Origin of the sequence: Isoptericola sp. NPDC060185 (assembly GCF_042728595.1) — a bacterium.
GTDB lineage: Bacteria > Actinomycetota > Actinomycetes > Actinomycetales > Cellulomonadaceae > Isoptericola.
Genome location: NZ_JBHWYY010000009.1, coordinates 1 through 107,790, shown reverse-complemented (window position 1 = coordinate 107,790; position 107,790 = coordinate 1). Strand labels below are relative to the sequence as shown.

Annotated in this window: 90 protein-coding genes and 2 tRNA genes; 42 read left to right on the top strand and 50 right to left on the bottom strand. The window is 72.1% G+C overall.

The features are described from left to right. Window positions 1-261 precede the first annotated feature (261 nt). The 7 genes from ACFWDO_RS05840 to ACFWDO_RS05810 all read right to left on the bottom strand — a co-directional run bounded on the left by ACFWDO_RS05840 (window position 262) and on the right by ACFWDO_RS05810 (window position 7,691). Window positions 262-624, bottom strand: coding sequence for a DUF5808 domain-containing protein (locus ACFWDO_RS05840; RefSeq protein ID WP_380324628.1), 363 nt, complete (start codon window positions 622-624; stop codon window positions 262-264). A 22-nt stretch (window positions 625-646) separates the two neighbouring features. Continuing rightward, window positions 647-1,858 (bottom strand): MFS transporter, encoded by a 1,212-nt coding sequence (locus ACFWDO_RS05835; RefSeq protein ID WP_380324631.1) that lies wholly within the window; start codon window positions 1,856-1,858, stop codon window positions 647-649. A gap of 34 nt (window positions 1,859-1,892) precedes the next feature. Then, window positions 1,893-3,239, bottom strand: a complete 1,347-nt coding sequence (locus ACFWDO_RS05830; RefSeq protein WP_380324634.1) for an ABC transporter substrate-binding protein — start codon at window positions 3,237-3,239, stop codon at window positions 1,893-1,895. A gap of 11 nt (window positions 3,240-3,250) precedes the next feature. Then, a complete protein-coding gene (locus ACFWDO_RS05825; RefSeq protein ID WP_380324637.1) occupies window positions 3,251-4,210 on the bottom strand; it encodes a carbohydrate ABC transporter permease in 960 nt (319 codons plus the stop codon). A 13-nt stretch (window positions 4,211-4,223) separates the two neighbouring features. After that, window positions 4,224-5,144 carry a carbohydrate ABC transporter permease gene (locus tag ACFWDO_RS05820; protein ID WP_380324640.1) on the bottom strand — a complete coding sequence of 307 codons (921 nt, stop codon included), beginning with the start codon at window positions 5,142-5,144 and terminating at the stop codon, window positions 4,224-4,226. 97 nt (window positions 5,145-5,241) lie between these two features. Next, window positions 5,242-6,489: a Gfo/Idh/MocA family protein gene (locus ACFWDO_RS05815; RefSeq protein WP_380324643.1), complete on the bottom strand. Its 1,248-nt coding sequence runs from the start codon at window positions 6,487-6,489 to the stop codon at window positions 5,242-5,244. A 23-nt stretch (window positions 6,490-6,512) separates the two neighbouring features. Continuing rightward, window positions 6,513-7,691: an ROK family protein gene (locus ACFWDO_RS05810; RefSeq protein WP_380324646.1), complete on the bottom strand. Its 1,179-nt coding sequence runs from the start codon at window positions 7,689-7,691 to the stop codon at window positions 6,513-6,515. Window positions 7,692-7,834: 143 nt separating this feature from the next. On the opposite strand from ACFWDO_RS05810, the gene ACFWDO_RS05805 reads away from it, so the two are divergent. Further along, the gene (locus ACFWDO_RS05805; protein ID WP_380324649.1) at window positions 7,835-8,128 is read left to right on the top strand and encodes a DUF4287 domain-containing protein; all 294 of its coding nucleotides are present in this window, start codon (window positions 7,835-7,837) and stop codon (window positions 8,126-8,128) included. A gap of 44 nt (window positions 8,129-8,172) precedes the next feature. Here ACFWDO_RS05805 and ACFWDO_RS05800 read toward each other — a convergent pair whose 3' ends face one another. Continuing rightward, window positions 8,173-8,490, bottom strand: a complete 318-nt coding sequence (locus tag ACFWDO_RS05800) for a DUF4235 domain-containing protein (RefSeq protein ID WP_380324652.1) — start codon at window positions 8,488-8,490, stop codon at window positions 8,173-8,175. Window positions 8,491-8,639: 149 nt separating this feature from the next. Here ACFWDO_RS05800 and ACFWDO_RS05795 point away from each other — a divergent pair, with 149 nt between their 5' ends. From ACFWDO_RS05795 to ACFWDO_RS05785, 3 genes are all read left to right on the top strand, one after another. Next, window positions 8,640-9,125 (top strand): hypothetical protein, encoded by a 486-nt coding sequence (locus ACFWDO_RS05795; protein WP_380324655.1) that lies wholly within the window; start codon window positions 8,640-8,642, stop codon window positions 9,123-9,125. A gap of 90 nt (window positions 9,126-9,215) precedes the next feature. Further along, on the top strand, window positions 9,216-9,851 hold the full coding sequence (locus tag ACFWDO_RS05790; protein WP_380324657.1) for a DUF305 domain-containing protein: 636 nt from the start codon (window positions 9,216-9,218) through the stop codon (window positions 9,849-9,851). Window positions 9,852-10,071: 220 nt separating this feature from the next. After that, complete coding sequence (locus ACFWDO_RS05785; RefSeq protein ID WP_380324660.1) at window positions 10,072-11,259, top strand: D-alanyl-D-alanine carboxypeptidase family protein; 1,188 nt, start codon at window positions 10,072-10,074, stop codon at window positions 11,257-11,259. 91 nt (window positions 11,260-11,350) lie between these two features. Here ACFWDO_RS05785 and ACFWDO_RS05780 read toward each other — a convergent pair whose 3' ends face one another. After that, window positions 11,351-12,127 carry a hypothetical protein gene (locus tag ACFWDO_RS05780; protein ID WP_380319114.1) on the bottom strand — a complete coding sequence of 259 codons (777 nt, stop codon included), beginning with the start codon at window positions 12,125-12,127 and terminating at the stop codon, window positions 11,351-11,353. A 204-nt stretch (window positions 12,128-12,331) separates the two neighbouring features. Here ACFWDO_RS05780 and ACFWDO_RS05775 point away from each other — a divergent pair, with 204 nt between their 5' ends. Beyond that, on the top strand, window positions 12,332-12,787 hold the full coding sequence (locus ACFWDO_RS05775; RefSeq protein WP_380319112.1) for a nitroreductase/quinone reductase family protein: 456 nt from the start codon (window positions 12,332-12,334) through the stop codon (window positions 12,785-12,787). Window positions 12,788-12,798: 11 nt separating this feature from the next. On the opposite strand, the gene ACFWDO_RS05770 is transcribed toward ACFWDO_RS05775, so the two are convergent. Then, complete coding sequence (locus ACFWDO_RS05770) at window positions 12,799-13,965, bottom strand: trans-sulfuration enzyme family protein (RefSeq protein ID WP_380319109.1); 1,167 nt, start codon at window positions 13,963-13,965, stop codon at window positions 12,799-12,801. Beyond that, window positions 13,962-15,854 (bottom strand): glycoside hydrolase family 2 protein, encoded by a 1,893-nt coding sequence (locus ACFWDO_RS05765; protein ID WP_380319106.1) that lies wholly within the window; start codon window positions 15,852-15,854, stop codon window positions 13,962-13,964. The genes ACFWDO_RS05770 and ACFWDO_RS05765 overlap by 4 nt, the downstream gene beginning before the upstream one ends. Window positions 15,855-15,908: 54 nt before the next feature. Between ACFWDO_RS05765 and ACFWDO_RS05760 the strand changes: the two genes are divergently transcribed. Beyond that, window positions 15,909-16,940 carry a LacI family DNA-binding transcriptional regulator gene (locus ACFWDO_RS05760; RefSeq protein WP_380319103.1) on the top strand — a complete coding sequence of 344 codons (1,032 nt, stop codon included), beginning with the start codon at window positions 15,909-15,911 and terminating at the stop codon, window positions 16,938-16,940. A gap of 47 nt (window positions 16,941-16,987) precedes the next feature. On the opposite strand, the gene ACFWDO_RS05755 is transcribed toward ACFWDO_RS05760, so the two are convergent. Genes ACFWDO_RS05755 through ACFWDO_RS05740 form a run of 4 tightly spaced genes read right to left on the bottom strand, consistent with a single transcriptional unit; the run spans window position 16,988 to window position 22,646 of the window. Further along, complete coding sequence (locus ACFWDO_RS05755; RefSeq protein ID WP_380319100.1) at window positions 16,988-19,465, bottom strand: TIM-barrel domain-containing protein; 2,478 nt, start codon at window positions 19,463-19,465, stop codon at window positions 16,988-16,990. Between the two features lie 54 nt (window positions 19,466-19,519). Further along, entirely contained in the window at window positions 19,520-20,413 is an 894-nt protein-coding gene (locus tag ACFWDO_RS05750) for a carbohydrate ABC transporter permease (RefSeq protein ID WP_380319097.1), read from the bottom strand. After that, on the bottom strand, window positions 20,410-21,351 hold the full coding sequence (locus tag ACFWDO_RS05745) for a carbohydrate ABC transporter permease (RefSeq protein ID WP_380319094.1): 942 nt from the start codon (window positions 21,349-21,351) through the stop codon (window positions 20,410-20,412). Before ACFWDO_RS05745 ends, ACFWDO_RS05750 begins: the two co-directional genes overlap by 4 nt. Next, the gene (locus ACFWDO_RS05740) at window positions 21,348-22,646 is read right to left on the bottom strand and encodes an ABC transporter substrate-binding protein (RefSeq protein ID WP_380319091.1); all 1,299 of its coding nucleotides are present in this window, start codon (window positions 22,644-22,646) and stop codon (window positions 21,348-21,350) included. Before ACFWDO_RS05740 ends, ACFWDO_RS05745 begins: the two co-directional genes overlap by 4 nt. A 192-nt stretch (window positions 22,647-22,838) precedes the next feature. Here ACFWDO_RS05740 and ACFWDO_RS05735 point away from each other — a divergent pair, with 192 nt between their 5' ends. Further along, a complete protein-coding gene (locus ACFWDO_RS05735; protein ID WP_380319088.1) occupies window positions 22,839-23,393 on the top strand; it encodes a hypothetical protein in 555 nt (184 codons plus the stop codon). On the opposite strand, the gene ACFWDO_RS05730 is transcribed toward ACFWDO_RS05735, so the two are convergent. Further along, window positions 23,368-23,769, bottom strand: coding sequence for a hypothetical protein (locus ACFWDO_RS05730; RefSeq protein ID WP_380319085.1), 402 nt, complete (start codon window positions 23,767-23,769; stop codon window positions 23,368-23,370). The genes ACFWDO_RS05735 and ACFWDO_RS05730 overlap by 26 nt on opposite strands. Window positions 23,770-23,941: 172 nt before the next feature. Between ACFWDO_RS05730 and ACFWDO_RS05725 the strand changes: the two genes are divergently transcribed. The 5 genes from ACFWDO_RS05725 (at window position 23,942) to ACFWDO_RS05705 (ending at window position 28,910) form a co-directional block, all read left to right on the top strand. Next, window positions 23,942-25,306, top strand: a complete 1,365-nt coding sequence (locus ACFWDO_RS05725) for a threonine/serine exporter ThrE family protein (protein WP_380319082.1) — start codon at window positions 23,942-23,944, stop codon at window positions 25,304-25,306. A 72-nt stretch (window positions 25,307-25,378) separates the two neighbouring features. After that, window positions 25,379-26,044: a Type 1 glutamine amidotransferase-like domain-containing protein gene (locus ACFWDO_RS05720; RefSeq protein ID WP_380319079.1), complete on the top strand. Its 666-nt coding sequence runs from the start codon at window positions 25,379-25,381 to the stop codon at window positions 26,042-26,044. A gap of 65 nt (window positions 26,045-26,109) precedes the next feature. Further along, window positions 26,110-27,282 carry a sensor histidine kinase gene (locus ACFWDO_RS05715; RefSeq protein WP_380319076.1) on the top strand — a complete coding sequence of 391 codons (1,173 nt, stop codon included), beginning with the start codon at window positions 26,110-26,112 and terminating at the stop codon, window positions 27,280-27,282. Further along, window positions 27,275-28,015: a response regulator gene (locus ACFWDO_RS05710; RefSeq protein ID WP_380319073.1), complete on the top strand. Its 741-nt coding sequence runs from the start codon at window positions 27,275-27,277 to the stop codon at window positions 28,013-28,015. The genes ACFWDO_RS05715 and ACFWDO_RS05710 overlap by 8 nt, the downstream gene beginning before the upstream one ends. 82 nt (window positions 28,016-28,097) lie before the next feature. Continuing rightward, the gene (locus ACFWDO_RS05705) at window positions 28,098-28,910 is read left to right on the top strand and encodes a CPBP family intramembrane glutamic endopeptidase (protein ID WP_380319070.1); all 813 of its coding nucleotides are present in this window, start codon (window positions 28,098-28,100) and stop codon (window positions 28,908-28,910) included. Here ACFWDO_RS05705 and ACFWDO_RS05700 read toward each other — a convergent pair. Next, the gene (locus ACFWDO_RS05700; protein ID WP_380319067.1) at window positions 28,879-30,198 is read right to left on the bottom strand and encodes a threonine/serine exporter family protein; all 1,320 of its coding nucleotides are present in this window, start codon (window positions 30,196-30,198) and stop codon (window positions 28,879-28,881) included. The two genes, ACFWDO_RS05705 and ACFWDO_RS05700, sit on opposite strands and share 32 nt — an antisense overlap. A gap of 79 nt (window positions 30,199-30,277) precedes the next feature. Continuing rightward, complete coding sequence (locus tag ACFWDO_RS05695) at window positions 30,278-32,107, bottom strand: discoidin domain-containing protein (RefSeq protein WP_380319064.1); 1,830 nt, start codon at window positions 32,105-32,107, stop codon at window positions 30,278-30,280. A gap of 312 nt (window positions 32,108-32,419) precedes the next feature. Here ACFWDO_RS05695 and ACFWDO_RS05690 point away from each other — a divergent pair, with 312 nt between their 5' ends. After that, window positions 32,420-34,411, top strand: coding sequence for an FG-GAP-like repeat-containing protein (locus tag ACFWDO_RS05690; protein WP_380319061.1), 1,992 nt, complete (start codon window positions 32,420-32,422; stop codon window positions 34,409-34,411). Between the two features lie 40 nt (window positions 34,412-34,451). Here the strand turns inward: ACFWDO_RS05690 and ACFWDO_RS05685 are convergent, their stop codons facing one another. The 7 genes from ACFWDO_RS05685 to ACFWDO_RS05655 form a co-directional block, all read right to left on the bottom strand. After that, a complete protein-coding gene (locus tag ACFWDO_RS05685) occupies window positions 34,452-34,985 on the bottom strand; it encodes a GNAT family N-acetyltransferase (protein ID WP_380319058.1) in 534 nt (177 codons plus the stop codon). Window positions 34,986-35,033: 48 nt separating this feature from the next. After that, entirely contained in the window at window positions 35,034-35,372 is a 339-nt protein-coding gene (locus tag ACFWDO_RS05680; protein WP_380319055.1) for a hypothetical protein, read from the bottom strand. Between the two features lie 46 nt (window positions 35,373-35,418). Further along, window positions 35,419-35,628: a hypothetical protein gene (locus ACFWDO_RS05675; RefSeq protein WP_380319052.1), complete on the bottom strand. Its 210-nt coding sequence runs from the start codon at window positions 35,626-35,628 to the stop codon at window positions 35,419-35,421. 174 nt (window positions 35,629-35,802) lie between these two features. After that, window positions 35,803-36,843 (bottom strand): putative toxin-antitoxin system toxin component, PIN family, encoded by a 1,041-nt coding sequence (locus tag ACFWDO_RS05670; RefSeq protein WP_380319049.1) that lies wholly within the window; start codon window positions 36,841-36,843, stop codon window positions 35,803-35,805. A 3-nt stretch (window positions 36,844-36,846) separates the two neighbouring features. After that, window positions 36,847-37,299, bottom strand: a complete 453-nt coding sequence (locus ACFWDO_RS05665; RefSeq protein WP_380319046.1) for a helix-turn-helix domain-containing protein — start codon at window positions 37,297-37,299, stop codon at window positions 36,847-36,849. Window positions 37,300-37,862: 563 nt separating this feature from the next. Next, on the bottom strand, window positions 37,863-41,594 hold the full coding sequence (locus tag ACFWDO_RS05660) for a hypothetical protein (protein WP_380346838.1): 3,732 nt from the start codon (window positions 41,592-41,594) through the stop codon (window positions 37,863-37,865). Window positions 41,595-41,938: 344 nt separating this feature from the next. Beyond that, window positions 41,939-44,296 carry a replicative DNA helicase gene (locus tag ACFWDO_RS05655; protein ID WP_380324563.1) on the bottom strand — a complete coding sequence of 786 codons (2,358 nt, stop codon included), beginning with the start codon at window positions 44,294-44,296 and terminating at the stop codon, window positions 41,939-41,941. A 433-nt stretch (window positions 44,297-44,729) separates the two neighbouring features. On the opposite strand from ACFWDO_RS05655, the gene ACFWDO_RS05650 reads away from it, so the two are divergent. Further along, complete coding sequence (locus ACFWDO_RS05650) at window positions 44,730-46,034, top strand: MATE family efflux transporter (protein WP_380324566.1); 1,305 nt, start codon at window positions 44,730-44,732, stop codon at window positions 46,032-46,034. Window positions 46,035-46,115: 81 nt separating this feature from the next. On the opposite strand, the gene ACFWDO_RS05645 is transcribed toward ACFWDO_RS05650, so the two are convergent. Continuing rightward, the gene (locus ACFWDO_RS05645) at window positions 46,116-46,814 is read right to left on the bottom strand and encodes a winged helix-turn-helix domain-containing protein (protein WP_380324560.1); all 699 of its coding nucleotides are present in this window, start codon (window positions 46,812-46,814) and stop codon (window positions 46,116-46,118) included. 252 nt (window positions 46,815-47,066) lie between these two features. Here ACFWDO_RS05645 and ACFWDO_RS05640 point away from each other — a divergent pair, with 252 nt between their 5' ends. Next, window positions 47,067-51,176 (top strand): carboxypeptidase regulatory-like domain-containing protein, encoded by a 4,110-nt coding sequence (locus tag ACFWDO_RS05640; protein ID WP_380324557.1) that lies wholly within the window; start codon window positions 47,067-47,069, stop codon window positions 51,174-51,176. An 87-nt stretch (window positions 51,177-51,263) separates the two neighbouring features. On the opposite strand, the gene ACFWDO_RS05635 is transcribed toward ACFWDO_RS05640, so the two are convergent. The 5 genes from ACFWDO_RS05635 to ACFWDO_RS05615 are packed head-to-tail and all read right to left on the bottom strand — an operon-like array spanning window position 51,264 to window position 57,373. After that, window positions 51,264-52,268: a phosphotransferase family protein gene (locus tag ACFWDO_RS05635; protein WP_380318839.1), complete on the bottom strand. Its 1,005-nt coding sequence runs from the start codon at window positions 52,266-52,268 to the stop codon at window positions 51,264-51,266. Continuing rightward, complete coding sequence (locus tag ACFWDO_RS05630) at window positions 52,265-54,199, bottom strand: beta-L-arabinofuranosidase domain-containing protein (RefSeq protein WP_380318842.1); 1,935 nt, start codon at window positions 54,197-54,199, stop codon at window positions 52,265-52,267. Before ACFWDO_RS05630 ends, ACFWDO_RS05635 begins: the two co-directional genes overlap by 4 nt. A gap of 11 nt (window positions 54,200-54,210) precedes the next feature. After that, window positions 54,211-55,131 (bottom strand): carbohydrate ABC transporter permease, encoded by a 921-nt coding sequence (locus ACFWDO_RS05625; protein ID WP_380318845.1) that lies wholly within the window; start codon window positions 55,129-55,131, stop codon window positions 54,211-54,213. After that, window positions 55,128-56,051 (bottom strand): carbohydrate ABC transporter permease, encoded by a 924-nt coding sequence (locus ACFWDO_RS05620; protein ID WP_380318848.1) that lies wholly within the window; start codon window positions 56,049-56,051, stop codon window positions 55,128-55,130. The genes ACFWDO_RS05625 and ACFWDO_RS05620 overlap by 4 nt, the downstream gene beginning before the upstream one ends. A 32-nt stretch (window positions 56,052-56,083) precedes the next feature. Next, a complete protein-coding gene (locus ACFWDO_RS05615; RefSeq protein WP_380318851.1) occupies window positions 56,084-57,373 on the bottom strand; it encodes an ABC transporter substrate-binding protein in 1,290 nt (429 codons plus the stop codon). A 163-nt stretch (window positions 57,374-57,536) separates the two neighbouring features. Here ACFWDO_RS05615 and ACFWDO_RS05610 point away from each other — a divergent pair, with 163 nt between their 5' ends. Continuing rightward, a complete protein-coding gene (locus ACFWDO_RS05610; protein WP_380318854.1) occupies window positions 57,537-58,535 on the top strand; it encodes a LacI family DNA-binding transcriptional regulator in 999 nt (332 codons plus the stop codon). A gap of 89 nt (window positions 58,536-58,624) precedes the next feature. Here ACFWDO_RS05610 and rplI read toward each other — a convergent pair whose 3' ends face one another. The 5 genes from rplI to ACFWDO_RS05585 form a co-directional block, all read right to left on the bottom strand. Beyond that, entirely contained in the window at window positions 58,625-59,074 is a 450-nt protein-coding gene (gene rplI, locus ACFWDO_RS05605) for a 50S ribosomal protein L9 (RefSeq protein ID WP_380318857.1), read from the bottom strand. A gap of 19 nt (window positions 59,075-59,093) precedes the next feature. Further along, window positions 59,094-59,330: a 30S ribosomal protein S18 gene (rpsR, locus tag ACFWDO_RS05600; protein ID WP_100422261.1), complete on the bottom strand. Its 237-nt coding sequence runs from the start codon at window positions 59,328-59,330 to the stop codon at window positions 59,094-59,096. An 88-nt stretch (window positions 59,331-59,418) separates the two neighbouring features. Continuing rightward, window positions 59,419-59,970, bottom strand: coding sequence for a single-stranded DNA-binding protein (locus ACFWDO_RS05595; protein WP_380318860.1), 552 nt, complete (start codon window positions 59,968-59,970; stop codon window positions 59,419-59,421). A gap of 114 nt (window positions 59,971-60,084) precedes the next feature. Then, complete coding sequence (rpsF, locus tag ACFWDO_RS05590; RefSeq protein ID WP_380318863.1) at window positions 60,085-60,375, bottom strand: 30S ribosomal protein S6; 291 nt, start codon at window positions 60,373-60,375, stop codon at window positions 60,085-60,087. Between the two features lie 157 nt (window positions 60,376-60,532). Beyond that, window positions 60,533-63,085, bottom strand: coding sequence for a transglycosylase domain-containing protein (locus ACFWDO_RS05585; RefSeq protein ID WP_380318866.1), 2,553 nt, complete (start codon window positions 63,083-63,085; stop codon window positions 60,533-60,535). 312 nt (window positions 63,086-63,397) lie between these two features. Here ACFWDO_RS05585 and ACFWDO_RS05580 point away from each other — a divergent pair, with 312 nt between their 5' ends. The 4 genes from ACFWDO_RS05580 (at window position 63,398) to ACFWDO_RS05565 (ending at window position 68,502) form a co-directional block, all read left to right on the top strand. Then, window positions 63,398-64,069 carry a helix-turn-helix transcriptional regulator gene (locus ACFWDO_RS05580; protein ID WP_380318869.1) on the top strand — a complete coding sequence of 224 codons (672 nt, stop codon included), beginning with the start codon at window positions 63,398-63,400 and terminating at the stop codon, window positions 64,067-64,069. Further along, the gene (locus tag ACFWDO_RS05575) at window positions 64,066-65,157 is read left to right on the top strand and encodes an inositol-3-phosphate synthase (RefSeq protein ID WP_380318872.1); all 1,092 of its coding nucleotides are present in this window, start codon (window positions 64,066-64,068) and stop codon (window positions 65,155-65,157) included. Before ACFWDO_RS05580 ends, ACFWDO_RS05575 begins: the two co-directional genes overlap by 4 nt. A gap of 99 nt (window positions 65,158-65,256) precedes the next feature. After that, window positions 65,257-66,600 carry an MFS transporter gene (locus ACFWDO_RS05570; RefSeq protein ID WP_380318875.1) on the top strand — a complete coding sequence of 448 codons (1,344 nt, stop codon included), beginning with the start codon at window positions 65,257-65,259 and terminating at the stop codon, window positions 66,598-66,600. 345 nt (window positions 66,601-66,945) lie between these two features. Beyond that, a complete protein-coding gene (locus ACFWDO_RS05565) occupies window positions 66,946-68,502 on the top strand; it encodes an MDR family MFS transporter (protein WP_380318878.1) in 1,557 nt (518 codons plus the stop codon). A 90-nt stretch (window positions 68,503-68,592) separates the two neighbouring features. Here ACFWDO_RS05565 and ACFWDO_RS05560 read toward each other — a convergent pair whose 3' ends face one another. Together ACFWDO_RS05560 and ACFWDO_RS05555 are read right to left on the bottom strand one after the other, a co-directional pair. Further along, window positions 68,593-69,879, bottom strand: a complete 1,287-nt coding sequence (locus tag ACFWDO_RS05560) for an MFS transporter (RefSeq protein ID WP_380318881.1) — start codon at window positions 69,877-69,879, stop codon at window positions 68,593-68,595. Window positions 69,880-69,977: 98 nt separating this feature from the next. Further along, a complete protein-coding gene (locus tag ACFWDO_RS05555; protein ID WP_380318884.1) occupies window positions 69,978-71,459 on the bottom strand; it encodes a CCA tRNA nucleotidyltransferase in 1,482 nt (493 codons plus the stop codon). A gap of 83 nt (window positions 71,460-71,542) precedes the next feature. Between ACFWDO_RS05555 and ACFWDO_RS05550 the strand changes: the two genes are divergently transcribed. The 6 genes from ACFWDO_RS05550 (at window position 71,543) to trxA (ending at window position 80,130) form a co-directional block, all read left to right on the top strand. Next, complete coding sequence (locus ACFWDO_RS05550) at window positions 71,543-72,193, top strand: NUDIX hydrolase (protein WP_380318887.1); 651 nt, start codon at window positions 71,543-71,545, stop codon at window positions 72,191-72,193. A gap of 10 nt (window positions 72,194-72,203) precedes the next feature. Then, complete coding sequence (locus ACFWDO_RS05545; protein ID WP_380318890.1) at window positions 72,204-74,546, top strand: DUF6049 family protein; 2,343 nt, start codon at window positions 72,204-72,206, stop codon at window positions 74,544-74,546. Beyond that, window positions 74,543-76,522, top strand: a complete 1,980-nt coding sequence (gene murJ / locus ACFWDO_RS05540) for a murein biosynthesis integral membrane protein MurJ (protein WP_380318893.1) — start codon at window positions 74,543-74,545, stop codon at window positions 76,520-76,522. Before ACFWDO_RS05545 ends, murJ begins: the two co-directional genes overlap by 4 nt. Before the next feature lie 148 nt (window positions 76,523-76,670). After that, entirely contained in the window at window positions 76,671-78,593 is a 1,923-nt protein-coding gene (locus ACFWDO_RS05535) for a hypothetical protein (protein WP_380318896.1), read from the top strand. A 122-nt stretch (window positions 78,594-78,715) separates the two neighbouring features. Then, on the top strand, window positions 78,716-79,765 hold the full coding sequence (gene trxB / locus ACFWDO_RS05530) for a thioredoxin-disulfide reductase (RefSeq protein WP_380318899.1): 1,050 nt from the start codon (window positions 78,716-78,718) through the stop codon (window positions 79,763-79,765). 32 nt (window positions 79,766-79,797) lie between these two features. After that, window positions 79,798-80,130 (top strand): thioredoxin, encoded by a 333-nt coding sequence (gene trxA, locus ACFWDO_RS05525; RefSeq protein ID WP_380242240.1) that lies wholly within the window; start codon window positions 79,798-79,800, stop codon window positions 80,128-80,130. Between the two features lie 2,548 nt (window positions 80,131-82,678). Here trxA and ACFWDO_RS05520 read toward each other — a convergent pair. From ACFWDO_RS05520 to rpmH, 8 genes are all read right to left on the bottom strand, one after another. Beyond that, complete coding sequence (locus ACFWDO_RS05520) at window positions 82,679-84,106, bottom strand: ParB/RepB/Spo0J family partition protein (protein WP_380321065.1); 1,428 nt, start codon at window positions 84,104-84,106, stop codon at window positions 82,679-82,681. 164 nt (window positions 84,107-84,270) lie between these two features. Next, the gene (locus ACFWDO_RS05515) at window positions 84,271-85,338 is read right to left on the bottom strand and encodes a ParA family protein (protein WP_380321062.1); all 1,068 of its coding nucleotides are present in this window, start codon (window positions 85,336-85,338) and stop codon (window positions 84,271-84,273) included. Window positions 85,339-85,524: 186 nt separating this feature from the next. After that, window positions 85,525-86,193: a 16S rRNA (guanine(527)-N(7))-methyltransferase RsmG gene (gene rsmG / locus ACFWDO_RS05510; RefSeq protein WP_380321059.1), complete on the bottom strand. Its 669-nt coding sequence runs from the start codon at window positions 86,191-86,193 to the stop codon at window positions 85,525-85,527. A gap of 79 nt (window positions 86,194-86,272) precedes the next feature. Further along, window positions 86,273-86,803, bottom strand: coding sequence for a protein jag (locus ACFWDO_RS05505; RefSeq protein ID WP_380321056.1), 531 nt, complete (start codon window positions 86,801-86,803; stop codon window positions 86,273-86,275). 22 nt (window positions 86,804-86,825) lie between these two features. Next, on the bottom strand, window positions 86,826-87,758 hold the full coding sequence (yidC, locus tag ACFWDO_RS05500; RefSeq protein ID WP_380321053.1) for a membrane protein insertase YidC: 933 nt from the start codon (window positions 87,756-87,758) through the stop codon (window positions 86,826-86,828). A gap of 61 nt (window positions 87,759-87,819) precedes the next feature. Beyond that, on the bottom strand, window positions 87,820-88,149 hold the full coding sequence (yidD, locus tag ACFWDO_RS05495; RefSeq protein WP_380321050.1) for a membrane protein insertion efficiency factor YidD: 330 nt from the start codon (window positions 88,147-88,149) through the stop codon (window positions 87,820-87,822). After that, the gene (rnpA, locus tag ACFWDO_RS05490) at window positions 88,146-88,535 is read right to left on the bottom strand and encodes a ribonuclease P protein component (RefSeq protein ID WP_380321047.1); all 390 of its coding nucleotides are present in this window, start codon (window positions 88,533-88,535) and stop codon (window positions 88,146-88,148) included. Before rnpA ends, yidD begins: the two co-directional genes overlap by 4 nt. Before the next feature lie 3 nt (window positions 88,536-88,538). Then, complete coding sequence (gene rpmH, locus ACFWDO_RS05485; protein WP_013840089.1) at window positions 88,539-88,676, bottom strand: 50S ribosomal protein L34; 138 nt, start codon at window positions 88,674-88,676, stop codon at window positions 88,539-88,541. Between the two features lie 405 nt (window positions 88,677-89,081). Here rpmH and dnaA point away from each other — a divergent pair, with 405 nt between their 5' ends. The 11 genes from dnaA to ACFWDO_RS05430 all read left to right on the top strand — a co-directional run bounded on the left by dnaA (window position 89,082) and on the right by ACFWDO_RS05430 (window position 101,567). Then, window positions 89,082-90,497: a chromosomal replication initiator protein DnaA gene (dnaA, locus tag ACFWDO_RS05480; RefSeq protein ID WP_380321044.1), complete on the top strand. Its 1,416-nt coding sequence runs from the start codon at window positions 89,082-89,084 to the stop codon at window positions 90,495-90,497. A 630-nt stretch (window positions 90,498-91,127) separates the two neighbouring features. After that, complete coding sequence (gene dnaN / locus ACFWDO_RS05475) at window positions 91,128-92,261, top strand: DNA polymerase III subunit beta (RefSeq protein WP_380321040.1); 1,134 nt, start codon at window positions 91,128-91,130, stop codon at window positions 92,259-92,261. A 55-nt stretch (window positions 92,262-92,316) separates the two neighbouring features. Next, a complete protein-coding gene (gene gnd, locus ACFWDO_RS05470) occupies window positions 92,317-93,213 on the top strand; it encodes a phosphogluconate dehydrogenase (NAD(+)-dependent, decarboxylating) (protein WP_380321037.1) in 897 nt (298 codons plus the stop codon). Between the two features lie 31 nt (window positions 93,214-93,244). After that, window positions 93,245-94,441 (top strand): DNA replication/repair protein RecF, encoded by a 1,197-nt coding sequence (gene recF, locus ACFWDO_RS05465; RefSeq protein ID WP_380321034.1) that lies wholly within the window; start codon window positions 93,245-93,247, stop codon window positions 94,439-94,441. A 112-nt stretch (window positions 94,442-94,553) separates the two neighbouring features. After that, a complete protein-coding gene (locus tag ACFWDO_RS05460; protein WP_380321068.1) occupies window positions 94,554-95,030 on the top strand; it encodes a DUF721 domain-containing protein in 477 nt (158 codons plus the stop codon). Between the two features lie 306 nt (window positions 95,031-95,336). Further along, window positions 95,337-97,478 carry a DNA topoisomerase (ATP-hydrolyzing) subunit B gene (gyrB, locus tag ACFWDO_RS05455; RefSeq protein ID WP_380321030.1) on the top strand — a complete coding sequence of 714 codons (2,142 nt, stop codon included), beginning with the start codon at window positions 95,337-95,339 and terminating at the stop codon, window positions 97,476-97,478. Window positions 97,479-97,581: 103 nt separating this feature from the next. Continuing rightward, window positions 97,582-100,188, top strand: a complete 2,607-nt coding sequence (gene gyrA / locus ACFWDO_RS05450; protein WP_380321027.1) for a DNA gyrase subunit A — start codon at window positions 97,582-97,584, stop codon at window positions 100,186-100,188. Then, window positions 100,188-101,087: a DUF3566 domain-containing protein gene (locus tag ACFWDO_RS05445; protein WP_380321024.1), complete on the top strand. Its 900-nt coding sequence runs from the start codon at window positions 100,188-100,190 to the stop codon at window positions 101,085-101,087. The genes gyrA and ACFWDO_RS05445 overlap by 1 nt, the downstream gene beginning before the upstream one ends. A 115-nt stretch (window positions 101,088-101,202) precedes the next feature. Further along, window positions 101,203-101,276, top strand: a tRNA-Ile gene (locus ACFWDO_RS05440). A 65-nt stretch (window positions 101,277-101,341) separates the two neighbouring features. Continuing rightward, window positions 101,342-101,461 (top strand): DLW-39 family protein, encoded by a 120-nt coding sequence (locus tag ACFWDO_RS05435; RefSeq protein WP_380321021.1) that lies wholly within the window; start codon window positions 101,342-101,344, stop codon window positions 101,459-101,461. Window positions 101,462-101,494: 33 nt separating this feature from the next. Further along, a tRNA-Ala gene (locus tag ACFWDO_RS05430) sits at window positions 101,495-101,567 on the top strand. 63 nt (window positions 101,568-101,630) lie between these two features. Here ACFWDO_RS05430 and ACFWDO_RS05425 read toward each other — a convergent pair. The 3 genes from ACFWDO_RS05425 to ACFWDO_RS05415 all read right to left on the bottom strand — a co-directional run bounded on the left by ACFWDO_RS05425 (window position 101,631) and on the right by ACFWDO_RS05415 (window position 103,771). After that, window positions 101,631-101,846 (bottom strand): helix-turn-helix domain-containing protein, encoded by a 216-nt coding sequence (locus ACFWDO_RS05425; RefSeq protein ID WP_380327036.1) that lies wholly within the window; start codon window positions 101,844-101,846, stop codon window positions 101,631-101,633. Further along, window positions 101,846-102,622, bottom strand: a complete 777-nt coding sequence (locus ACFWDO_RS05420) for a DUF2975 domain-containing protein (protein ID WP_380327033.1) — start codon at window positions 102,620-102,622, stop codon at window positions 101,846-101,848. The genes ACFWDO_RS05425 and ACFWDO_RS05420 overlap by 1 nt, the downstream gene beginning before the upstream one ends. 174 nt (window positions 102,623-102,796) lie before the next feature. Beyond that, window positions 102,797-103,771, bottom strand: coding sequence for a hypothetical protein (locus ACFWDO_RS05415; protein ID WP_380327030.1), 975 nt, complete (start codon window positions 103,769-103,771; stop codon window positions 102,797-102,799). 93 nt (window positions 103,772-103,864) lie between these two features. Between ACFWDO_RS05415 and ACFWDO_RS05410 the strand changes: the two genes are divergently transcribed. Both ACFWDO_RS05410 and ACFWDO_RS05405 read left to right on the top strand, forming a co-directional pair. Next, complete coding sequence (locus tag ACFWDO_RS05410; protein ID WP_380327027.1) at window positions 103,865-104,404, top strand: peptidylprolyl isomerase; 540 nt, start codon at window positions 103,865-103,867, stop codon at window positions 104,402-104,404. A gap of 344 nt (window positions 104,405-104,748) precedes the next feature. Beyond that, on the top strand, window positions 104,749-105,459 hold the full coding sequence (locus tag ACFWDO_RS05405; RefSeq protein WP_380327039.1) for a rhomboid family intramembrane serine protease: 711 nt from the start codon (window positions 104,749-104,751) through the stop codon (window positions 105,457-105,459). A gap of 68 nt (window positions 105,460-105,527) precedes the next feature. Here ACFWDO_RS05405 and ACFWDO_RS05400 read toward each other — a convergent pair whose 3' ends face one another. Further along, on the bottom strand, window positions 105,528-105,791 hold the full coding sequence (locus ACFWDO_RS05400; RefSeq protein WP_380327042.1) for a cell division protein CrgA: 264 nt from the start codon (window positions 105,789-105,791) through the stop codon (window positions 105,528-105,530). A 134-nt stretch (window positions 105,792-105,925) separates the two neighbouring features. Between ACFWDO_RS05400 and ACFWDO_RS05395 the strand changes: the two genes are divergently transcribed. From ACFWDO_RS05395 to ACFWDO_RS05385, 3 genes are all read left to right on the top strand, one after another. Continuing rightward, window positions 105,926-106,657 (top strand): DUF881 domain-containing protein, encoded by a 732-nt coding sequence (locus ACFWDO_RS05395; protein ID WP_380327045.1) that lies wholly within the window; start codon window positions 105,926-105,928, stop codon window positions 106,655-106,657. 28 nt (window positions 106,658-106,685) lie between these two features. Then, entirely contained in the window at window positions 106,686-107,366 is a 681-nt protein-coding gene (locus tag ACFWDO_RS05390) for an aminodeoxychorismate/anthranilate synthase component II (protein WP_380346836.1), read from the top strand. Window positions 107,367-107,374: 8 nt separating this feature from the next. After that, the coding region (locus ACFWDO_RS05385; protein ID WP_380346834.1) for a RibD family protein at window positions 107,375-107,790 on the top strand (416 nt) is incomplete at its 3' end.

Here is a 107,790-nt window from a genome sequence, read left to right as displayed (position 1 = left end):
CCCGCCCGCCCCCCCCCCGGGCCCCGGGCGGCTTCCCCCACCGGGTGGGGCGGCCCCGCGTCTGGTTTTTTTTTGCGCGGGTACGCACGCGGGGGCGCGGGCCCCGCCCCCCCGCCACGGCTCCCGGAGAGCGAGAGATTCTCGCTGAGCCGCATCCAGTCCGGCTCAGCGGGCACCGTTCCGGCTCTCCCGACCCAGCGCAGAACGACAACGTCCGCGGAGCGACGACTCGCCGTGCAACTCGCCGCGCGACACGCGGTCTCAGGCGGAGGCGTCCGCCTCGCGCGCCCCCTCGGCCTTGCGGCGTACCAGCTCGACGATGCGGCCGAGGTTGAGGGTCCAGCCGACGCCGAAGACGTGCGGGCTGATCAGGTGCTCGCCCTCCGGGTCCCAGACGCGCTCGCGGATGCGCTCGACGGTCGGGACGCGGAACTCGTAGGGGACGAACCCGGCGACGGTGCCGTGCCAGGTGCGGTCCTCCTTGTCCTTCTGCAGCTCCTTGGTGATCGCCGCGACGACCAGCGCGACCACGATGAGCTGGAACAGGTTGGGCCCGCCCCGCTTCTTGCCGTGCTTGTCGAGGTGCTGCTTCTTGGCGTGCTGGATCTCCTGCTTCTTGCCCATCGCGGCCTCCGCTCGTCGGTTCTCACCCATCGTGCCTCAGGAGGACGGCGACCGCCGCGACGACGCACACCGCCGCCGTCGTCAGCAGGCCCACCGAGAAGCTGGTGCCCGCCGCGATGAAGCCCACCACGAGCGACCCGAGCCCCGTGCCGGCGTCGAACCCGATGTTCCACACGGCGCTGGCGGTGCTGTGCTGCCGCGCCGGCACCGCGGCGAAGGCCGCGACGAGCGTGAGGTTCTGCAGGCTCCCGTAGGAGACGCCCACCACCGTCATCCCGAGCACGAGCAGCGACGGGCGTACGCCGCCGGCCGCGATCGCCGCAGCGCACAGCGCGAGGCCGCCGGCGCAGACGAGGAGCAACGGCGCGAGGAAGACGCGCGGCCCGAACCGGTCGGCGAACCCGCCCACGCCCCAGCGCGCGAGGGCGGTCGCGGCGGTGAAGCCGAGGAGCCCCGCCACCGCCGCGCCCGCGCCGCCCGCGAACTGCGGCGCGAACGTGAGCAGCGCGCCGCCCGGCGTCGTCACCGCGAGGAGCACCAGCGACGGCATCAGCAGGGCGAGCAGCGTGCGGCCCCGGCCCGTCGCGGCTCCCGCGTCCGGCACGGCGTCGGAGACCTCGGCACGGGAACCGGCGGCGTCGGTGGCGGCAGCGTCGAGCCGACGCCCGAGCAGGGCCGCGAACGGCACCGCGAGCACCGGCAGCGCGCCGAGGGCGAAGACCACGCGGAAGTCGAGGGTCTCGGCGACCCACGCCGCGCTCGGCACCAGCACCAGCTGCGGGAACGCGATCGACAGCCCGTACAGGCCGATGGCCCGGCCGTGCCGCGGACCGTCGACGAGGGCCGCGACCGCCGTCGACCCGCACACCGTGAGCACCGCGAACCCGGTGCCCCGCACCGCCGACAGCGCCAGGAGCCAGCCGAGGTGGTCGGTGGCCATGAACAGCAGCGACGGCGCACCCAGCAGCATGACGCCCACCACCATCGTCACGCGCCAGCCCACCCGGCGCAGCAGCCACGGCACCGTGGTCTGCGTGAGCACCGTGGCGAGCATGAGCACCGCGTTGACGAGGCCGGCGCCGCCCTCGGTCGCGCCGCCGCGCACCGCCCACAGCGGCGCGGCGGGCAGCAGCAGCGCGTACCCCGAGAAGCCCAGCGCCGACATCGCCAGCAGCGGCCGGAACCCCGGGACGCGGGCGACGGACGACGACGAACGGGGGGCGGGACGGCGCATCGGGCGAACCTACCGCGCGTCCCGCACCCCGCCGTCACCTCAGCAGGCCGTTGATGCGGTCGTTCACCTCCGTGAGCGTGGAGACGTCGCGGTCCCCGATGTAGATCTCGTCCATGATCGGCATCATCACCGAGTCGATCGCGCCGAACTGCTCGGTCACGGGGAAGAAGAGGGTCTGCTTCTTCTCCACCAGGTCCGTGAACACCGAGACGTCCAGGCCGCGGTCCGCGAACGCGTCGATCGCGGCGTCGGTGCCGGCGGGCCGCGCCGGGAAGACCACCCCGGCCTCCCCCACGATGCGCTGGCAGTCGTCCGAGCCGAGGAACTCCACCCAGCGGGCGGCCTCCTCCGGGTTCGGCGACTGGGCGCTGATCGAGTCGGCGAGGCCGTTGTACATCGACACCGGGTGGCCGACGGGGCCGCTCGGCAGGCTCGCGATGCCCAGGTCGACGCCCTCGAGGTTGGCGTACGTGCCGAGCATCCACGACCCGTTCGCGGAGATCGCGGCACGCCCCGAGCCGAGGGCCTGCTGCGGGTTGGGCTCCGTGCCGACCTCCTCGTACGGCGCCATGAACCCCTTGTCGACCAGGCCGAACAGCCACTTCAGCGAGGACTGCACGCGCGGGTCGTCGAAGTGGTACTCCGTGCCCCACACGTCCGCGTCGGTGAACTTCCAGCCTGTCGCCCCGGCCAGCCACGACCACGTCGTCTGGCCGGACGTACCGCCCGAGCCGTTCGACGCCAGGCCGTAGACGGCCACGTGCTTCGGGTCGAAGCCCTCCTCGTCGCCGCGCACCCCGTTCTCGTCCACGCTGAGGTGGGCGAGCACCTTCTCGAAGCTCCCGCCGTCCTCGGGGTTCCAGTCGAGGCCCTCGAGGTCCGCCGGGCTCAGCCCCGCCTCGGACAGCACGTTCGTGTCGTAGAACAGCGCGACCGTGTCGAAGTCCTTCGGCATGCCGTACTGGGCGCCGTCCTGCCCCACCCACAGGTCCGCGAGGCCCTCCTGGAAGCCGCCGTAGTCGACGTCGGCCGTCGCGTCGAGGGAGTTCAGGTCGAGCAGCAGCCCCTTCTGGGCGAACCCCGGGTACTGGGTGAGGTGGTCGGTGAAGACGTCCGGCCCGGCCCCCGCCACGAACCCGGCGGTGAGCTTGCGCCAGTAGTCGTTCCAGCCGTACTGGCTGATCCGGACCTTGAGGTCCGGGTTCTGCTCCTCGAAGGCGTCCGCGCACCGCTGGTAGGCGGGCAGCTGGTTGGCGTCCCAGAGCCAGTAGTCCACGGTGACGGAGTCCTCCGCCGAGCCGGGGACCGCGCAGCCCGCGAGGGCCAGGGTGCCCGCGGCCAGCGCCGCGGCCAGGGACGCTGTGGTTCGACGTGTACGCACGACGGTCCTCCTCACTTGATCCCGTTGAAGCCGATGGAGTTGACGATCCGCTTCGCGAACGCGAGGAACAGCAGGATCATCGGCAGCGCGGCCACCAGGGTCGCGGCCATCAGTCCGGCCCAGTCCGGTCCCGTCTGCGGGGTCTGCGCGGTGAAGTTGCCGAGCGCCACGGTGAGCACCCGCGAGTCGTCGGTGTAGGAGACCATCAGGGGCCAGAAGTAGTCGTTCCACGACCCGATGTACGTGAGGATCGCGATGGTCGCGATCGGCCCCATCGACATCGGGATGATGATCGCGAAGAACACCCTGACCTTGCTGGCGCCGTCGATGAGGGCCGCCTCCTCGACCTCCGTGGAGACGTTCATGAAGAACTGCCGCAGGAAGAAGATCGCGAACGGCGTCATGAACAGGCCCGGCAGCATGATGCCGAGCAGCGTGTCGATCAGCCCCAGCTCCCGCACCAGGATGAAGTTCGGCAGCAGCGTGAAGATCACCGGCACCATCAGCGACAGCAGGAAGACGGCGAACACGGCGTTGCGGCCCCGCCAGTGCAGCCGGGAGAACGCGTACGCAGCCATCGCGGAGAAGAACACCTGGCAGACGGTGACCACCGTGGCCACCACCACCGAGTTGCGCAGGTAGAGCCAGAAGTCGATGGACGCCCCGGAGCCGCCCTGCGCGATGGCCTCCTCGGTGGACTGCAGCCCGAAGACGCGCTCGAAGCCGCCCCAGCTGAAGTCGACCGGCAGCAGCGAGGTCGCGTTGGCGTACAGGGCCCCGTTGCTGGACAGCGCCGTGCGCAGCATCCAGTAGAAGGGGAACAGCGTGACGAGCAGCAGCACCGCCATCACCACCCACGCCAGCACGCGGCGGACGCTCGGCGGGCGGCGCCGGCGCGTGGCCGGCGCGGGCTGCGAGGGGGGCGCCGCGGTGGTCGCGGGCTCGGGCAGGGTGGTCGTGGTCTCGGTCATCGTCGCCCGCTCCCTAGTTCAGGTCCGTCTGGCCGGCCCGCGTCATGCGGTACTGGAAGAAGGTGACGACCACCAGGATCAGCAGCATGGCCACGCTCAGCGCGGACGCGTAGCCGAAGTCGAACTGCCCGAACGCCTTGTCGTAGATGTAGAGCTGCAGCACCCGGCTGGCGTCGACCGGACCGCCGTTCGTCGTGACCGCGACGGTGTCGAACACCTGGAACGAGCCGATCACCGAGATGATCAGCACCAGCCCGAGGATGGGTCGCAGCAGCGGCAGGGTGATCCCGAAGAACGTGCGCGTCTCGGAGGCGCCGTCCACGCGGGCCGCCTCGTACGTGGTGTGCGGGATGGTCTGCAGCCCGGCGAAGATCAGCAGCGCCGTGTAGCCCATGTGCCGCCAGACGTTCACGACGGCGATGGTCGGGATGGCCCAGGCCTCCGACGTGAAGAAGCCGATGCGGTCCAGGCCCAGCCACTCGAGCACCTGGTTCCCGATGCCGAGCTGGTAGTCGAGGATCCACAGGAACACGAGCGCCGCGACCACGTTCGACACCAGGTACGGCGCCAGGACGAGCGAGCGCAGCAGCGTGGACCGGCTGAGCCGCTGCATCAACATCGCGAGCAGCAGCGCCACCACGGTCTGCAGCACGATGTTGATGACGACGTACTCGAGCGTGACTCGCACGGCGTTCCAGAACACCGGGTCGCCGACCATCTCGCGGTAGTTGTCCAGGCCCACGAACCGGGCCGGGCTGAGCAGGTCCCAGGACGTGAAGCTCAGCCAGATGCCGCGGACCAGCGGCCAGAAGTAGAAGACCAGCAGGCCGACGGTGGCCGGCAGGATGAAGAGCAGGGCGAGCCGGGTGTCGTCCCGGCGGCCCACCCGTCCCTCGCGGACGGTCCGTGCGGACGGCACGGTCGGTGCAGCCATCAAGATCCTCCTTGCGTCGTTGCAAGCAGTGCTCTGTCGGTGCCGGCGCGGGCCGGCACGGCCCGGCGTCGTCGATGACGCCGGGCCGGTGGTGCGCTCAGTCGCGGGCGGGGCGGCTCCCGAAGTCCGGGATGGGCAGCCGGTGCCCGCCCGCGAGCGCGGACTCGTGCGCGACGATGCCGGGCGCGGTGAACGCCGCGGACCGCCAGGCGTCGACCGGCGGGTGCTCCCCCGTGACCACACCGCGGACGAAGTCGTCGGCGAGGAAGTGGTGCGAGCCCTCGTGCCCGTTGGGTGCCTCGGCGTACGCGGCGGGCAGCCGGGTGCGGTCGTGCACGGGCGCGGAGCCGGACGTGAACGCCTCCCGCAGCGCCGGATCCACGTCGGCGAGGTCGGCGTCATCGCCGTTCCCGCGGACGGGGACGAAGTCGGCGGAGACGTCCGTGGACGTCTCCTTGTCGTTCCACACGCTCTGGTGCGCGAGCTGCTCGAAGCTCGCCTCCGTGCCGAAGAAGCGGAACCGCGACTCGCGGATGTGGGACGGGTAGCCCACGCGGCGCATCTCGTTGGTGCGCATCGCACCGCCGTCGGCCAGCTCGAACAGCGCCGTGGCGTTGGAGAAGCTGTTGCCGAACTGGCTGATCTCCCGGTCGAAGACGCCGTCGCCGCGCTCGTCCTCCACACCGATGCAGCTCACGCTGACGGCGCGGGTGGGCAGGGCCCCGAGGACGCCGCCGATCGCGTGGGTCGGGTAGAGCATGGGCGGGTAGCTGGCGGTGGCCTTCCAGTTCTCGCCGCCGCTGTACTGGTAGGCGGCGTAGAACCCGAGGTCCATGTCGTGGACGTAGTCGCCCTCGGCGTAGAAGACCCGGCCGAGCGCGCCCTCCCGCACCCTCTCGCGGACGAAGACGGTGGCCGGGTTGTAGTAGCTCGTCTCGCCCATCATGTAGGTGAGGCCGGTGCGCTCGACGGCCGCGATGATCGCCTCGATGTCGGTGAGCGCGGTGGCCATCGGCACGGCCGAGTACACGTGCTTGCCCGCCTCCAGCGCGGCCAGGACGAGCGGCGCGTGCGTCCACCGCTGCGTGAAGATCGCGACGGCGTCGACGTCCGAGTCGAGCATCTCCTCGAAGCTGTCGACGACGGTCGCGCGGTCGTAGCGGCCCGCGAGCGCCTTGGCCCGCTCCGGCACGAGGTCGGTGATGGTGAGCCGGTCGACGTTCGGGTGCAGGTCCCAGAGCGTGGCGAAGCTCCGGGAGAACTGCCCGGCGCCGACGATGCCGATGCTGATCGAGCCGGCGTCCTCGGGGAGCGGGGCGGTCGGGTCGAGGGGAAGAGCGGACAACGGTGCCTCCTGCGGGGGTCGGGTCATGCCGGTGCGGTGTGGTGGGGCGGGGGGTCGACGAGCATCCACTGGCAGGCCACGACTGCCGCGCCGCGGGCCCACTCGTCGAAGCCGGACGTGAAGGCGACCACCCGGGGCAGGGTCGCGTTCGGGTCGAGGTGGTCGGCGATCGCAGCGTCCATGCGGCGCCGGGCGTGGGCGATCATGCCCAGGCCGTCGCCGGCGAGGATCACGGCGGGCAGCCCGAGCATGTTCGCGAGCTCCGCGACGAGCACGCCCAGGGCATGGCCGGCGTCCTCGAAGACGCGCAGGGCGACGGGGTCCCCCGCCGCCGCGAGCCCGAGCGCCTCCTCCAGGTCGAGGTCGGCCCGGCCGTGCGGCACGCCGATGCCCTGGGTGATGGACGCGGTGGTGAGGAAGGCGGAGGCGCAGCCGCGGTGCCCGTGCGAGCAGACGGGGCCGGAGTCGGCGACGCGGGTGTGCCCGATGCGCCCGACCCGGCCCGTGGGGCCGGCGAGCACGCGGTCCTCGATGACGATGCCCAGGCCGACGCCGACGCCGACGGTCAGGACGGCGAAGTCGCTCATCCCGCGGCCGGGCCCGGACCAGTGCACGCCTGCGGTCAGCGCGCGGGCGTCCTCGCTGAGGACGGTGGGGATGCCGGTCGCCTTCTCCAGGATCCGGGCCAGGGGGACCTGGTCCCAGCCGAGGAAGGAGTTGGCGCGCACGGTGTCGTCGAACCGCGACATCTGGCCGGCCAGGCCGACCCCGAGCGCCTGGATCTCGCCCGGGCCCGAGAGTTCGTTCACCAGTTCAATGATCTCGGCCACGACGGTGTCCTGCTCGACGTCGGCCAGCGGGCGGTGCGCGAAGACCTCCACCGTCCCGGCGGCGTCCGTCCGGACCGCGTACACCTCGTCCGCGGTGACCTTGACGCCGAGGAACCGGTGCCGGTCGGCGTGCAGCACGAGCGGCGCCCCCGGACGACCCGGCGTGTCCGCCGCGGTCGGGGCCGTGGCCTCGCCGATCAGGCCGGAACCGAGCAGCGGCTGCGTGATCTTCGTGATGCTCGCCGGCGAGCGCTCGAGGCGCCGCGCGAGCTCCGCCCGGGAGAGCGGCCCGGCCAGCAGCAGGGCGCGCACCACCGCCCGGGCGGAGGGCCCGAGCGAACCGAGGCGAGGGAGGTCTGCGCGGCGTTGCACCCCCACACCCTGACGGCTATTCCTTCACCTTGTCAATGAATGGGCCCGACCTGCTCCGGCGCGCTGCGCAGGTCGTCCGCCCGCCCGTCGGCCACGATGATCCAGCAGATCCCGATCCAGGACGACCCCCAGGAGACCGACCGATGTCCTTCCAGGCGTACCTCGACAACGTCGAGACCCAGACCGGCCTCACCCCGCGCCAGCTCGTCGACGCGGCCGCCGAGCAGGGGTTCGGCCCCGAGAGCAAGACCACCCCCGTCGTCGCCTGGCTCAAGGAGACCTACGGCATCGGGCACGGCCACGCCCAGGCCGTGGCGCACGTCATCGTCAAGGGCGACCGGATCAGCTCCAAGCACGTCGGGTCGGACGGGTCGCACCGCGACGCGAGCGACCGGCTCTGGCTCGACGGCAAGGACTCCCGGCCCGCGGACTGGTGACCGGCGACCGGTGACCGGTGACTTCGGAGGTGGCCGGCGACGCGTCAGTCGCCCGGCCACTCCCCCGTCCACCGCTCGAACGCGCGCGCGCCGCCGCGGTCGATGACGGCCTTCACGACGGCGAAGATCGCGCCCTGCAGCAGCGAGGCCAGCAGGATCTCGCGCAGGCGGTACTCGGACTGCAGCGGCGTGGGCGCGTCGTCGGGGTGGCCCGGCGCGACGCGCTTGTAGACCTGCTTGAAGACCTGCGCGGCGACGAGCCCGCCGACGATCGAGCTCACGATCCCGACGGGCTTGTACAGGAGCTTCGCGGCCTTGCCGCCGCTCTTCTCGGTGCGGACGGCGTCGATGTCCTCGCTCATGCCCCGACGCTAGGCCCGGCGCACGCGTCCCGCACGGGACGCCGGCCGGCACCGACGTCCACCGACGTTCGTTACAGTGCCAGGGTCGCCGCGGGCCCCGCCCCGCGACAGACTCCGGACCGACCGAGGACGACCGCCGAGGAGGACGCGTGATCCGCACCGTGCGCCCCCTGCTGACCGGGCGGCACGGCCGCCTCGCCGGCGTCCTCCTCGTCCTCACCCTGATCGCGGGCGTCGTCCTCATGCACGCCATGAGCGGCTCCGCGTCACAGCACGGCGGCGGCGGGCATCACGCCGTCACCGTCGCGGCGGAGCACCACGCCGCCACGCTCGGCGCGGCGCACAGCACCACGCCGGACGCCGCACCGGACAGCGCGCCCGGCATCGCGCCCGCGGTCACCGCCGACGACGACCGCGCCCCCGCCGGGTGCGGCGACGGCGGCTGCGGCAGCCACGACATCGTCACGGCGATGTGCCTCATGATCCTGGCCGTGCTGCTGGTGCTCGCCGGCCCCGGCGCGCGCTCGCTGCTGCGCGTCGAGGGGCCGCGGGGCGGGCCCTGGCACCCGCTCGCCGCCGCCTCCCGACCGGCGGCCGGCCCCTCGCTGCACGCCCTCGGGATCTCTCGGACGTAGGCCCGCCCGTCCGCGGCGCCGTCGCGCCCGGACACCGGGGCCCGCACGGGCCCGGCAAGCGGAAGCCCACCGAGAGAGGTACCACCACCCATGAAGCACACCTACCTGGCGCGCGCCCGCGTGCCCGCGCTGGCGCTCGCCGTCGCCGTCTCCCTCGCCGCGTGCAGCGGCGGCAGCGACGACGACGGCGGCGGCCACGCCATGCCCGGGATGTCCGGCGGCACGTCGGACGCGACGCCAGGCGCGGAGGCCGGCGCGGAGGCGAACGCCGCCGACGTGATGTTCGCGCAGATGATGGTCCCCCACCACGAGCAGGCGATCGAGATGGCGGACGTCCTGCTCGCCAAGGACGGGATCGGCCCCGAGCTGGTCGACCTGGCGGAGCAGATCAAGGCCGCCCAGGGGCCCGAGATCGAGACCCTGACCGGCTGGCTGGAGGCCTGGGGCGCCGAGCCCGCGGCCGACGGCCACGCCGGCATGGGCGACGGGACCGGCGACGGGATGATGACGGCCGGCGACATGCAGGCCCTCGACGACGCCCGCGGCGCCGACGCGGAACGGCTCTTCCTCGAGCAGATGGTGGTGCACCACGAGGGAGCGGTCGACATGGCGCGGACCGAGGTCTCCGACGGCGAGCACGCGGACGCGGTCGCGATGGCGCAGTCCGTCGTCGACACGCAGACCGACGAGATCCAGCAGATGAAGGAGCTCCTCGGGTCCCGGTGACCGCCGCGCGGTGCGCCGGCCCCGGGTCGGCGCACCGCGCGCGGTCGCCCCGGCGGCAGCCCCCCTGCCGTGATCGTTTCGTGACTTATGGCCGTTCGGTGCGATACCTTCTGCCCGGCGGTCCAGGCACTGAGAGAGGTCGCATGACACCCCACGTTCTTCGGGACACCGCACGGCGCGGCGCCCCCGGCTCCACCTGCACCGTCGCACGGTCGGCGCGATGACGACCACGCAGCCCGCCCCCGCCACCGCGCGGACGTACCCCAGCCGGCGCGACCCCGGCCGCGGCGGCCGCCCCCGCCCCGTCGCCACCGAGCGGCCGCACACCCCAGCCCCCCTCGTCGTCGAGCCAGTCCGCGTCGCCGCGCCCGTCCGCGAGGCCCGCATCCCGCGGCCCACGGCACCCGCACAGGCCGCACCCGTCCGCGAGGCCCGCATCCCGTACCCCGCGCAACCCGCCGCACCCGCACAGGCCGCCGCGCCCGTCCGCACGACCGAGCCGGCCCCGGAGCCGCCGCGCGCGTTCCCGCACGCCCACGTCTTCGGCCCGACGCACGTCGCGGCGCCCGGGCGAACCCCGGCGCACGTGCCCAGCCGCGTGTCGGCCCGCAAGCCGCGCAAGGGGCCGAACCGCTGGACGAGCCTCGGCGTCGGCCTCACGGTCGCGGTCGCCACCACGACGACGCTCACCGCCATCGCGCCGCAGGCCGTGGCGCCCGAGGGCGACGACCAGCCGACGACCGGCGCGCTGGAGTCGATCACCGCCGCGGCGCAGGCCGCCGTCGGCGACCGGGACGGTGCGGCTTCCCGCAGCGGAGCCCGCTCGGACGCCAAGGCGGGGGCCAAGGCGGCCGCGAAGGCCAGCACCGTCAGGACGACCGCGGGGGGCGCCGCGCAGATCCGCGTGTCGGACCAGGCGACGATGTCGGTCGAGACGCTCGACGGCGGCGAGATCGAGGCGGCACCGCCGGTCCTGCCCGGGTGCTCGGGCGAGGCGACCGGGCTCGGGAGCAACGGCCTGATCGCGTCGAGCGAGCTCTGCACGCTGTGGGACGGGCACACCCGCATCCGTGCGGACGCGGCCGTCGCGCTCGCCGAGCTCAACGAGGCCTACCGGGCGGTGTGGGGCGAGCCGATGTGCATCACCGACGGCTTCCGCAGCTACTCCCAGCAGGTCGCGACCAAGGCCGCGAAGGGGTATCTCGCGGCGCCCCCCGGCACGTCGAACCACGGCTGGGGCCTCGCCGTCGACATCTGCCCCGAGACCTACGCGGGCTCCCGCTGGGCGTGGCTGGCCGCGAACGCCCCCGCCTTCGGGTGGGACAACCCGGACTGGGCGCGGCCCGGCGGATCCAAGTACGAGCCGTGGCACTGGGAGTTCACGGACGCCGTCGCGCGGATGGGCTGAGCCCTCGCGGACGAGCCGCTGAGGATGCGCGAAGGGCCTCCGGCCCGGGGAAGTCCCCGGGCCGGAGGCCCTTCGCATGCGGTGCGACGCGTCAGATCTTCGGGGTCGCGGTGGTGGTGCCCCCGACGATCTTCGTGGTCGGCGCGACCGAGATGCGGTACTTGTACTTCGTCCCGCTGGTGAACTTGTAGGTGCGGAGCCCGTACTTGTCCAACGTGAGCGTCTTGCGGGTGTGCCAGCCGGTGGCGTTCTTGTACTGGACCTTCACCTTGGCGTACGAGTACGCGTGCCAGCCGGACGGCGTGAACTTCTTCAGGCCGACCTTGACGGTCTTGTGGCTGCCGCTGGACGTCACCCGGATGACGTTGCCGTACTTGAGCTTGCCGTCGATGGCCGAGCGCATCTTGAAGGTGCCGCCGGAGTACGACGCGTCCTTGAACCAGTGGTCCGCCTTCGGGGCGTCGTAGTCGGTGTCGACCACCAGGCGGACGTTCTTGACCTTGAAGTCGCCCCGGCCCCACCAGTTCTTCGCCGTGATGTAGCCGTTCAGGCTCTTGTAGTTCTGCGACGCCACGACGCCGAGCTTCACCTTCGAGGCGACGCGCTGCGAACCCTTGTAGACGTCGGCGTAGACGTCCGCCCACCAGTACTCGCCCCAGGAGCTGACGTCGCCGACCTTCACGGTCGTGCGGACGTTGTAGCCCTTGGTCTTGTAGTTGATCGCGTAGGTGCCGTTGGACGGCGTCACCTTGACGGAGGTCACGTCGATCGCCGGGGCGGTCGCGGCGGTCGCGGGCGCGACGGCGGTGCCGAGCAGCAGCGAGGCCGCCGCCACCGTGGTGACCGCGAGCTTGGACAGAAGGCGCATGGGGACCCTTTCGAGGGGAGAGACGAGCCGCGCGGATCGTATTCGGGCGAGACCGACCCGTGCCCGCCGAAACTGTCCGTGGCCCGAAATTTCACCCGCTCCCGGCTCGCGCGGGGCGGCGCTCCGGCGTGTCCCGGGCGCCGACGGTTCGCCGCGTCTACCGTCGTCGCGACGATCCCCACGTGCGCGACGACGGAGGAACCCATGACGTTCACCCACCCGCAGGGCACCCACGGCGCGCGCCAGCCGCGCGGCCCGCTCCTCGCCTTCATCAACAGGCGGATGGCGAGCCGGATCCGTCGCAAAGGCGGCAGCGCGGCGGGCGGGGACACGATCGTGCTGACCACGATCGGTCGCAAGAGCGGCCAGGAGCGGCCCGTGCCCGTCGCGTCGTTCCCCAGCCCCGACGGCGGCTGGTACGTCGTGGCGTCGGCGGCGGGCGCGGCGAACAACCCCGCCTGGTACCTCAACCTGGCGGCCCACCCCGACGACGTGACCGTCGAGACCGGCGGCGAGAAGGTCGCCGTGTCGGCCGCCGAGCTGCACGGCGAGGAGCGCGCGGCCGCGTGGAAGCTGGTCGTCACGACGGCGCCCGGGTTCGCGGGCTACGCGGACAAGACGGACCGCGAGCTGCCCGTCGTCCACCTCACGCGACGGTGACGCCGGGCGCCTCAGACCACCGCGAGCGCCCGGTCGAGGTCGTCGAGCTGGACGTCGGCGCCCTCGAGCCCGACGGACAGCCGGACCAGGCCGGTCGAGAGCCCGTCGGCCCGCAGCCGGTCGGCGTTGTCCGCCCGCACGGGCGAGCTGACGAGGCTCTCGTAGCCGCCCCAGCTCACGCCGATGCGGAACACCCGCAGCGCGTCGACGAAGCGCTCCACGGAGGCGAACGTCCCGTCCCGCAGCTCGAGGCTGAGCAGCCCGGAGAAGCCCGTGAGCTGGGCGCGCACGACGGCGTCGTCGGGCCCGGGGTCGGCGGAGGGGTGGTGGACGGCGGCCACCGCCGCGTGCCGCTGCAGGTGCTCGACGACGCGCAGCGCGTTGGCCTGGTGCTGCTCCATCCGCACGGGCAGCGTGCGCAGCCCGCGCAGCACGAGCGACGCCTCCATCGCCGACATCACGGCGCCGAAGAGCTGGTGCCCGCGGTAGAAGACCTCGCGGAGCAGCTCGGCCGAGCCGATCACCGCCCCGCCGGTCACGTCGCTGTGCCCGCCCACGTACTTGGTGAGCGAGTGGATCACGAGGTCGACGCCCAGCTCGAGCGGCTTCTGGAACAGCGGCGTGGCCCAGGTGTTGTCGATCGCGGTGCGGATTCCGCGGCGGCGGGCGAGGGCGGTCAGGGCGCGCAGGTCCACGACCCGCATGAGCATCGTGCCCGGGCTCTCCACGTAGACCAGGGCGGTGTTGTCCCGGAGGTGCTCCTCGAGGTCGGCGGCCGGGTCCGTCACGACCGTGTGCTCGACGCCGAACCGCTCCAGGTGTCGGGCGAGCTCGAGCGTGGGGCCGTAGACGTTGTTGACGAACAGCACGTGGTCGCCGGCGCGCAGCAGCCCGCCCAGCACGGCACCGATCGCGCCCATGCCCGAGCCGAAGCACTTGGCCGCCTCGCCGCGCTCCAGGAGGGCGAGCTGCCGCTCGAGGAACGCGACCGTGGGGTTGGTGCCCCGGCTGTAGACGAAGTTCTCGTGCTCGGCCGCCTGCTGGCGCGCGAACTCCGCGAACGTGGGCTTGGTGAACAGGCTCGTCTGGAAGACCGGCGGCGCGACGGCGCCGGTCTCGGCGCCCGGGCCCACCCACGGCCCGGCGCAGATCTCCCGGTCGAGCTGGCCGACCGTCATCGTTCGCCCGTCACTGCGCGGCGGATCCGCTCGACCGGCACCTTGGGCTCGCGGGCCGCGGTGAGCAGGCCGTTGGTCTCCTGCATGGTGTCGGTGAGCTGCGTCCAGCAGGAGCCGGCGAGGAAGCCGCTCGCGCGCACGGCGTCGTACAGCGCCGTGACCCGCGCGACCCAGTCGTCGCCGTCCTGCGCGGCCGTGTACCCCCAGCCGTCGGCGCGCTGGTCCCCGGGCTGGTAGTTGACCCCGCCGAACTCGGTGAGCATGACGGGCTGCCCGGCGTCCGCCCAGCCGCCCACCATCTGGCTGCGCCCCGACGGCGCGATACCGCCCACGACGCGCTCCCGGGCCGCGGCGTCGGCGTACCGCCGAGCGAGGACGGCGCCGTCCCCCTCGTAGTCGTGCACCGTGATGATGTCGGTGTTCTGCTGCTCCCAGCCGTCGTTGGAGATCACCGGCCGCGACGGGTCGAGCGCGCGCGTGAGGTCGGTGAGCGCGCGCGAGTACGCCTGCTGGGCCGGGTCGTCGACGACGTGCTGGATGCCCCACGACTCGTTGAACGGCACCCAGGTGACGATCGACGGGTGCGAGACGTCGCGGTCGACGGCCTCCATCCACTCGCGGGTCAGGCGCTGCACGGCGACGGGCGAGAACTCGTACGCGCCGGGGGTCTCGCCCCACACGAGGATGCCGAGGCGGTCCGCCCAGTACAGGAAGCGCGGGTCCTCGATCTTCTGGTGGATGCGGCACGCGTTGAACCCGAGCTCCTTGATCAGCTCGGCCTCGCGGCGCAGGGCGTCGGCCGACGGCGCGGCGAGGTGGCTCTCGGGCCAGTAGCCCTGGTTGAGCACGGAGCGCACGTCGTAGGGGTAGCCGTTGAGCAGGAACGCGCCGTCGCCCACCCCGAGGCTCCGCACGCCCAGGTAGGACGAGACCGCGTCGAGCATGGCGCCGTCGGCGTCGAGCACGGACACGACGGCGTCGACCAGGCGGGGCTTCTCGGGCGACCAGGTCAGCTCGTCCTCGGCCTGGCCGTTGCGCTGGCGGGCGAGCGGCACGCTGACGTCCACGGCGGACGTCGTGCGGACGGTCGTGACCTCGACGGTGCCGAGGTCCTCGTCCCGCTCGTCGAACCGGAGCGCGACGCGCACACGCGTCCCGGCAGGCACGGGGCCGCGCAGGCGGACGGTGAGGTCGACGGCGGCCGGGCCGACGGGCAGCCAGCGCAGGTGCTCGACGCTCGTGACGGGCACGGCCTCGAGCCACACGGTCTGCCAGATGCCGGTGGTGCGGCGGTACCAGATGGCGTGCGCCTCCTCGTGCCAGTCCTGCTTGCCGCGGGGCTGGGTGAGGTCGTGCGGGTCGTCCTCGGCGCGCACCACGAGCAGGTGCTCGGCGTCGTCGGCGACGTGGGCGGTGACGTCGAGGGTGAACGGGGTGTGGCCGCCCTCGTGCTCGCCGACGAGCGCGCCGTCGACCCACACGGACGCGCGGTGGTCGACGGCGCCGAGGTGCAGCAGCACGCGCGGCGCGGCGGAGGACCTTCCGGCGGCCTCGAGGTCGGCGGGCCGGATCGTGCGCGCGTACCAGACGACGGGGTGGAAGCCGGGCTCGGCGACGCCCGACGCGACCGACTCCGGCGGGAACGGCACGGTGATGTCGCGGCTCTCCCCCAGGCCCGCGGCCCAGCCCGCGGCGAGGCCGGCGTCGGCGTCGTCGTGGCGGAACTCCCACGTGCCGTCGAGCGACGCCCACGCGGCCCGCATCAGCTGCGGCCGCGGGTACGTGCCGTCCTGGCGGGAGGCGAGCGGGAGGTGGTCGGGTGCCTGGCCGGAAGCCTGGTCGGGCGCGTGGCCGGCGCGGGTCGCCGTCGTCGTGGTCGTCGTCGTCACGACCGCGACTATACAGCGCTGTAAAGAAGTCGGGCCGACGCTACGGTGAACCCCGTGAAGAGAGTGACGCTCCAGGACGTCGCGACGCACGCGGGCGTGTCGATGAAGACCGTCTCCAACGTCGTGCGCGACTACCAGCACGTCAGCCCGGCGATGCGCGAGCGGGTCCGCGCCGCCATCGACGAGCTCGGCTACCGGCCCGACGTCCGCGGGCGGAGCCTCGCGACCGGGCGGTCGAGCATGCTCGCCCTCGCCTTCCCCGACCTGCGCTGGCCGTACTTCGCCGAGCTCGCGCACCTGTTCGCGCGCGCCTGCGCCCAGCGGGGCTACCGGCTGCTGCTCGAGGAGACCGGCGGCACCCGCGAGGGCGAGCTCGCCGTGCTGCGCGACCGGGACGCCGGCATCGTCGACGGCATCGTCCTGCACCCGCAGGCGCTCTCCGTCGCCGAGCTGGCCGAGCACGGCCAGGGCACGCCCATGGTTCTGCTCGGCGAGGCACCCCAGGCCCCCGGCGTCGACCAGGTGACCATGGACAACGTCGCGGCCGCCGGCGAGGCCGTCGCCCACCTCGTCCGCTCGGGGCGACGCATCGGCTTCCTCGGCCACGAGACCGACGAGCTGTCGCACACGTCCCGCCTGCGGCTGGAGGGCTACCGCCGGGGGCTCGAGCAGGCCGGGCTCCCGGTGGACGAGGCGCTCCTCGTGCCGCGCCGCACGGGCGACGCGCTCGGCGCCGAGGAGGGCCTGAGCGCCGCGCTCGACCGCGGCCTGCGGGTGGACGCCCTGCTGTGCCGCGACGACCACGCCGCCATCGGCGCGCTGCGCGCTCTGCGCCTGCACGGCCTCGACGTCCCCGGCGACGTCGCCATCGTCGGCTGGGACGCCACGATCCTCACCGCGAGCACCACCCCGAGCATCACCAGCATCGCCCCGGACACGACGGCGCTCGTCGCGCGGACGCTCGACCTCCTCCTGGAGCGGGTCGACGGCACCGACGCCCCCGGCCGGCTCGTCACCGTCGGGCACAGCCTGGTGGTGCGGGAGAGCGCGCCCGCGCCCGTCGGCGCGGCACCCGGCCCTCGCTGAGGCGTACCCCTCCGCGAGGACCGGGCAGTCAGGTCACCGGCGTTCCGTCACACGGCGGCGTCGGTCACCGTCGCGAGGAGCTCGACGACGGCGGCGCGGACGTCGTCGGGCAGGCCCACGCCCTCGAGCTCGGCCAGCCGCTCGACCGTCGGCCGGCCGCTGGTCACGACCTCCCACGCCGCGAGCTTCTCCGGGTTGCCGGCCTGCGCCCGCTCCAGCACCGCAAGCACCGCGTCGGCGGGGTCGACCCCCACCCGCAGCGGCGAGCCCACCCGGACGACGGCGCCCGCGGCGGACGCCGCGGTGAACGTGACGCTCCACCGGCCGTCGGTGCCGACGACGGGCACGGCCGCGCCGTCCACCGTCACCTCCCCGGCGGGCAGGAGGGCGAGGAACGTGACCGTCCACTCGCGCTCGGCGGGCACCACGTCGGCGCGGCCGGCGACGGCACCGACGGTCAGCTCGCGGCGGTCGAGGTCCCAGGTCAGGGCCGTCCGGGCGGCGGGCGCGGAGCCCTCGCCCGGCTCCACGGCGTCGTCCTCGGCGTCCTCGGCCAGGTCCAGGTGCCCGGACGCGCCGGGCGCGACGAGCACCTCGAGGGCCGCCGGGTTGCGGGTCGCGTCCCGCTCGGACGGCGCCGCCAGCGGCAGGATCCCGCCGTCGCGCAGCAGCACCGGCACGGACTCGATCGGCCGGTGCAGGTCGACGTGCCGGTCTCCCCCGTAGACGGCGCCCGTGAAGACGTCCGTCCAGCGGCCGGCCGGCAGCCAGGCCCGGGTCCGGGCGAGCAGCGACTCCCGGCTGCGCGGCGTCACGACTGGCGCGACCAGCAGCTCGGAGCCGAAGGCGTACTCGTTCGGCACCCCGTACGCCTCGTGCCGGCGCGGCTCGAGGTGGTACATCGGCCGCACGAGGGGAGTCCCGGCGGCGGCCGCGTGGTTCATGGTGTGCAGGTAGGGCACCAGGCGGTGGCGCAGGCGCAGCGCGTCGCCCATCGCCTGCCGGTGCTCGGCGGGGAACGCCCACGGCTCCTTGCGGATGAACGGGTTGTTCGCGGAGTGCAGGCGCATGATCGGCGAGAACACGCCGTACTGCACCCATCGCGTCGCGAGCTCGTCGTCGCGCACGCCGCGCGTGTGCCCGCCGATGTCGTGGCTCCACCAGCAGTACCCGATGTTCGACGCGGTCGCGGTGAACTCCGGCTGGAACGCGAGCGACTCCCAGGACACGACGGCGTCGCCGGAGAACCCGACGGCGTACCGGTGGCTGCCCGGCCCCGCGTACCGCGAGAACGTCATGCCCGGGCCGCCGTCGCGCGCGGCGTCGAGGTGGTGGAAGTGGTTGAGCAGCCACAGCGGGTCGACGCCGGGCAGGGACGACGTGCCGCCCTGCTGCCAGTCGATCCACCAGAAGTCCACGCCCTGCTCCTCGAGCGGGCGGTGCAGCAGGTCGAAGTAGGCGCGCAGGAACGCCGGGTCGGTGAGGTCGAACGACACGGGCACCTCGGAGGCCGGGTCGATCCCCATCGCCTCGGCCACCGCGGGGTACGCGTCCTCGAAGGCCCGCACGCCGTCGGCGGGGTGCAGGTTGAGCGTCGTGCGCATGCCGCGCGCGTGCAGCGCGCCGAGGAACGCCTCGGGGTCGGGGAAGAGCGTGGGCTCCCACGAGTACCCGGTCCAGCCGTTGCCGAACCGCTCCGGCACCGACCCCACGCGGTGCCAGTCCATGTCGATGACGGCGACGGAGAACGGGACGTCCTCGTCGTCGAACCGGTCCATCAGCTCCAGGTACGACTCCGCCGAGTACGCGTGGTACCGGCTCCACCAGTTGCCCAGCGCCCAGCGCGGCAGGCGCGTGGGCGCGCCGGACACGGCGTACAGCTCGCGCACGGCGCGGGCGTAGTCGCGGCCGTGGGCGAAGACGTAGAGGTCGCGCCCGCCCTCGGCCCGCGTGCCGATCCAGCCGTCCTCGGTGAACAGGAACGACGCCGAGTCGTCGACGACGCCGATGCCGTTGGGCGACACGACGCCCGGCTCGAGCGGGAGGCGGCCGTCCGCGTCGTCCAGCGTCCGCGCTGTGCCGCCCAGGTCGTGGGTCGGCTCGCCGTAGCGCCACCGGCCCGAGTCCGTGCCGCGCAGCTCCACGACGAGGCCGTGCGCGGACGGCTCCCGGCCGTCGTACCGCAACCAGGCACGCGCGGTCGTGATCTCGACGCCGTCGCCGAACGGGCGGGCGGAGAACTCCGCCTCGCCCAGGTCCCGCCGGACGGCGAACGTCGACGCCCGGTCCTCGACGACGCCGTCGGGCGACCACTCGACGCGGAACAGGCTGTCGGACAGGACGGTGACGCGCCAGCCGGCGCCGCGCACCTCCTGCCCGGCCCGGGCCCGCGGGGCGGACCCGGGCAGCGGCCGGACGGTGGGCAGGGCCGGCGTCGTCCCGACGCCGTCGACGCTGTCGGTCACACTGTCGGTCACACTGTCGGTCAGGCTGTCGGTCAGGCTGTCGGTCACGCTGTCGGTCACGGTGGAGCTCCTCGGGTGGTGCGGTGGTGCGTTCGGGGGATCGTGCCGGTCCGGTCAGCTCTTCACGGCGCCCTGGGTGATGCCGCTGATGACCCACCGCTGGGCGATGAGGTACACGATGATCGTCGGCGCCATCGCCATGAGGTACGACGCGAACGCCACGTTGTAGTTGGTGCCGAACTGGCTCTGGAAGATGTTCTGCACCACGGGCAGCACCTGGAGCGTCGGGTCGGACACGATCATCGACGGCAGCATGAAGTCGTTCCACGACGCGAGGAACGCGAAGATGCCGACCGTGGCGATCATCGGGCCCAGCAGCGGCAGGACGATGCGCCAGAAGACCTGCCACGTCGTCGCGCCGTCGATCCGGGCGCTCTCCTCCAGCTCGACCGGGATCGAGCGCAGGTACGCCGAGAACAGCAGCACGCTGAACGCGAGCTGGAACATGGCGTGCAGGATGGCGACGCCCAGCGGGTTGTCGAGGCCCGTCAGCGCGGTGAGCTTGATCTCCGTCAGCGCGATCACGGGGAACGGCAGGAACATCGACGCGAGCAGGTACACGAACGACCAGCGGAAGAACCGGTGCGACCAGTACCGCACGATCGCGTACGAGGCGAGCGAGCTCAGGAGCAGCGTCAGGGCGACGGTCAGCGCGGCGACGCCCACCGAGATCCCGAACGACACGGGGAAGCGGGTCAGCTGCCACGCCTCGACGAAGCTCTGCGGGTTGAACGGCGCCGGCAGGGCGAAGGCGTTCCCGTCGACGGACTGGCCGCTGGTCTTGAACGCCATCGTGACGGTGACGTACAGCGGGGCGAGCACCGTGAGGGAGCACAGCGCGAGCGCGACGGTGAGCGGCCAGCTCGGGCGGCCGGCGCGCGGCGTCCGGCGACGGTCGCGGCCCGCGGCCGGGGCGCGCCCGGCGAGGGCGGGGGCGGTGGCGGTCACAGGCGGATGTTCCTTCCACGGGAGACGACGAGCTGGAGCACCGAGATGAGCACCGTGATCACGAAGAAGACCGTCGCGTTGGCCATCTGGTAGGCGTAGTCGCCGCCCGTGAAGCCGCCGAAGATCGTCATCGCGACGCTGCTCGTCGCGTTGCCGGGCCCGCCGCCGGTGAGGCCGACGATGATGTCGTAGACGCCGAGGTACCCCTTGATCCCCAGGATCGTGTTGATGAGCACGAAGCCGGCGATCAGCGGGAGGGTGATGGACCGGAACTGGCGCCAGGGCCCGGCGCCGTCCAGCGAGCTCGCCTCGTACAGGTCGCCGGGGATCGACGTCAGCCCGGCCGTGTACACGAGCAGGGCACCCGGGATCGTCTGCCACGCGGACACGACGACGATGGCGAGCCACGCCAGGTCGGGGTTGCCGAGGATGCTCTGGGACAGCGGGTCGAGGCCGACCGCCGTGGCGAACGCCGGCAGGGTGTTCGAGAACAGGTAGTTGAAGACGTAGGCGACGACGATCCCGGAGACCACCATCGGGATCACGAAGATCGCGCGCAGCCCCGCCGCGAAACGGATGCGCTTGGACAGGCCGATGGCGAGGACCAGGGCGATCACCTGCGCCACGACCACCGTCACGAGCGCGAAGCCCAGGGTGAAGCCGTAGGCGCTGCGGATGCCGGGGTCGCCGAGCAGCGCCACGTAGTTGCGCACGCCGAGGAACGACCAGTCACCGAACCCGACGTAGTCGGTGAAGCTGTAGAAGATGCCGACCAGCGCCGGGCCCACCACGAAGACGGTGAACACCAGCAGCGCGGGGACGAGGAACAGGTACGCGATGGCTTCCGGGCGGCCGTGGCGCCGGCGGCGGGCGGTCGCGACGGGCCGCGCCGGGGTCGGCGCGCCCGTGGGCGTCGTGGGGGTCGTCGTGGTGGTCATACCGTGGCCTCCCGGCCCGCGAGACGGCGCCAGTCGGCGTCGAGCTGGTCGAGCATCGCGTCGAAGTTGCCCGACCGGATCGCTTCCTGGAGGTAGTTGCCCAGCGGGATCGAGGTGGGGACGAAGGTGCCGGCACCCTGGTAGAAGGCGGCCGAGTCGACGTACCCCTGCAGCCCGGCGAGCCGCTCGTCCTGCAGCGGCGGGCCGTCCTTCAGGGTGGAGTACGCGAGGTTGTCGGCGTTGTAGCCGTTGAGGATCTCGGGCCGCATGAGGAACTCGACGAGCTCCACGGCCTCGTCGCGGTGCGGGGTGCCGACGGGGATGTAGAGGCAGAGGTCGATGTTGACCCGGGCCTGCCGCTCGTCGGGGTTGTCGCTCACCGGCAGCGCGAACGTGCCGACGTCGAGGTTCTCGTCCACCATCGCGATCTGGCTCAGCGCCCACGGCCCCTGGAGGTACATGGCGGCCTTGCCCCGGCCGAACGCGAGGTTGCCGTCGGCGTAGCCGCGCACCGCGTGGTCCGGGTTGAAGAACGACGAGATCGTCTTGGCGCGCTCCATCGGGACGGCGAGCGTCTTCGCGAACGACACGTCGGAGTCGGGCCCGACGTCCGTACCGAGCTCCTTCATCCGGCCGAAGAACTCGCCCGTGTCGACGAGGCTGCCGACGGAGTAGTCGAACAGGCCCTGCCAGAGCGTCCAGGTGTCGCGGTCGGTCGCGTAGATCGGCGTGATGCCGGCCTTCTGCAGCTCCGTGCAGACGTCCACGAACTGGGTCCACGTGGTCGGCACGGGCAGGTCGTGCTCGGCGAAGATCGCCTTGTTGTAGATGACGCCGGCGGCCGCGAGGGAGTACGGCAGCACGCTGGTGCGCCCCGCGTACGTCGCGTACTGGTCGGTGAGCCCGCTGATGTCGGTCCGCACCGTCGACGCGGACGGCAGGCCGGACAGGTCGCTCATCTGGCCGCGCGAGATGTACCGCGCGAGCTCCAGGTTGTCGTTGAAGCACCCGACGTCGCCCGGCTCGCCGCGCACGAACTGCGGCGCGATGGCGGTGGTCGAGTCGTGCACGACCCGGATCCCCGGCTGCTCCTTCTCGAAGCGCCGCAGCAGGTCGTCGAAGTAGGCGATGACCTCCTGCTTCTGCTCGTAGAAGGTGATCTCCGTGCGCTTCCCTGCACCGCCCGGTGCGGCGCACGCCGCCAGCGGGACGGCCGCGAGCATGCCCGCGGCTCCCGCCAGGAACGAGCGCCGGCTCACCCTCCTCGGAGGGCCGGCAGTCGTCTTCGATCCCACGTGACGTCTCCTTCGACCACGATCACACCCCGTCTCGGCGACGGGCCGCCCTGAACATACAGCGCTGTAAATTTCGGCGTCAAACGTCCCGGCGAGACCGCGCCGCCGCCTGGGCGCGGCTCCCGCGGCGGGATATCGTGGCCCGGCGGCGCGGCGGGTGCGGGCCGCCCACCGACACGTGAGGGGACGCCGATGGGACGTCGAGGCCGGCTCGTGGCGACGCTCGTCGCGGCGGCCGCCGTCGTGCCGCTGACGGCGTGCTCCCCCGACGAGGCGATGCCGGTGTGCGGGCTGCTCGACGAGGACGTGGTGCGGACCGTCACCGGCGACCTCACCACCACGGCGTTCGGCGCGGCCTCGGACGAGGCCGGCCGCGAGGTCGCGCTCGACCCCGTCCGGCGGCAGGGCAACGGCGTCGACTGCACGATCAGCAACGGCAGCGAGCAGCTCCTCACCGTCTTCGCGATGGACGTGTCCCACGACGCCGAGCGCGACGAGATGCGGTCCGAGTTCGCCGAGGCGGCCGAGGGCTCGGAGCACTGCGCGGCCGTCGACTCGCCCGCCGGGTACGTGTGCCGGGACGTCGACGACAGCGGCGAGACGTACGCCGCCTTCCTGTTCGACGACCGGTGGGTGCGCGTGACCGCCCGCTACCGCGACGACGACGAGCCGCCGAGCGCCGACGTCGTCCTCGGCGTGGCCCGGAACGTCGACGCGACCATCACGGCGTACGACGCGGCACGCTGACCTCGGGCGCCGCGCGGGACCACGCGGTGACGAGCTGCGCCACCCAGGCCAGGGCGAGGAGCGCCAGGCCGGTCACAGCCGCCCAGGACGTCGAGCGCCCGACCGCGAACGCCAGGAGGAACGCGGCGCCGCCCGCCCACACGGCGAAGGTCGCGCCCGCGAACGGCGCGGTCGCCGGCGGCTCCGCGCGACGCCGGGCCACGGCGGAGCGCAGCGCGACGGGCACGGCGAGGAGCAGCCCGAGGGGCACCGCGACCAGGGTCGCCCCGGCGGTCAGCCAGGAGTCCTCGGCGAGCAGCGACGCCAGCACCAGGGCCACCGGCACCACGACGCACGCCGCCCAGCGCCCCGCCCAGGCCACCCGTCGTGCGTCCACGCCGTCCCCGCCCCTCGTCGTACGGATCCCGAGGAACACGGTAGCCGGGGCCGGGACCGTGCCCCTGGTCCACGACGACATCCGGCGCGGCCCGGTCCGGTGGTCGCACCCGCGCGCCGGCCCTAGTGTGGCGAGCGCGATCCAGGTGGCACCCGGGAGAGGGCGAGGCGCGGTGACCGGTCACGACGAGGAGGCCCCGGAGACGAGCGGGGCAGCCGCGCACCGGTTCCCCCGCCTCCACCTCGGGCGGTTCTCCCTGCGGCGCCGGTCCCTCGAGACGGAGCCCGTGGTGGACGCCGCGTCCGAGCGGCTGCAGGAGTTCCTCGTCGCCCTCGGGGGCGCACTGCTCACGGTCGGGACCGCGGCCACCGACATCCAGCACACGCTCAAGCGCGTCGCCGTCGCGCTGGGCTCGCCGCAGACCGCACTCTTCGTGTTCCCCACGCTCATCCTCATCCGGATGCCGGGCGACACCGAGACCCGGTTCGACGTCGCGGAGTCGGCCGGCGGCGAGGTCCGCTTCGACCGCGCCGCGCAGCTCTACGCCGTCGTCGACGACGCCGTCGCCGGCCGGATCGACGCGTCCGAGGGCGTCGACCGGCTCCGGGCGGTCAAGGACGCGCGGCCGCGCTTCCCGACGTGGGTCCGCACGGCGGGGCACGGCCTGGCCGCCGCGGGGCTCGGCCTCGTGCTCCTCGGCGGCAACCCCGTCAGCGTGCTGTACGCGCTGGTGCTGGGCGCGCTCGTGGGCGCCGTGAAGCTGGTCGTGCGCCCGGGGACGTACGCGGCCACGCTGCTGCCCGTGGTCACCGCGTTCGTGCTGGCCCTGCTCGTGTTCGGGCTCGCGTCGACGGCCGTCGTGAGCGAACCGCTCCAGGTGCTGGTGCCGCCCCTGGTCACCCTGCTGCCCGGGGCCGCCCTCACCACGGGGGTGCAGGAGCTCGCCGCGGGCGACATGGTGGCCGGCGCCAGCCGACTCGTGTCCGGGATGGCCCAGCTGCTGTTCCTCGCGTTCGGCATCCTGGGGGCGCTGGCGATCACCGCCGTGCCCAGCTCGGCCGCGCTGGCCTCCTCCCCGACCACGCTCGGGGCGTTCCAGCCGTGGATCGGCGTGCTGCTCTTCTCGGTCGGCATCTTCCTGTACCACTGCGGTCCGCCGCGCTCGTTCCCCTTCCTCACCCTGGTGCTGCTCGTGGCCTACGGCGGCCAGGTGGCCGGCGCCGCCGTGGCGAACGGCGTGTTCAGCGCCTTCCTCGGCGCCGCGGCGCTGACCCTCTGCGCGTACCTCGTCCAGACCGTCAAGGGAGCACCTCCCGCCGTCGTGTGCTTCCTGCCCGCGTTCTGGCTGCTCGTGCCCGGAGCCAGCGGGCTGATCGGGCTCACCCAGTCCGCGAGCGGCGCCCCCGTCGCGACGACGAGCCTGACCACCATCGCGGGGTCGATCGTCGCCATCGCGCTGGGTGTCCTCGTCGGCACCGCGCTGTACCGGCAGATCTACACGGTGGCTCCCGCCCGGTGGCGGCTGCGCCCCACCTGAGGCCGCGGCGATGAGTCCGCCGACCTTGCGACGTCTACCGTCCGTCCACCCCGACACTCCCCGGGAGGCATCGTGCGGCTCCTCCTCACCTCCGCCGGCGTACGGAACGCGACCATCCACGACGCGCTGCTGCGGCTCCTGGGCCGGCCGGTCGCCGACTGCACCGCGATGTGCATCCCGACCGCCCTGTACGGGCACCCCGCCGTCGGCCCGGGCCCCCACGTGCGGGGCTTCGTCTCCGGCACCACCGATGACATGACCGGGCTGGGGTGGCGGTCCGTGGGCGTGCTCGAGCTGACCGCCCTGCCCTCCATCGACGCCGACCTGTGGGTGCCCCGCGTCCGGGACGCCGACGTCCTGCTCGTGGCGGGCGGCGACGCCCTCTACCTGCACCACTGGATGCGGGAGTCCGGGTTCGCGGACCTCGTGCCGCAGCTGACGGACACCGTCTACGTGGGGATGAGCGCCGGCAGCATGGTGACGACGCCGCGCATCGGGGAGTACTTCGTCGAGTGGATCCCGCCGTCGCGGGACGACGCCACGCTCGGCCTCGTCGACTTCTCGATCTTCCCGCACCTCGACCACCCGATGCTGCCGGACAACACCCTCGCCGCAGCCCGCAGGTGGGCGGCCGGGCTCGGCAACGCCGCCTACGCCGTCGACGACGACACCGCCATCACCGTCGTCGACGGCGAGGTCGAGGTCGTCTCCGAAGGGCACTGGGAGCGCCTCGCCTGACTCTCGTGGGCCGGTGCGCGGACGGGTCGACCTCCACCGGTCGCGCGCCTTCTAGGCTGGCCCGCGTGTGGTCGCACGCGAGGCCGGCGTCGGCCGGGGTCCGGGACACCGCCGCCGCGGTGGCCTTCGCGGCGGTCTCGCTGGTCCCCGCGCTCGGCCCGTACGGCATGGTGATGGGCGACCTCCCGACGCGCGACGACGACGCGTGGCGGGTCGTCCTCGTCCTCGCTCAGACGCTCCCCCTGGCCGTCCGGCGTCGCCTGCCGGGGGCGTGCCTGGCGGTGGTCGGGACGACGTTCGCGCTCTCCCAGGTCCTGGCGTACGCGCCGTCGCCGGCAGGGCTCGGGCTGCTGTTCGCGCTCTACTCGGCCGGGGCATACCTGCGGCGGGGCCGCGTCGCCGTCGCGGTGGCCGCCGCCGTCGCCTTCGTCGCCCTCGCCGTCGTGCTCACCGCGCTCGGGTCGCCGGAACGGCCGTGGGAGCTCGCGACGTTCGGGCTCGTCCTGGCCGCGGCGTGGGGCGTGGGGGACCTCGTGCGGGCCCGCGCGGCGTCGGCGCGGTCGCGGGCCGAGCTCGCCGCCCGGGCCGCCGTCCTCGAGGAGCGCGCCCGGCTGGCCCGCGAGCTCCACGACGTCGTGAGCCATCACGTCACCGGCATGGTGGTGCAGGCGGACGCCGCTGCGTTCCTGCTCCCCGCGGAGGAGCGGGCCGTCCGCCCTCAGCTGGCGGGGATCGCGGACGCGGGCCGGCGCGCCCTCGACGACCTCCGCCGGCTGCTCGACGTCCTCGGCGCCGAGGAGCCCTCCCCCGGGCCGCCCGTCGGGTCGATCGCCGACCTCGCCGACGCCGCCCGCGGCACCGGCCTCGACGTCGAGCTGGTCGAGCACGGGACGCCCCGCGGGTCCGACGAGCTCCGCCTGACCGCCTACCGCGTCGTCCAGGAGGCGCTGACGAACGCCCGCAAGCACGCCCCGGGCGCGGCCGCCTGGGTGTCGGTGCGGTGGACGGGGCCGGACGCCCGCCTCGCCGTGGCCACGTCCGCCGCGCAGACACCCGGCGTGCTGCCCCGGATCCCGTCGTCCGGGCGGGGGATCCACGGCTTGCGCGCGCGGGTCGAGCACCTGGGCGGCACGCTGCGCGCGGGCCCCGCCGAGGACGGCGGCTTCCTCCTCGAGGCGAGCCTCCCGCTCGACCCCGCACGCCCACCCGCCCCACGAGCAGGAGACGACCGTGCCTGAACCGACCGACCTCGAACCTCCCGCGCCCGAGCCCGCCGCGCCCGGGCCCACCGCGCCGATCCGGGTCCTCGTCGTCGACGACCACGCCGTCATCCGCATCGGGTACGCCACGATCCTCGGCGCCCAACCGGGCATCGAGGTGGTCGGCGAGGCCGCCGACGGGCGCACCGCCGTCGACCTCGCCGCCCGCCTGCACCCCGACGTGGTCGTCATGGACGTGCGGATGCCCGTGCTCGACGGCATCGCCGCCACCCGGCTGCTCGCCGGGCCGGGCGTCGGAGGGCCGGGCGTCGCGCACCCGCCGCGGGTGCTCGTGGTGACCACCTTCAACCTGGACCGGCAGGTCTACGAGGCGCTGCGCGCCGGGGCCAGCGGGTTCCTCCTCAAGGACGCCGGGCCTGCCCAGCTCGTCGACGCGGTCCGCACCGTCGCCGCCGGCGAGGCGCTGCTCTCCCCCGCCGTCACGCAGGCGCTGCTGGGGCGCTTCGCCGAGCGCGTGCTGCCTGCCGCCACCGACGACCCCGGCGTCGCCGCCCTGACCCCGCGGGAGCGGGAGGTGCTGGTCGCGATCGCCGACGGCCTGTCCAACGCCGAGATCGCCGAGCGACTCGTCATCAGCCACGAGACCGTGAAGACGTACGTCTCGCGCATCCTGCTCAAGCTCGGCCTGCGCGACCGCGTCCAGGCCGTCGTCCACGCGTACCGGAGCGGGCTCGTGGCGCCCCGCCCCTGAGCCCGCGTCCCCCGTGCGAGGGACCCCGATCGCGCTCTCGCCCGTGATCCGCCGGGCATCGCCCGGTCCCTAGCGTCGAGGCATGACCTCCACCGCACCGCACCGCACCGTCCGGGAGTCCTCGTCGCGGATCGCCCGCATCCTCCGGCACCCGCTGGGCTGGCTCGCCGTCGGCCTTCTCGCGATCGCCGCCCCGTCCGCCCTCGCGGACGCCCCACCCGTGCCGGCGCTGCTCGGCGCGGGAGTCGCGCTCGCCGTCTACTGGGCCGTCATGCGCTTCGTCGCCCGCCGGCCGACGCCCGAGATCGCCCTGCGCGGCATGTGGCGCGACGTCCGTCTCGGGGCCGGCATCGGCGCCGCGTTCATCGCCGCCTCGCTCCTGGTCATCGTGGTGCTGGGCGGCTACCGGTTCACCCTCGACGGCGCCGCCGGCCTGGGCGCGCTCCCCGGCCTCGTCGCCGTCGCGCTCGCGGGGGCGCTCACCGAGGAGCTGATGATCCGGGGGCTGGTCCTCCAGGCCGTCGAGACACTCCGCGGCCCCCGCACCGCGCTCGTCGTCAGCGCCCTGCTCTTCGGGCTCCTCCACCTCGCCAACCCCGGCGCGACGGTCTGGAGCTCCGTGGCCGTGGCCGTCGAGGCCGGCGGGCTGATGGGCGCCGCGTTCCTGTGGCGGCGCAGCCTCTGGCTGGTCACCGCGCTGCACGCCACCTGGAACGGCCTCGAGCAGCTCGTCGGCATCCCCGTGTCCGGCCACGTCGCGCCCAGCCTGCTCGTCACCGTCCCGCACGGCCCGGCCCTGCTCACGGGCGGCGACTTCGGGCTCGAGGCGTCCGTCGTGCCCGTCGTCCTCAGCCTCGTCCTCATCACCTGCTTCCTGCGCCGGGCTCGTCGGTGACCGCGCCGGCGGGGCGCCCGCGCACGGTCGCGTCGGCGAGCAGGGCGCCGATCTTCACGCCCAGGCACAGGCTGACGAACGTCATCAGCGACGACTCGAGCGAGCCCAGGTCGGTGGACGCCAGCGCGACGAGGCCCACCGTGCCGGGGACGAGCAGCAGGAACGCCGGCTGGAACGTGGCCGCGCTGGGCAGGGCGACCATCCCCTGCTCGATGAGGCGCGCGGTCACGAAGAGCAGCGCCGCGGTCACGCCCGCCGCGACCTCCGGCCCGATCCACGGCGACAGCACGGACAGGAGCGCGAAGGTGCAGGTCATGACGCCCACGTTGAGCACGGTGAGGCGGCGCCCCGACCCGAACGCGAGGCCGACGCCGATCGCGAGCACCACCACGCCCGCCCACGACGCCCACTGCGGCGGGATCGCGAGCCACCCGCCCGCGTCCGCCGTCGTCGACCGCACGTCCCCGACCAGCGCGGCCGACGACGGGTCCAGCGTGAGCCCCGTGAGCGCGGAGCCCGCGGAGATGCCCACCGCCATCATGCCGAGCACGATGACGCCGTAGGCCAGCCGGCCCGCCCCCGTCACGATGTCGGACGCCGTGAGCTCCAGCAGCGCGTTCGTCACCAGCGCGCCCGGGACCAGCACGGCGACCGGGGCGCACACCGCGAACAGCGGCACCGGCCCGAGGTCGAGCGCCGACGCCACCGCGCCCACCCCCGTCGTCGACACCAGCGCCACGAGGAAGGGGACGACGGCGGTGGCGCCGTCGAGACGCCGCAGCAGCAGCGAGAGGATCCCGACCAGGGCGCCCGTGAGCACGCTGACCACGACCGCCCACCAGGGGCACCGGAAGACGACGGCGAGCCCCACCGCGACGGCCGCGCTGCCGAGCACCCACCCGGCCGACGCGTGCGGGCGGGCGAGCCGCCGGATCGCCTCGATGCGGTGGGCCGCCCCGTCCACGCGCACCGCGCCCGACTCCACCTCGCGGGCCAGGCGCCCGGCGTGCGCGGCCTGCCGGAACGACAGGTCGTCGCCCTGCGTCCCCACGAGGGTCACCTCGCCCGTGGCGTCCCGGCTGACGAGGACGACGTCGGGCAGGACGTCGAACCGCAGCCGTTCCTCCGCCGCGTCGGGCTGCTCGCGCTGGGCCCGCTCGAGGGAGAGGCGCACGTCGGTGACCGACAGGCCCGCCTCCAGCAGCAGCGCACCCAGCTGCCCGAAGGCGTACGCGCCCCCGGTGCCCTGGCTCTCACCGTGCCACGCGCGTCCGCTCCCTCGCCCCACGACCGCCATTCCTACCCGGTCGCGGCGCCCGTGTCTCGCCGGGCTTCTCGCCGGGCCCGGTCACCGCGACCGGTCGCGGTCAGCTCGCGGCGTTCACCGTCTCCAGCGCGTCCTTGTACCCCTCGAGATCGGCCCACGTCGCGCCCTCGGCGAGGCGCGCGGCCTCGGTGGCGTGCAGCAGGTCGCCGACCGTCCCGGCGCCGTCGGCCGGGTCGTCGAGGGCGATCTGGTCGTCGAGGGCGAGCGCGCCCGTGGCGACGTTGAGCCACGCGGCGAGCAGCTGCCGGTCGAGGGTGTCGACCTGCGCGTCGTGGTTCGCCGCCCACAGCACCTGGAGGGCGTCGTCCGTCGTGCCCAGGTCGACCGCCTCGGCGAACACGGCGCTCTGCGCGCGCGTCGTCGACAGGTAGCAGGCCAGCTCGTCGGCGGTGTGCTCCGCGTCCTTGACCTCCCGGTACTCCGACGACCAGTAGCCAGCCCCGCGGGTCACGGGCTCCGGCGCCGCCTGGCCGGCCGGCGCGCCGAACACCTCGAGCTCGTAGATCGAGAAACCCCACTGCGTCGCGCGCTCCGTCGCGAGCAGGCGCACGTACCGGCCCGTGCCCGCGACGTCCAGCTCGTCGACGAAGCCGTCGCCGTCGGTCACGGTGCGCACCGTGGTCCAGGTCTCACCGTCCGGCGACGTCTGGATCTCGTAGCCCGACGCGTACGCCGTCTCCCAGTCGATCCGGACGCGGCTCAGGTCGTAGGACGCGCCCAGGTCCACGGCGATCCACTCCGGCTGGCTCCACCCGCTGCCCCACCGGGTGCCGGCGTTGCCGTCCACCGCCATCTCGCCGGTGCGCGACGGGTCGTCGATGCTGGACACCGTCACCGGCCGGCCCAGCGCGAGCGACTGCTGGCCGTCGTCGGTGCACTCGTCCGCCTGCTCCTCGGACTGGAAGCAGCGCAGGTACCGGTAGGACTGCGCGGACGTCTCGAACGACGGCGCGTTGTCCCACTCGTACGTGTAGTAGTGCACGTACGGCTCGGCGGCGGCGATGATCGCCGGGAGATCGAGGTCGCCGGTACCGAGCGCGACCTGGCGCATGTCGCCCTCCGCGTTCACGTTCACGGCGTCCTTGACGTGCAGGAGCTCGATGCGGTCCCCGTACTCCTCGATCCACGACGGGACGTCGATGCCGGCGTCCGCGGCCCAGCCGACGTCGAGCTCGAACGTGACGTACCGCGGGTCGGTGTTCTCCTCGATGACCTGCCAGGCGCTGACCATCTCGCCCGTCTCCGGGTCCGGGTACCGCGTGGTGAACTCGCTCTGGTGGTTGTGCAGCACCAGCTTGTTCGCGCCGTTCTCGTGCGCGTAGCGGCCGAGCTCGTCGGCGTACCGCGCGGTCGCGACGGCCTCCTCGTAGGTGCCGTAGCCGCCCGCCATCCCGCCGGACCCGATGTAGTCCTGGCCCAGCGCGACGGCGTTGGCGACCGTCGCCGGCCACGAGTCCCGGTCCGTGCTGCCGTGGCTGTTGGACACCTCGAGGCCGTGCTTGTCGAGGATGGCCTGGTACTCGTCCACGGGCATCGAGTACGGGTGGTTGTACGGCTCGACGTTCGTGAAACCGGCGTTCGCCACCTCCCCGAGCACCCGGTCGAGGGTCTCCGCCGACGGCGTCCCGGAATACCCCAGCTCGCCCACGTGCGTGTACAGCTGGATCGAGATCTTGGAGTCGGGCAGCCCGTCGCCCTCGCCGCACGTCGACGGCGCTGCCGCGGTCGGCGTCGTGGCCGACGTGAGGGCCGCAACGGTGGCGGGTGCGGCGACCGCCGGGGCCGTGGCGAGCGCGCTCGCGAGGAGAGCTCCGCCCGTGAGTGCGGCGCCGAGGCGACGCGCGCGTGGGGATTCGAATGAGGTCTGCATGGGTGCTCCGATGGACGACGGTGTCGATCTGCGGCGACGGCCATGCGACTTCTGCCGCCAACTATGCAAAAGGAGTCTGTCGGCCGTCCGATGGAGTGTCAAGAGTGGGCCACGGCGGGCTGCGCCGCCGAAGCGTTGAGCGACGGGGGTTTTGTCCGCTAAGTTCTCGACCGCTCGCTGCGGCACGGTGTCGTGCCTCGCTCCCGACGTCGTCGGGACGGGCGACCCCGGTGCGATGACGACGAGGAGTGGTGCCCCATGGTCCGCGAGATGTCAGGGCGACGCCCCTCCCACCACCCGGGTGCACGACTGGTGCGGTTCCTCTGCGGTGTCACCGCCACCCTCCTCGTCCTGGCCGGCGTCGCCCCGGTCGCCACGGCGGCGAAGCCCGTCGGGCCGCCCGCGGGGGTGCAGGCGCACGCGCTGGAGCCCACGGCCGTGGAGGTCGCGTGGGCGCCGGTCGCGGGGGCCGACGGGTATCGGCTCGCCCGATCGACCACCTCCGGCGGCCCGTACCTCACGGTGGCGTCGGTCGACGCCGCGAGGACGACCTACACGGACTCGGGCCTGACGCCGGCCACGACCTACTACTACGTCGTGGAGACCCGGTCGGGGTGGTCCAAGTACTCGCGCCCCTCGGCCGAGGCCGTGGCCTCGACCCCCGAGGCGATCGACGCCCCGACCGGCCTGGCAGCGACCAGCACGGGCACGACCATGGAGCTCACCTGGACCCCCGGCGCGGGCGCTGAGCACTACGAGGTGCTCCGCGCCGCGGGTGCCGAGGAGAAGGTCTCCCTGGGCACGACCACGGCCTCCAGCTTCAGGGACGCGGACATCGTGCCGGGGCACTGGTACACCTACACGGTGCGGTCCGTGCGCGGGATCGCGGTCGCCGACTCGGCCGAGCTGTACGTGGCGGCGGGGACGCCGACGACGACGGAGCTCACGGTGTCCCCGGCCGTCACGGAGGAGGGTCAGCGCGTCGTCCTGTCCGCCCACGTGAGCCTGCCCGGCCAGGACGACGTCCTCTTCGAGGGGGCCGTCGAGTTCACGCTCGACGGCGCGTACGTGGGGCGCGTCGACATCGACTACCGGGACCACGACGCCATGTTCCAGCTGACCGACCTGACGGCCGGCCCGCACGTCTTCCGGGCGCAGTACCGCGGCGGCACCTGGGAGAGCACCGGTGCGAGCGCGTCGGCGCCGGTCGATCACGACGTCGTCTCCGCCTGGGGTGACGTGGACTTCGGTTCGCCCCAGGTGCATGCGTTCGGCACCGGCTCCGACCCGACCAGCGTCGCCGTCGCCGACGTCACCGGAGACGGTCTCGACGACGTCCTCCTGACCACGCGCGGCTACGCCAGCGAGGAGGACGACGCCCGGTTCAAGCTCGCGATCTTCGCCCAGCAGCCCGACGGCACCCTCGCCGTCCCCACCGTGCTGCCGTCCCACGGCGGCACTTTCGCCGCCACGATGCGCACCGCCGCCGGTGACTTCGACGCGGACGGCGACGTCGACGTCGCGGTCGCCGGGAACCTCGGCGTCGACATCTACCTCCAGGACGGCGGGGCGCTCGGTGCACCGACCCTGCTCGCCACCCCCGAGGCGACGAACGACATCGTCGCCACCGACCTCGACGGCGACGGCCGGAGCGACCTCGTGGTCACAGACGCCACCCCGCGCACCGTCGCCTACCTGGACGTCGCGTCCGGCGCCACGGACCCGGTCGTCGTCTCCCCGACTGTCGGCGGGCTGGTCGACACCGGCGACGTCAACGGCGACGGCCGCACCGACGTCGTCGGCAACACCACCCACGACGTGCTGGTGTACGCCCAGGATGCCGACGGCGGCTTCTCCGAGGAGACCCGCATCGCCGACGTGCCCGACCTGAGCTCGATCGCCGTCGGCGACGTCACGGGTGACGGGCGGGCCGACATCGCGGCGACCCGCGCCACCAACAGCCCCTACGCCGGCGCGTCGGTGTACCCGCAGACGGGGGCGAGCACGATCGGCGCTCCCGTCCTGCACGGCCTGGTGGACATGCCCGAGCCGCTCACGCTCGTCGACGTCGACGGCGACGGCCGGCGCGACCTCGTCACCGTGCACGGGGGCTGGAACACGGCCAGCGTCCTCCTCCAGCGCCCGGACGGGCTGCTGGGCCGCGCGCAGACCGCGCGGATCCCCAACGCGACGAGGCACTACGACAACCGTGGGATCGCCGTCGGCGACGTCACCGGCGACGGGAAGCCCGACCTCGTGATCGCCGACTACCTCCGCGGCTTGGTCGTCGTGCCCCAGTCCTGACGAGAGCGAGCCTTCGCCAGGCGCTCCTTCCTCTCCGTACCTACCACGCCGCGGTCAGCGACCGCACGAACAGGACGTTGGTCTCGTCGTAGTAGTCCTCGGTGAGGCCGCGGTCCTCCATGCCGAGGCGGACGCAGACCCGCTGCGAGGCCTCGTTGCGCGGGTCGGTCACGGCGATGACCGAGGTCAGGCCGCGTCGTCCGGCGTCCACAAGGACTGCGGCCGCCGCCTCGGTGGCGTACCCGCGACCCTGCGCGTCCGGGTGCAGGTGCCAGCCGATCTCCACCGGGGCGTCGCCCGTGACGCCCCGCGTGAGGGGGGCCGGCTTGAGCAGCAGGTTGCCCAGGAGCGCGCCGGTCTCCGTGTCCGCCACGGCCCAGATCCCGTGCACGGGATGGTCCAGCGCACGACGGCGCGCGATCGACGCGAGCGCCTCGTCCCGCGACGTCATCTGCCGCGCCTGCGGACCGAGGAACCGCACCGTCTCCCAGCGGGCCTCGAGGTCCAGCAGGAAGTCCGCGTCGTGGTCCGCCCAGGGGCGCAGGGTCAGTCGTGCGCTCGTGATGGTCCGCATGCCGGCCAGTATGGATGCCCCGAGCACGAACGACGATCGCTGCGACGCTCACACCGCCAGGTCGGGCTCCACCGAGGTGACGACCTTGCCGGCCGCCCGGGCGTACGCGACCTCGCGGCGAGTCGCCGCCCCGACGTAGCCGCCCGCGCTGACCACGCGCACCTCGTCCGCGAGGTCGATCCGCCGCAGGTGCAGCTCGCCCAGCGCCTCGCGCCGGGCCGGCGTCAGCGCCTCGTCGACCGCCTCGGGCGCGAGCACGATGACGCCTCGGGCGGTCAGCCGGCGCCGCTCCGCCTCGAACAGGTCGCGGAAGCGCAGCGACCCGCACAGGCACACCACCCGGGGCCGACCGGCGACGCTCCTGCCCGTCGGCGACACCTCGCTCATCACGTCGCGGGATGGAACGACGTCGGCGCGGTCGGGCCGACGACGGTCACGGACGAACGCCGTGGGGCGAGGCGGGCACGTCCGCCTGTGCGGTGCAGCTGAGGCAGTACACGGTCGTCCGGATCACCTCGCCGCCCCTGAACTTCTGGCCTAGCTCCACCGTCGGATCGTCGGAGTCGCACACCGGGCACCACCACGGGCCGGGATCGCCGTCGTGCACGGCGAGGAAGATGCGGCTCCACGGGTCGTCGGTCATGACCGGGGAATATATCGGCCGGCCAGGCCCTCAGGGAGCTGCTGCACAGAAGGTCGACCACCTGCGTGATGGTGCTTGCAGGTGTCGACATGCAGCGCGGACACGGCCGCTGTGGTTTGCGTGATCTCGGGCGTGTCGCCCGGATCGCGACATGGAGGTTCCGGCTCGGGCGGGCTACGCGTTGGAACCGATGACCTCGGCGTAGGAGGGGTACCGGTTGCGTGACAAGCCCCAGGCGCGCCACCAGCCGTCATCACACCGGACGAGCGTCAGCACGTGCGCCTCTGGCAGAACGGCGTCCGCGAACACCTGCGCGCTGCTTGCCGTCGGCGGAATGAAGCGGACGTGAGCAACCAGCTCGGGGTGCTCATCGTTCTGGTCGACACGCTGTGCCATCGACCATCCGTCAAGATCGGCGCGGGCCTGACGGAAGTCATCCCATGCCGGCGGGTGCAAGGTGAGGCTGTCGAGCGCCATCCGGTACCGGTCGATGTCGAGCAGGGCCTTCCACCACAGAAACGCCGCGCCGAGTGGCACTGACGGGCTGGGTTCACCCTCAGGGAAGAACGCGGCGAACGCCTCGGCGGCGGTACGCGCCTCGAGCGGCAACGGAAGCTCGCGGGGCCACGCCGGCCAACGTCCCGCAGACGTGTCGGCCCGAGACCCTTGAGTCAGCGACTCCGCCACCTCCGCGAACTTCGGGACCGTAGGCCTGAACGCCTGGAAGAACTCGGCGACGGACAACGACGGGTCGGTGTAGTCGCTGTGCTGCTCACGCAGGCACTCGAGCACCGCCTTCGCGTCGAGGTCGAGCTGGTCGAGCAGGAAGGCGTCAGGATGAACTGCCTCGATCTCGTACCTCTCCATCGAGGCGATCGGAAAGTCCTTCAGGTTCGCGGTCACGATCACGCTCGCCCCGGACCTGACGGCCGCCGCCAGTACGTGTCGGTCCTTCGGGTCGTTGGTCATGGCGGGGATCAGGTCCTCGTATCCCTCGATGAGCGCTTCGGGGAAAGCGCGGCTCATCTGCCGGATCCGGTGGCGCGCCTTCGCCGGAGCGAGCCCACGCTTGTCGATCAGGGTGCGCTCAACCTCGTCCAAGATCTGCAGCGTCCACAGCGGCCGGAACATGCCCGTATCGGCCAGCCGGAGAAGCGTGTCGAACAGCGGGTGAGGGACCAGGACGCATGCGTCCAGAACGACTGGGAACGACATCTGTCAACGAGTCGCGTCGAAGCCGTCGCCGCCGGCTCCGTCAGCCGTGGCCTCGCGAGAGAGCTCGGCCAAGACCTCTCGCCGCTCGCGCCTCGACCGCTGTTGATACTCGACCAGATCCGAGAGTCGCACTCGGCGGTGCCGACCAGGGCGTGTAAACGGAACATCCCCGTCCTCCAGGAGCCGCACCAGCGTCGGCCGCGAGATGCCGAGGAAGTCCGCGGCGGCCTGGGTCGTCATCACCGTGTCATGAGGAGCAAGGGTGACAGCCTGGCCGTGAGCCATCGCGCGCACCGCATCGCGCAGCACCACGAACACCTCGACGGGTAGCTCGATCTGCGACCCGTCCGGACCCACGAGTGCAGACGAGCCAGCCTCTTCAAGCACCGCCGACAGATCCGACAGTGTGGAGCCGGCCGCCGGGGGCAGCACGGTGTGCTCTATGACGACGCTCATGCCGCCAGCCTAACTCGAAAAAAACGAAAGCAGAGGGCTCGGGGGGACGCCGGCAGCCCCACGGATCAAGTCCGAGGCGAGCACCACGAGGCGAACAGCCCTGCGAGTCGACCGCTGACGACACGGACGTCCGCGTCGAATTCCTCATAGGTCAGCCCGGCTACGGCTTCGACGATGGGGGCCTGGTCTTCGGCTGCCTTGTCAAAAGTGGACCGATCTGCAATCTGGGCTGTACAACGACAGCAGGACTGTCGACGTGCAGCGCAGATTGCACGGACACGCCGCTCTACCTTGCACGACTGCGGGCGTGTCGCAGGGCTTGCGCAAGATAGGTTGCATCATGCCTGGTCAGCGGCTGCCGCTGTCGATGACTTCCTGGTGCGCGCAAGCTGGTCGGACAGGATCTGCACGGCGCGGCCGCCGGCCATGAGTCCGTAGAGGTAGGCACGCCAGGCAGACCTGTTCGCGGACCGGCTGCCCTCCACCCTGCTCCCACTCCTGCTGGACTCGCGCGCCCAGATCGAGCGCGACTTCGCCGAGGTAGATCTGGTCTAGGCATCCGGCTAGCGCAGGAGCACGACCAACTTCGCTCCCTTGGTCTTGAACGTCTGCGCCTTGACCTCCCGGATCGTGTCGCCGACGAGGCGGTCTAGGACGTACCGGTGGGCGGGCGTGACGGCAAATGTAGGCCGCCCGCTGCCACCCTGGCCCACCCGGCGGTAGTCGCCTCCCAGATCCACCAACAGCGCCTTGAGGTCGTCGTTCGACAGATCCGCTCCCCGCGCCTGGATGAGCCGGAGGAGTTGGGTCGCGTTGGCACCAGCGGCCCTGAGCGCTTCGAGACTGCGGTAGCCGAGGCGCCATCCCTTGTCGATGAGGGCATCGGCGATCGCACGCACCTGTGTGCCGTTCGCGCCGGCGAGGAACTCTGGCAGGCGCCGGACGACGGCAAGTCGGACGGACCCATCGATCGTGGCGCTGCGGATAAAGCGTGGCAGCACGCCGGGAGGCAGGATCGCGGAAGAAACGAATGTCGCGTACTTCCTCGATGCGGCGATCGCGGCCTCGTGCGCTGCCCAGTCGGTGAGGATGCCGGCGGCGAAGGTCGCGCTGTCGTCGGCTAGGAGGCGCTTGCGCAGGAGTTTCGCGACGAGGTCGCTAGCCTCCGGCTCGAGGTCTGTGGCGGGGACCGCTCCGGGCTTGAGGCTTGCGGCGAGCGAGACGCGCGTCGTCGGCGAAGAGATGAGCTCGCCTGCGTTCAGGACGGTGACGGCGAGTTCGATTCGGTCGTCGAGCGACTGGCCGTCGGCATCGGTGATCTTCTTGTGTTTTGTAAGCAGCGCGGAGATCGAGCGGTCGATGCCGTGGTGCTTGAGGTAATTGGTTGTGTTGGTCCAGGTTGGGTCAGTACGTCGGCTTGAGCAGAGCTCGGGCCAGGCCGCCGGGTCGACATCCCCAAGGTTCGGTACGCGGCACTCGGGTTCGCAGCGGCTGACGAAGGCGTGGATGTTCTGGGTGTCGTTCTGCTTGGCGATGTCGTTGAGTACCGCGGCAAATCTCTCGGTACTCGCGATCACGTCGATGTGCTCGACCGTGTCGACGAGTAGGAGATAGTCCGAGAGCCGGTCGAGTACGTACTGGTAGGCGTGTGTGCTGGTCGTCTGGACGATGTCGAGTGCGATCTTGCCTTCCGGCACGAGGATCCGGAGGTTTTCCTCGGTGACTGGGTACAGCCGGAACTCAAGTGCGACATCGCGGGCTGCGGCGTTCAGTGGTTCGAGAGACTCGAGGCGCGCACCGCTGGCACGGGCGAGGCTCAGGACCGTGCGCGCCTGCTCTAGAGATTGCGGCCTGCAGATGACGGCGATCTCGCGGTACATGCCGGTGAGTACATGCCCGAGCTGGTGATCGACGTCGAAGTCGTCGTTCGGGATGGACCGCAGCACCGCGTCGAGCAGCGCTGGTCGGTCGTCCGGGTCGATGGGCGCGTCGAGTGCGGCGTAGCGGACGACGCCCTTCCAGTGCGGGGACATCAGGGCCAACAAGGTTCCGGGGTGGCTCCCTTGCTGGATGTATGTGTGGAGGAAGTCGTCGTCGCTGTCCCCACGGCGCGACAGTTGGCGGGCGACCCGTGCCGCGGCCTGCGGGCGTTGGGCCAACAAGTAGTCGAGGATGCTGACGTTGTAGATGCTGGCGTCGCTGAACAGGGCGGCATCGTCCCTCTTGTCCGCGCCCTGCTCACGCAGGATCTGCTCAACATCGATCGAGCTGAGCGTGAAGGTCGCGTCGGGCTCGCCCGGCTCGATACAGCGGCGGATGTACTCCAGCGCATCGCGTCCCAGGTGGTTGCCGTAGTAGCTCGACGCGTACAGCGCGAAGTGAGACGTGAGGAATCCGTGACGAACGAGCTCGCGGGCCAAGTCCGAGTGAAGGACCGCGTCGACGACCGCGTCGAACGTCTGCTCTCCGTCGAGTTCCCGGCCGGAGGAGTCGGTGAGCTCGAGGGAGGAGGCGTCAAGGCGGAATTCTGTTCGCGCGCAGAGGCCCTCCCAGACATGGTGGCGCAAGAAGCGTAGGTTCGCCTCAGCGTCCTCGATCTGCGCGGTGAGTTTCTCCTCATCGCGGGTATCCCACTCGTGTTGGTCGATGGGCACCCCGAGAAGCCCCGCGAGCTGGTCCTGACTGAATGACAATGTGACCGATCCGGAGCGGTACGCCTTCAAAATGATCTGCTGGCGGGCTCCGTCCGCGATCGTCGCCCACGTCTGAACTTCTTGCACGTTGTCGTCTGTTGCGGGCCCGGCGAGCTCTGCTGACCCGGAGGTGGAGCCCTCGGCAGCACCCTCGTGCAGCGTCTCGGAGAAGGCCGTAAGGAGCCGTCCAAGGCTGGCCGCGCGTGCATCCCTCGTCGCGCTGAGGCGGCGGTCGCGCCGCAAGCGCACCAGCTCGTTCGACTGGGCGGTCAGATTGTGGCGGACGAGGTCGCGCCAGATCGAGTACAGCTGGTCGAGCGCGCTCTCGCGGTAGCGGATCTTCTCGAAATCCGTCAGGTGGGTGTTCTTGTACAGGACGACAGCAAATACGAGGTCGTCGGTGATGCCGGGGATGTGGTCGGCGGGGACCACCAGGCGGTTGCGATAGATCTCGAACTCGTTGCGGATGTTGCGGATCAAGCGCATGTCGGCGACGTGGCGTGCGGCAAGTCGGATGAGGGCGGGGTCAATCTCGAAGTCGGCGCTGGCCATGACGTCAGTCATCACGTCACGGGCGTTATCGGCGCTGACGAAAGGCACGACGGGGATGATGACATCGAAGAACTTTGTACGGTTCGCGCGCTTGAGTGTTGTCTTCGCCCGGTCGTTCTGATCACCCGGGCCTTCCTCAGTGCCGTCCTCTGATTCCCCGCCGATGTGGTCGAAGACGCTGTCACGGATCGCGTAGACGAAGACGATCCGGCGCCCGATCTGATCGGAACTGTTGAGCAGGCCGTTCAGCGCACGCAAGGTGTCGAAGACATGGACGTCCTCGAACCTGTCGATATCTTCGATGACGACGAGGTCCCGGCGGCTCGCCTGGAAGAAGTAGACGATCTCGTCGAGGTACTCGTCGAAGTACGAGTCGGACTGCCTGGACAGGGTGACGGTCGCTGGGCCGGTCTGGACCGAGGCGCTGACAGCCGGCCGGGCGCGGACGACCAGCAGAACAGCCCAGACGAGTGCAACGGAGAGGCCGAGCAGCAGCAGGTAGGCGACGATCTGGCGCCAGAGCGTCGGGAGAAGGGACTCGACCATCGGCTGCAGCAGACCAAGACCGAACAAGACGACGAAGACCGCCGTTCCGGTGCCCACGGCGATCGACCGGTCACGCCGCGTGCTCGGCACGCTGACTCGGCGAAATCGCGAGTGTGGGACCTTCTCGGGCGGAAGGCGGTACAGCAACTGCTTGACGATCTCCTTCTGGATCTGATTCGTGCGCGCATGGCGACCGGTTGACGCCTCGCCCATCGCGTTGTAGTCGTCGTCGTGCAACTCCGGGGCGATCGTCGACAAGGAGAGCTTGACAACGCGGGCCCCGTGCTCGCTATCGAGGTGTTCGAGCACGCTGCTCTTGCCCGTGCCGTACGCGCCGGTCAGGGCGACGTTGCGCACCCCATCTGCACCGATCGCCCGTTCGAGCAAGTCGTAGTAGACCCGGTGCCGGTCCGGATCGAAGCTAGGCGCGAGGGTCTGGATGGGAAGGTTCTGGCCTGGGCGCAAGCGAGGGCCTGGGGGCAGCGGCAGGACGTTTCCGGGCACACCAGGATCGTAGGGAAGCCACCCGACATCAGTCGCGAATCTCGCTACGGAGTTCGGGTGAAACGAAATCGCCACGAGATCGCGGGCCGGCGTCACGCCAAGTCGAGTGCCGACTCCAGGACAAGGAAGCCTCCGGTGGTCCGACACGACATGTGCACGGGGGCATGTCGAGACACTGCACCCACAGGCACCACAGGTCAGGTGTCACCTATCCGTGCAGCAGTCCCCACTACCCCGACCACGAGGGCGTTGAGCGCGTGGACCCCCACCACGAAACTCCCTCCAGGCGCTTGTAACAAAGGTGGAGCATTTTGCAATCTAGGCTGCACGTCAACAAGGACGCGTCAGGACTGCATGTCGACGAACCGTGAGTAGTGCCCCTGGAACGCGACGGTGATGGTGTCGGTGGGGCCGTTACGGTGCTTGGCGACGATCAGGTCCGCCTCGCCGGCGCGGGGGGACTCCTTCTCGTAGGCGTCCTCGCGGTGCAGCAGGATGACCATGTCGGCATCCTGCTCGATGCTGTTGTGGACGGCGATGCCGTTGGCGATGAAGTTGTGGGTGTCGAGCACGGTGGCGTCGAACACCTGCCTCTCACCGAGCGGCTCGATAGCGACGACCTCCTCCCAGAGCAGGTCGTTGACGGCATCGATCTCAAGGTCGTCCTCGTCCAGCACTCGGGAGATGGTCTGCAGGGCCGGGGCGCTTGCGCTGGTCCCCGAGGCCGACCTCGTCGCCAGCACGTCGCGAATCTCGTCCCAGATGGGTCGGGGCTCGGCGAGGTTGGTCCGGCCGGCAGTCCTGACCCGGCGAAGCAGATCGGCTGCGGAGTCGTCATGGCCCTCGATGCCGATCTCCTGGAGCAACCGCCGGACGCTGTCAGTCCCCGCGACGTCGAGCCGCCAGCCGGCCGCGCCCGTCCCAAGGATGCGGGCGGAGATACCGAAACGCAGCAGCAGACGTGCGGCGTCGTCGAGCAACCGTCGATCACCCGACCGCATCGACACACGACCGGTGCCCTCGTCCGAGTCGGCGACTACGACGTTGCCCATACGCGAGAAAAGTTCACGGACGAATAGTGCGATCTGGTTCTTCGGCAGATGGAACGCGGGCGTCGGGACGCGCGTCTCGACGTCGCAGCGAGCAGCGAGGAGCTCCGCCATCGCCACGACCTTCCGGTCGTCCCACTCCGCGTTGCGCTCCGGACCCGGCACGTGGCGCGGCACGCCGAGGCGCGACCCGACCTCGAGCTCGCCGAGCGGAGTCCAGCCCTCGTAGGTGAGGAACGGGTGGTTCGCCGTCGCCTCGATCTCCTTGCCCGAGGCCAGCCGCAGCCGGTACACCGGCTTCACACCGGTCGGGAACACGTGGGTCAGGTGGCGGCGCACGTACTGCAGCCGCTCGTTCAGTGCCCAAACCGGCACGTCCTTGGCGTTGAGCGCGAAGAGCTCGCCCATCGTCGTCTCCGCGCCGGTGTCTGCGCGGAGGATGCGCGTGTCCTCCGTGAGGCAGCCGGACTCACGAAGGTCCGACATCGCAGGCTTCTTGTCCTGCCGCTGCTCGGGACCACGGTTCAACTGCGACAGCGCGATGACGGGGACGCCGATCTCCTTCGCCAGCAGCTTGAGCGCGCGGGAGAACTCCGAGACCTCTTGCTGTCGAGACTCGACCTTCTTGCCGGAGGTCATGAGCTGCAGGTAGTCGATGACGACGAGCTTGAGGTCGTGCTTCTGCTTGAGCCGCCGGCACTTGGCGCGGATCTCGGTCAGCGACATGTTCGGCGAGTCGTCGATGAACATCGGCGCCTCGGAGACGCGGCCCATCACCTTGGCGACCTTCTGCCAGTCGTCCTCGCCCATGGAGCCGTTGCGCAGCTTCTGCAGGTGCACGCGCGCCTCCGCCGACAGCAGACGCATCGTGATCTCGTTGCGGCTCATCTCCAGCGAGAAGACCACGGACGACTGCCCGTGCTTGATCGACGCCGCCCGCGCGATGTCGATGGCCAGCGTCGACTTGCCCATGGCAGGTCGAGCGGCGATGACGATCATCTGCCCGGGATGCAGGCCGTTGGTGAGGCGGTCGAGGTCGGCGAAGCCGGTGGGCACGCCCACCATGCCCTCGCCGCGGTTCCCGGCGGCCTCGATCTCGTCCATGGTGCCGCCGATGATCTCGGCGAGCGGCAGGTAGTCCTCGGAGGTCTTGCGCTCGGTGACGGCGTAGATCTCGGCCTGCGCGGTGTTCACGATGCCCTCGACGTCGCCGCCGTCGGTGGCGTACCCGAGCTGCACGATCTTGGTGCCGGCCTCGACGAGGCGGCGCAGCACGGCCCGCTCCTGCACGATGCGCGCGTAGTAGCCGGCGTTGGCCGCGGTGGGGACGCCGGCCATGAGGTCGTGGATGTACGGGGCGCCGCCGATGCGGGTGAGCTCGCCCCGCTTGGTGAGCTCGGCGACGACCGTGATGGCGTCGGCGGGCTCGCCGCGACCGTAGAGGTCGATGATGGCGTCGTAGATCGCCTCGTGCGCGGGGCGGTAGAAGTCGTTGCCGCGGATCTGCTCGACGACGTCGGCGATCGCGTCCTTGGAGAGCAGCATGCCGCCGAGCACGCTCATCTCGGCGGCGACGTCCTGAGGAGGTGTGCGGTCGAAGGTGGCGCCGGAGGACGCCCCCTGATATCCCGCCTCGAGCTCCTCGATCGACATGCCCACCCCGCTCCCCCGCCGTCGCCGGCGTCCGGTCCGTCACCGGACATCGACTCCCGCTGTCAGGTCCACGTTCTACCGTGGGGCACTGACACCGCGGACGACGCTAGGCGCGCCCGCGACCCTGCGCAACGGCCGTTGTGGACACAGGTGTGGACCGACCTGTGGACAGGGTGGTCGAGCCTGTGCACGGGCGGTGGAAAGCCCTGTGCACAACTGGGGATATCGGCTGTGTACAACTTCTGGCGGGCCGCTGACCTGCGGCGTCGTTACCCTCAGGCTGTGGAGGAGAAGAAAGTTGGGTGACGTGCACCGCACCCCCGATCCGGACTCCGGACACCCCGGCGCCACCCCTCCTTCACCGACGCCTCCCGACGGTCACACGCCGGACGCCTCGCCCCGCGCCGCTGTCCACAGGGCCGACCGGCGCCGCATCGACCGCGACATCCTCGCCCTCGCGCTGCCCGCGCTGGGCGCCCTCGTCGCCGAGCCGCTGTTCGTCCTCGTCGACAGCGCGGTCGTCGGCCACCTCGGTACCGACCAGCTCGCCGGGCTGTCCGTCGCCTCCACGCTCCTCGTCACGCTCGTCGGCCTGTGCGTGTTCCTCGCGTACGCCACCACCGCCGCCGTCGCCCGGCTCGTCGGCGCGGGCCGCACCCGCGACGCGCTCCAGTCGGGCGTCGACGGCATGTGGCTCGCCCTCGGCCTCGGCGTCGCGCTCGCCGCGCTCCTCGCCGTCGGGGCGCACTGGGCCGTCGGCGCGATGGGCGCCGGCGCCGACATCGCCGGCTACGCCGCCGTCTACCTGCGCTGGTCGGTGATCGGGCTGCCCGGGATGCTCGTCGTCCTGGCGTCGACGGGCGTGCTGCGCGGCCTGCAGGACACGCGCACCCCCCTGTGGGTCGCGTCGACCGGCGCCGCCGTCAACGCGATCCTGTCCGTCGTCCTCGTGTACGGCGCGGGCCTGGGGATCGCCGGCTCGGCCATCGGCACCGCGGCTACGCAGCTCGCCATGGCCGCCGTGCTCACGGCGGTCGTGGTGCGCGGCGCCCGCCGGCACCACGCGTCCCTGCGGCCGCACCACGCGGGCATCTGGGCGAACGCCCGCGCGGGCGCGCCGCTCTTCGTGCGGACGGCGTCGCTGCGCCTCGCGATCCTCCTCACGGTCGCGGTGGCCACCAGCCTCGGGGCCACGGCCCTCGCGGGCTACCAGGTCGTCAACAGCCTGTGGGGGCTGGCCGCCTTCGCGCTCGACGCCCTCGCCATCGCCGGCCAGGCCCTGGTGGGCCACGGGCTCGGCTCGGGCGACGTCGGCCGCGTGCGCGCCGTGCTGCGCCGCTCGCTGCAGTGGGGCGTCGGCGCGGGCGTCGTCATCGGCGTCGTGTTCGCCGTCTCCGGGTGGTGGGTCGCCCCGCTGTTCACCGCCGACCACGACGTGCGGGTCGCGATCACCGCCGGCCTGGTCGTCACGGGCGTCCTCATGCCGATGGCGGGCTGGGTGTTCGTGCTCGACGGCGTCCTCATCGGCGCCGGCGACGGCCGGTTCCTGGCGTGGGCGGGCATGCTCACGCTCGTGGTCTACGTGCCCTTCGCCCTCGCGGTGCGAGCCTGGGCGCCGGACGGCGCGGTGGGCCTGGCGTGGCTGTGGGGCGCCTTCGCCGGCGTCTTCATGCTGGCCCGCGCCCTCACCACCGGGCTGCGGGCCCGCGGGGACCGGTGGATGGTCACGGGCGCGTGACGCCGACGGACCGCCGTGTGAACGCGGTGTGACGGCGGCCTGTCAGCCCGACCGGTCAATCCGACCGGTCAATCCGGCCGGTCAACCCTGCACCCGTAGCCGGTAGCCGATGCCGCGCACGGACATCACGCGCAGGTCGGGGACCACCCGCAGCCGCTTGCGGAGACGCTTGACGGCCGACGTCACCGGGTCGGGGTCGCCCAGGTAGCCCGTGCGCCACACGGTGCGGGTGAGCTCGGCGAACGACCAGACGCGGTCCGGCGCGGACGCGAGCGCCGCCAGCAGGTCGAACTCTCGCAACGACAGGTGCACGGGCACCCCGCCGGCCGTGACCTCCCGTGCCGCCAGGTCCACGGCGAGCTTGCCCAGCACGATCCGGCGCGCCCGGTCGGCCTCGTCTTCGGCCGTGGACGGCGGCGCGAACCGGCGCCCTGCGACGTCCGGGGTGGTGCGGCCCGGCTCCCGCCCGCCCGGGACCAGGACGTCGTCGCCCTGCCCGGCCTCGGGGGCGAGGGCGACGACGTGCGACGTCGGACGCTCCTGGTCGGGCTCGACCGCGGGCGCGCGGGCGTGCACCTCGAGCGCGTGCGACGACCCGTCGTCGGGCATCACCCCGGCGGCGGGCGGCCCGAGGAGCAGCCGCGCGCCGTCCGTGTCGGCGGTCGCGATCACGGCCACCTTCCCGCGCAGCAGGCGGGCCACCTCGCCGACGCGCTGCAGGGGCAGGCCGATGCACAGGACGTAACCACCGACCGGCTCGACCGGGTTCTCGTGGGGCATTGCCGTCCTCCGTCCGACACGTGCTCCGATGAGGTCGTGGACACCGTTTACCCAGGTGCCTATCAGAGTTCAGGCGGCACCGCCCGCCGACGGATGCCCGGGGCCGACCCGGAGCTGCCCCGTGACTGACCGGGAACTGGCCGCCGCCCGCCCTTGTCCGCCGGAGGATCCACGGCTGACCTGGAGGGTGGGCCCCGACCGGGCGCCCGTCACGACGTCCCCGTACCCGGGGACTCCCCACCGGGAGGAAGCGTGCACTCATCAACTCGCACGAGGAGGGGGTGGGTCGCGACGAGCGCGGCCCTCGCCCTCCTCGCCACGTCCGCGGCCGGGGTGGCGCCGGCGTTCGCCGCCACCGCCGATCCGCCTCTCGCCCCGTCGGGCACCGTGCCCGACCCCGAGGACAAGATCGCGACCGCCGTCGAGAAGGACCTCGACGCCGGCCCCGCGGACTTCTGGCTCGAGCTCACCGACACCGCCGACCTCGGCGCGGCGAAGGACATCGCCGACTGGGACGAGCGCGGGCAGTACGTCTACGACACCCTCACCGCCGTGGCCGACCGGTCGCAGGCGGACCTCCTCAAGGCGCTCGACTCCGCGGGCACCGACTACGAGACCTTCTGGATCTCCAACCGCATCCTGGTGCGCGACGGCGACGACGCCCTCGCCACCTCGCTCGCGCGGTCCCCCGAGGTCGCCCGGATCAGCGCCCCCACCACCTTCGACCTCGTCGAGCCGGTCGAGCGGGACAAGGCGCCGGACCGCAGCACGCAGTCCGTCGAGTGGGGCCTGCAGGCGATCAACGCCGACGACGCCTGGGCCCTCGGCTACACCGGCCAGGGCATCACGGTGGCCAACATCGACTCGGGCGTGCAGGGCGACCACCCGGCGCTCGCCCCCCACTACCGCGGCCTGCAGGCCGACGGCAGCATCGTGAACGACTACAACTGGTTCGACTCGTCGAACGCCTGCGCCGGTGACTCCCCCTGTGACACCGACGGCCACGGCAGCCACACGATGGGCACCATGGTGGGCGACGACGGCGCCGGCAACCAGATCGGCGTCGCCCCCGGCGCGGACTGGATCGCGGCGAACGGGTGCTCGTCCTGCTCGGACGCGGACCTGCTTGAGTCGGGCCAGTGGGTGCTCGCGCCCACCAAGGTGGACGGCAGCGACCCCGACCCCGCCCAGCGTCCCCAGGTGGTGAACAACTCGTGGGGCCTGGACGCGGCGGGTGCCATCGACGACTTCATGGCCGACGAGATCGCCGCCTGGGAGGCGGCCGGCATCTTCGGCACGTGGTCGGCGGGCAACGAGGGGCCGGGTTGCCGGTCCACGTCGTCGCCGGGCGCGAACGAGGCCACCTACTCCGTGGGAGCGTTCGACTCGTCGGGCAGCATCGCGGCGTTCTCGTCGCGCGGCACCGGTGAGAACTCCGGGATCAAGCCGAACATCTCGGCCCCCGGCGTCAACGTCCGCTCGTCCGTCCCCGGCAACGGTTACGCGTCGTACAACGGCACGTCGATGGCGGCACCGCACCTCGCGGGTGCCGTCGCGCTGCTGTGGAGCGCGGCGCCGAGCCTCGTCGGTCAGGTCGAGGAGACGCAGGCCCTGCTCGACGGCGCCGCCGTCGACGTCGACGACACGACCTGCGGCGGCACCGCCGACGACAACAACGTCTGGGGCGAGGGCAAGCTCGACGTCATGGCGCTGCTCGACGCCGCCCCCGTGGGCGAGACGGGCATCGTCTCCGGCACCGTCACGGACGCCGACGGCGCGGCCGTCGCCGGTGCCGAGGTGACCTTCGACGGCGCGCGGGACCGCACCGTGTCGACCGACGCGGACGGCGCGTTCGCCGCGGAGCTGCCCGTGGGCGGCTACGCCGTGAGCGCGACGGCCTTCGGGTACCTCCCGTCGGCGGCGACGGACGTCACGGTCGCCGTGGACGAGACCGTCACGCTGCCGATCACCCTGCAGCAAGCGCCGACCCACACGGTCTCCGGCACGGTCACCGAGAAGGACGGCTCGCCCACCGCGGGGGCCGTCGTCACGCTCTCGGGGCCGCTCGACGCCGTCACCACCGGCGACGACGGCAGGTACTCCCTCGCCGGCGTGCCCGAGGGCACGTACACCCTGAGCGTCTCCGCGGGCACCTGCGCGGCGCCGTTCAGCACCGAGGTCGTCGTCGACGGCGACGAGACGGTGAACGCCACCCTCAAGCGGCTGCTCGACGGCTACGGCTACTACTGCACCACCGGCGACGCCGGGGTCGCGGCCGGCGACACCCTGCTGGAGCTCACCGGCGACGACAAGGCGGCCTCGGTCGACCTGCCGTTCAGCTTCCCGTTCTACGGCGAGTCGTACGACTCGGCGTTCGTGACGACCAACGGGTTCCTGAACTTCCTGACGTCGTCCACCAGCCTGACGAACGGCGCCCTGCCGAGCGCGGCCGCCCCGAACGGCGCGATCTACCCGTTCTGGGACGACATGTACGCGGACGCGGAGTCGGGCGTCTACACCGGCGCCACGACCGTCGACGGCGTCGACGGGTTCGTCGTCGAGTGGCGCAACCTCCGCAAGTACCGGCCGGAGACGGACCGCGTGAACTTCTCGGCCACGCTCCTCGCCGACGGCCGCATCATCCTCGGCTACGGCGCGGTGACCGACACGGCGACCGCTCGCGGCGACTCCGCCACGATCGGCATCGAGGACGCGACGGGTGCCACGGCGTCCCAGTTCTCGTACAACGCGCCGGTCGTGCACGAGGGCCTGTCCGTGACGTACGACGTCGCCGGCATGGGCGCCGTGAAGGGCACCGTGACCGACGGCAACACGGGCGCCCCGCTCGAGGACGCCACCGTCACGATCACGTCGAAGGACGACGGGGACGAGACGGTCGTGACCACGGGCGCGGACGGCACCTACACCGCCCGGCTCCCGCTCGAGCGGTACGGGATCACCTACGCGAAGGACGCGTACGCGGGAGCCACCCGCAACGCGGCCCTCACGGAGGACGGCCAGGTCGTGACGCGCAACGTCGCGCTCGGCGCGGGCCGTCTCGCGGTGAACAAGGAGAGCGTCTCGGCCGCCCTCGGCATGGGCGGCACGGCGTCCCGCGCGTTCCGGGTGACGAACACCGGCACCGAGCCGGTGAACGTCTCCCTCGGCGCGAGCGGCGGCGACTTCGAGATGCTCGGGACGACGGGGTCGACGGGCGCGGTGATCAACCACGTCACCGACACCGCGACGATCCCCGAGCCGGCGAAGCCGGCGCGAGGCACCGCGGGCTCCGGGCTGGGCACGGCGGACGGGAAGAAGGGCTCGTTCGCGACGTCCGGCGCGAAGACCGGGACCGTCAGCCCCGACCTGGCGGCCGTCCCCCTCGCGGAGACGACGCTGACCCACTCGGCGTCGCAGGACATCGTCGCCAACAACTCGGTGGCCTGCAGCAACCAGGTGACCACGCAGGACAACGCGTACCTGCGCACCTTCACGCTGAGCGACTTCGGCATCGGCAGCGGGTTCGACGTGAAGAACGTGTCCTTCGCGGTCGAGGCCGCGCGGGTGGCGCAGCCGCTGACGGTCAACCTGTACACGCTCGACGGCGCCCTCGCGTACGCGAACATGACGCTCGTCGGCAGCGCGGAGACCACCGTCGGCACCGACGCGGGCGGCACCGTCGTGTCCGTGCCGGTCGAGGGCAGCGTGCCGAAGGGCGGCACGCTGGTCGTGGAGATCGACGTCCCGGCCGGCGGCTGGTTCTTCATCGGCTCGAACGACGCGGGTCAGACCGCGCCGTCCTACCTCCGGTCCGAGTCGTGCTCGATCCCCGAGCCGACCGACACCGCCGAGATCGGCTACCCCGACATGCACATCGTCATGAACGTGTCGGGCGAGACGGCCGGCGGGGGCGGCGGCATCGAGTGGCTGGACGTCCAGCCGCCCGAGCTCACGCTGGCCCCGGGGGCGTACGTGCAGGCCGCGGTCACCCTCACCGCCGACGTCGAGCAGCCGGGCGCGTACTCGGCCGTCATCACGGCGAAGGGCGACACCCCGTACGAGGCACCCACGGTCGCCGCGCTGATGACCGTCAAGGCGCCCACCGGCTGGGGCAAGGTCGCGGGCACGGTCACCGGGGACGGCGACCCGCTCGACGGCGCGGTCGTCCAGCTGAACGGCAAGGCGTACGACAAGACGCTCGTCACGGGCGCCGACGGGAAGTACGCGTACTGGATGCCCAGGTCCAACGGGCCGCTCCAGCTCGTCGCCGCGGCCAACGGGTTCATCCCCGTCGTCCGCACGGCCGCCATCGTCGCGGGGCAGACCTCGGTCTACGACGTCGACCTGAAGCCGCTGCCCTGACCCCCACCACCTGACAGGAGGACGACGTCGGCCCCGGCCTCGGGAGGCTTCTCCCGAGGCCGGGGCCTCGTCACGCGTGGCGACCACCTACCAGACGAGCCCGTCCAGGTGGTTGTGGCCGGCGAGGAGGCGTGCGATGCGCGCCCGCGCCGCCGCACGGTCGCCGGGCCGAGGGTGGTGCGCGGCCAGCGTGAGCTCCCCGTACATGTCGTAGAAGTTCAGCCGCTCGCGCAGGTGCTCCCGCTCGAACAGCTCGGGGTACGCGCCGCGCAGCCACCCGGGGACCTCGGCCAGCGCGGCCGCGTCGAGCCCGCGGTCGTCCGGCGTGGGCGGGAACTCTCGCGCCCTCGCGCACCAGCGGAGGATGGTGTCGAGCTCGGCGTCGGCCGGCTGGGCCACCGCCTCCGCGAAGTCGATCAGGCCGGTGACCCGCCCTCCCTCGACGATCAGGTTCGAGCCGTGGAGGTCGCCGTGGACGAGGACGGGCCGGTCGGCGGCGAACAGGACCAGCCGCTCCCGGACCCACGCCTCGGCGTCCGCGAGCAGGCGCAGGTCGTGCTCGGGCCGCCGGCGGGCGGCCTCGACCTGCTCAAGGGCCGCACCCACCACGGGCGGGTGGAACGCCGGCCACGGCCCGCCGGCAAGCGCACCCGCCAACCAGGGCGGCAGCAGGTCGGCGGGGACGGGGACGCGGTGGAGCGCGCGCAGCGCCGCGCCGAGGCTCTCGACGATCGACCGGCGCGTGCGCGCGTCCGCCGTCGGCCATGCGTCGTACAGGGTCCGGCCGGGCAGCCGCTCGGAGACGTACCACGGCCCGTCCGGGCCATCGCCGTGGCCGAGGTGCCGGGCGTGCGGGACCCCGCTGCCGGCGAGCAGGCCGACCACCCGCGCCTCGTGCCGGTAGGCGTCGCGGAACCGTGCGTCGGTGTTCAGCCGGACCACGACGTCGTCGCCGACCCACGCGCGGCTCACCCAGCCGGCCCTGGCCTCGAACCGTCCCGTCGCCGGCAGGCCGGCCGCCTCCAGGATCCGTCGCAGCACCGGATCGAGGGGCGGCCCGTCGCCGCCGGACGTGGCCCCGGTCGTCGTCATCCCTCGGAGGCGTACTGCGGGTCGTCCGGGTCGTCGCGGTCGGCCCAGCTCCCGACGACGGGGAACTCCGCCACCCGCAGGCGCGCGACGCCGTAGGGCACGAGGGTGACGTCGTCGCCGGCGCCGCGCTCCAGCAGCGGGCTGGGCGGCGGGGGCGGCGCGTCCACGCCCTGCGCCCGCCACTCGGTGGCCCTGGCACCGGGCGCGTGCACCTTCACCGGCGAGCCCTCGCCCGGCCGCGGGCCGGCGAGGCCCCACGGGACCTCGCGGACAGGGGCACGCTCCACCTCCCAGGACGCGGCATGCGCGACGTCCGCGAGCGCCTTGTTCCACGACGTGCGGCGGTGGACCTCCCACTCCCCGAGGCCGGGCGCGCCCGGCACCTCGACCCAGTTCTCGCCGAGCGGGTGCACCATCGACAGCGGGCCGAGGAAGACGGCGGCCGCCTGGCGCGCCCGGCGCACGACGCGCGGGACCATCGGCAGCACGAGCCGCACCTCGGCGCCGCCGGCCCACGACCGGTGCAGCGTGACGTACCCGCCGACGGGCTCGGCGTCGACGGCCTCGCCGTCCACGGTGAGCTCGAACGACGTCGCCCAGCCGGGCACCCGCAGCTGCAGGTCGAAGGGGTCGGCGCGGTCGGTGACGACGTCGACGGCGATGGTCTCCTCGAACGGGTAGGCGGTCCGGACGGTCAGCTGCACCGCATCGCCCCCGACGTCGGTGCGCACCACGGCGGGCGCGTACGCGACGGCGCGCAGCCCGCCGTCGTCAGCCCGCATCCACAGGTTCCGGACGAACTTGGGCCAGCCCTGGTGGAGGTTCGCCGTGCAGCACCCGAAGTGCGGCTCGAGGCCGAACAGGTTCGCGTCGTCGGAGGAGAACGACCAGTCGCGGCGTGCCACGGACACCTCGAGCTGCGTGGCCTGCTGGTGGTACTGGTGCGCCAGCATGCGCGGGTCGCACGACGCGGGCAGCAGGTTGAAGGCCAGCGACTCCAGCCGGTCGCCGTGCACGCCGTCGCCGAACGTGGCGGCGAGCACGCCGCACGTGAACATCATCTCGACGACCTGGCAGGTCTCGATGCCGGCCGCCGCCTCCGGGCCGCCGAGCCACTCGTCGCCGGAGAACCACCCGTGCGCCTGCCCGTGCCAGCGGTCGAGGTTCGCGAAGGAGCGCTCGGTGGCGGCCCGGTGGGCGTCGTCGCCGTCGCGCACCCAGTCGACCGCGCCCTTCTTGAGGCCCATCGCGACGTTCGGGCCGTGGATGCGGTGCGAGAAGACGCGCGCCGCGCCGGTGATGAGGTCGCCGCCGAGGTAGTCGTCCCAGCGGATGGTCTGCGCGTCGAGGACGTCGACGAGGTCGAGGAGCCACTCCTCCCCGGTGCGGTGGTGCAGCCACCACACCGACAGGGCGTTGTCGGCGCCGCGCGCCCGTCCCCACGAGCGCAGCGGGCGGCCCGGCAGGTGCTCCAGCTGGTGGCGGAAGTACCGCTGGAGGAACGGCACGACCCGCTCGTCGCCGGTGGCGTCCGCGTGCTGGGTGAGCACCTTGAGGGCGACCATGCGCGGCCACCAGTCGTCGTTGGTCGCCGGGCCGAAGAAGCCGTCCTCGCGCTGGGAGGCGAGGATCGCCTCGACCCAGGGTTGCACCTGCGCGAGCAGCCCCTCGTCCTCGAGCACGTGCGCGAGGGGCAGCAGGCCGTCGAGGTAGTACGGGCCGCGCTCCCAGTCCTCGCCGTCGACGCCGCCGCGCCAGGCGTTGGTCGGGCCGACGTCGGGCCAGATCTTCTCGAGCTGTCCCGTGAGGCCGTCGGCCTGGAGGCGGAGCTGGTCGCGCAGCCAGCCGCGCGGGGTGATCGCGCCGAGGGGCAGCTCGCGCCCGGCGGGTGCCCGCGACGTGGTGCCCGACGGCGTGGCAGGAGTGTTCACGGTGGAGCCTTTCACTTGATCGAGCCCCCGATGAGGCCCTTGGTGTAGTAGCGCTGGAGCGCGAGGAAGAGGATGACGACGGGGACGGTGGCGACGCAGGCGGTCGCCGTGAGGAGACCCGGGTCGACGATCTGCACGCCCGGGATCTTGAACGACGTCGTGATGTTCGTGAGCGCGAGGGGCAGCGTGTACTTGTCCTCGCTGGACAGGAAGACCACGGAGCTGAGCAGGTCGTTCCAGCCCGCCATGAAGCCGAAGAGGCAGACCGTGACGACGCCCGGCCACGCGAGCGGCACCATGACGGACCGCAGCATCCGGCCGAGGCCCGCGCCGTCGAGCTGGGCCGCCTCCTCCAGCTCCGTGGGGATCCCGTCGAGCGTGTTGCGCATGACGAATACGGAGAACGGCAGCTGGAGCGTGACCAGCACGAGGACCACGCCCGTGAGCGAGTCGAGCAGGCCGAGCTTGCCGAGCACGATCGACAGGGGCGTGAGCAGCCCCTGGTACGGCACGACCATCGGCCCGAGCAGGACGACGAAGACCAGCGCCGCGAGCGGGAAGCGCAGGCGGGACAGCGCGTAGCCCGCGAGCGTGGCCACGAGCCCGGTCAGCAGCGCCACGCTGATCGCGACGACGAACGAGTTGCGCACGTACGTCGTGATGCCGACCGACGGGTCGAAGATCCGCGCGTAGTTCGCGGCGGTGAGGTCGAGGAGCGACCCCCAGCCGATCCCGTCGGCGTCCGCGGACGCCGGCAGGAACGACCGGAGCGCGATGTACAGGACGGGCGCGAGGGACGCGAGCGCCAGGACGGTGCCCCCGACCACGTACGCGGCCGAGGAGAGCGACCGGTGTCCGGCGCGCGCCCGCGGCTCGCGCCCGCGGCGGGCGGGGGCGGCGGCGCCCGGGGTGGTCCGGGTGAGCGTGGTCATGACTGCGCCTCCCCGCCGCCCGCCCGCAGGGCGCGCAGCTGGATCACGGCGAGCGCGAGGATGATCGCCGTGATGATCATCGACAGCGCCGCCCCGTAGCCGAGGTTGTACCGCACGAACGACTGCGCGTACGTGTACATCACGGCCGTGGTGGTGGCGCCGCTCGGGCCGCCCTTGGTGAGCACGAAGAACTGGTCGAACACGAGCAGGGTGCCGGACACCGCGAGGATGAGGCACAGCGCGAACTGGCGGCGGATGAGCGGGAACGTCACCGACACCTCCCGGCGCCACCAGCCCGCGCCGTCGATCTTCGCGGCGTCGTACACCTCGCAGGGCACGGCCTGCATGCCGGCCATCAACAGGATCATCGCGACGCCCATGCCCTTCCAGACCGTCAGCGCGACGATGGCCCAGAACGCGCGCGTCGGGTCCGTGAACCAGGCGGTCCGGCCGTCGGACAGGCCGAGCGAGCGGAACAGCACGTTGAGCACCCCGGTGCCCGGCATGAGCATCACCGACGCCATGTAGGCGGCGGCCGTGAAGCCGATGACGACGGGGACGAAGAACGCGGTGCGCACGAACGACACCACGCGCCCCTCGCCGCGCACCATGACCGCCGCCGCGTAGGAGACCAGCAGCGACAGCGGCACGAGCACGACCGTGAAGAGCACCGAGAACACGAGGGCGCGCGCGAAGGTGCCGTCGCCGAACGCCCGCGCGTAGTTGGCGAGACCGGCGGGGCGGACCTGGCCCAGCAGGGGCCAGTCGGCGAACGACATGACCACGAGCAGGACGAGCGGGACCACGAAGAAGACGAGCGAGAGCAGCAGCGCCGGGGAGACCAGCAGCAGGCCGAGCGCCGCCTTGCGGCCGGCGGCCCGGCGACGTCCGACGCCGGGCCGCGGGAGCGCGCGCGTCACGGGAGCGTGTGCGACGACCATGGGAGACCGCCTCAGCCCACCTGGTTGTACGCGTCGGCGATGAGCTGGTCCGCCTGCTGCGTGGCCTTGTCGAGCGCCGCCTTCGGGTCGGCGCCCTGGAAGATCGCCGCCTGCGAGTTCTGCGCCCACGGCCCGTTGGGGTCGTTGATGGTCGCGAAGTAGGCGATCGACTTCGGCAGCTTGCCGACGGCCAGCGACCCGACGCGGTTCGTCGCCCACTCGTCCTCGGCGAGGTCGTCGGCGAGCTTCAGGTCGGGGGCGATCCACCCGGCCTCGCCGTTGATCGTCGCCGCCTCCCGATCGGTGACGAGCCACTCGAGGAGCGTCCACGCCTCGTCCGGGTGCTCCGAGCCGCGCGGGATCGCGGCCTGGTTGCCGCCCAGGAACGACGCGAGCTCGCCGTCGCTGCCAGGGATGCCCGCGGCGGAGCCGAACTCGTCCTCCTGGCCGGCGAACACGTTGGCCCCGGTGAACATGATGCCGACCTTGCCCGCGAGGGCGTTCTGGCTGCCGACGTTGCCCGGGTCCTGGTTGGGCTCGTCGGTCGGCTGCATCAGCCCGGACTCCCACATGTCCTGGTACCAGGACACCATGTCGACCATCGCCGGGTCGTCGAAGGTGCTCGTCTGGTCCGGTCCTGCCTCGGTGAAGACGTCCCCGCCGTCGGCCCACCCGCTGGGGAACCCGGTGAACGCCTGCCCGACGCCGCCGATCGTCGAGAAGCCCGTGACGTCGTCCCCGAGAGCCTGGATCTCCTCGGCGTACGCCTTGACCTGGGCGAGGCCCTTCGGCGGCGTGTCGGGGTCGAGCCCCGCCTCGGTGAAGAGCTTCTTGTTCCAGAACATCTGGGATCCGGTGAGCGCCACCGGCAGGGAGTACACCGCGTCGTCGAGCGTGCCGATGTCGACCCCCGCCTCTGCGACGTCGGCGAGGTTCGGCAGCGCCTGCGCCTTGTCCGTGATGTCGAGGAGCTGTCCCTGCGTCGCCAGCAGCGGCGCGTTGATGATGTCGAAGTCGATGAGGTCCGGCACCGAGCCGGCGCGGATGGAGTTCGCGAACTTCGTCAGGTACTGGTCGTTGTTGACCAGCGTGACGTCGACCTTGATGTCGGGGTGGGCCTTCTCGAACGCGGCCACCTGCTTGTCGAGGGAGTTGTCCCCGTCACGGGCCCACACGTCGAGCGTGACGGGCCCGCCGTCGCCGGCACCGTCGTCCGCGCTGCACGCGGCGAGCACGGGGGTGGCGGCCAGGGCGGTGACCACGAGCAGGGCCAGCCTGCGTCGCCGGAGGGAGGGCTTCATCGTCGATCTCCTTCGTCGGGAGACGCCCGGCAACTGTGCCGCGCGTTTGCGGCAAACTATTCCGCGTGTTGCCGTCCTGTCAACGCCCCATGGGTTCGAACCTGCCCTATGATGCGGAAACGTTGCCGTCGTCAACGTCGGCAGAGCGAGGGAGGGACGGGCCATGGGGCACGGGCGTGTGACGCTGGCGCAGGTCGCCGAGTCCAGCGGCGTCTCGATCGGGACGGTGTCCAAGGCGCTCAACGGCCGCGGGCAGCTGAGCGACGCGACGCGCCGGCGTGTGCTCGACGCCGCCGCGGAGCTCGGCTTCGAGGCGAGCCCGGACGTGCGGGCCCAGGCCTCAGGACGGTCTTTCATCGTCGGGGTGCTCTCGACCGACTCGTACGGCCGGTTCACCATCCCGATCCTCACCGGCGCGGAGGACACCTTCGGGGCCGGCGAGATCTCGATGCTGCTCGCCGAGAGCCGGGGCGACCCGATCCGTGAACGGCACTACGTCCAGACGCTGCGCAGCCGCAACGTCGACGGCATCATCGTCGCCGGTCGCACCAGCGACGCCCGGACGTCGATCACGTCGCTCCTCGGCATCCCCGCGGTGTACGCGCTCTCGCCGTCCCAGGACCCCGACGACGTCTCGGTGGTCCCGGACGACGCCGGCGGCGCGGCGCGGGCGATCGCGCACCTCGTGGGAACCGGCCGCCGCCGCATCGCCGTCGTCGTCGGGCCCCGGCGCCACACCGCGAGCAACCACCGCGTCGACGGCGCGACCCGCGCGCTCCACGAGCTCGGCGCCGAGCTGGCCGGGGGCGAGGTCCTGTACGGGGAGTGGACCGAGCGGTGGGGCTACGAGGCGGCCCGCCGGCTGCTCGAGACCACGACCTTCGACGGCGTGTTCTGCGCCAACGACCAGATCGCACGGGGCGTCCTCGAGTGCCTGCGCGAGAGCGGTGTGGCCGCGCCCGACGCCGTGGGCGTGGTCGGCGTCGACAACTGGGACGTCATCGTCGAGGCGGCCAGGCCCAGCATCACCTCGGTGGACCTCAACCTGCGGACCGTGGGCCGTCGCGCGGCCGAGCTGCTCGTCCGCAAGATCGGCGGGGAGGACGTCCCCGGCGGCGTCGAGCTCGTCGACTGCATCCTCGTGCCCCGGCTCTCGACCTGAGCGAGCCCGGCCCGGGCACTCCGGGGACGACGAAGGCCCCGGCCCCCTCGAGAGGGGACCGGGGCCTTCGCGCGTCAGGCGTCAGGCGTTCAGCCGGCGACGACCTTGACGGAGATCTTCGCCGAGACCTCGGGGTGCAGGCGCACCGACACGGTGTACTCACCGGTCGTCTTGATCGGCTGGCCGATCTCGATCTTGCGCTTGTCGACCTGCGGGCCGTTGGCGGCCACGACCGCGTCGGCGATGTCACCGGTGGTGACAGCACCGAACAGGCGGCCGGACGCGCCGGCGTGCGCCGAGACGACGACCGTCTTGGCGGCCAGCGAGTCGGCCACCGCCTTGGCCTCGTCCAGCGTGGCGATCTCGCGGGCCTTGCGGGCCTTGCGGATCGCGGAGACCTGGGACTCGGCGCCCTTGGTCCAGGGGGTGGCCAGGCGGCGCGGGATGAGGAAGTTCCGGGCGTACCCGTCCTTCACCTCGACGACGTCGCCAGGCTCACCGAGACCGGTGACCTCGTGGGTCAGGATCAGCTTCGACATGATTCAGTGATCCTTCCGGTCAGCGGGCCGAGGACGAGTACGGCAGCAGCGCCATCTCACGGGCGTTCTTCACGGCACGGGCGATCTGGCGCTGCTCCTGGACGGAGACGCCGGTCACGCGACGCGCGCGGATCTTGCCGCGGTCGGAGATGAACTTGCGCAGCAGCGCGGTGTCCTTGTAGTCGACGGACTCGATCTTGGCCGTCTTGAGCGGGTTGGCCTTCTTCTTGGGCTTGCGCACCACAGGCTTCGCCATGGTGTTGCTCCTTCTCAGGTGCAGTCCTCACGACCGTCCGGCCAAGGGCCGGCGTCGGAGGACAGGGTGATCTGGGGACTGGCGTCGATCAGAACGGGGGCTCGTCCGAGAACCCGCCTCCGGAGGAGGCGGGGCCGGCCGTGGCCCACGGGTCGTTGCTCTGACCGCCGCCGGAAGAACCGAAGCCTCCGCCGGGCTGGCCGCCACCCTGGGAGCCGCCGTAGCCGCCCCCCTGGTTGCCGCCGCCACCGCCGAAGCCGCCGCCGCCACCGGAGCGCTGGGCACGGGTGACCTTCGCCGAGGCACTCCTCAGCGACGGGCCGACCTCGTCGACCTGCAGCTCCACGACGGTGCGCTTCTCCCCCTCACGCGTCTCGTACGAGCGCTGCGTCAGACGGCCCTGCGCGATGACGCGCATGCCCTTCGTCAGCGACTCGGCGACGTTCTCGGCCGCGTCCCGCCAGATCGAGCAGCGCAGGAACAGCGTGTCGCCGTCCTTCCACTCGTTGGTCTGGCGGTCGAACAGGCGCGGCGTGGACGCGATCGTGAAGTTGGCGACGGCAGCACCTGACGGGGTGAAGCGCAGCTCCGGGTCCGCGGTCAGGTTTCCGATCACCGTGATGACGGTGTCACCAGCCATGCCAAGCTCCTTCGTTCGTCCGAGAGTCGTGAGGGAATCCCATCACGGGGCGCCGACATCCGTGTCATCGACAGGGACGTCGCCCGCGACAGGGGCAGAAGTTCGGTTCAGGTCTCAGCGGGCGCCGGTGCGGAGGATCTTGGTGCGCAGCACGGCCTCGTTCAGGCCGAGCTGGCGGTCCAGCTCCTTCGCGGTGTCCGACGTCGACGTGAAGTCGACGACGGCGTAGATGCCCTCGGAACGCTTGTTGATGTCGTACGCCATGCGGCGACGACCCCAGATGTCGACCTTGTCGACGGAGCCGCCCTCGGTCGAGATGACCGACAGGTACTTCTCCAGCGACGGGGCCACGGTGCGCTCCTCGACCTCCGGGTCCAGGATCACCATCAGCTCGTACTGACGCATGTGTTCAACCCACCTCCTCTGGTCTCAGCGGTCACGGTCGTTCCGTGACAGGAGGGTTCATTCGTGCGTCGGCCGCGCCCCACCTCGGAACGATCCGGGGTGGTGGGCACAGCCAGTCGACCAGGATACCCGCCCGTGCGGGTCTCCCGGAAATCGTTCAGTCGTTCTGCCCGACGCCGTCGAGGATGCCGCCCCCGCCGTCGTCGGGCGGCGGGGTCGTCGAGTCCGTGGGCTTCGGGTTGTTCCCGTTCCCGTTGCCGTTGCTGGGGTCGGGGCCCTTCGACACGACGATCGTCACGGTGCTCCCGGGGTCGAGGCTGGTGCCCTGGCCGGGATCCTGACCGAGCACCTGGCCCACCGGCTGGTCGCTGAACTCCTCCTGCACCCGCACCTCGAGCGCGTCGCCCCGGAGGAGCTGCTCCGCCGTCGTCCGCGGCTGCCCGACGACGTTCGGCACCACGACCTGCTGCGGCTGGTCCGGCTGTCCCGTCGAGACGATGACGGTGATGGTCGAGTTCGGCGGGACCTGCGTGCCCGCTCCCCTGACCTCCAGGACCTGGCCCTTGGGCGCGTCGCTGTTCTGCGCCTGCGGCCGGGCGACGAGGCCCAGCTTCTCGAGCTCGCGCGTCGCCTTCGCCACGTCCTGACCGGCGAGGTTCGGCACGGTGACCAGCTCCTCCTCGGTCTCGGTGGGCGTCGGCGACGGCGTGAAGGTGGGCTGCGCCGGGACGTACTCCGGGAAGTCCTCCTCCGGCATGCCCTCGGTCGCGACCTTCATGAAGTCGGTCCACGCGCGCACCGGCCACGAACCACCCGTGATGCCGAGGCCCTGCTGCTTCCACTCGCCGAACGTGTCGATCGGGGCGATGCCGCCCAGGATCCCCTTCTCGAGGTCCACGTTCTTGTACTGGCGCAGCCCGACGACGGTGGTCAGCTGCGGCACGAAGCCGGCGAACCACGCGGACTTGTTCTCCTGCGAGGTACCCGTCTTGCCGGCCACCGGCCGGTTGAGCTCCTGCGCGGTCTTCCCGGAGCCCTTCTCGACCACCTGCGTCATGGCGTACGTCGCGGCCGTGATGTCGTCCGCGTCGAAGACCTTCTTCTGCTCCGTGGGCCCGGCGTAGACGTCGGTCCCGTCGAGGGTCTGCACCTTCTCCACGACGTGCGTCGTCGTGCGGTAGCCACCGGCAGCGATGGTCGAGTACGCCCGGGCGAGGTCGATGGGGTAGACCGGGGCCGTGCCGAGCACATTCGACGGGTTGGCGTCGATCTTGGTCGCCTGCCGGATCCCCGCCCGGTGCGCGACCTCCGCGGTCGTCTTCGGGCCGATGTCCATGTTGAGCTGCGCGTACGCCGAGTTGACGGAGTTGGCCGTCGCGTCCGCGAGGCTGATCGACGACCCGTAGTCGTAGTAGCCGAAGTTGTCGGGCTCCCACAGCTTCCCGGTGGCCGGGTCGTCGACCACCGGCTGTCCGGTGTCGGGGTCGACCGGGTGGCCCGGGGAGTTGCCGTCGAACTTGTCCTCGAGGGTGATGCCCTTCTCGAGGGCGCCGAGCAGCGTGAACGGCTTGAAGGTCGATCCTCCCTGCACGGTGTCCTGCGTCGCGACGTTGAGCGACTGCTTGACGTAGTCCTTGCCGCCGTAGAGCGCCTTCACCGCCCCGGTCTGCGGGTCGACGGACACGAGCGACATGCGCACGTTCTTGTTCGCGTCGTCGGGCAGCGACTTGGCGACGTCCACGGCCGCGTTCTGCAGCTTCTGGTCGATCGTCGTCGTGATCTTGAGGCCGCGGGTGTCGAGGTCCGTCTCCGTGAAGGGGCCGTCCGGGTTGGCGTCGGTGCGGATGAGCTCCTTGCGCACCGCGGCGAGCAGGTAGCCCTTCTGCCCGCCCCAGGTGTTGGTGGCTTCCTTCTTCTTCTGGAACTTGGGGAACTTCGCCTTCGCGCGCTCGTCCGCGGTGATGTACCCCTGCTCGTACATCCGCTTGATGCCGCGGTCGAAGCGGACCTTCGCCTGCTTCTCGTTGACCGACGGGTCCCAGTTGTTCGGCGACGGGATGATGCCGGCCAGCAGCGCGGCCTCGGACGGCGTGAGGTCCTTGGCGTCCTTCTTGAAGTACTCCTGCGACGCCGCCTGGATGCCGTAGGTGTTGCGGCCCCAGTAGATGGTGTTGAGGTAGTTCTCCAGCACCTCTTCCTTGGGCTGGGTCTGCCCCACCTTGAGCGCGATGATCGCCTCGCGCGCCTTGCCCGCGTACGACTTCGTGGTGTCCATGTAGTACCGCTCGACGTACTGCTGCGTGAGCGTGGACGCACCCTGCGTGCCGCCGGTCGTGACGTTGGTGTAGGCGGCGCGCGCGATGCCCTTGAGATCGACGCCGCTGTTGGTCCAGAAGGTCTTGTCCTCGGACGCGACGACGGCGTTGCCGACGTACGGCGGCAGGTCGGCGAGCTTGATCTTCTCGCGCTTCTGCTCGCCGAACGTGCCCATGACCTTGCCGTTCGACCAGTAGACGGTCGTGGCCTGGTTGTTCACCTGCTCGAGGTTGTCGGGGATCGTCGTCGTGCTCCACGCGGCCACGAACAGGCCGGCGCCCAGCGCCGTCCCCGTCAGGGCGGTGCCGACGACGATCCGCCACGAGGGCAGCCAACGCCGCACCGGGCCCTTGTGCGGGCGCGGGTAGTTCCAGAAGCGACGTCTCCTCGCCACGTCAAGCCTTTCGTCGTGCGGGACCGGCGGCGCTCTCGTACAGTGCTCGGCCGGCCTGCGGACCACAGGGAACACTAGGCGATGGCGCACCGCCGACGGGAGCCCCGTGCGCTCCGGGCGACGGTTTGCGCCGAGCGTCCCCACCCCTTTGGCCCCCGCTTCGCGGAACCTTCACAACTGGGCCGGCGTGCCGTCCGGACCCCCGCCGTTGCACGACCATGTCGACGAGTCCTATTCTCGCGATGTATCGAGTCGATACGTCGTGACGACGGGTCGGCAGCAGCAACGGGACAGGACGGAAGGGGAACCCTCGTGCGCAGCAGGTCTGTGGTGCTCGAGACGGCCATCCTCGGCCTGCTCAACTCCGCCCCGCTGCACGGGTACGAGCTGCGCAAGCGGCTCAACCTGCTGCTCGGCTCGTTCCGCGCGTTCTCCTACGGCACCCTCTACCCGGCGCTGAAGTCCCTCGTCGCGCGCGGTCTCATCGAGACCACCGAGCGAGAGACCCCGGCGCCCGCGGTCCGGACGGGCGCCCGACAGGCCGGGGCCAAGTCCTCGGGCAAGGCACCCCTGACGGGCCGGCGCGGCAAGATCGTGTACCGGCTGACCGCGGACGGCAAGGAGCACCTCCAGACCGTCCTCGCGTCGTCCGGCCCCGCCGCCTGGGAGGACGAGAACTTCGACGTCCGCTTCGCGTTCTTCGCGCAGACGGACGCCGAGACCCGCATCCGCATCCTCGAGGGCCGGCGCACCCGGCTCACCGAGCGGCTGGAAGCGGTCCGAGAGTCTGCCGCACGCACCCGCGAGCGGCTCGACGAGTACACCCTCGAGCTGCAGCGCCACGGGCTCGAACAGGTCGAGCGCGAGGTGCGCTGGCTCGACGGACTCATCACCACGGAACGCGACCGTGCTCTCGGCCGCGCCCGCGACCACAGCGCCGGGGTGGACGACACCCCGGCCCAGAGAAACAAGGAGCGAGGATGACCTCCGTCCGCGTTGCCATCGTCGGTGTCGGAAACTGCGCATCGTCCCTGATCCAGGGCGTGCACTTCTACCGTGACGCCGACCCCACCGACACCGTCCCCGGCCTCATGCACGTGCAGCTCGGCGACTACCACGTGCGGGACCTGGAGTTCGTGGCGGCTTTCGACGTCGACGCGAAGAAGGTCGGCTTCGACCTCGCCGAGGCGATCCACGCCTCGGAGAACAACACCATCAAGTTCGCCGACGTCCCGCCCACCGGCGTCGTCGTCCAGCGCGGCCACACGCTCGACGGCCTCGGGGACTACTACTCCGCGACGATCGACGAGTCGGACGCCGAGCCCGTCGACGTCGTGCAGGCGCTCAAGGACGCGAAGGTCGACGTCCTCGTCTCCTACCTGCCCGTCGGCTCCGAGGCGGCGGACAAGTTCTACGCGCAGGCCGCGATCGACGCGAAGGTCGCCTTCGTCAACGCCCTGCCCGTCTTCATCGCCTCCGACCCCGAGTGGGCCAAGAAGTTCGAGGACGCCGGCGTGCCGATCGTCGGCGACGACATCAAGTCGCAGGTCGGCGCCACGATCACGCACCGCGTGCTCGCCAAGCTGTTCGAGGACCGCGGCGTCGTGCTGGACCGCACGTACCAGCTGAACGTCGGCGGCAACATGGACTTCAAGAACATGCTGCAGCGCGACCGCCTCGAGTCGAAGAAGGTCTCCAAGACGCAGGCGGTGACCTCCAACCTCGAGGGCCCGCTCGGCGGCAAGAAGGAGGACCGCAACGTCCACATCGGCCCGTCGGACTACGTCGCCTGGCTCGACGACCGCAAGTGGGCGTACGTCCGCCTCGAGGGCCGCGCGTTCGGCGAGGTGCCCCTGAACCTGGAGTACAAGCTCGAGGTGTGGGACTCCCCCAACTCCGCCGGCATCATCATCGACGCCGTCCGCGCCGCGAAGATCGCGCTGGACCGCGGCATCGGCGGCCCGATCCTGTCGGCGTCGACCTACTTCATGAAGTCCCCGCCCGTGCAGATGGAGGACACCGCCGGCCGCGCCCAGCTCGAGGCCTTCATCCGCGGCGAGGTCGAGCGCTGACCCGACGCCACCTGAGAGCGAGGTCCTCCCCCGTCCTGTCGGGGGGAGGACCTCGCTCTCTCGTGCGCCGGTCCGTGGGAGGGTGAGGACGTGGGAGCGATGAGCGAGACCTGGTCCGAGCTGCGCGCGCTGCTGCGACTGGAGGGCTTCCGCAAGCTCTTCACCGTGCGCCTGGTCTCGCAGGCGGGCGACGGGATGTTCCAGGTCGGACTGGCGTCGCTCCTGTTCTTCTCCCCCGAGTCCCAGGGCACCGCCGCCGCGATCGCCGGCGCGTTCGCCGTCATGCTCGCGCCCTTCACCATCGTCGGGCCGTTCGCCGGCGTGCTCCTGGACCGGTGGCAGCGCCGGCAAGTGCTGGTGTGGGGCAACGCCGTGCGTGTGGTGCTCACGCTCGGCATGGCGGGCCTCATGCTCGCCGGGGGCGTGAGCGGCTGGATCTACGCGGTCGGCCTGGCCGCGCTGTCGGTCAACCGCTTCCTCCTGGCCGGCCTGTCCGCGGGCCTGCCGCGCGTGGTCGACGGCCCGCTGCTGCTCACCGCCAACTCCCTGTCCCCCACGCTCGGCGCCGGTGCGGCGTTCGTGGGCGGCGGCATCGGCTTCGTCCTCGGCCTGATGTTCGAGCCGGGTCGGGTCAAGGACTCCTCCGCGCTCGTGTGCGCGGCGCTCGTCTTCGCCGTCGCCTCGCTGCTGGCGACCCGGCTCGGCCGCACCCAGCTCGGGCCGGAGGCCCCCGCGGAGGCCGACCTGCGCAGCGAGATCGCGAAGGTCGCCCGCGGCCTGGCCGACGGCGCCCGCTACCTCGTCGCGCGCCGCACCCCCGGCCAGGCGCTCCTCGCCATGGCGGTGCACCGCTTCCTCTACGGCGTCGTCTTCATCGCGTCGATCCTCATCTCGCGCAACCTGCTCGACCCGGGCAGTCAGAGCGCCGGGATGGGCACGTTCGCCGTCGTCATCGGCCTCACCGGCGCGGGCGGTGCCGTCGCGATGGTGCTGACGCCCACGCTCTCGCGCCGCACCGGCCCCCAGGGCTGGATCGCGATCATGCTGCTCCTGGCCGCGGCCAGCCAGCTCCTGCTCGTCACGACCCCCGCCCGCGCCGTCGTCTACGCCGGCGCCGCCCTCCTCGGCCTGGCCGCGCAGGGCACCAAGATCGCGGTGGACACCATCGTGCAGCGCGACGCCGAGGACGAGTTCCGGGGCCGCGCGTTCGCCTTCTACGACGTCCTCTACAACGCGGCGTTCGTCGGCGCCGCCGCCCTGGCGGCCTTCACCCTGCCCGACACCGGCTGGTCGCGCGGCGTGTTCGTCGGCCTCGCCGTCGCCTACGTCGTCGCCGCCCTCCTCATGGCGACGCGCGGCGCGCGCACAGCCGCCGAGCTGCCCCCGCGCCTCCGCCGCGCGAGCGACGCCGGCGGCGCCGAGGACGCGGCCACCCGCGCCTGACCTGGGCGTCCACCGCCCGGCACGACCGTGAACCGTCGGTTCACGGTCGTTGCCGTTCCCGGCCTTGTTCGCGGCCCGGACCGCCCGCAGGCTGGGTGTGGTCCGCGCGGAGACCCGTCCGCCTGGCACCGACGAGTTCGGTCGGAAAAACAGGTCGTCACGGGTGCGGGAATATCGCAGGATGGTTCGTGGTCGTACACAGTACGGTCTCGCCTTCCGGCGACCGCACCGAGGGTGACCGTCCCCCGGACACGACCGACCCACGACGACGTGCCGCGCCCACCGGCGTGGTGCTGACCTGCCCTCCGCCGGGCTCGCCCGGCACCGACGCGAGCGGAGCACCGCGTGCCAGCCCCCCGACCGACAGACACCACCGTCCCGTCCGCCGCCAGCACCCCGGAGGCCGCCCTGACCCCCACCACCACCGACGGCGCCCCCGCCGCGGCCGGCATCGTCATCGACGAGGCCGTGCCCCAGCGCCTGACGCGCCAGCAGTTCACCGTCATCGCTCTGCTGCTGGGCTCGGCGTTCGTCGTCATCCTCAACGAGACGACGATGAGCGTCGCCCTGGCGCCACTCATGACCGACCTCGGCATCACCGCCAGCACCGGGCAGTGGCTCACCACGGCCTTCATGCTCACGATGTCGGTGATCATCCCGGCCACCGGGTTCCTGCTGCAGCGCCTCGGCACCCGCGGCGCCTACCTGCTGGCGATGTCGCTGTTCAGCGCGGGCACCCTGCTCGCCGCACTCTCCCCCGGCTTCGGGTGGCTGCTGGGCGGCCGCATCGTGCAGGCCTCGGGCACGGCGATCATGATGCCGCTGCTCATGACCACGATCATGACGGTGGTGCCCCCGGGCATCCGCGGCAAGGTGATGGGCAACATCTCCATCGTCATGGCCGCGGCCCCGGCGCTCGGTCCCTTCGTGTCCGGCATCATCCTCAGCTCCCTGAGCTGGCGGTGGGTCTTCGGCATCGTGCTCCCGATCGCCGTCCTCGCGCTGGTCATGGGCTTTTTGTACATCCGAGACGTCGCAGACCGTAGACATTCGCGCCTCGACCCGCTGTCGCTGTTCCTCGCGGCCGTGGCGTTCGGCGGCCTCGTGTACGGCCTGTCCAGCCTCGGCGAGGCGGCACGCCACGCGCCGCCCGTCGCCCCGTGGATCCCGATCGTCGTCGGCGCCGCGGTCCTCGGCCTGTTCGTCTGGCGACAGCTCCTCCTGGCCCGTGACGACCGCGCGCTGCTCGACCTCGGCGTGTTCCGGTTCCGCTCCTTCTCAGTGAGCCTCGCGATCATGGCCGTCGGCATGCTCGCCATGTTCGGCTCCCTGATCCTGCTACCCCTCTTCCTCCAGCAGGCCCTCGGTCTCGACCCGCTGTGGACGGGACTCGTGGTCCTCCCGGGCGGTGCTCTCATGGGCCTGCTCGGCCCGGTCGTCGGCAGGCTCTACGACCGAGTGGGCCCGCGCCCGCTGGTCACGCCCGGCCTGGCTGTCGTGACGATCGCGCTGGCCCTGTTCACGCGGGTGCACGCGGACTCGTCGCCGTGGTACATCTTGGCGCTGCACGTGACGCTCAGCCTCGGCCTCGCGTTCATGTTCACGCCGCTGTTCACCTCGGCGCTCTCGTCGCTCACCCCGCGGCTGTACTCCCACGGGTCGGCCGCGATCGGCACCGTGCAGCAGCTCGCCGGCGCCGCCGGCACCGCGATGTTCGTCGCGGTCATGACCACGCGGTCCGTCGCCCTCATGGAGGACGGCGCGACGGCGCAGGTCGCGCTCGCCGAGGGCGTCGGGGACGCGTTCGTCTGGGGCGCGGCGATCATGCTCGTCGCGGTGGGGCTGTCGCTCCTGCTGCGGCGCGTGCCGGACGGCGCCGAGGGCGCGCCCGCCGCGCACTGACCGGGCCTCGGCGCGGGCCGGCCACGTCACGGGCCGGCCCGGTCACGGGCGGTCACCGTCAACCGACGGTGGCCGCCCGTCGTCGTCCCGTCAGGCGGCGGACGGGGAGGCGTGCGTCGTGTCGCGGGCCGCGACGCGGAACGCGGGCGCGAGCAGGACGACGCCCAGCGCCAGGAGCGCGGGCACGGCGAACGCGAGCCGCAGGCTCAGCACCTCGGCGACGCCGCCGATGAGGCCCGCCCCGACGACGAAGCCGACGTAGTTGAAGAGGTTGACCCGCGCGACGGCGATCCCGGTGCCCTCGGGGTCCAGCCGGCCGGCCACGGAGAACGACAGCGGCACCACCACGCTCAGCCCGAGCCCCGTGAGACCGAAGCCCACGATCGCCAGCCACGGGCTGGGGGCGAGCGTCACCGCGGTGAGCCCGGCCGCCCCGATCAGCCCGCCGACGGCCACGGGCACCACCGGGCCGAACCGGTTGACCTGCCGGTCCGCGGCGAGGCGCCCCACGAGCTGGCAGCCCAGGTACGCGGCGAGGCCCAGCGGGGCCACGTTGGCCGCGGCCCCGAGGGCGTCCTGGATGTACTTGGTGGACCAGTTCGACGTCGCCGAGTCAGCCACGTAGACGATCGTGACGGCCAGCCCCACCAGGACGAGCGGGCCCCACGGCGGTGCCGCGGGCTTCGGTGCGGCGGGCTTCGACGTCGCGGCCTTCGGCGCGGCCTGCCCGGCCGTCCGGTCCGGCAGGACCAGCCCCGGCACCGCGCCGACGTCGGGCACCGCCGGGCGCACCGGACGCGCGAGGACCGTCGCGACGAGGTCGACGGACACCCCCACCGCGGCCACGAGGGCGAGCCCGCCGGCGAGCGACCAGCCCGCGGAGTGCGCCAGCACCGCGGCGAGCGAGCCGAGGATGCCGCCCACGCTCCAGGCGCCGTGGAACGAGTTGAGTAGGCTGCGGCCGTACCGCTGCTCCACCTCGACGCCCTGCATGTTCATGCTGGCGTCCACCAGGCCGAGCAGCAGCCCCACCGACGCGACGACGGGGTAGAGCACGCCGACCGTCGGGACGAGGCCCACCCCGAGGATCGCGAGCGCCACCAGCGGCCCGCACACGCGCAGCAGCCGCGCGCTGCCGACCCGCGGCGCCAGCGCCCCCGCGAGGACGCTGCCCACGCCGGCCACGATCGGCACCAGCAGCAGGATCAGGGTCAGCAGCCCGTCGGAGATGCCGAGGTCGTGCTGCAGCGTCGGCACCTGCGCGAGCAGGCCCGCGAAGCACATGCCCTGCACCAGGTAGAACGCGGCGACCACGAGCCGCGCCCGCCGGTCCCCGCGGTCCTCCGTCGTCGCGACCACGCCCGACAGCCCGCTCATGTCCCGCCTCCGCTCGTCGCGCCGCCGGGCTCGCCGTCGGGCCCGTGCGCGAGCCCGAGGATAGACCCGGGCCGGAGCGCGGGGGCAAGGGCGTCAGGTCACGACTGCCGGGCGTCCCACCAGGTGCGCAGCTCCTGGGTGGCGCGCTCCTCGCCGAGGGGGCCGTGCTCCATCCGCAGCGCCAGCAGGTGCTTGTACGCCTGACCGACGACGGGGCCGGGCGCGACGTCGAGGATCGCCATGATCTGCGACCCGTCGAGGTCGGGGCGGATCGCGTCGATCTCCTCCTTCTGGCGCAGCGCCTCGATGCGCTGCTCCAGGCTGGTGTAGGTGTCGGCGAGCCGCTGCGCCTTGCGCCTGTTGCGGGTGGTGGAGTCGGCGCGGGTGAGGCGGTGCAGGCGCTCCAGCAGCGGCCCGGCGTCGGTGACGTACCGGCGCACGGCGGAGTCCGTCCACTGCCCCTCGCCGTAGCCGTGGAAGCGCAGGTGCAGCTCGACGAGCCGCGCCACGTCCTTGACCACCTGCTTCTCGTACTTCAGCGCGCGCAGCCGCTTGGCGACGAGCTTGGCTCCCACCACCTCGTGGTGGTGGAAGCTCACGCCGCCGCCGGGCTCGAAGCGGCGGGTGGCCGGCTTGCCGACGTCGTGCAGCAGGGACGCGAGGCGCAGGACCAGGTCGGGCGCGGGCACCGGGCCGTCGGGGCCGGTCTCCTGCGCGATCGCCTGCTCCAGCACCGTGAGCGAGTGCTGGTAGACATCCTTGTGCCGGTGGTGCTCGTCGATCTCGAGGCGCAGCGCGGGCAGCTCGGGCAGCACATGGTCGGCGAGGCCCGTGTCGACGAGCACCTCGAGCCCGGCGCGCGGCCGGTCGCTCAGCAGCAGCTTGGTGATCTCGGCCTGGACCCGCTCGGCGGAGACGATGTCGATGCGGCCCGCCATGTCGACGATCGCCTGCCGGGTGGCCGGCTCGACGTCGAAGCCGAGCTGGGCGGCGAACCGCGCGGCGCGCATCATGCGCAGCGGGTCGTCGTCGAACGACCGCTCGGGGGCGATCGGCGTGCGCAGCACCCGGCGGGCCAGGTCGGCCAGCCCGTCGAACGGGTCGACGAACGTGAGCTCGGGCAGCCGCACCGCCATCGCGTTGACGGTGAGGTCGCGGCGCGACAGGTCGCCCTCGAGCGTGTCGCCGAACGCCACCACGGGCTTGCGGGAGGCGGGGTCGTACTCGTCGCTGCGGTAGGTCGTGACCTCGACGACGACGTCGTCCGACCCGGCCTTGCCGCCGCGCGCGAACCGGCGCGCGCCGATGGTGCCGAACTCCTTGCCGATGTCCCAGTGGGCGTCGCCCCAGCGCGCCAGCAGCGCCTGCGTCTCGTCGGGGGTGGCCGACGTCGCGAAGTCGAGGTCGTGGCTCGCGCGGCCGAGGAAGGCGTCCCGGACGGGCCCGCCGACGAGGGCGAGCTCGTGCCCGGCGGCGCGGAACACCTCGCCCAGCTCGACGGCCGCGGGGGCCATCTCGGTCAGTACGGCGAGGGCGCGGCGCAGCAGCGCGGCGGGGGCCGGAGGCTCAGGGGTCGACACGGCGTCCCATCCTCCCAGATCCTGGCCGTCGGCGCCCCGGAGGCTGGGCCGGCGGACGGCCGCAACTCGGTAGGGTGGGGCGCATGTCCACCCCGGCCCCGGTTCCCGCCCCGCGGCGCGGGCGCCCGGCCGCGGGTGTCCCCGTCCCGCCGGGAGGGCACCCCCTCAAGGTCGACCCCGCCCGGCTCGCCGGGCCTCGCGGCACGACGACGCCCGCCGTCGTCGGCGTCGCGCCGTCGGGCACCACCACGCACCTGCCGGTGCACGAGGAGACCTCCGCCGGCGGGCTCGTCGTGCGTCTCGCGCCGAGCGGCCCGCAGGCGGCCGTCATCGTGCGGCGCAACCGCGGCGGCCGCCTCGAGTGGTGCCTGCCGAAGGGGCACCTCGAGGGCGCGGAGACGCCGGAGCAGGCCGCCGTCCGCGAGATCCGCGAGGAGACGGGCATCCTCGGCACGATCCGCACCCGGCTCGGCGTCATCGACTACTGGTTCAGCGGTGAGGACCACCGCGTCCACAAGGTGGTGCACCACTTCCTCCTGCGCGCGGAGGGCGGCACGATCACCGCGGAGGGCGACCCCGACGGCGAGGCGGAGGACGCGCTGTGGATCCCCGTCGACCAGCTTCCCGACCGGCTCTCGTACCCGAACGAGCAGCGGCTCGCCGTCGCCGCGCAGCAGGTGCTCCGCCGCACGCCCGACGTCCTCGGGCAGACCGACCCCGGACCCGTCGAGTGAGGCCGACCGCGTGACCACCTCCCGTCGTCCGGGTGCCGTCGCCGCACCCGTACCCCCGCCCGCCCGCCCGGCCCGGGCGCTCGTCGTGCTCCTCCTGCTGCTCGGTGTGCTCGCGACCGTGGGCACGGTCGTGCTGCCGACCCGCGCCGCCGAGGCCGCGCCGCTCTCCACCGCGCCGCTCGCCACCACGCCGCTCGCCGGTGCACCGCAGCCCGGCCGGGCGACCGTCGAGCTGACGTCGACCGCCCCCGCGCTCGCCCGGCCCGGCGGCACCGTCGACCTGTCCGTCCGCGTCACCAACGGCACGGACCGGCCCCTCGACGGGGCCGTCGTCGACCTGGGGGTCTCGTGGCGGCCGCTCACGTCGCGGGCCGAGCTCGCCGCCTGGGCCGACGACGGTGGCGCCCGCACCGCCGCGCGGCAGCTGCCCTCCGAGCCCGTCGACCGCCTCGCGCCCGGCGAGTCCGCGCAGGTGCGCCTGGAGCTCGACGTCGACGCCCTCGGCTTCGAGGACGGGAGCCCCTGGGGGCCCCGCGAGATGTCCGTCGCCCTCGTGCAGGGTGGCACGTCGATCGACGTCGTCCACACCTTCCTCCTCTACGCCCCCGAGGGGGGCGCGCCCGCCCCGGTCGCGCTGAGCGTCGCCGCTCCGGTCACCGGGCCTGCCGTCGACCCGCTCGACACCGACGGGTACGACGCGCAGCTCGGCGAGCTCACGACGTCGGGCGGGCGCCTCGAGCGGCTCCTCGACGCCGCCACGGTCACCGGCACGTCCCCCGGCCTGTCGCTCGCCGTCGACCCCGCCCTGGTGGCCGCGGCGGAGTCCTCCGGCGACGCCGACGTGCAGGCCTGGGCCACGCGCCTCACCGGCCGCACCCCGCCGGCGCAGGACGACTCCTCCGACGACACCACCGACGACGCCGCCGACGACGCCACCCCCGCGGCCGCGAGCACCGTCGCCTCGGGTGACGCGGCCGACGTCGCGGTCCTGCCCGGGTACGACCCCGACCTCGCGGCCGTCGCGCACACGGAGCCGACGCGCACGGACGTCGCCGCCGCCACGGGAGGGGAGGCCGCGCTCGGCAGCGCCTGGCAGCGCCCGGCGGGATGGTCGCTGTCCGTCGCGTGGCCGGAGGGCCGCCCCGACGCCGCGACGCTCGCCACCGGCCGCGACGCTCCGGTCGACCAGGTCGTCGTGGGCGCGGGGCTCGCCCCCACGGATGACGGTCCCGCGTCCGCGCGCACCGCCGTCGACACGCCCGCCGGCAAGGTGTCGGCCCTGGTGGCCGACGCCGGCCTGTCCGCCGCGTTCGCGTCGCTCACCGACGGCGCCGACGCGCCCAGCGGTGTCGAGGGGGTGCAGCGCGTGCTCGCCGACACCGCCCTCCTCGCCCTCCAGGAGCAGGAGTCCGGCGCCGGGGACCTGCACGTCCTCGCCGCCCTCCCCCGCGACTGGTCGCCCGACGCCGCCCTCGTCGAGCAGGTGCTCGGCGCCCTCCACTCCGCCGCCTGGGCCGACGTCGTCCCGCTGTCCGACACGGTCGCCGCGCCGGCGTCCCGCGTGGCGCGCCACGGGCTCCCGCGGAACGACCCCGCCGACGACGAGCTCGCGCCCCTGTCCGTCGACCGGCTGCTGCGCACGCACCGGTCGCTCGCCTCGTTCGCGACCGTCGCCGACGACCCCGTCGAGCTCACCGGCAGCGTCGACCGGGCGCTCGTGGCCCCGCTCGCCGTCGCCGCGCGGAACGACCCCGCCGCCCGCGACCAGGCCGCCGACCTCGCCGTCGAGCGTGCCGACGACCTCCAGCAGGGCATCGGCGTCGCCGACCGGTCCGACGTCACCCTCGTCAGCGACACCGGCAAGCTGCCCGTCAAGGTGACGAACGAGCTCCCCGTCGACGCGACCGTCACCGTCGTGCTGCGCCCCAACGTGTCCCGGCTGATCGTCGAGTCGCGGCCCACCGTCGTCGTCCCCGCCGGCACGTCCGTGAACGTGCACGTGCCCGTGCGCGCCATCGGGTCCGGCGACGTCGACCTGCAGGTCGAGGTCCTCGCGCCCAGCAGCACCGTGGTCGCCGGCCCCACCAGCTTCTCCGTCCGCGTCCGCGCCGGCTGGGAGACCGCCGGCACCGCCGTCGTCGCCGCCGCCATCGCGCTCCTGTTCATCGGCGGCATCTGGCGTACCGTGCGTCGCGGCCGGTCCTCCGCGCGCACCACCGACGAGGGCGTCGCCGACGCCGTCGACCCGCAGGGCCCCGACGTGGACCCGCAGGACGGCACCGACCCCGCGCACGTCACCCGGCACGACTCGGAGAACGATTCGGAGAAGGACACGGAGAAGGACCCCTCATGACCGACTCGTCCGCGTTCCCCGACGACGGCGGGCCCGAGCGTCCCCGCGACGGGTCGCCCGTCGACCCCGTCATGCCGCCGAGCTTCCCGCCCGCCGTCCCGCCGGAGCCGCGCCATGGCGCGCGGCGCGGGCCGTCCTGGTCCGAGATCTCCGGGAACCGGGCGTCGGGGGGCGCGACGTCGGAGGACTGGACGTCCGAGGACGGCGCCGTGCCGTCGTCCGCCCCGGGCAGCACCGGAGACGCCGGGCCGTCCAGGACCGCCGCGGCTGAGCCGGGATCTCCGGCCCCGGCCGGCGCGGCCGACACCGGTGCCGACGCCCCGAGCGAGGGCGGCACGGGTGCGGCGAACGCCGTGCGCCGCACCAGCCTGGGCCGCGGCTCCGTCGTCATGACGCTGGGCACCGTCGCGTCCCGCGCATCGGGGCTGATCCGCTCGGTGCTGCTGGTGGCATGCGTCGGCACCGTCGGCACGGTGGCGAACGCGTTCGACATCGCCAACAAGCTGCCCAACATGCTGTTCGCGCTCATCTCGGCGGGCGTGCTGCAGGCGGTGCTCATCCCGCAGATCCTGCGCGCGATGAACGCGCGCAACGCCCGCGAGCGGCTCGACAAGCTGATCTCGGTCTCCGGCCTCGGCCTGCTGGCGCTGACCGCCGTCCTGGTGGTCGCCGCGCCGCTCATCGTCGTCCTCTTCACGCTCCGGGGCCACGTCGACCCCGATGCCCGGCAGCTCGCCGTCGTGTTCGCGTACTGGTGCATCCCCCAGGTGTTCTTCTACGGCCTCTACATGCTGCTCGGGCAGGTGCTCAACGCCCAGGGCCGGTTCGGCGCCTACGGGCTCGCTCCCGTCGCGAACAACGTGGTGTCGCTGCTCGGCTTCGGCGCGTTCCTCGTGGTGTGGGGCGCCGCCCCGGAGCGGGGCATCACCGACCTCTCGACCTGGTCCTCGGCGCAGACGGTGGTGCTCGCGGGCACCGCCACGCTCGGCATCGCCGCGCAGGCGGTGGTTCTCGTGTTCGCCCTGCGGCGCACGGGCTTCCGATGGCGGTTCCGCTGGGGCTTCCGCGGCATCGGCCTGCGTGCCGCCGGCACCGTCGTGGGCTGGACCATCGGCGCGGTCGTCCTGGAGCAGCTGGGCGTGATGTACCTGTCGAACGTGCTCTGGGCGGCGTCGGGCACCGACGACGCCGTCGCCGGCAACATGGCGTACACGCAGGCGATGACCATCTACCTGCTGCCGCACTCGCTGGTCGTCGTCTCCATCATCACGGTCCTCTTCCCCCGGATGACGGCGGCCGTGCACGCCGGCGACCTCGACGGCGTCCGCAACGACATGTCCCTGGGCATGCGGTCGGCGGGCATCTTCTCGGTGTTCTCTGCCGCGGCGCTGGCCGTGCTCGCGGTCCCGCTCACCGCGGCCCTGCTCCCCACGGCAGGAACCACGGGCGTGGCGGCGATCGCGCCCATCATCCAGGCGATGGCCGTCGGCATCGTCGCCCTCGGCGCCACGGTGATGGTCCGGCGGATGTACTTCGCGTTCGAGGACGGCCGCTCCATCTTCGGCATCCAGGTGATCGCGACGGTCTCCATGGTCGCCGTGCTGTGGGTCGCGGTCAGCGTCCTGCCGGTCACCTGGTGGGCGGTCGCCGCCGGCGGCGCGTACGCGGTGTCCACCTGGATCTCGCTGCTGCTGCGCGTGCGCGGCATGCGGCGCAAGCTGCACGGCATCGACGGCCGCAGGGTGATGCGGCTGTACGTCCGGGCCACGGTCGGCGCGGGCGTCGCGGCGCTGCTCGGGTGGCTGGCCGTCCGCCTCATGGACGGCTACGTGGTCACGTCGTGGGGCCACTCCGTCCTCGTCACGGCCGTCGCCGGCGTCGTGATGGTGGCCGGCTACGTCCTGTCCCTCAAGGCGCTGCGCGTGCGCGAGCTCGACGACGCGCTGGCGCCCGTCCTCCGCCGGATCAAGCGATGACCGCACGCGCGTGCCCGGCTCGGGAAGGTTCCGTGAGGGCCCTGCAGGCGCGCCCGGCGGGCACCGCCTCGGGGTCACCGGCCCGCCCGTACGATGGTCCGATGGACCGGAGGACACCCTCCCCCCGAACCCCCACCGAGGAGTCCAGGTGAGCACCGCCCATCCCGGGACCGTCATGGTCGATCGCTATCGGCTCGTGCAGCCCGCAGCCACCGACCTCGCTGCAGCAGAGGCGTGGGAGGCGCACGACCAGATCCTGGACCGCCCGGTCCGGGTGACGTTCGTCGACGGCCCGTACGCGACCGCCGCCCTCGACGCCGCCCGCCGGGCCGCGCTCGTCGCCGACCCCCGCCTCTCCCGCGTGCTCGACGTCGGCAGCACCGACCTCGGCAGCGGCCAGCGCAGCTACATCATCTCCGAGCCGTACCGCGGGTCGTCGCTGACGGAGGTCGTCTCCAGCGGCCTCGTCGACGCCCAGCAGGCGCGCGCCGTCGTCGGCGAGGCCGCCGCCGCGCTCGAGGCCGCCGGCCAGCGCGGGGTGCACCACCTCGCCCTGCGCCCGGAGGCCGTGCGCGTGGACGGGCACCGTGTCGTCGTCACCGGGCTCGGTATCGACGCCGCGCTCGCCGGGGTGGACGGCGGCCGGACGACCACCGGCGCCGCTGCCGCGGCCGCCGACGCGCGCGACCTGGTCGCCCTCGCCTACTACGCGCTCACGGCGCGGTGGCCCGGCGACTCCCTCGACGAGCCCTGGATCGCCGGCGACGCGGTCCGCCCCCTCCCCGCCCAGACGGACGCGAACGGCGTCGTGCCGGTCTCCGCGCTCGTGCCGCACGTCGACCAGGAGCTGGACACGCTCGTCCGGCGCACCTTCGGGGCCGAGGCCCCGGACGCGCCCGCCAACCCGGGCGACGTCGTCGCCGCGCTCGCCCCGTGGGGCGAGGTGTCCGTCGTCGCGTCGCTGCCGCAGTTCGTGCAGCCGCCGACGGAGCCGCCGGTCCGGTCCTCCGTCCTCGGCGCGGGGAGCAACGGTGCCGGCCGGCCCGGCACGCCGCCGCCCGCGCCCCCCGTTCGCCGGCCGTCGAGCGGCCGGATCGCCCGGTCCGCCGCGGTCGGGGGTGCCGTGGGCGGTGCCGCCGTCGCCGGTCAGGCCGCCGCGCAGGCCACGCAGGCGCTGCCGCCGGCCGGCCCGCAGACGGCCCCGCAGTCGCCCGTCCCGCCGCCGCCCGCCCAGGCGACGGCCGCGATGGCGCCGGTGCAGCAGGGCACCACGCCCCAGCAGCCCACGCAGGCCTACGGCGCCGCGCCCGCGGGCTATGCCACGCAGGCGTACGCCGCCCCGCAGCAGCAGACGGCGCACGCCCCCGTGCCCCCGCCGCCGGGCGGGGGCGAGCCGCGCACCGACACGGGCGGCTTCGCCTCCTCCCCTGCGCCCAAGCGACGCGGCGTGAACCCGACGCCGATCGTCCTCGGCCTCGTCGTCGTGCTGGTCCTCGCCGGCGCGCTGTGGGCCGTGTCCAACGCCCTGTCCCCCATGGACGACGCCCCGGTCGCCGAGAGCCCGGCGCCGACCCAGGCCGCCAACCAGGGCGGCGGCTCCGAGGAGCCCAGCGACGACGAGTCGACCACGCCCACGGAGACCGCCGAGGCGCGGCCCGTCATCAAGTCGGGCGACCAGCTCGACCCGGAGGGCGACGGCCAGCACCCGGAGGCCGTGGACCTCGCCTACGACGGCGACCCGTCGACCTTCTGGTACACGATGTACTTCAACTCCCCCGACTTCGCCGGGCTGCGCACCGGTGTCGGGTACGTCGTGGAGCTCGAGAAGCCCGCGCCGGTCTCGTCCATCACGCTCAACACCAACTCCTCCGGCGGGCACGTCGAGGTGCGCGCCACGTCGCGGGACAAGCCCACCGACGGGCCCGTGCTCGCCGAGGGCTCGTTCGGCTCGGAGACCAAGCTCGACCTGTCCGAGGAGACGGTCGCGGACTCGTTCGTCCTGTGGATCACCGAGCTCCCCGTGACCAACGGCAAGAACTACCTCGAGCTCAACGAGATCGTCCTCTCGTGACCCGTTCCCGGGCGGCGGCACCGTCGCCCGGGAACACCGCACCCCCTCGCCGTGTTGACGGCGATGGCGCCCTCGTACGCGACATACCAGGTGCGCGACACACCAGCAGACCAGGAGAAGACGTGACCGATCAGCCGACCACCGCCACCCCCGAGGGCACCGTGCACGACATCGTGATCGTGGGCTCGGGCCCGGCCGGCTACACGGCTGCCGTGTACGCGGCGCGCGCCGGCCTGGCGCCCGTCGTGATCGCCGGCTCCGTCACCGCCGGTGGCGCGCTGATGAACACCACCGAGGTCGAGAACTTCCCCGGCTTCCCCGCCGGCATCCAGGGGCCGGACCTCATGGAGGCCATGCGCGAGCAGGCCGAGAAGTTCGGTGCCCGTGTGCTCTGGGACGACGCCGAGCAGGTCGAGCTGACCGGCGACATCAAGACGGTCGTGACGCTTGGCGGCGAGACCTTCCGCGCCCGCGCGGTGATCCTGGCCACCGGCTCCGCGTACCGCGAGCTCGGCCTGCCCGAGGAGAAGCAGCTCTCCGGACGCGGCGTCTCCTGGTGCGCGACCTGCGACGGCTTCTTCTTCCGCGACCAGCACATCGCCGTCGTCGGCGGCGGCGACTCCGCCATGGAAGAGGCCACGTTCCTCACGCGCTTCGCCTCCAAGGTGACGATCGTGCACCGCCGCGACTCGCTCCGTGCCTCGAAGATCATGGCTGACCGTGCCCTGGCCGATCCCAAGATCGAGTTCGCCTGGAACAGCGAGGTCGCCGGGATCTCCGGCGAGGACAAGGTCGCCGGCATCACGCTCCGCGACACCGTGACCGGCGAGGAGCGCGAGCTCGACACGACGGGCCTGTTCGTCGCCATCGGCCACGACCCCCGCACCGACCTCGTGAAGGGCCAGATCGACCTGGACGACGAGGGCTACATCCTCGTCGAGGGCCGGTCCACCCGCACCAACCTGCCCGGCGTCTTCGCCTGCGGCGACGCCGTCGACCACACCTACCGCCAGGCGATCACCGCCGCCGGTTCGGGGTGCGCGGCCGCGCTCGACGCCCAGTCCTACCTCACCGAGTTCGCCGACGACGAGGGCAAGACGTCCGTCGCAGGCACCCCGGCGGTGCCGAACCCCGACGGGCTGCCCGCCGCCCTCGACTCGGTCGCCGGCTGACCTTTCCCCACCACGCACCGAAGGAGCGACACATGGCTACCGTCGCCGTCACCGACGACACGTTCAAGACCGAGGTCCTCGAGTCCGACGTCCCCGTTCTGGTCGACTTCTGGGCGACCTGGTGCGGCCCCTGCCGCATGGTCGCTCCGATCCTCGAGGAGCTCTCCGACGAGTACGAGGGCAAGATCAAGATCGTCAAGCTCGACACCGACGCCAACCAGGCCACCACCATGGCCTACGGCATCACGTCGATCCCGACGCTCAACGTCTACTCCGGTGGCGAGCTCGTGAAGTCCGTCATCGGCGCCCGCCCCAAGCGCGCCCTCCAGGAGGAGATCGACGCGGTCCTCGCGCCGAGCGCCTGATCGTTCCCGACGGCCGGGTCTGTTTCACGTGAAACGGGCCCGGCCGTCGGCGTCTCCGGACTCGGAGGGTCAGCGCCGCCCCGGATCGTGGGCCCCGGCTCGCAGATCCCCGTACCAGGGTCGTCCCCCGTGGTCGACGCGCCGGTCTCCGAGATCCTCTGCGCATAGGGTGCGGTCGAGGGCGTCCGCCGTCCATTAGCGGTGCGCTCCCTGCTTCCCGCCCTTACCAGCCACCGGGCGCGCGGCGGGGCTCGGCCTCCTAGTGCCGCATCCCCATGCCCCCTCTGCCCGAGCCGGCACCCTCCCGTCGTCTGCGGTCAACCGGCCAGAACGAGCGGCACTCCTCGGCGGCGCCGGGAAGGGCAAACCGTGGGGCTCGCCGATGGGTCGGTGACCCGGACCTCGCCCGCGGTTGTCCTCCGACCTGCGTCGTTCCCGATCACCACCACAGGCGCGGGATCGGTCAGGCCGGCCTGCCGCCCCCAGCGCCGCCATCCTGCGGTCGAGTCCTGCGATCCCGGATTGGTCCGTTTCCTGACGATAGTGACGCTATGCGACGGAGGTGCTGAAAGCAGAGAAAGGTGCTCCGGTTCGCGCCCTGCTGGCCAGGGCGACGCACCTCCTTCCCTTCCGTGCCCGGCCCTCACTGATCGGTGGCACGCCGTGCTGGACGGACGCCGTGCTGGACGGACGCCGTGCTGGACGGACGCCGTGCTGGACAGGCCCGCACCGCACAGCTCCTCCCCGCTGGACCATGTCGGGACGGGCCCCGCCGGACGGTCCCCGTCTGACGGGCCATGCCGGACACCGCAGGTGCCAGTCACGTCAGGATGGGCACGTCAGGATGGGCACGTCAGGATGGGCACGTCAGGATGGGCACGTTGCCGCCGTCGAGGCCTGGTCGTTGAGGCCCTGACGCGCCCTCCGCGTTCCGCTACTTTCGAGATGGACGACGACTTGACCCGGCGTCATGGCGTCGGGGCGCTCGCCGCGTCGCACCTGCTGGCAAGGCCGGCCCAACTGGGCCCCCGTCGAGGCTCGTGCGACCTCACGGCTCTGGTGGGCCAGGACGACCGAGGCCCCTGGTGCCGGCACCTACCCACCCGGCGCCATCAGGTTTGGACCCGGCTGCCATCCCGATCGGTCGGCCTGGGGTGAGTTCCCTGGTCACGAGGCTTCGACGGTCGCGACCTGCGGTCGTCGACGCGACACGTGGGCCCAGAGCGACACCGCCACCCCGAGTTTCCGCTCGGTCCTGCCGACGCCCGCTCGACGTGCCGCGACTGTGCCCGCGTTCCGAAGGTCGCCGCCTCAGGCCGGGATCCGCCGCTTCCCTTCGCCGTCCCGAGAGCTCGCGGGCTGCCTACCGTCAGTTCGTCCAAGCCTGCGCCGTGCACCACGCCATGACCGGGATCAGATTCGGGGCCAAGTCCACGTCCGTCAGGGAGGCGAAGCACCGGCAAAGGGCCGGTCCTCGGACGGGAGGCACGAAGGGCAGGGGCAGGTGCGCGCTCAGGCGGAATGTTTCACGTGGAACGTCACCAGGACTTCGCACCCACACCGCCGCACGCAGTGACACGTCTGCCCGCGCCGACCGGCGCCGGAGCGATCCATCGAAGCTCCGCGCGAAGGCCATCATCCGAGGCGGCGCTCGTTGGTGCATCAGTAGGCCGTCTTCCCAGCCGAGCAGCGAACCCCGGAGCGTGCCCCAGGTCAGCGATCTCCGACCGCGGGCGCTTCGTCAAGGCGCTGCAGCACCCCGCTGTCTCGCGTCGACCTTTGCCTCGTCGTCGGCCCGGGCGTGGGACTTCACGTCACCGCTCCACTCCAGCGGAACCGAGCTGGCACGGCTGCCGGCGCACCTCAGCCACAGGTCGCGCCCGGATGAGAACCACCCTCCCCGACCGCCCTTCGTTCCGGATCTGCCGCACGACTACTGCCGACACCACCCGCGCTCTCCGCGCATCCGTCGAGGTCCGAACACCAGGCAGTCCGATCCCACGGGCGATCTCGAGGAACCGCGCTCGTCTGCCGACGCGCCGAACGCGAGCGTCCCCAGACTCCGACTCGCAGCTAGACGCCTCACCGGGAAGGGCGTAGAAGAAGGCCGAGCCCGATCACGCAGCCGACCCCACCGGACCCCGCCTCGCTGGGGCACGTCGCCTGGCCGACCGACGCACAGACCAGTACTGACGCACGCGAACACCCTTTGGCCGGCGGGTGCACGACCGCATCGACGTCCTGCGCCACCCGCGCTCGACCCGTCGCAACCTCTGCGGAACCGCTGTGCCGTTGTGCACGCTGAGTCCGCGGATTCCTGTTTCACGTGAAACAGCGCCGTCCGACGATCGGTGCCCACACACCTTCTGCCGGTCTGCACCGCGATGCACATCCGCGCCACGCCCCGTTCCGGAGAATCGGCTGTGCCCTGCTTCTCCTTCCCAAGCGCGGCGGGGCGGGCAGGGAGATTCGGTCGACACGTTTCGCGACGTGACGACGGGCACCACCTCACCATCGGGAGGCAGTGCCCGTCGAACAAGATCGGGGGTCAGGAGCGAAGGAGTCCGGGATCCTCCGGAGCCATGACGCCAAGGATCCGGTTGAGGTCCTCGACCGACGCGAACTCCACGGTCAGCCGTCCCTTGGTCTTGCCGATGTTCACCTTCACACGCGTCTCGAACCGGTCCGCGAGGCGCGTCGCGAGCTCGTCCATCGCCTCGCTCCGTTGCCCGGCCCGCGGCGCTCGGCGCGTCGTCCGCTCACCATCGCCGCTGGTCAGCAGCGTGACGATCTCCTCGGTCGCCCGCACAGACAGGCCCTCCGACACGATCCGCTGCGCCAGGCGCTCGATCTCCGCACCGTCGGTCAGCGACAGCAGCGCACGAGCATGACCCGCCGACAGCACGCCGGCGGCCACTCGCCGCTGGACCAGCGGCGGGAGCTTCAGAAGTCGCAGCGTGTTGGAGATCTGGGGCCGCGACCGGGCGATCCGCGTGGCGAGCTCCTCGTGGGTGCACCCGAAGTCATCGAGGAGCTGGCGGTACGCGGCAGCCTCCTCGAGCGGGTTCAGCGCGGCACGATGCAGGTTCTCGAGCAGCGCATCCCGCAGCATGTCGCTGTCGTCCGTCTCGCGGACGATCGCCGGGATGGTCTCCAGGCCGGCTACCTGCGAAGCACGCCACCGGCGCTCGCCCATGATGAGCTCGTATCGGTCCTGGTCAGCGGCGTCAGGACGGACGACCACCGGCTGCAGCACGCCGATCTCGGAGATCGAGGCGACCAGCTCGTCGAGCTCACCGTCGTCGAACACCGAGCGCGGCTGCCAGGTGTTCGGCCGGATGGCCTCGACCGGAATCTCCGCGAACCGTGCGCCAGGAACCGGCGCCAGCTCGGTTTCACGTGAAACGTCGTCCTCGACGGGAACGAGGTCGCCCTGCTCCGCTTCCCCACTCGACGATCCCCCAGCGTCGTGGACGCCCGGCTCGTCCATGGGCGTTCCCGGCTCCGGCCCTGCCCCATCCTCTCCCAGATCAGGCAGGGCGATGCTCGTGATCAGCCCGAGCGACAAGGAATCTGCACCGAAGGCGTCGTCCTCACGCGTCGTCTCATTCGCGTCCCGCGTCTCCGTGTCCACAGTGGTGGCGGCGACCTCCGTGAGCACTGCGCCAGACGCCGCCTCGGGAGCAGACCCCTGCGCCTCGCCACGAGCCGGCGCCTCGCCTCCGGTTCGGATGCTCAGCCGACCGCCTGCGATCGCCGAGTCCCATGACGCCGACCGACGGCTGCTGCGGCCGCCTTCCTCCGTTCCGTCGGAGCTCGGGCGATCCGCCGGCATGGTCGCGGCAGCCCCGCTCGCGGCCCCACCCTCTCGGGGCTCCCCCGCCGGGAAGAAGACGTCGACCGGACGATCACCCTCCGGCCCCGACGGGATCAGCGCACCGAGCCCGCGGCCCAGACCACGCTTCTTCTGACTCATGCTCCAGCCTCCTGAACCATGGGGCCCCGCGTTCCCCTCGTCGTCGTCAAAGTACGGTCGCGACCCCGCTGGCGCGAACCATGCCATGCGTCAGCCTCCGCGGCGCGGCGTGACGTGAAGCCCCTGGGCGTCAACGCGCCCGCTCCGTGGCGAATCATCGAGCCTTATCCCAGGTCAGCGCGCCGCGGCGCACGCTCGGCGAGCTCGCGCGCTGCCTCGAGGTACGCGAGCGACCCGGTCGATCCGGGGTCATACGTCATGACCGTCTGCGCATGGCTCGGCGCCTCCGAGATGCGCACGGACCGCGGGACGGTCGTCCGGAGCGTCTGCTGGGGGAAGTGCTCCCGAACCTCGGCCGCGACCTGCTGAGCGAGGTTCGTGCGCCCGTCATACATGGTGAGCAGGATCGTCGAGACGCTCAGTTCAGGGTTCAGATGGGCCTTGATGAGCTCGATGGTCTTTAGCAGCTGGCTCAGCCCCTCCAGCGCGTAGTACTCGCACTGGATCGGGATCAGTACCTCGCGGCCGACCACGAACGCGTTGACTGTCAGCAGCCCCAGGCTCGGGGGGCAGTCGACCAGCACGTAGTCGATCCGCTCCTCCCCCCGCTCCTCACGCCGGGCGAGGTAGGTGTCCAACGCGCGGCGGAGGCGTGTTTCACGTGAAACCAAGGAGACGAGCTCGATCTCGGCGCCAGACAGGTCGATGGTCGCCGGCACGCCGTACAGGCCCGGGACCGACGGGCACTCCTGCACCGTGTCCTCGAGCGGCTCGTCCTCGACCAGGACCTCGTAGATCGACGGCGTTCCCGCGCGATGCTCGAGCCCGAGCGCGGTCGACGCGTTGCCCTGCGGATCGTTGTCGATGACCAGGACCTTGAGGCCGGACTGTGCCAGACCTGCCGCGATGTTCACGGTGGTCGTCGTCTTCCCGACGCCACCCTTCTGGTTGGCGACCGTGATGATGCGCGTGCGATCCGGGCGCGGGAACTGCCTGCCCTGGAGCTCGATGCGCCGTCGGGCGTCGATCGCCAGCTGCGCCGCCAGCGGTGTCGACTCGTCCGCGTCCGGGACCGAGGCGACGAGCGCTGCCCGATGCCCGTCGATGACCGGAGGGAGTCCACCGGGTGCCCACGTGAGGCCGGGCACTGTTTCACGTGAAACGTGCGGATCGCTCGCCACGGTCCCGTCGTGACGCGGGACGTCGTCGACGTGCTCCGTACTCGTGCTCACGTGCCACTCCTCCGGTTCGTCACAGAGACTTCCTGCCCGGACCGACGCGAGCGTTGCCGCCGTCGACCGGATGCTCCGCGCTCACTCTACGGCCTCGCTGAGGGCGCGACGGGGGCAAAACTCCGGCCGGCTCAGATCGCCGAAGGACTGGTCGCATGAACGGCGCTGCGGCGCCCGCCCAGCACGTCAGGGCCGCCGGATGCGCAGGATGGTCGTGTCCTCGACGACGTCGATCGTCCGCCCCACCAGAATCTCCGGTTCCGCCGTCTTGAACGCGCGCAGTACCTTGCGGGCGGGCTCCAGCTCGCGCTCGACGTTCCGCCCCTTGAGGACGACCATGGCGCCACCCCGCCGCACCAGCGGGAGGCTCATCCGCGCCAGCTTGCCAAGGGCCGCGACCGCACGGGAGGTCACCACGTCGACCTCGAACGCGTCGTGGTACTCCTCGGCCCTCCCCCGCTTGACCTGCACATTCGTGAGCCCGAGGTCCTCAACGACCTCTTCGAGCCACGCCGTCCGTCGTTCCATCGGCTCGATTAGGGAGAACTCGACGTCCGGGCTCTGGATCGCGAGGATGATGCCGGGTAGTCCGGCCCCCGAGCCGATGTCGGCGACCGACCTGGCGTCCCCGAGGTACGGCGTGACCGCCGCGGAGTTCAGGATGTGGCGCTCCCACAGCCGCGCGACCTCGCGGGGACCGATGAGCCCGCGCAGCTCGCCCTCGGCGCGCAGGTTCGCCGCGAACTGCGCGACGAGCTCGTACCGGTCACCGAAGTAGTCGCGGACGGCATCGCTCCGTCCGAGCTCCTCGTCGCGCACGTCGTCGGCGGCATCGTCCGTCACGTCGTCCGTCATCCTCCGCACCTTTCGTTTCAGTCCACTCATGACGAGAGCCCGTCGTTTCACGTGAAACAACGGGCTCTCGAGGTCCACATCAGGAAGCGGGCGTCGCTCCGGGATCGACAGCCGGCTGCACCACGACGTACCGCGACGGCTCCACGCCACGCGAGTCGCTCACGAGACCGGCGGCAGCGACGGCATCGTGCACCACCTTGCGCTCGAAGGCGTTCAGGGGGTCGAGCTCGACCTCCTCACCCGACTCCCGCACCCGCTGGACGGCCGACTCGGCCAGCGCCGTCAGCTCCTCCCGGCGGGCGGCGCGGAAGCCGCCGATGTCGAGCATGAGGCGGCTGCGCTCGCCCGTGCGGGCCTGCACGGCGAGCCGCGTCAGCTCCTGCAGGGCCTCGAGCACTTCGCCGTCCTGCCCCACGAGCGCCGACAGGTCCTCGCCCTCGTCGGCCACGACCTCGACCGCAGCGCGGTCGTGCTGGATGTCCAGGTCGATATCGCCGTCGAGATCCGCGATATCGAGGAGCTCCTCGAGGTAGTCCGCGGCGATCTCGCCCTCTTCCTCAAGGCGCGCCGTGCGCTCGGGCCCCTGGTCCACGGGAGTGTCCGTCGTCATCGGTGTCGATTCCTCTCGCTGCTCAGCGGCGCTTCTGGCGGTTCTTGCGCTTGGGCTGCTCACGCTGCCCCCGGGGCTGCTCGGGCTCCGGCTCCGGGGCGGCCTCGATGGCGCCCTTGGCGGCGGCCTTGCGAGCCTGCTTCTCCTTGAGGAGACGCTCGGCCTCCGACCCCGGCGCGGGCATCTTCTTGATCGTGTAGAACTGCTGGCCCATCGACCACAGGTTCGAGATGACCCAGTAGATGAGCACACCCACGGGGAAGTTGATGCCCGAGATCAGGAAGATCACCGGGAGGATGTAGAGCATCATCTTCTGCGTGCTCGCCATCGGCCCCTCGAGGGCGGCCTTCGGCATGTTCTTCATGGTCAGCTGGCGCTGGGTGAAGAACATGGTGGCGCTCATCAGCACGATGAGGCAGATGACGACGATCCGCGCCGTCGTCGAGTCCGTGGTGCGGAACACGTCGGAGAGCTGGGCCCCGAAGAGCTTGGAGTGCTCGATGTCCGCGGCGACGCGCTGGTCGATCGGGCCGATCGTCCGGTAGGAACCGTCCGCGATCGCCGACAGGTGGTTGAGCACCCGGAACAGCGCGAAGAAGATCGGCGACTGCAGCAGGATCGGCAGGCAGGACGCCATGGGGTTGGTGCCGTGCTTGCGGTACAGCTCCATCGTCTCGCGGCCCATGGCCTCGCGGGACGCCGGGTCCGTCTTGCCCTTGTACTTCTTCTGCACGGCCTGCAGCTCCGGCTGCATCATCTGCATGCCGCGCGAGGCCTTGATCTGTTTGAAGAACAGCGGGATCAGTGCGATACGGATGACGATCGTCAGCGCGACGATCGAGAACACCCAGGCCCAGCCCGGACCGTCCTGCATCCCGAGGGTCGTGAAGAGTGCGTGGGCCCCGTACATGATCCAGGCCACGACCCACTCGATGGGGTAGAGGATGGTATCCATCCCGATGTGTCTCCTCTGTCGGAAAAGTCTCTGCGGTCCCCGGCGGCGCGGTCCGGGATGGTCAGTGGCGAGCTGCGCCGCGGTGCTCGTGGGCCGGCGCGTCGACGGCGGTGTCGGCGTGCTTGCCACGAGCGGGCGGTACGTCGTCGACGCCGCCGAGGCTCCAGGGGTTGCATCGAAGGATGCGCCAGAGCGCGAGACCTGTCCCCCGCAGCGTGCCGTGCGTACGGATCGCGATGACCGCGTACTGCGAGCACGACGGGTAGTACTTGCAGGTGGGGCCTGTCAGCGGGGAAATCACCGACTGGTAGACCCGGATCACACCGATGAGGACTGCCGCGGGCAGGTTCCTCAGCGCGTCCCGCCCGCGCCCGACCGTCGAGGCGGTCACGACGCTCTCCGGGCGCGCGCAAGGGCCCGGTCCAGGCTGCCCGCGAGGTCGCTGTCGAGCTCGGCGTACGTGGCGGAGCTCGAGGCGGGGAGCGCCCGCACGACGAGGCGCGAGCCGGCGGGGAGCGACTCGAGGTGCTCCGCGGCGGCGTGCCGCAGGCGGCGCTTCACCTGGTTACGGTGCACGGCGTTCCCCACGGCCTTGGATACGACAAGACCGACCTGTGTCGGCGCAGGGCTCGCGACACCAGAAACACCGGCCGTCGGGCCGGTGTCGGGGTCGACGAGGAGATGCACCACCACGGTCGATCGTCCTGCACGCGTGCCGCGGCGCACCGCCCGTTCGAAGTCGACGGAACGGCGCATTCGGTGCGCCGCGGGCAACATGCGTCAGGCAGAGAGCTCGGCGCGACCCTTGCGCCGACGGTTCGCCAGGATGGCGCGGCCGGCACGGGTGCGCATGCGCAGCCGGAAGCCGTGGGTCTTGGCACGACGACGGTTGTTCGGCTGGAAGGTCCGCTTGCTCACGAGGTACTCCAAGAAACGTCGGGGAGGCACACCGTCAGTTCCTCGACGATGCAGGTCTGTTCTCAGTCGTCGCACGCGTACAGGACGTGGAGGCGTCGACCGGGCCGACCCGAGGACCGGCAGCCCAGTTGTGGGCGCGCGAAAGGACCTGGAACGGCTGTCCGACGTTACGCCGTGCGGGCCCCTCAGGTCAAACCCGCCCGGGGGCGTCCCGCCGCGCCCGGTGGCTACGATGTGGAGGACCTCACGCACCACGGCGCGACGTCGCGCCTCCCGCCCCGGTACGGTCGTCACCCACAGCATTGTCCACAGGTTCCACAGCATGTGGACAACGCTGTGGACGGAGTCTGGGCGTGGCAGACTCGCGACCCGCTGCCCATCCAGAACGACAGAAGGACGACGCCCGTGGCCCAGCCGGACGAGAACATCACCGATGTCTGGGCACACACGCTCGCCACCCTCGAGGCACGGCCGGACATGTCCGCCCGGCAGCTCGCCTTCATCAAGCTGGCGAAGCCGATGGCCATCCTCGAGGACACCGTCTTCATCGCCGTCCCGCACGAGCAGACCCGCGCCTACCTCGAGACCAGCGTCCGCGACCAGCTCGTGTCCGCGATGGCGTCGACGCTCGGTCGCGACATCCGGTTCGGGATCACCGTCGACCCCGAGCTGAGCAGCGACACCCTCACCGGCCCCTCCCAGGACTACTCCGCTCCCCCGGAGCCGGGTGTCCCGGACGAGCCCGAGGCGCCGCCGCTCCCGCCGAGCCCGAAGCAGTCTGCCGAGCCGACCCGGCTCAACCCGAAGTACATCTTCGAGACGTTCGTCATCGGGTCGTCCAACCGGTTCGCCCACGCTGCGGCGGTCGCGGTGGCCGAGGCCCCGGCGAAGGCCTACAACCCCCTGTTCATCTACGGCGATTCGGGGCTGGGCAAGACCCACCTGCTGCACGCCATCGGGCACTACGCGCACAACCTCTATCCCCACGTGCGCGTGCGGTACGTGAACTCCGAGGAGTTCACCAACGACTTCATCAACAGCATCGGCGAGGGCCGCGCGGGGGCGTTCCAGCGCCGCTACCGCGACGTCGACGTCCTCCTCATCGACGACATCCAGTTCCTGCAGGGCAAGGAACAGACGATGGAGGAGTTCTTCCACACCTTCAACGCGCTGCACAACGCGGACAAGCAGGTCGTCATCACGTCCGACGTCCCGCCCAAGCAGCTCAACGGGTTCGAGGACCGGCTGCGGTCCCGCTTCGAGTGGGGCCTCATCACGGACGTGCAGCCCCCGGACCTCGAGACCCGGATCGCGATCCTGCGCAAGAAGGCGGCGAGCGAGCGTCTCGACGTGCCGGCGGAGGTCCTCAGCTACATCGGCTCGCGCATCTCGACGAACATCCGCGAGCTGGAGGGGGCCCTCATCCGGGTCACCGCGTTCGCGAACCTCAACCGCCAGCAGGTGGACCTCGCCCTCGCGGAGATCGTCCTCAAGGACCTCATCACCGACGACGACACGGCGGAGATCACCCCGTCGATGGTGATCGCCCAGACGGCGGCGTACTTCGGCCTCACGATCGACGACCTGTGCGGCTCCTCCCGCTCCCGCGTCCTCGTCACGGCGCGGCAGATCGCCATGTACCTGTGCCGCGAGCTCACCGACCTGTCCCTGCCCAAGATCGGCCAGCAGTTCGGCGGCCGCGACCACACCACGGTCATGCACGCGAACAAGAAGATCGCCGGGCAGATGGCGGAGCGACGCTCCACCTACAACCAGGTGACTGAGCTCACCAGCCGCATCAAGCAGCAGCACCGCGGCTGACCGTCCACGCTCCTCGCGGGCCCGACCACGCTCTTCACAGGGTGTGGGACCGGGCCCGCAGGCGTTTCTCCACATCACCGCCCACAGGCTCGGCCGCACCAGACCGCCGATCCGTCGTCATCGTCCCCATCCCTGTGGAGGGACATCGTGGACAACTGGGCGTTATCCCCAGGCAGCGCGATGCACACCTGTGGACAAAGCTGTGGACGCATGTGGACCAACAGTCCAAATCGGTGGACGACGACACCCTGATCGGTGGACGGCTGTGGGTATCGAATCGGTCGCCCACAGGCACAAGTCGTCGTCCACAGACTTGCCCCCACGGCCTCCACATGCCTGATGTGCCTCTGACCTGCGGAAACATCGCTCGTCCCCAGAATCCACAACCCCTATGACGATGACTAACGTCTGATCATCAAGAAATTCCCCACACCTTCATCAGGCCGGCCGGCGTTGCGCACCCGCCCACAGCACAGGTCCTCCGCGCGAGTGCCGAAGAGGCCCCGTCTCGCGTAGGGTTTGGCTCGGACGACGAGGCAGGTCGGATCACGTCGGCGGGCCCCCACCGGGTCACGACGGAACCCTCGACCGCCCATCGATCGGCGACAAGTCGACAACGCGAGGAGTGGGATGAAGTTCCGGGTTGAGCGTGACGTCCTGGCCGAGGCCGTGACCTGGACGGCGCGCACCCTCCCCACGCGCCCTCCGGCACCCGTGCTGGCGGGCGTCCGCATCGAGGTGGACACGGCGGGCACGATCTGGCTGTCCAGCTTCGACTACGAGGTCTCCGCGCGCGCCGAGATCCCCGCGGAGGTCTCCGAGCCGGGCACCGTGCTGGTCTCCGGCCGCCTCCTCGCCGAGATCTCCCGCGCCCTGCCGAACAAGCCCGTCGACGTCACGCTCGAGGGGACCAAGGTCGTGCTGACCTGCGGTGCCTCGCGCTTCACGCTGCTGACGATGCCCGTCGAGGACTACCCGACGCTGCCGCAGATGCCGGAGCTCTCCGGCACCGTCACCGGCGACGCGCTCACGCACGCCGTCGCGCAGGTGAGCGTCGCCGCGAGCCGCGACGACACCCTCCCGCTGCTCACGGGCGTGCGGATGGAGATCGAGGGCGAGCGCATCACCCTCATCGCCACCGACCGCTACCGCCTGGCGCTGCGCGAGCTGACCTGGACGCCGGCCACCCCCGGCTACTCCGCGGTCGCCCTCGTGCGCGCCCGCACGCTCACCGACGTCGCGAAGTCTCTCGGCGGGGGCGGCGGGCTCGTCAACGTGGGCCTCTCCACGGGCCAGGGCGTGGACCTCATCGGGTTCGAGGCGGGCGGCCGCCACACGACGTCGCAGCTCGTGGACGGCGACTACCCGCCCGTGCGCCGACTGTTCCCGGACGCGACACCGATCCACGCCGTCGTCGCCACCGCGCCCCTGATCGAGGCCGCCAAGCGCGTCTCCCTCGTCGCCGAGCGCAACACCCCGATCCGGCTGTCCTTCACGGACGGCCAGGTGGTGCTGGACGCCGGGCAGGGCGACGACGCGCAGGCGTCGGAGGCCCTCGAGGCCGTCCTGGTCGGCGAGGACATCCAGGTCGCGTTCAACCCGCAGTTCCTGCTCGACGGGCTCGGCGCGCTCGGCACCGACTTCGTCCGGCTCTCCTTCACCCACCCGAACAAGCCGGTGGAGTTCACCGGCCAGGAGTCGCTCGACGGTGAGGACTCGTCGGAGTACCGCTACCTGCTCGTGCCCATCCGGTTCGCCGGCTGACGGGCGCCAGCCCTCTCGCCCGCACCCTCGTCTCGCCCCACCCCCGGAGGTACCCATGGTCAGCCACATCGGACTCGTCGGTCTGGGCAAGATGGGCAACAACATGCGCGAGCGTCTGCGCCGCGGCGGCATCGAGGTCACGGGGTACGACCCGCGGCCCGAGGTGTCCGACGTGGCGTCGCTCGCGGACCTCGTGGCCGCCCTGCCCGCCGACCGGCGCGTGGTGTGGGTGATGGTGCCGGCCGGCGACCCGACCCGGGGCGTCGTCCAGGAGCTCGGCACGCTGCTCGGCGAGGGTGACGTCGTCGTCGAGGGCGGCAACTCCCACTACCCGGAGGACCAGGCGCGCGCGGCGGAGCTCGCCGAGCGCGGCGTGGGCTACGTCGACGTCGGCGTCTCCGGCGGTGTCTGGGGCCTCGAGAACGGCTACGGCCTCATGTGCGGCGGCGACGCGGCGCACGTCGAGGCGCTCATGCCGGTCTTCGACGCGCTGCGCCCCGAGGGGCCGCGCGAGGAGGGCTTCGTGCACGCGGGCGCGGTCGGCGCGGGGCACTTCGCGAAGATGGTGCACAACGGCATCGAGTACGGCCTCATGCAGGCCTACGCCGAGGGCTACGAGCTCCTCGCCGCCAAGAAGGACATCGTGACGGACGTCCACGGCACCATGAAGGCGTGGATGCGCGGCACGGTCGTGCGGTCGTGGCTGCTGGACCTCATGGTCAAGGCCCTCGAGGAGGACCCGGCGCTGGCCGCCATCGACGACTGGGTCGACGACTCGGGCGAGGGCCGCTGGACCGTCGACGAGGCGATCGACAACGCGGTGCCGCTGCCCGTGATCTCCGCGGCGCTGTTCGCCCGGTTCGCGTCCCGGCAGGAGGAGTCGCCCGCGATGAAGGCCGTGGCCGCGCTGCGCCAGCAGTTCGGCGGGCACGCGGTCAAGCCGGCCCAGTGACCCGGCCGGTCGCCGGCCGTCGAGATCGCTGATGTACGTCTCGCACCTGTCCCTGCTGGACTTCCGGTCGTACGCCGCGGTCGACGTCGAGCTCGAGCCCGGCCCCAACGCGTTCGTGGGCCGCAACGGGCAGGGCAAGACCAACCTGGTGGAGGCCATCGGGTACGTCGCGACGCTGGGCAGCCACCGGGTCGCGAACGACACGCCGCTGATCCGCGCCGGAGCCGAGCGGGCGGTGGTCCGCACGAGGATCGTGCGGGGCGAGCGGGCGTCGACCGTCGAGCTGGAGATCACCGCAGGCAAGGCGAACCGGGCCCGGGTTAACCGCGGCCAGCTGGGCCGGGCGCGCGACGTCCTGGGGATCCTGCGCACGGTGCTGTTCGCGCCGGAAGACCTGGCCCTCGTCAAGGGTGATCCCGACGGCCGCCGTCGGTTCCTGGACCAGCTCGTGGTGCAGCTCCTCCCCCGTGCCGCGGGGCTCCTGAGCGACTACGAGCGGGTGGTGCGGCAGCGGTCCGCGCTTCTCAAGTCGCTGCGCGGCGTCCGCAGGTCCGGGGGCGGGGCTGTGGACACCGGCACGCTCGAGGTGTGGGACGCCCGCGCCGCCCAGCTGGGCGGGCAGGTCCTCGCGATGCGGCTGGCCCTCGTGGAGGCGATGCGTCCCCACGTCGCCGCGGCGTACGAGCAGGTCAGCGACGCGGACGGCGACGCCGAGCTTGCGTACCGCTCGAGCGTCCCCGAGGCGGGCGACGGCACCGGCTCGCTCCCGACGGCGGCGGACCTGGAGAAGGCGATGCTCGCGGCGATGGCCGACGCTCACCCGCAGGAGCTCGAGCGCGGGGTGAGCCTGGTAGGCCCGCACCGCGACGACCTGGTGCTCACCCTGGGCGGGCTGCCCGCCAAGGGATACGCCAGCCACGGCGAGTCGTGGTCGTTCGCGCTGGCACTGCGGTTGGCGTCGTACCGCCTGCTCGGTGGTGGTGACGACCCGGAGCACGTGCCCGACTCCGCGTTCTGGGACCCGGATCTCGACACCGACGCCGACCCGGTGCTCATCCTCGACGACGTGTTCGCGGAGCTGGACGTGCGCCGTCGCGAGCGGCTCGCGGAGCTGGTCGCGCCGGCGCGGCAGGTGCTCGTGACCGCGGCGGTGCCCGGCGACGTGCCCGAGGGGCTCCTGGGCGCCCGGTTCGAGGTGACGCCCGGCGAGGTGCGTCGTGCGGGCTGAGGACGACCCTGTGGACGACGACCCCGACGACGGCCCGTCCACCCCTCGTGCCCGTCCCGACGCAGACCCGCGCCCCGTCGTCGACCGCACGGAGCTCACGCCACCGTCGGCCGTGGCCCGCGAGGCATTGAACAGGGCGAAGGCCGCCGCACGCGCGAAGGGCCTGCGTCCCGGTTCGCCGGCTCGCCGCTCCCCGCTCGCGGAACCTCGGATGTCGGGCCAGGGGCCCGGCGCGCGCGACCCGCAGCTGCTGTCGGAGGTGGTGGGCCGCCTCATGCGCGACAAGGGCTGGACGGCGGACGTCTCCGTGGGGGGTGTCATCGGCCGGTGGCGGGAGGTCGTGGGCGACCAGGTCGCGGACCACTGCCAGCCGGAGACGTTCGAGCAGAAGGTCCTCGTGGTGCGCGCGGACTCGACGGCGTGGGCGACGCAGGTGCGGCTCCTCGTCCCCACCCTGTTGCGCCGTCTGGCCGAAGAGGTGGGCGAGGGTGTGGTCGAGCAGGTCACGGTGCTGGGCCCGGCAGGTCCGGGCTTCCGTCGCGGGCGACGGTCCGTGCGCGGGCCGGGCCCACGGGACACGTTCGGCTGATTCCGGGCGCGGCGCATCGGCCTCGCCGGCAGGCGGGAGCCGGGCAGACCGCCCTGAGGGCGTGCACCCCGCAGGATGTGGACGGGGCTGGGGAAAAGCCTGTGGACAACGAGTCGCGACGAGGGTCGCCGCCCGCCTGTGGACAACGTGTGCGGAACTTCTCCCCAACGGCGTCAATCCGCCGTTTCCTTGCCTCCGGCAGGTAGACTGGGACGGTCATTCCGGGTCGTGGTCCGACCTCTCTCGCACGGCTCGGTCGGGTGCGTGCCCGGAACCTGAGCGCCGCGTCGCCCGCAACACCGCACGATGCGCCGGCGCGTGCACGACGACCGAGGAGCAGCTCCGCCTGTGGCAGACCGAACCGACACCCCCCGTCCTGATGCTGTCGCCGCCGACGGAGCCACCGGACCGGGGAGCGGGTACGACGCCGGCAACATCACCGTCCTGGAAGGCCTGGAGGCCGTCCGCAAGCGCCCGGGCATGTACATCGGCTCCACCGGTGAACGCGGCCTGCACCACCTGGTGTACGAGATTGTGGACAACTCTGTGGACGAGGCCCTGGCCGGCCACGCCGACAGCGTCGAGGTGACCCTCCTGGACGACGGCGGCGTCCGCGTCCGCGACAACGGCCGCGGCATCCCCGTGGCGATGCACCCCACGGAGGGCAAGCCCACGCTCGAGGTCGTCATGACGATCCTGCACGCGGGCGGCAAGTTCGGCGGCGGCGGGTACGCCGTCTCCGGCGGTCTGCACGGCGTGGGCATGTCCGTCGTCAACGCGCTGTCCACGCGGTTCGTCTCCGAGGTGAAGCGGGACGGCTACCACTGGCAGCAGGAGTACCGCGACGGCGGCGAGCCGGTCACCGAGGTGCAGCGGTTGGAGCCCCTCGCCGACGGCGAGGCCACGGGGACCACGCAGACCTTCTGGGCCGACGGGTCGATCTTCGAGACCACCGACTACGACTTCGAGACGCTGCGCTCGCGCTTCCAGCAGTACGCCTTCCTCAACAAGGGCCTGCAGATCACGCTGCGCGACGAGCGTGCCGGCCATGCCGTGGCGGACGACGAGGTGGCCGGCAAGCCCGCCGCCGACGACGGCGTCACGGCTGCCGACGGCACCACGGACCCGATGGCCGCGAACCCCGTCCGCACGGTCACCTATCGCTACGACAACGGCCTCACGGACTACGTGGCGCACATCAACGCCGCCAAGAAGTCCGAGCTCGTCCACCCCGAGATCATCGACGTGGAGGCGGAGGACACCGAGCGCAAGATCTCGGTGGAGATCGCGATGCAGTGGACCACCTCGTACAGCGAGTCGGTGCACACCTTCGCGAACACCATCTCGACCACCGAGGGCGGCACGCACGAGGAGGGCTTCCGCGCGGCGCTCACCACCCTGGTGAACAGCTACGCGCGCGACAAGCAGATCATCAAGGAGAAGGACGACAACCTCACGGGTGACGACATCCGCGAGGGCCTCACCGCCGTCATCTCCGTGAAGCTCGGCGAGCCCCAGTTCGAGGGCCAGACGAAGACGAAGCTCGGCAACACCGAGGCGAAGACGTTCGTGCAGCGCGTGGTCCGCGAGAAGCTCGTGGACTGGTTCGACGCGCACCCCACCGAGGCGCGCGACGTCATCCGCAAGGCGATCCAGGCGTCGCAGGCCCGCATCGCGGCCCGCAAGGCTCGCGAGGCCACGCGCCGCAAGGGGATCCTCAGCTCGGGCGGGATGCCCGGCAAGCTCAAGGACTGCCAGTCCAACCGGGCCGAGGACTGCGAGGTCTACATCGTCGAGGGCGACTCGGCCGGCGGTTCGGCCGTCCGCGGTCGTAACCCGCACAACCAGGCGATCCTGCCGCTGCGCGGCAAGATCCTGAACGTCGAGCGGGCCCGCCTCGACAAGGCGCTCTCCAACCAGGAGATCCAGTCCCTGATCACGGCGTTCGGCACGGGCATCGGCGAGGACTTCGACATCTCGAAGCTCCGGTACCACAAGATCGTGCTCATGGCCGACGCCGACGTCGACGGCCAGCACATCTGCACCCTGCTGCTCACGCTGCTGTTCCGGTACATGCGCCCGCTCATCGAGCACGGCCACGTGTACCTCGCGCAGCCGCCGCTGTACCGGCTCAAGTGGTCGAACGCGCCGCACGACTACGTGTACTCGGACCGCGAGCGGGACGCCTTCCTCAAGGAGGGGATCGCCGCCGGCAAGCGGATCCCCAAGGAGAACGGCATCCAGCGGTACAAGGGCCTCGGCGAGATGGACTACACCGAGCTCTGGGACACCACGATGGACCCCGAGCACCGCACGCTGCTGCAGGTCACCATGGACGACGCGGCCGCGGCCGACGAGATCTTCTCGGTGCTCATGGGCGAGGACGTCGAGTCCCGCCGCAGCTTCATCCAGCGCAACGCCAAGGACGTCCGATTCCTCGACATCTAGCGGGTCCGACAGCGTCGTACAGATAGTGCGACTGCTGTTGTACATCGAGCTCGAGGACACGGAACCCGCGCCCCGGCGGCGCAGGACAGGAAGAAGGTAGACGGTGACGGACGAGACCCCCGGTCCCGACATGACGGACGGCGCCCCGGACGACGAGGCGCTCGAGACGACGGACGGCCAGGTCGCCGTGCAGCACGGCCGCATCGACCAGGTCGACCTGCAGCTGGAGATGCAGCGCAGCTACCTCGACTACGCGATGAGCGTCATCGTCGGGCGGGCGCTGCCGGACGTGCGGGACGGCCTCAAGCCGGTGCACCGCCGCGTGCTCTACGCGATGTACGACGGCGGATATCGCCCCGACCGCGCGTACTCCAAGTGCTCGCGCGTCGTCGGCGACGTCATGGGCAAGTTCCACCCGCACGGTGACACGGCGATCTACGACACGCTCGTGCGCCTCGTGCAGGACTGGGTGCTGCGCTACCCGCTCGTCGCCGGCCAGGGCAACTTCGGCTCCCCGGGCAATGACCCGGCCGCCGCCCCGCGGTACACGGAGTGCCGCATGGCCCCGCTGGCCATGGAGATGGTCCGGGACATCGAGAAGAACACCGTCGACTTCCAGGACAACTACGACGGCCGCACGCAGGAGCCTGTCGTCCTGCCCGCCCGCTTCCCGAACCTGCTCGTCAACGGCTCCGCCGGCATCGCGGTGGGTATGGCGACGAACATCCCGCCGCACAACCTGCGCGAGGTGGCGGAGGGCGTGCGCTGGCACCTGGCGAACCCCGACGCGTCGCGCGAGGAGCTCCTCGCCGCGCTCATGCTGCGCATCAAGGGGCCGGACTTCCCGACCGGCGCCACCATCCTCGGGACCAAGGGGATCGAGGAGGCGTACCGCACCGGGCGCGGTTCCATCACGATGCGCGCCGTGGTGAACGTCGAGGAGATCCAGAACCGGATCTGCCTCGTCATCACGGAGCTGCCCTACCAGGTCAACCCGGACAACCTGGCGTCGAAGATCGCCGACCTCGTCAACGACGGCAAGCTCGCCGGCATCGCCGACATCCGGGACGAGACGTCGGGCCGCACCGGCCAGCGCCTCGTCATCGTGCTCAAGCGCGACGCCATCGCCAAGGTCGTGCTGAACAACCTGTACAAGCACACGCCGCTGCAGTTCAGCTTCGGCGCGAACATGGTGGCGCTCGTCGACGACGTGCCCCGCACGCTCAGCCTCGACGCCTTCGTGCGGCACTGGACCACGCACCAGATCGAGGTCGTGCGCCGCCGTACCGAGTACCTGCTGGCCGAGGCCGAGCGTCAGATCCACATCCTGCGCGGCTACCTCAAGGCGCTCGACGCGCTCGACGAGGTCATCGCACTCATCCGCCGCTCCCCCGACGTCGAGCAGGCGCGCTCCGGCCTGATGGAGCTGCTCGACGTGGACGAGCAGCAGGCCAACGCGATCCTCGCCCTCCAGCTGCGCCGTCTGGCCGCGCTGGAGCGTCAGAAGATCATCGACGAGCACGACGGGCTGCAGCGCGAGATCGAGGACTACAAGGACATCCTCGCGAAGCCGGAGCGGCAGCGGACGATCGTGCAGGACGAGCTCGACGACATCGTCGAGCGCTACGGCGACGACCGCCGCACCACGATCCTGCCCTTCGACGGCGACATGTCGGTCGAGGACCTCATCCCCGAGGAGGAGGTCGTCGTCACCATCACGCGCGGCGGGTACGCCAAGCGCACGCGGTCCGACAGCTACCGGGCGCAGCGCCGCGGCGGCAAGGGCGTGCGCGGCGCCGCCCTGCGCGAGGACGACATCGTCGAGCACTTCTTCGTGACGACGACGCACCACTGGCTGCTGTTCTTCACGAACCTCGGCCGCGTCTACCGCGCCAAGGGCTACGAGCTGCCCGAGGGCGGCAGGGACGCCAAGGGCCAGCACGTGGCGAACATGCTGGCGTTCCAGCCGGGCGAGCGCATCGCCCAGGTTCTGGACCTGCCCGACTACGAGGCCGCGGACTACCTGGTCCTCGCGACCCGCCGCGGCCTGGTGAAGAAGACCCGCCTCGGCGAGTACAACTCGCCGCGCTCGGGCGGGCTCATCGCCATCAACCTCCGTGAGGACGAGCAGGGAAACCCCGACGAGCTCGTCGCGGCCCGCCTGGTCAACGCGGACGACCACCTCATCCTCGTGTCGCGCAAGGGCCAGTCGATCCGGTTCCCCGCCGACGACGACACGCTGCGTCCCCTGGGCCGCGCCACGTCGGGCGTCACCGGCATGAAGTTCCGCGAGGACGACGAGCTGCTCAACGCGGACGTCGTGACGCCGGGCACCGACCTGTTCGTCGTGACCGAGGGCGGTTTCGCCAAGCGCACCGCGGTCGGCGAGTACCGGGTCCAGGGCCGGGCCGGCTTCGGCATCAAGGTCGCCAACCTGGTCGAGGCTCGTGGAGACCTCGTGGGGGCCCTGGTGACAGACCCGGACGACGAGGTGCTGGTCATCATGGAGCGTGGCAAGATCGTGCGCTCGGCGGTCGCGGAGGTGAACCTCACCGGCCGGACCACGCAGGGCGTGACCTTCGCCAAGCCGGACCGCGGCGACCGCATCATCGCGGTGGCCCGGAACGTCGAGCGTCGTGCTGACGACGAGTCGGTTAGCGTGGACGAGCAGGCCGCCGACGAGCCGACCACGAGCGGGGACGAGGACTGATGACGGAGAACCATGCGTCGACCAGGGCGTCGTCGGCGCCTCCCGTGCGGGGGCCCGAGATCGACGACGCCACGCACCGTCGTGCCCCCGTCCCCCCGCCTCCGCCCGCGCCGGGCTCCACGTCCCGTGGCGTGACGGTGGGTGGCGCGGCCGCGCAGCGCGGCGGCTCGACCGCGGCCCCGGCGTCGTTCCAGACGACGCAGGAGCAGGCGGCCGTGCCGGCGCCTGCCCCCGAGGCTCCCGCCGCCCCGGCCACCTCCCCGCAGCCCGCGTCGCCCGTCAAGGAGGGCGCGGTCAAGGCCGCGGCCGCCGCGCTCGCCGCGGCGCGCAGCGCCGCGAAGAAGGTCCAGTCGGTCATGCCGGACGGCGCCGCCAAGGAGCAGGAGCCCACGGGGAGCGCCTCCGCCCCGGCGGCGAAGCCCGAGCAGGCCGAGCCGCGCCCGGAGATGCACTACTCCGCCGGCGGGGTGCACGGCACCGCCGCGCCGACCGCGGCACCCGCCGCGGCGTCGCCGATGGTCGGGGCCGCGGCGGGCACCGGGCCCCGTCGCGTGCGCCTGTCGGTCTCGCGGGTCGATCCGTGGTCGATCATGAAGCTCGCGTTCCTGCTCTCCGTCGCGATCGGCTTCATCACCGTCGTCGCCACGATGGTCGTCTGGTACGTGCTCAACGACATGGGCACGTTCGCGACGATCCAGGCCTTCATGAGCGACACGATCGGCCCGCAGGCCGTGAACCTCATGCAGTTCGTGAAGTTCGACCGCGTCGTGTCGCTGTCGGTGCTGATCGCCATCGTCAACGTCGTCCTCATGACGGCGCTGACCACGATCATGGCGATCCTGTACAACATCACGGCCGCGCTCGTCGGCGGCGTGCACCTCACGCTCACGGACGAGTGACCCCCGCGCCGGCCGGGACCGACGTCACACCACGTGAGGGCGCTCCCGGTTTGGGCCGGGGACACCGCGTACGGTAATGTTCCGTGCTGCACGCGCTCCCGCTGGGAGCGCGCTCGGGGCTATAGCTCAGACGGTTAGAGCGCTTCCCTGATAAGGAAGAGGTCGGAGGTTCAAGTCCTCCTAGCCCCACTCCAGGCCACACCAGGCCCGGGCCCGACACGCACGGCCTGGCGGTCGTGACGAGGAGGCAGATGATGAAGAAGCTGTTCGTCCTCCTGCTCGCGCTCGGCGCGGGCTACCTGGTCTGGCGCCGGCTCAACGAGGACACGGCAGACCGGGACCTGTGGTCCGAGGTCACCGACACCATCGACTGAGCCTCTCCCCGTTGCCCGCCCCGCGGGTCGCCCGGGGCCATGGCGCAATTGGTAGCGCACCTGCTTTGCAAGCAGGGGGTTAGGGGTTCGAGTCCCCTTGGCTCCACTCTCGGCAGAAGGCCGCCCACCCGAGCTCCTCGGGTGGGCGGCCTTCGGCGTACCCGCCGGGTCAGTCCCCCGGGCCGTCGACGTGCTCGAGCAGGTCGCCCGGCTGGCAGCCGAGCTCACGGCAGACGGCGTCGAGGGTGGCGAGCCGGACCGCCTTCGCTTTGCCGGTCTTGAGGATGGACAGGTTCGCCACGGTCATGCCGACACGGTCGGCCAGCTCCGTGAGCGTCATCCGTCGCTCGAGGAGCATCCGGTCCAGCCGGACGACGATCGCCATCAGACCGTCAGCCTGCGCTCGTCCTCGATCTCCGCGCCGTGGCGGAAGATCTCCGCGACCAGGAGCACCAGGCCGCCCAGGGCGAGCTGGACGAAGCTCACGCCGCCGGGGTAGCCCTGGGTGCCCACCGGTTCGAGGAACGGCTCGCCCCATCCCACGAAGTGGAGCCCCCCGAGCTGGTGCGCGCCGGTGAAGTGGTCCAACGCCGGCGCGAGGACGGCGGCCGCGATGGTCAGCCAGCCCAGGGCGCGCAGGAGACGCACCGTGCGGGCGCTGAACGCGTCCCCCGCGGCCGCGGCCGCGAGAAGTCGCCACAGCAGGGCGAGCCAGGTGGCGATCACGGCCCCGACGATCACCTTCTTGACGACCTGGGCGGCCACCCAGGGGTTCCAGCCGACGTCGGAGGTCGCCAGGCGGATCTCACCAGAGAGCACCGCCTCCGTGCCTCGGAGGCGGGAGTCCTGTGAGACGACGCCGTGGTCGTAGCGTTCGTCCCCGCCGTCCTGGATCATCTTGTAGCAGAAGTCACCGTCCGGGTACTCGTTCGGCTTGAGGCTCGTGACGTCGAACTCCTGGCAGACAGGCGACGCCGTGACCACCTGGACCGCGAGCGTGTCCCGAAAGTGCAGCGGCCCGAGGCTGACGTCAGCCGGGTAGTCGGCGCGGCCCGTGAGCGCAAGGACGCCGAGCACTCCCGCCGTGACGGTCATCGCGGCGGTGAGGACGGCGGCCACGAGGGCGAGCCAGGCTCCGATCCGAAACAGGCGTCGCGCCATGACAGTGGTGTCCTCTCGGGCGTCATCGACCACGGGGTCATATCGAGACGCGATACTTCCATATCGAGTTGCGATATGTCACTACCTCGGGTCCTGGCCATCCACGACGAAGGCCCCCGCCGTGCCGGCGGGGGCCTTCGTGTCCGGTGCGGTGCCGTCCGGGACGGCGTGGGGTCAGGCCTTGTCGCCCTCGCCCTCGCCGGCGTCGCCGTCCTTCTTGGCGGCGGACCGCGTGCGGTTGGTGGCCTTCTTCGCGGCGTCGGCGGCCTTGTCCTTGGCCTTGTCCACGGCCTCGGAGACGTCCTCGCCAAGCTCGGCGGCCTTCTCGCCGGCGCGCTCGGCGGCCTCGCGGCCCTTCGCGACGGCGTGCCCGGCGGCCTCGCCCACGGCCTCGGCCGCGTCGCCGACGGCGTGCCGGGCGTCCCGGGCGGCGCCGTCGAAGTCGGGGCCGGACTGCTGCTCCCACGGCTCGGCCCACGGGTCGTTCTGCGGCTGGGCACGACGCCAGAAGGCGTACCCGGCCACGGCGGCGCCGGCGAGGGCGAGGAACCAGAAGATCCCCTTGCCCTTGCCGGAGGACTTCTCGGCCTCCTTGGCCGCCTTCTCGGCGGCGGCCTGAGCCTTGGCCGCCTCCTTGGCCGCCTTCTTCGCGGCCTTCTTGCCCGCGCGGCCGGCCTTCTCCGCGGCGTCGCGCGCGGCGTCGGCGGCTGCGGCGCCCGCGGCGCCGGCCGCCTCGCCCGCACGGGTCGCGGCATCGTTGAAGGCGGCGACGACGCGCGGCAGGTACTCGTCGACGATCTTGTCGTGCGCCGTGTCGACCAGGGGGCCGGCCTTGTCGGCCGCCTTCTCGATCCGCGGGGCGGCGGCGAGGACGCTCTCGCGCCACGCCTTCTCGGCCCGCGGGACGAGCCACTCCAGGAAGTTGTCGACCCGTGGCTCCGCCCATTCCTTGGCCTGACCGGCAGCGTCCTTGGCGCCGCCCGCAGCCCGGGCACCGACGTCGACCAGCACGGCGGCGGCCTCCGTCGCGGAGCCCTTGAGCTTCTCCGTGTCGATCTCGTTGATCTTGTCGCTCACCTTGGCGGCGAGCTTCTCGGCCTGGTCCTTGGCACTGTCCTTGGCGTTGTCGCCCGCGTTCTTTCGCACCATGGACCCACTGTGCCACCAGGTGCCCTGGCCTGCAGCGCTACGCGCGAGCCGCGTCGTGAGGGTGCGGGAGAGGAGGGGTGAGAGGATGAGGACATGTTCGCAACCCTCCACACCTCCGCCGGTGACATCCGCATCGAGCTGCTGCCGAACCACGCGCCCAAGACCGTCGCGAACTTCGTCGGGCTGGCCAAGGGCACCACGACGTGGACGGACCCGGCCACGGGCGCCGAGCGCAACGACCCCCTGTACGACGGCGTGATCTTCCACCGCGTCATCGACAACTTCATGATCCAGGGCGGGGACCCGCTGGGCACCGGCACCGGTGGCCCCGGCTACACCTTCGACGACGAGATCCACCCGGAGCTCCAGTTCGACGGCAAGTACATCCTCGCGATGGCGAACGCCGGCAAGCGCCGCAACCCCGTCACGGGCGCCGTCGAGGGCACCAACGGCTCGCAGTTCTTCATCACCACGGCCGCGACCCCGTGGCTCAACGGCAAGCACAGCATCTTCGGCAAGGTGGCCGACGACGAGTCGCGCGCCGTCGTCGACGAGATCGGCAACACCCCGACGCGTCCCGGCGACCGCCCCGTCACCGACATCGTCATCAACAGCGTCACCATCGAGGACTGAGCAGGCCTCACCGCCGCCTCATCGCCGCCTGACCGACACCAGGTCGAGCGGTCGGGGCCAAGACTCTCGGCGCAGTTGTATCCCTCCCGAAGTGGAGCGCCCCCTGGGGCGCGTGAACGCGACTGCGCCGAGAGTCTTGGCCCCGACCGCGCTACGGACTCCTGGAGGGCCGACCTATCTCTACGACACCCCCCGCCCCGCAGTCCGGGCAGCCCGCCGGGGCGCCGCCGGTGTGCCCGCGGCACCCGGACCGGGTCTCGTACGTGCGCTGCCAGCGCTGCGGCCGTCCGACGTGCCCCGAGTGCCAGCGCCCGGCCGCCGTCGGGATCCAGTGCGTCGACTGCGTGAACCAGGCCGCGCGCTCGGCGCCCAGCACCCGCACGATGTTCGGCGGCACGGTGCGGGGAGGCCGGCCGGTCGTCACGCTGACGATCGTGGGGCTCTGCGCCGTCAGCTGGGTGCTGCAGCTCGTCACGGGCGGGGACTGGACGCAGCGGTGGGCGTTCGCCCCCGCGGTCGGGCTCGACGAGCCCTGGCGGTTCCTCACCGCGGCGTTCCTGCACTCGCGGAGCCCGCTGCACATCCTGTTCAACATGTACGCGCTGTGGCTGGTGGGCCCGTTCCTCGAGCAGGCGTTCGGCCGGGCGCGCTACGTCGCGCTGTACGCGCTGTCCGCGATCGCCGGGTCGGTGGGCTACCTGCTGCTGGCCGACCCGGCGGGCGCCTCCTGGTACACCGCCGTGGTGGGGGCGTCGGGCGCCGTCTTCGGGCTGTTCGGCGCGATCATCCCGGTGCTGCGGCGCACGGGCCGCAGCGCGACGCAGATCCTCGTGCTGATCGCCATCAACATGGCGATCCCCTTCGTCTTCCCGGGGATGCACGTCGCATGGCAGGCCCACCTGGGCGGGCTCGTCGTCGGGCTGGCGTTGGGCGCAGGTTTCGCCTTCGCACCGCGCGAGCGGCACGCGCTGGTGGCCTGGCTGCTCCCGACCGGGGTCGCCATCGTCCTCGTCGCCGCGACGGTCTGGAAGTACGCCTCGGTGGGCTGGCTCTAGCCGTTCTCACCGGGCCTTGCCCACAGGGTTGTCCACAGGTGTGGAACGAACTACACCCGTGGAAGTCCTCAGCGCCAGCGCGTGGTGAGCCCGAAGCCGCCGATGATCAGCACGAAGCCGACGGCGAGGTTCCATCCCTTGAGCGCCGGGATCGGCAGCCCCATCCCGGGAGCCGTCAGGTAGTACAGGACGATCCACGCGAGGCCGACGAGCATCAGGCCGAGCATCGTGGGCACGAGCCAGGGCGGGTTGCCCTGCGCCTTCGCCTTCGCGGGGGTCGCGGCCTGGTCGGCCGGGGCGCTCTTCTTCTTGCGGGACTTCGACTCGGGCACGGGGTGGGCTCCTGTCCGGACGGGCGGGTGCGGCGGTCGGAGGCCGGATGCCTGACACCGCCGGTGATTCTGTCGACTAGCGTAGTCGTCAGCAGGCTCGAGAAGGACAGCCGGGGACCGAGGTGTGTGGCGCGATGAACCGTCGACTGCGCGCGAGCGCGACCGTCGCGTGCGTCCTTGCCGCGTCCGGGCTCCTGTTCACGGCCAGCGCGCAGCTCGCAGACACCAAGGACGGCCGCGACCCGCAGGACCTCGCCGAGCTCGTCACCACCGAGTCGGACCGGGTCTCCGACCTCACCGACAGGATGAACGAGCTCGAGGCGGAGATCGACGACCTGGGGAAGAAGGCGGGCGCCGACCTGCCTACCCGCAGCGCCACCCTCGTCGCCGACGAGTCCGTCGTGACGGGCGCGCTCCCCGTGAGCGGCCCGGGGCTGCGGGTCGCGCTCGACGACGCGCCCGCGTCGAGCCAGTCCATCTCCGGCGCCCGGCCGGACGACCTCGTCGTGCACCAGCAGGACGTGCAGCACGTCATCAACGCCCTGTGGGCGGGCGGCGCCGAGGCGATGACGCTGCAGGGCGAGCGCGTGACGGCGACGTCCGCGTTCCGCTGCTCCGGCAACATCCTGCTGCTGCACGGCAAGGTGTTCTCCCCGCCGTACGTCATCGAGGCCGTCGGCGACCCGCAGGAGCTCCGCGCGTCCCTCGACGCCGACCCGGGCGTGGCGATCTACCAGCAGTACGTCGACTGGGTCGCCCTCGGGTGGTCGGTCAAGGACGCCGGCTCGCTGGAGCTGCCCGCGTACACCGGCAGCTCCGAGATGAAGTACGCCACGGTCCCCGCCGGGACGGACGTGTTCTCGTGACCCCTCGCCCCACCACCTGGAGCCCCCGATGACCAGCACCGCGCCCGGACCGCGCATCCTCGTGGTCGACAACTACGACTCGTTCGTCTACACGATCGTCGGCTACCTCGACCAGCTCGGGGCGCGCACCGTCGTGGTGCGCAACGACGCCGTGCCCGAGCCCGACGCCGACGGCGTCTTCCACGACGAGGACGGCGCGCCCTTCGACGGCGTCCTCGTCTCCCCCGGCCCCGGCACGCCGAAGGAGGCCGGGTCGTCGGAGGACGTCATCCGCGCCTGCGCGCGCTCGCGCACGCCGATGCTCGGGGTCTGCCTGGGGCACCAGGCCCTCGCCGAGGTGTACGGCGCCACCGTGGCACACGCGCCCGAGCTCATGCACGGCAAGACCAGCCTGGTGGAGCACGACGGCGAGGGCGTCCTCGAGGGGCTCGCCACGCCGTTCACGGCCACCCGCTACCACTCGCTCGCGGTGCTTCCCGAGACGGTGCCCGCCGAGCTCGAGGTGACCGGCGCGACCGCCGGTGGGGTCGTCATGGGCCTGCAGCACCGCGACCTGCCGCTGCACGGCGTGCAGTTCCACCCCGAGTCGGTGCTGACGGAGGGCGGGCACCGGCTGCTCGCCAACTGGCTCGAGGTCTGCGGCGAACGTCCGTCCGAGGCACTCGTCTCCGCGCTCGAGGCGGAGGTCGCCGCGCTGGTCACGCAGTGAGGCCGTGGGTGCGGTTGTCGGTGGCGGCGAGTCTGGACGGCTATATCGACGATGCGAGCGCGCAGCGTCTGCTGCTGTCGAACACGGCCGACTTCGACCGGGTCGACCAGATCCGTGCCGAATCCGACGCGATCCTGATCGGTGCGCACACGCTGCGCACCGACAACCCCCGCCTGCTGGTGAACAGCGCCGAGCGCCGGGCCGCTCGGGTGGCGGCGGGCGAACCGGAGTTCCCGGTGAAGGTGACCGTCACCGATTCCGGTGATCTCGATCCGGGGCTGCGCTTCTGGCACACCGGCGGCGACAAACTCGTCTACACCTCCGATGCGGGTGCCGGGAGGCTGGGCGACCGGCTCGACGGACTCGCCGTGGTGGTGAGCCTCGGCGAGCGTCTCGCGCTCCCGGCCCTCGTCGCCGACCTCGG

Bases quoted from the DNA above. Each gene is read 5' to 3' on its own strand.
- ACFWDO_RS05840 (WP_380324628.1), bottom strand. From the start codon at position 624: ATGGGCAAGAAGCAGGAGATCCAGCACGCCAAGAAGCAGCACCTCGAC.
- ACFWDO_RS05835 (WP_380324631.1), bottom strand. From the start codon at position 1,858: ATGCGCCGTCCCGCCCCCCGTTCGTCGTCGTCCGTCGCCCGCGTCCCG.
- ACFWDO_RS05825 (WP_380324637.1), bottom strand. From the start codon at position 4,210: ATGACCGAGACCACGACCACCCTGCCCGAGCCCGCGACCACCGCGGCG.
- ACFWDO_RS05820 (WP_380324640.1), bottom strand. From the start codon at position 5,144: ATGGCTGCACCGACCGTGCCGTCCGCACGGACCGTCCGCGAGGGACGG.
- ACFWDO_RS05805 (WP_380324649.1), top strand. From the start codon at position 7,835: ATGTCCTTCCAGGCGTACCTCGACAACGTCGAGACCCAGACCGGCCTC.
- ACFWDO_RS05800 (WP_380324652.1), bottom strand. From the start codon at position 8,490: ATGAGCGAGGACATCGACGCCGTCCGCACCGAGAAGAGCGGCGGCAAG.
- ACFWDO_RS05790 (WP_380324657.1), top strand. From the start codon at position 9,216: ATGAAGCACACCTACCTGGCGCGCGCCCGCGTGCCCGCGCTGGCGCTC.
- ACFWDO_RS05785 (WP_380324660.1), top strand. From the start codon at position 10,072: ATGACGACCACGCAGCCCGCCCCCGCCACCGCGCGGACGTACCCCAGC.
- ACFWDO_RS05780 (WP_380319114.1), bottom strand. From the start codon at position 12,127: ATGCGCCTTCTGTCCAAGCTCGCGGTCACCACGGTGGCGGCGGCCTCG.
- ACFWDO_RS05775 (WP_380319112.1), top strand. From the start codon at position 12,332: ATGACGTTCACCCACCCGCAGGGCACCCACGGCGCGCGCCAGCCGCGC.
- ACFWDO_RS05770 (WP_380319109.1), bottom strand. From the start codon at position 13,965: ATGACGGTCGGCCAGCTCGACCGGGAGATCTGCGCCGGGCCGTGGGTG.
- ACFWDO_RS05745 (WP_380319094.1), bottom strand. From the start codon at position 21,351: ATGACCACCACGACGACCCCCACGACGCCCACGGGCGCGCCGACCCCG.
- ACFWDO_RS05735 (WP_380319088.1), top strand. From the start codon at position 22,839: ATGGGACGTCGAGGCCGGCTCGTGGCGACGCTCGTCGCGGCGGCCGCC.
- ACFWDO_RS05705 (WP_380319070.1), top strand. From the start codon at position 28,098: ATGACCTCCACCGCACCGCACCGCACCGTCCGGGAGTCCTCGTCGCGG.
- ACFWDO_RS05695 (WP_380319064.1), bottom strand. From the start codon at position 32,107: ATGCAGACCTCATTCGAATCCCCACGCGCGCGTCGCCTCGGCGCCGCA.
- ACFWDO_RS05685 (WP_380319058.1), bottom strand. From the start codon at position 34,985: ATGCGGACCATCACGAGCGCACGACTGACCCTGCGCCCCTGGGCGGAC.
- ACFWDO_RS05680 (WP_380319055.1), bottom strand. From the start codon at position 35,372: ATGAGCGAGGTGTCGCCGACGGGCAGGAGCGTCGCCGGTCGGCCCCGG.
- ACFWDO_RS05675 (WP_380319052.1), bottom strand. From the start codon at position 35,628: ATGACCGACGACCCGTGGAGCCGCATCTTCCTCGCCGTGCACGACGGC.
- ACFWDO_RS05670 (WP_380319049.1), bottom strand. From the start codon at position 36,843: ATGTCGTTCCCAGTCGTTCTGGACGCATGCGTCCTGGTCCCTCACCCG.
- ACFWDO_RS05665 (WP_380319046.1), bottom strand. From the start codon at position 37,299: ATGAGCGTCGTCATAGAGCACACCGTGCTGCCCCCGGCGGCCGGCTCC.
- ACFWDO_RS05655 (WP_380324563.1), bottom strand. From the start codon at position 44,296: ATGTCGATCGAGGAGCTCGAGGCGGGATATCAGGGGGCGTCCTCCGGC.
- ACFWDO_RS05645 (WP_380324560.1), bottom strand. From the start codon at position 46,814: ATGCCCCACGAGAACCCGGTCGAGCCGGTCGGTGGTTACGTCCTGTGC.
- ACFWDO_RS05635 (WP_380318839.1), bottom strand. From the start codon at position 52,268: ATGACGACGACCGGGGCCACGTCCGGCGGCGACGGGCCGCCCCTCGAT.
- ACFWDO_RS05625 (WP_380318845.1), bottom strand. From the start codon at position 55,131: ATGACCACGCTCACCCGGACCACCCCGGGCGCCGCCGCCCCCGCCCGC.
- ACFWDO_RS05615 (WP_380318851.1), bottom strand. From the start codon at position 57,373: ATGAAGCCCTCCCTCCGGCGACGCAGGCTGGCCCTGCTCGTGGTCACC.
- ACFWDO_RS05610 (WP_380318854.1), top strand. From the start codon at position 57,537: ATGGGGCACGGGCGTGTGACGCTGGCGCAGGTCGCCGAGTCCAGCGGC.
- rplI (WP_380318857.1), bottom strand. From the start codon at position 59,074: ATGTCGAAGCTGATCCTGACCCACGAGGTCACCGGTCTCGGTGAGCCT.
- rpsR (WP_100422261.1), bottom strand. From the start codon at position 59,330: ATGGCGAAGCCTGTGGTGCGCAAGCCCAAGAAGAAGGCCAACCCGCTC.
- ACFWDO_RS05595 (WP_380318860.1), bottom strand. From the start codon at position 59,970: ATGGCTGGTGACACCGTCATCACGGTGATCGGAAACCTGACCGCGGAC.
- rpsF (WP_380318863.1), bottom strand. From the start codon at position 60,375: ATGCGTCAGTACGAGCTGATGGTGATCCTGGACCCGGAGGTCGAGGAG.
- ACFWDO_RS05575 (WP_380318872.1), top strand. From the start codon at position 64,066: ATGACCTCCGTCCGCGTTGCCATCGTCGGTGTCGGAAACTGCGCATCG.
- ACFWDO_RS05570 (WP_380318875.1), top strand. From the start codon at position 65,257: ATGAGCGAGACCTGGTCCGAGCTGCGCGCGCTGCTGCGACTGGAGGGC.
- ACFWDO_RS05560 (WP_380318881.1), bottom strand. From the start codon at position 69,879: ATGAGCGGGCTGTCGGGCGTGGTCGCGACGACGGAGGACCGCGGGGAC.
- ACFWDO_RS05550 (WP_380318887.1), top strand. From the start codon at position 71,543: ATGTCCACCCCGGCCCCGGTTCCCGCCCCGCGGCGCGGGCGCCCGGCC.
- murJ (WP_380318893.1), top strand. From the start codon at position 74,543: ATGACCGACTCGTCCGCGTTCCCCGACGACGGCGGGCCCGAGCGTCCC.
- trxA (WP_380242240.1), top strand. From the start codon at position 79,798: ATGGCTACCGTCGCCGTCACCGACGACACGTTCAAGACCGAGGTCCTC.
- ACFWDO_RS05520 (WP_380321065.1), bottom strand. From the start codon at position 84,106: ATGAGTCAGAAGAAGCGTGGTCTGGGCCGCGGGCTCGGTGCGCTGATC.
- rsmG (WP_380321059.1), bottom strand. From the start codon at position 86,193: ATGACGGACGACGTGACGGACGATGCCGCCGACGACGTGCGCGACGAG.
- ACFWDO_RS05505 (WP_380321056.1), bottom strand. From the start codon at position 86,803: ATGACGACGGACACTCCCGTGGACCAGGGGCCCGAGCGCACGGCGCGC.
- yidC (WP_380321053.1), bottom strand. From the start codon at position 87,758: ATGGATACCATCCTCTACCCCATCGAGTGGGTCGTGGCCTGGATCATG.
- rnpA (WP_380321047.1), bottom strand. From the start codon at position 88,535: ATGTTGCCCGCGGCGCACCGAATGCGCCGTTCCGTCGACTTCGAACGG.
- dnaN (WP_380321040.1), top strand. From the start codon at position 91,128: ATGAAGTTCCGGGTTGAGCGTGACGTCCTGGCCGAGGCCGTGACCTGG.
- gnd (WP_380321037.1), top strand. From the start codon at position 92,317: ATGGTCAGCCACATCGGACTCGTCGGTCTGGGCAAGATGGGCAACAAC.
- recF (WP_380321034.1), top strand. From the start codon at position 93,245: ATGTACGTCTCGCACCTGTCCCTGCTGGACTTCCGGTCGTACGCCGCG.
- gyrB (WP_380321030.1), top strand. From the start codon at position 95,337: ATGCGCCGGCGCGTGCACGACGACCGAGGAGCAGCTCCGCCTGTGGCA.
- ACFWDO_RS05445 (WP_380321024.1), top strand. From the start codon at position 100,188: ATGACGGAGAACCATGCGTCGACCAGGGCGTCGTCGGCGCCTCCCGTG.
- ACFWDO_RS05435 (WP_380321021.1), top strand. From the start codon at position 101,342: ATGAAGAAGCTGTTCGTCCTCCTGCTCGCGCTCGGCGCGGGCTACCTG.
- ACFWDO_RS05425 (WP_380327036.1), bottom strand. From the start codon at position 101,846: ATGGCGATCGTCGTCCGGCTGGACCGGATGCTCCTCGAGCGACGGATG.
- ACFWDO_RS05420 (WP_380327033.1), bottom strand. From the start codon at position 102,622: ATGGCGCGACGCCTGTTTCGGATCGGAGCCTGGCTCGCCCTCGTGGCC.
- ACFWDO_RS05415 (WP_380327030.1), bottom strand. From the start codon at position 103,771: ATGGTGCGAAAGAACGCGGGCGACAACGCCAAGGACAGTGCCAAGGAC.
- ACFWDO_RS05410 (WP_380327027.1), top strand. From the start codon at position 103,865: ATGTTCGCAACCCTCCACACCTCCGCCGGTGACATCCGCATCGAGCTG.
- ACFWDO_RS05395 (WP_380327045.1), top strand. From the start codon at position 105,926: ATGAACCGTCGACTGCGCGCGAGCGCGACCGTCGCGTGCGTCCTTGCC.
- ACFWDO_RS05390 (WP_380346836.1), top strand. From the start codon at position 106,686: ATGACCAGCACCGCGCCCGGACCGCGCATCCTCGTGGTCGACAACTAC.